The organism is Microbulbifer echini (assembly GCF_041447225.1).
GTDB classification, from domain to species: Bacteria; Pseudomonadota; Gammaproteobacteria; order Pseudomonadales; family Cellvibrionaceae; genus Microbulbifer; species Microbulbifer echini.
On sequence record NZ_JBGMEL010000013.1, the window covers coordinates 57672 to 139397 of the forward strand.

Genomic DNA, 81726 nt, shown 5'->3' on the forward strand with positions numbered 1-81726 from the left:
TATCAACGGTGTTGATGATGCCGATGTGAGTGGCGATGAAGATCCCACTCAGATTGTGATCGAATCTGAGCCTGTACTGTTGGTACAGAAAACCTCTGCCGATAGAACCGGTGATGCCGACCTGCTGATGGCTGGGGACATCCTGCGCTACACCCTGCGGGTGGAAAATACCGGTAACGAAAACATGGTTAACGCAACCCTGCGTGACCAGCTGCCGGCCAACACCACTTATGTAGCCGGCTCTACCACCTTGAATGGTACAGCTATTGCCGATGTGGCTGGTGCTTCGCCCCTGGCCGCCGGTATGGAGATTAATACCGCCGGTGAAGCCGCTGGTTTTGTCGGTGCCGGCGCCGCAGCCCTCGAAGTCACGTTTGACGTGACCATCAATAACGTCAAAGACGGCACGGTGATTTCCAACCAGGGCTTCGTCAATGCCGATGGTGCCGGTAGCGGTCCCGCCGCAGAGGCACCTTCGGATGATCCGGCAACCCCGGCCGCCAACGATCCCACGATCGATATCGTCGGCGATGTGCCGCTATTGAACGCGCACAAAACCGTGGCGATCGCCGTGGACAACACCTCGGCCGGGCTGGTCGATCCCGGTGATGTGTTGCGTTACACCATTGCTATCAGCAACGCGGGCGGTGTCGATGCTCTGCAGGTAGCACTGACCGATCAGGTGCCGGCGAACACCACTTATGTGGCTGGCAGTACCAAGTTGAACGGTATTGTGTTGACAGACCTCGCCGATGGCAGCTCACCGCTATCCGCTGGTCTGGCAGTTTCCTCCAGTGACCTGACGCCACCGCTGCCTGCAGCGAATAAAGGGGTGATTACCACTGGGCGCATCGCTACCGTGACTTTCGATGTACAGGTGGATGCCGGTACAGCGCGCGGTACCGTAATCAGCAACCAGGGCAGCGTTGCCGCAAAAGATTTACCGCTGACCCTAACCGATGCCGATGGCAACCCGACCAATGGTGCCCAGCCCACCCAGGTGGTTGTTGGGGATGCACAGTTGCTGTCGATCGTGAAGGAAGTCGCGGTCGTCGGTGGCGGTGCCGCCGAGGCCGGCACACAGCTGGAGTATCTGGTCACCGTGGAAAACATCGGTGCGGTACCCGCATCCGATGTCCTTATCATCGATGACCTGGCCACTGCCGGCACGGCCCTCCGCTATGTGGACAGCTCCGCTCTGCTCAATGGCCGCCCCCAGGGCGTTGCCGTTAACGGCACTGAACTCAAAGCGGCGTATTCTGACCAATATGGCGATTTAGCACCGGGAGCCGCCGTCACTCTGCGCTTCCACGCCACGCTCAACAAAGATCTGGCCATCGGCCACACAGTGGTGAACACCGCCGAAGTACAGTGGGGTACACCTTTCTCCAGTGAGAAAGCCAGTGTTGCCATCGATGTGGGGGGCACGCCGGGTATCGCCAATTTGGCGGGTTACCTGTGGCACGATGTGAATTTCAATAATCGGGCGGATACGGACGAACGCCTGTTGTTGAACTGGGCCGTGGATCTGTATTTCAACGATGCGCTGCTGGAAACCATTCAAACCGATGAAAAAGGTTACTTCCAGTTCCAGGGGCTGATGCCCAATGGTACCGGCGGTTCCAGTTATGAGATGCGCTACACCGCACCGGACGCCACGGAAACCAGCGCTTCTTTGGGTAACCCGGTTTCCGACTTCAGCAATGGTCCGCAGCGTATCCGCGAGATCTTTGTGGGCTCTGGAGCCAATCCGCAGAACCTCAATCTGCCGCTTACCCCCAACGGCGTAGTGTATAACTCGGTACTGCGTGAAGCCATGAGCGGCGCCGCTCTGACGATGCTGCGAGCCAGCTCTGGTCAGGAATTGCCAGCTCGCTGTTTTGATGACGAAAAACAGCAAGGCCAGGTGACCCGTGCCGGCGGCTACTACAAGTTCGATATCAATTTCGATGATGCGGCTTGTCCGACCAACGCCGATTACCTGATTCAGGTGGAAATCGCCGATGACAATTTTGTCGGCGGGGAATCTCTGATTATTCCGGCACAGACCAATAAAGAAACGGCAGGTTTCGATGTGGGCGCCTGTTTGGGTAGTAATGCCGACATGGTGCCGGGCACCGCGCAGCACTGTGAAGTGCAGCAGTCCCCCTGGCACCCACCGCTGGATATTGAAGCACGCGATGCGGCTACGGACTACTACCTGCGCTTGACCCTGGATGATCAGCAGATTCCGGGAGACAGCCAGCTGTTCAATAACCATATCGCTATGGACCCGCACATCGAAGGTGCGCTCTCTATTACCAAAACTGCGGCCATGCTGAATGTGACACGCAGCCAGCTGGTGCCCTATACCATCACCTTTGGCAACACCCTGCCGATACCACTCACGGATTTGCAGCTGGTGGATTTCTTCCCCGCGGGCTTTAAGTACGTGGCTGGCTCGGCACGCCTCGATGGTGAACCGGTGGAGCCGGTGATGAATGGGCTGCAGTTGATCTGGTCTGACCTGCGCGTGGAAGCCGATCAGACCCGCGAGCTGAAACTGCTGTTGGTGGTGGGCTCCGGTGTGGGCGAGGGCAAATATGTTAACCGCGCGCGCATGTATAACCAGCTCTCCGGCCAGGTGGCTTCCGGTGAAGCCTCGGCTACTGTGCGTGTGGTGCCGGATCCCACTTTCGACTGTACCGATGTGATCGGCAAAGTCTTCGACGATAAAAATATGAACGGCTACCAGGATGCCGGTGAAGGCGGCCTACCCGGTGCGCGAGTGGTTAGCGCAACCGGCCTGAATGCCACCGCCGACGCCCACGGTCGCTTCCACATTACCTGTGCGGTGGTGCCGAATGCGGATCGCGGTTCCAATTTTGTGCTCAAGCTCGACGACCGCAGCCTGCCCAGCGGCTATCGTCTCACCACGGAAAACCCGCGTGTTGTGCGTGCGACCCGAGGCAAGATGGTGAAGTTTAACTTTGGGGCCAGCCTGCATCGGGTGGTGCGCCTGGATATGGCCGAGGCGGTATTCGAGCCGGGCACTACCGAGATGCGTCCCCAGTGGCAGTCCCGTGTAGAGCTGTTGTTGGAGAAACTCAGTGAGGCTCCCTCGGTATTGCGCCTGTCTTACCTCGCGGAAAATGAAGACCCGGATTTGGTGGAAGAGCGTTTGCAAACAATTAAGGCCGATATTGCCGAGCAGTGGGCGCGCAGTTATGGCGACTACGAATTGACTATTGAAACTGAAGTGTTCTGGCGGCGCGGAGCGCCGCCCAGCAAAGGAGGCTGGGAGTAATGTCCTTTGCAGAGTGCAAGAAAGAGCGCAATACATTGGGTCGGCCTGATGCACGCAGATCCGACACCAATGGCTCCATGACTTCAATGGAAAAAATGGTCCGTATTTTTCGCCGTCGCGAGCGCTGTCTCGCCACAGCGATCGCTCTGGCCCTGACGCTGCCCGCTCAGGCGCAGCAGCAAGCCGATGCGGATATTGGCGAGCCCCCGGAAACCAGCTGGTGGCAGGTGTGGCAAAAAATTCCCGGTTTGTCTCCAGAAGTGGAGGAGCCCCAGGCGGGATTTGAAGAAATGCCCATCGGTAGTAACACAGAAACCATGTTACTGGGTACGCCTGCAAAACAGTGGTTACAGGATGCGGGGTCTTTTATTGCCCCGCTAGACCCGATTGTGGTGGAAGATTTTATCGAACCACTGCAGTTTTCCGCTGTGGATGATGACGTGTCCCCGGAAGCCATTGAAGTATTGCGGGAAAAACTGAACGAGCTGGGTGAAACGCCCAATTTCAAGTTGCACTTTATCGGCCATACCGATTCCGACCCGATAAAAAAAGAACTTATGGAGGGCTTTGAGAGTAAAGAAGACTTTACTCGGGCGCGCGCTCAATGGGTGGCGGACTTTTTTCAGCAGGCCCTGGATCTTCCAGAGGACATGATTGCGGTGGAAGGCCGTGGCGATGTAGAGCCGATGGTCGACAATATCACCACAACCGGGCGAGCGTTGAACCGTCGAGTGCAGGTGCAGGTGATCTACGATGCGCTGGATGAAGCGGCCATGGCCGCTCGCGCCCGCGTCGAGGCATTGGCACTCAACCGCGTGAAAGTGTGCCGTCAGGAAACGGTGTGCCGGCTCAACTATACCGCCGGCAGCGAGCAGCGTGCGCGCCTAAAAAACCTGGTGACACCGCTGCGCTGGCAGGCGGGGCAGGCGCAACTGCCGGAAGCGTTTATACGGCGCATCCGCGAAGTGCGTGCCAATTTGGCGAACAAAAATAATCTGGTTGTGCACTTTGTCGGTCATACCGATGCGTTGCCGCTGCAGGTAGGCGAAAGCTCTGAAGCGCAGCACAATACTTATCTGGAAAAATCCCACCGCGAAGCCCGCCGTGTGGCTCTGGCGGTGCGCGATGCTTTGGCCCTGCCGGATGTCATGCTTACGAGCAGCGGCAAGGGGGCCAGCCAGCCTATTGCCGCCAATGATACCCCCAAGGGCCGCGCTCTTAACCGCCGTGTGGAAGTGGAATTCTGGTACGACGATCCACTTGAGGTGGCGGTAGATGGCGTGCAGGCCTGCCCGGAGGCGGCGGCTGCGGAAACCATTACCATCGCGCATGAATCTTTGCGTGGAGATATTGCTCCGATCCGTTTTGATAACGGCGATCCGATTATTACCCAGGCACAGTTAACCCAAATCCGTGCCGCTATGGGGGAAATTGCCAGCAAGACCAATGTGCGTTTGAGCTTTATCGGCTACAGCGAAAACAAGCGTATGGAACGCCGCGAGGCCATGGTCTACGGCGATGATGTCGGCCTGTCCGGCGCTCGCGCCCGTCGCGCAATGGAGCAAGTAAAAGACCTTCTCGATCTCGAAGATGCCCAGGTGGAATTCGAGGGGCGCGGCTATGTGCAATCCGACGATGTAGTGGCCAACGGCTTTACCCTGGATGAAGGCGCGCGAGTGGAAGTGCAGGTGCTCTACGATGAGCTGGCGATCCTGGCAGAGAGCGACCGCCTGGAAATTGAGCGCATTAACCGCGAGGCCATCGCCAATAATCCCTACGCACTCAATTTAATGCGTATCACCGTGGATGGCAGCCCGGAATACGATCCCTATAAAAATTCCGCCGACCTACAGCGCTGTACCGATGTGGCCCTGGATAATGCCAATATCCAGTTCCGCTTCGATAACAAAAAAATGCAGCCGCGCCTGAATATTACCGCCTGGCCCAACACCATACGCTATGCGGATAACCCGAACACCGAGGTGGCCGATAACCGCGTAGTATTTCGCAGCTATACCAATTACCCCTCCTTTATTGGTTGGGCCGAGGTGCGCCTGTTCGAGGATGGGCAATCCCTGCGCGATACCCCTGTTGCCGTGGTGCCTCTGGATCAGCACGGAGAAGGAGAGTGGTTTGCGGAATTTACCGAATTTCAAGCTCCGCTGAAAAAACTGCACTACGTGTTGCGCGTATACGATAAAAAAGGCCGCTTTGATGAAACCGCCGAGCAGACTTTGTGGCTGGTGGACAATGTAGAGAAATCCCCTGAGGACGTGGATGTTGCCGAAGAGCTTTTGGTGGGCTACGGCGAGAATCGCTTAGCGCGTCGAAATATTCCCCTGGATGGCAACAGTGTGCTGGTCAACGGCGCTCAGGTGCCGTCGAACCATACGGTATGGCTGGCGGGTAATCCGGTGCCGGTCAATGACCAGGGGCAATTTGTGGCCGAGCAGATTTTTGACCCCGGTGTGCACACTGTTGAAGTGGCCATTCTGGATGACGAGGGCAACGGTGAATTGTTCCTGCGCGATTTGGAATTTGCCAAAAACGACTGGTTCACCGTGGGTATTGCCGACCTCACAATCGGCTACGATAAAACCAATGGCCCCGCAGCCTTGGTGTCCGGCGATGAAACCCACTACGACAATTCCGTAAGCTACGATGGCCGCCTGGCGTTTTACACCAGTGGTGGTTTCGGTGAGGGTTGGCGTCTTGCCGCCAGTGCCGATACCGAAGAGGGGCCGGTCGATGATCTTTTTTCCAACTTTATGGAAAAGTCCCCTGAGGCACTTTTCCGTCGATTAGACAGCGACCTCTACTACCCCACTTTCGGCGATGACTCCACCGTCGTTGAAGACGCCCCCACCTCTGGCAAGTTTTATGTAAAGTTGTCCAAGTACGATGACTACGGTCTATGGGGTAACTTCAAAGCCACCTATGCCGATAATGAACTGGCGCAGATAGACCGTGCGCTCTATGGAGCCAACGGCCACTTCGAAAGTGATGCCATGACCAGCTTCGGAGAAAAGCGTTTGCAGGTGGATGCCTTCGGCGCTGAGCCCGGTACCATTGCCGGTCGCGATGAATACCGTGGAACTGGCGGCTCGCTGTATTTCCTGCGCCACCAGGATATTCTCAACGGCTCCGAGCGTCTGCGTGTTGAAGTGCGGGATAAAGACTCCGGCCTGGTACTGGCCGTAAAAAATCTCTCCCCGGTAATTGATTACGATGTTGATTATATTCAAGGCCGGGTACTGCTGAACAAGCCTCTGTCCGCCCTGGCTAACGATAATTTGTTGATTCAGGATGGCTCCTATAACGGCAACCCCCAATACCTGGTGGCCCGCTACGAATACACGCCCGGTTTTGAGGATATGGACACCTTGGCCTTTGGTGGGCGCGCCCACTACTGGTTTGGTGACCATGTAAAACTGGGTATCAGCGGTACGCAACAGGATGAGGATGACAGCGAAACCGCTCTGCAGGGCTTTGATCTGACCCTGCGCAAAACCGCCGGCAGCTGGCTAAAAGTTGAAGTGGCCAACAGCGAAGGCGGCAACCTCGATAGCACAAGCTCTCTGGATGGCGGCTTCACTTTTGACAATGGTCAAATCTTCGACCCTGAGGCCTCAGCGGGGGCAAGCAAGGTAGAAGGCAGTTTTCAGCTCAGTGACTTTTTCGAAAGCCTGCGTGGTTCCGGTAATTTCTATCACCAGCTGCGCGAAGCGGGATTTTCCGGCCCCGGTCAATTCGCCCAGGGCGAAACTACTCAGTTCGGAGCGGGTTTTAACCTGCCTCTCGGTGAAAGCTTTGATGTAGGACTCAAGGCGGATAACAAAGAAGAGGAATTTGGGCTGCACACCAGTGCCACAGACCTGATGCTCGGCTATCGCCTCAATGACCACTGGCGACTCAGCTCCGGGGTGCGCACCGACAGTCGCGAGGACTATTCCACGGTGGTTGCCGCTACGCAAACTCAGGGTGACCGCACGGATATGGCCGTGGAGGCCAGTTACGATTCTGGTGAAAACTGGAGCGCCTTCGGTTTTGTGCAGGGCACCATGGAGGTGACGGGCACCCGTGAGGAAAATAATCGTGTGGGATTGGGTGGCGCCTACCGGGTGAGCGATCGTCTCACCATGGATAGCGAAGTCTCCAGTGGCGATACCGGCATGGCCGCGCGCCTGGGAACGGATTTCCTGGTGAGTGACCGAACCAGTCTTTACATGAATTACACTCTCGATAACGAGCGCAGTGATACCGGCGTACGCGCGCGCAAGGGTAATATGAGTACCGGTTTCCGCAGCCGCTACTCCGATACACTGAGCATGTACGGCGAAGAGCGCTACAGCCACGGTGACGTATCCACTGGTCTGACCCACGCCCTGGGTATGGACCTGGCGCCCAACGACCGCTGGACCTACGGCACCACGGTAGAAGCGGGCACCTTGGAAGACCCGCGTACCGGTGCTGAAACCGAGCGCAACGCCCTTGGCTTTAATATGGGCTACAGTCTGGACGAAATCCGTCTCGCCTCTGCTGTGGAATACCGCACCGATGCCATGGAAACCGCACTGGACGAAAACACCGTGTTGGAATCTGAGCGTGATACCTGGCTGCTGAAAAATACCCTGAGTTATCAACTCAATCCCGACTGGCGTTTGGTCGGAAAATTCAATTACTCCGATAGTAAAAGTTCCCAGGGCGAGTTTTACGATGGCAAGTTTACCGAAGCCGTTATGGGCTATGCCTACCGCCCGGTCAATCACGACCGCCTCAATACGCTATTGAAATACACCTATTTCTATAACGTACCCACACAAGATCAGGTTACGGTAGAGAACACCTCGGCGGAGTTTATCCAAAAGAGCCATATTTTCTCCGCAGACGCCAGCTATGATCTTACCCACCGCTGGACTCTGGGTGCCAAGTACGCCTATCGCCTCGGCCAGCTCAGCCTCGACCGAGAAGATCCAGAGTTCTTCGACAGCCGTGCCAGCCTCTACGTGCTGCGTGCCGACTGGCATTTTGTAAAACGCTGGGACCTCTTAATTGAAGGCCGCTTGCTCGACTTACCCGATGCCCAGGATAGTAAGAGCGGTGCATTAATTGGCCTATATCGCCATATCGGCGATCACCTCAAGCTGGGGGTGGGCTATAACTTTACCGACTTCTCTGATGATCTCACCCAGCTGGATTACGACAGCCAGGGGGTGTTTGTGAATATTGTAGGGAAGTTGTGATGATGGGGCCCGGCGGAAGCCGGGCTTTCCCATTTTAGTTTTCGAAAAATCGAAATGACTTTCACGAATTATTTTCCATCGCATAACGTTAAGGCTCTCTATTTAAAATGGGGAGCCTGCTACACTCTTCCCCTGGCTACGCCTTCAATTATCATTCCGCAATAACACCGTTATTACTATTCAGCTTTTGCATAGAGTGAAAAATACGCACTTTTCAGTTTGTTAATCATAATTCATGTGGATCGAGCTGCATGGTCTATAAATAAGCCTGTTTGGAATCTGACTGTATATTCCTTCTGCTTCACTATTTCCCTTCCGGTTTAACCTATAATTCCCGTTTAGAAAATAGGCTTTGGGTAGCTTAAGAGCGTTTCTCAACCATACACCTTCACTAATGCAGAATTTTTGGTGGTTGTTGTGTCTTTAAGTTTACGTTTTATTCTGTGTTTTTTCTTTTTTCTTCATTCTTCTCTAGTCTTTGCCAGCAGCCACTCTGAATTTATAATCTCAAAATCAGGTGAATATGAGATTAAAGTGTCTGCCCATGCACTAGATGTAGGGGGTGGTATTGATGCTCTTAGGAGGGAGGCACAAGGCAGCAAAGATAGTACTTGTTTAAGGGCCGGTTATCTTACTAACAGTGCGATTTATATATACACAATCGATATAAGCCGGTGTTGCTATAGACATCTCAATACGATCTTCGACAAGATCGATACTAAGTCAGTGACAATATGCTTCTCTATTTTAGGGGATCCAAGTGCCGCAAGTGCTACAACAATAAGCCAAGCAGGAGGACTTGCTAACTCTTGGTTGAGATCCATTAAAATTTCGCAGCGCTTGCCTTATTATAAAAGGCAATCTATAGAATTTTTGGGTTCTAAAGCTGCGTTCATTAGTAGCTCTGGTTGTGGTGGCTGCTCAAAGGGTAGGCAAAATAATGAAATAAACTCTCCTCCCGCACCAATTAATGTTATCGCCTATGGAGGAGGGGAGGAGCGAGAGCAAATAGTATTGCCGCTTCTGCAACCAATCCCTTTAACCTTAATCACGCCCACTGACAATTCGCAATCAGAGGGGACTATCAGTCTTCGGTGGGATACTCCCAATTCTGCTGAAAAAGTTACAGGGTATGAAATTGAGCAATGTAAAGATGACTGCTCAACTTGGACCAGCATTTATTCGGGAACAAGTGTTGGCCCAATAACCCTGACAGGTGAGGGGGGTACACCATTGGCAAGTGGTTCTTACCAATATCGTATCCGAGCCTACTTCAAAAGCAATAATTCTAGGGTCTATAGCGACTGGGTAACAACTACAAGAGTTGGAGTAATTCGAGAGGGATTGATGAACCCTAAGGCGATCAGATTTACTCAGGATAGCATTAAGTCAACCTTTAAAAATGGCCAGAAAGTTAGAGACTTATCATATGATCTTAAAAGTGGAAAATTAACAGCAGATGATGTACCTCCGATACGGGTGTTGATCCGTGCTGGGAAAATTTACTCTTTAGATAACCGAAGGCTCAAAGCTTTCCAGGAAGCTGGAAGTCCGATACGCGTAAGGCCTGCCACACCATTAGAGATTGCAACACGATCATTTAAATTTACGAGTCGCAATGATGGTACATCCATTCATATACGAGAGGATGATTTATGAAAGAATTCAATTTAGATGAAAGCCTTCAAAAGATTGGATCAAAAAGCGATTTTTCTGAATTTGTCATGGATATCCTTGATGATTATAAAGAAAATGCTTCAAATTGGGAGAATACGGATTTAGAAAGCTTTCTTGAGGCGATGGCAGCCTGGTCCAAAGATATGGATGGTTATTATATAAATCTAGGTAGAGATGTTCCTCAGGATGTCCCTTGGAAAATTTTTGCTGAAATTATCTATGCTGCCAGAATCTATGAGTAGTGGTTATCTGCAGTTCAATGACTTCGCTGTTTAATTTCGGAGGAAATATCTTTCTCTTAACTCCGAATACTCAAAAAAAGACTGACAGCTTACCTCATGCTAAATACAAGTTACAGTCTGTGCTCTGGAGGTGATTAATATGATCGAGAAGCTCTTACACTGCCATCTTGACTATGCATAGTTTTTGTGTGTCTTATGTTTGACACCTCTGGTACTTCTAGAGCTATCGGCACAACCGGATTGTCCGTTTAAACATTGCGTCAATTGACTGGTTATTATGAGACGCCATTGTTGATATATCCCTTGTCTAACATTTCTGGGTGAGTAGCTATCACAATCAACCTTTCCGGCCGGATTTGGCCATCTGACTGACTAGCTACTACTAGTCGACGTAATATGTCGATTCTTTAATTTGTTAAACGCTTTATGTGATTGTAATTCTGGATATTTCAAGCAGTGCAATTCTCTGCCCAGCTAAACTATAAACAAACTTAGTTTTAGCTGGCGGAGTTGGTAAATGCGAACCTGTTCAGTATTCTATTGCCGAGTATTTCTACTTGTCATTTATTCAATCCAAGCCCTATTGGTACCGTCACATGCTGTTGCTGAGTCTGGAGGCTCACAAAACCGACTGGTTATAGGTACGTGGCATTTACCGTCTCAGGCATTACCAAGAGCCCTTGATATTGATGGGGCAAAAAGGTGGTTGCGCGTTGGTGTACAGCCCAGCGTCCTCTTAACTTTTAATATCACCAGAAAAAATTTCATCGGGCACTGCAAAGTGATTAATAGCGCCAATTACGGTATCTATGATCAGTTGACTCAGGTAGAGGGTCGTAATGCCAAACCATTTGTATCCCCTCCCTTCGTCAATGCTCGTACTTCATTCGTTTCCACCGCTGATTTCAAGCAAGGGGAACATGCCACCTATGTAAAAGTCGGTTTCCTTACCTGCTGTGGTAATAGATGTAAAAACCTCACCAGCCAGGAAGCACAATCGTCATGGCGCCATGATTATAAGCCTTATGACAATATTATCGCGTTCGATAGTATTCGAGTGGATCAGCCTGCTCCCTTTCAGGGTCTGTGGTTCGATGAAGAAGTCAGGCTGTATTATAAACAACCCGAGTACTATAGCCGACAATACGGAGGGAGTAGCCAGCCGCATCTGAATAGGTTATGGGATAGGGAAAATCAAAGTCGCTCTATGTCTAATCTGGTTACTTGTGCTCATCCACCGGGGTTAGATTGTAATGGGATTGAGGGTTTTGATGAGATATATGCAAAGGCACCAGCGGCAAAAATGGAAATTGATATTTTAGCGGATGAAATCGCCGCTAGGACGAATGGTCTAGTTGCTAAAGTGCCAATTAAGTCGCTAGAGAGAGCCCAAAATAAAATAATTAATGACTATGGTGGTGATCCAACGCGTATAAGTGATCTGGCGAGGAACACAATTATCGTTTCTCAGGATAAAATTCCAGCAGTGGCTGCACTGCTTCGAACTAAAGGTGCCAGTGTAAAGGTTATAGATGGAGCCCGAGATCCATTGGGTTACAGTGGCATCAATTCAAAAATCGAAACAAGGATTGGTTTAACCGGAGAAATACAAGTGAATTCACCCGAGATGATCTACGCAAAAGAAGCACCAGAGATAGCAAGGATCTTGTTGGGGGAAGTTACATATGATTCGATAGAAGAGTGGGCCCCTGTAAAAGGAGGAAAAGGACATATATATTATGAAAGGTGGCGGTCTTTAGAGGTGGATGATCCACGCAGAAAAGAAATAGAATCTGAAAGTAAAAATTACTATAACAAAATCAGGCCTATAGTAATGCCATTTGAAAAGAGTAGTAACTTAGACGCTAAGGATATTTATATTGACTATCCATACGAGTCTGTTATGTTTCGAAGGGGGGGTAAAAAAAGAAAAATATTTAGAAAGTTTTATGGTGAAAGTGAGTCTTCAGATTTTGTTCCGCATGATAACCGTTTATTCAATGATGCACTGTTATATGGGGAGGCGATCTCTAGGGAGCTTTACTTAAAGGGTAAAGAGGAGGGGAATTGATGTCTGATTTAGATACAGCAATTATGATTGCTAATAAAGCCCATTTTGGTCAGAAAGATAAATCCGGTAAGCCATATATACTGCACCCATTACGCTTGGCACTAAAAATGTCTTCTCAAGAGGAACAGATTGTTGCTGTGCTACACGATGTATTAGAAGATAGCAGTACGAGTGTTGAGGATCTTAAAAGCTATGGTTTTTCCCGCAGGGTTGTCGATGCTTTAGCTTGTCTAACCAAGCAAGATGGGGAGAGTTATATGGATTACATTGAAAAAATTAAAGGAAATAATCTTGCTGCTAAAATTAAGATGTGTGATCTTCAGGATAATCTAGATGTAACCAGGTTGAAGCTGCTTGGGGAGTCGGATCTGCGTAGGGTTAAAAAATATTACGATGCCTTCAGTTACTTGAGAGCCTCTCGATAAGGCTGGTCAGCCGGGAAAAATTTGTTTGTTGGTGGGGGCGTGGCTTAATTTCGATTGATCGCTGTTATTCCTTCTTTCTATTGTTTTTAGGGTGTGATACTGATCACGCTAGAGGTATTCTGAGACCGTCTCCAGCAATTGCGCGCCAACACGAAAAATCAATATTAATCCTGAGAAAAACATAATTGAAAGGGTGTAATTTTTGAATCTCTGGGTGCTTATTATTTGTAGGTAATGTTTCGCAATAAACATTCCAGACGTTATTCCTAAGCCAATTGCAACGCCAAAAATAATCAACTCTGGATTTAGGGCGCCAAAATGAAAGTAGGCAACGAGTTTCGTGGAATGCATCATTAGAGAGCTAACGCCTCTCGTGGCGACTAAGCTTTCTTTATTAAGCCCATAATTTAAAAAGAAAGGATTTTGCACGGGTCCGACAGCGCCAATAATTGACGAGAAGAGTGTGGTGACAAATCCTAATATAGGAAAATACGGAATACGCATAACAAACGATTTTTCTTTATGGCCAAAACCATACTGAAAAATGGTCGACAGTAAGAATAGCCCGACAAGGAACTCTATTAATAAAGGGTGCATCTGTGTGTAAACATAGGCACCAAGGATGGCACCGGGGATAATGCCGGGCAGTAGCCATAGGGCTACTTTCCAGTTTATATAGGGCCAAAAGAAATAAAGCCCAAAGGGTGATGCAATAGCGTTTCCAGTGGTCAAGATTGGGGCAACAAGATGCGGTCCAACTAGGAAGCTCACCACTGGCACCAATAGCAGCGAGCCCCCGCCTGCAGCCATAATTGAGATATACCCAGTCACTATACCGAAAATAAGGAGAAGGCTGATAATCATAAGTTTGTAGTTTCTCGTGCCTTGGATCAGCATCTTTATTCATAAAAGGAAAGCACAAAAAAACGGAAAGACTAGCGGCCAATGATGAGGGAAAGCATTATTGTGTCAATAGGTTGAATTCTGTGTAAAAACGTGGATAAACCTACAATGGCTTAATAGATGATGAGATGTAATTCTCCGGAATACTTCTTGGCATCATGCTGCCAATAGCCAATAGCCAATAGCCAATAGCCAATAGCCAATAGCCAATAGCCAATAGCCAACAGGCTGATAAAAACACACGCATATTTAAGCCATCAAGCATTATCTTTGATAGATAGGCTTGATGCTGCTCTGTTTTTATCGCGGCCTAAATTAAATGACGTATCTAGGGGTCAGTAAGTTAAAGAAAAGTTACATATGTGGTATTGATAACATGAGCCTGCCACTGAGTATTGTTGGGCATGCACATAAACAGGATAAAGAAGGCGCATTTATAGCACTTATCAACGGGATTCCTAGTGGTGTGTTGAGGTGCACAGCCATAGCATGACCCGGCTCATAGGCTTCTATGGTTTTCCGTCAAATATTCCTTCCAGAGGATCTCCTGAACTAACTTATATAGACATACAGAGTTTAATTTTATGTTTCCTTATAAGGTTTCGATTTCTTGAATTGGAGCCATATGGTTGAAAACCATCATCCCTTTCTGTGGTACAAATGATTCACCATCCTCATTTAAAAACTTAAATGGTACGGATACTGCAGAGAAACCAATATTTTTTCGGATAACGAAGTGGAGGTGTGGGCCGGTTGAGAAGCCTGATGAACCTGACCTCGCTAGAATGTCTCCAGCCTTTACTTTATCACCGGGTTTTACCATGGCGGTTTCTTGTAGTATGTGCGCATAAGTTGCATAGCTTCCATCACTGTGTAAAACCGATACATAGTTGGCTTTATCTAAGAAATATTTCTTTGCTCCGCCCATATGGTAATCATCTTTTACCCAGATAACAGTTCCCCCCCTGGCTGCACTGATATAGGTCCCTATTGGCATGGCAATATCTACAGCATATTTATTTGAGGGTTTGTGATGCGAGAAATTTCCATTAAAAGATTGACTGATTCTATGTTCCTGTAAAGAAGATATTGGTAAGTGGTAGATATAACTACTTTCGGTGGTTTGCGGGGATCCCAAGACCCAGGAGTATAAAAAACGGTCAACTACGTCCTTGCTATCGTAGAGACTGATTTTGGAGGAGGGGGGCATAACTTTTCTGAAGGTTATTTCTTCGCTTTTTTCTGAAATAATTTTTATTTCAACTTCAATGGGTGCATGATAGGGATTGATAGCGGAGATTGTGTGTTTATTAGATCCTTCGGATAAATAAATTTTAGGTTTTCTATTTTTAACCATGGCCGGCCTTCTTTCTATGATTTCCAACTCAAGTTCGCTAGTTGGTTTTTTGTCAGAAAAAGTCCAGTTGCCATTTTCATCTTTAAATTTATAAATCTGCCCGGAAAGTGCATTTTGTGTGAACATGAAAGAGGCTACTAGGAGGAGGTGTCTCAGCGTTAACATTTTTATCTTCATTTGGCGATCATTACTAAACCCGTTACTTTACTAATCTGTTATAAATAAGTAAAGAAATCTTGAGTGGCCGTTAGCCGGCACTCGATAGAATGTGGGATGTAAGATTTAAATTGCCCCAATAGGGCCTGGCGACCGAATGGTAATGGGGGAATCTGAGGGGGAGATAGAGGTTGGTCTAAATGCGCGGGTTTTATAATAGCTTTACACACTAACAAATGGGTTGCCCAGGTTTTCTTTATGTTTTAAAAAATATTCTCTGGTATTTTGCTGATTTCTGACCAACGCTAAAACCATAGGGTGAATCTTCTGTATAGACATCATCTCTCCTTGCCGGGAAAGTACTGCTTGTTCTCGTATTCTTGGAATGCTATTTGCTGTGGTTAGCCATTATTACTTGAATCTAGACTGTGTTGCTTTAAATAATATATTTTATATCTTTTCGAGTGAACAGTTCAGTTTTTTACTTTTGGGGTGGTTCTATCAGAGGGCGATTATAAGCGGAAGGTATGTTTAATTGTGGGTGTGCCTAAGTGTCTCAGGAGTTTGCTAGTATAAAGGATGGTCCGCCAGAGTATGTAGAAGAAATAATAGGATTCCATATTTCGTGTAGTCTTATGGATGGTTGGGGAGGATTGTTCTGAATTGGTGAGCGAATCAATATTTTGTTGCACTTTGTCCCCCGCTATAGGTTTTCCAGTATCTTTTGGGGTTCGCATATGGTATGGCTTGGTAGCGATGGAGCCTATAGGGCAGCTGTGAGAACCTCGAATATCAGTCTAGCGGTTCACTCAGTAATTCCTGAATATAAATTCTATGGGGTTTTGCGTTAGTCCCCCTGTGATGAGTGATAGCAATGCACTTGGGAGCGTTGAATATAGTTGAAGCGAGAAGCCTGGGCCTGGCGGCGTTAATCTCCGCAATTTTTCTTATTGGTTATGACTATACGGCCTTCTCCGTTGCCCTGCCGGCCATCCAAAAAGAATTCGGCGTAGATATCACTACAACGATGTGGTTGGTTAATGCATATGCGCTCGCTTTTGGGGTTTCTGTCATTTCTTGTGGGCGCTTAGCGGATATGCTGGGCCGACGGCGAACCTTCTTTATAGGAGCGTCGCTTTTTTCTCTATTTTCATTGCTGGGTGGTTTTTCATCCACTATCTGGATGTTGATGGGGTGTCGCGTCCTATTAAGCATTGGCGGCGCTATGATGTGGCCTTCTGTAATAGGAATGACCTATCACCTATTGGAAAACAGGCATGCCGGTGTAGCGGGGGGCTTACTGATGCTTGGGTGCGGAGCCGCGAACGCCCTGGGGCCAATCATTGGTGGGATCTTAACAGATACCTTGGGTTGGCGCTGGATACTCTTTCTGAACCTTCCTGTGACGATGGTAGCGATGTTGGTTTGTTGGAGGTTGGTCCGTAGCGACCGCCCGACGAGCGCTGGCGAGCATGTCGATATAGCAGGTTTATTCTTCCTTTCCTTATCTTTATTAGCCTTGCTCATTGGTTTGGATCTATCGATCGATAAGGGGTTCGGGAGCTATCAGGTACTCCTGTTATTCCTGGGGTTTGCTTTTTCTCTCTTAGTGTTTATTTGGTTGGATTATCACACATCAAGAGAGGCTCTCATTCCTAAGGATGTGGTGAAAAATAAAAGGTTCCTTGCGGAGGGGGTGGCGACTTTATTGGTTTCCGTAGCCTTTATTGGCGCGCTCATGTTTGTTCCCCAGTTTCTCAATAAGGTTTGGGATTTCTCGGCTTTACAGTCTGGATTCGCATTGCTCCCAATGATGTTATTTTTTGGGGTAATTTCTTTTGTATCGGGGTATTTGTACGAAAGATTGGGTGCTAAGTTATTGGCCTGTATGGGGGCGCTGTGCATGTGGGCTGGTATGTTGGTGCTTTCTAAGCTCACTGTACAGCTCCAGCCGGTAATTTTCATACCAGGATTGGTGCTGATGGGGGTTGGCATGGGGTTGTTTTATCCCACAATTACTACGGCGGCAATTCTCATCCTTCGCTATGATCGTGCGAGTCTCGCCGCGGCTACGATTTATATGTTCCAGATTATCGGGGGTGCTATAGGTTTGGGTCTGAACACCACGATTGTGGCCTTGGCTCCGGACTTAGCAACGGGTATCGGTCGTGCCTTTCTAATGAATGCCCATCTTGCCTTGCTGGGGATGGTGGTTAGTGCATTCTTTATCAATGGAAAAAAACGGAGCTGAATATGGTCGGGGTTACCTAGGGGGCTTAATCTCTAAGTTGGTATTCGGGGTGTCAATGTTGATCGGATCAGCCAGAGTGAAGTTGGCTTTCTTAGGGGGTTAGGCGGTATTTTGAGCTTTTCTTGAAAAAATAGGCCCAAACTCTCCGGTAAATCTTTTGTAAATCTCTATATCATGTGTGCAAATTTGCTCAATTTGTTTGATTGTTTTAGATTCTTCCTGGATCTGTTGGGCAAGTGTGTGATTGGGGCTTACGTTGTTTTTAGGAATCTCTAATTCTATTTTATAGTCTTTATTGATTTGTTGGGCCAGCAGGTCAATATGATGAGTTATTCCAACAATGGAAAATTGTTGTAGGTTTTGAATGGCTTGATCAATATAGTCTGAGGGGTTTGAGTTGGGGGAAATGCTAAAGTCTGAGAAATAGTGAATGAAGCTTTGGCCGGCAGAAATTCCTTTTTGAGACTTCATATAGTCATTCAGGGGGAGTGTGTTTTTTGCCCATTCACTCTCTTTGAAGGTGTTGTAGGTATAAAGTGATATCCATCTTTCAATGGGGTCTCTTAATATCGTCAAAAAATCCCACTCATCAGAGAACTTGCTTACGAGATCCGGACGGCAGTAGCTATGCCCGCGACCGTAAAAATTAGATTTTATAGATAGGTTGTAGGCGAGAATGGTTTCCCTGACAGACATCATCGACGTGTCTAAAATTTTAGCGGCACGGTTACTTTCACGTAATTTAATATCGAAATGAGCAGTTTCATTTGGGTTTGAGAGTTGTTGTTTGAGGGCTGAATTTAGTGACGAACCCGCACACTTAGGAACATGACAGAAGTAAATCTTTGGTGGGTGAGGTGGCTCTGCAGGAGATGTTGACTCTGGTGGGAGTGGCTGTACTCGCTTCTTTAAGAATTTTTTCACTAAAAATTACTTTTCTTGGTGGTTAAAAATATAATGTCATAGTGCAGCCTGGGATTTTACTTTCGTTGCTAAGTTTTGACAACCTTAAGTATCGTCAAGCTTAACGTATATGGCTTGGATCTATTTTTAAGATTTTAAGATTTGATATAAAACTAAATTTTTAAGTAAGGCAATCTACATAATCCGATTATGATGAATCTAACATCAAGCACAGGGTCGGGCATGTTAATTCGACAGTACAACTTCTAATTTTGTTGGGATGTAAGCAATTTTACTAGGACACAGGTGAGGATTCTGTTCGAGGCATTCAAGTTGGGTCGTGGGCGATCAGCTCGAACAGTATGGGGGTATCAGCCTCGGTCTTCTTCCCGTTGCTGATATCGTCGATCACCAATACCCGGTAGTTTTCCAGGTGCGCCATGGCCACCAGTAGATCCAACTCCCGTTTGGCCAGCTGCAGCAGTTGCACCAGGGCCGTGGCAGAGAAGAGGCCGCTGTCGATCAGGTTGGCGACCAAGGCGGCGGCGAAGGCCTGGGTGTGCCCTTGTTTACGATGCTGCATGTATAACGCCTCTTGTCGTCGAGTGATGGATAACTCCGGCTGCGAATATCAGGTGCGGGATTGTGTCAATCAACCGGCTAAGATAGTTGTCGTGGACCGGTCACCGTAATTGTCACCAGACAAAGAACTGGGGCCACCCTATAATTACTCTTAAAGAAACTCTGAAATGGGCTATCAATGTTATTGGAAAACCGACACAATTTTCCTTTTAAGATACAAGAAATTCCCAATGAAGATCAAGAAGCCTTCATTAGTATCTTTACCCATCCAATGGTAAGGCGTTTTTGTACCAACATTGGTAACAGTGAAAGTCTAGCTGCCAAGAAATTTAAAAGCCGTGCTTTAAATTTAACACAGGCTGAAAAAGAAGATCCCATTGGTCTTTCCAACAAAGAAAAAATCTATGGAATCTATACTGATAGTCAGCAATTGATCGGTTTTTTTTCCATTCGAAAATCGAGGCCAGAATTTTTAGGAAAGCTCCATGGAGATCACCCTCCTCAAATCATAAGCTCGTTGGAAAACTGGCTGGAGTTGAGTATTTTTATGGGACCCAACTCCCTAGGGCGGGGGTTGGGAATAAAGGCAGCTGGCTTAGCATTGTTGCAGATGGTTTCTCAAGTCCCTGGAGCAGAAGGAGTCCTTTTTACGATCAAGGCCAACAACAAACCTAGTCTTAAAATGGCTTATCGACTCTTCGATATTGTGGACTCCCTGGAGCAATACCAAATGCCTTCGAGTAGGGCCTACAAAAGTAACTTAAATAAATCCGAACTAGAAGCGCTTGGCAACGAAGACCTCGGGCTGGTGACCATTATTATGCCTAAATCGGAATTTTCCCGAGTGGAGAATCACCTTAGGAAATACCTCAAGCTGCCCAAGACTCCTTTCGAGAAGTCCTCAGGCGATCCACAACTGAAAGCTAATCTTTTTTAGCCAGCCCGACCAAGGCGACCCTGGGTATTTCTGCGATGAATTGATCACCCGTTTTTTTAATGCTCAATTCCCTCGTCGCACTCTCGCCAGCGCCGAGTACCGAATCAAAATTTGAGTAGCGAAAATATTTTTCAATCAATTTGAGTAATTGAAATTTTTTTTCTGACTGAAAAGGTTTTTCTCCCACCAGCTTGTGCAAGCCATACATATTTCCGACATAATCTAATAAGGCATCAATAGCCAATTCTTCGCTGGTTGCGCTGACACAAAAAGGATCGTACAGCTCAATAATTTCATGATTACGAAAGCCCGCTTCGATAAAGTACGAGTTCATCTCCGCCTTACTAAAATGCGGGTAGTCATGACCTGTGGGTGAGTAGCGGTGAACCACTTCTTTGAACCAGTGATCCATAGCTGAACCAATTTCAAAGTCGTGAATCAGCAAATTGCCAAGATTTTTCAAAACTCGGTGAGCCTCTTGCACAGCTTGTAGGCGTTCTTTTTTTGGGATGTGATGAGTTCCGTAAGCTAAAATTACTCCATCCATTGATTGGTCTTTCAAAAGGAGATTCTGCGCCTTTTGACGAATACAGGGAATTCCAAATCCATAGGCACTTTGTATCATCTCCCCGGCCATATCACTGGTAAACATAGGGTTTTGAATTTCAGTCCCATAGATCAATTCAAAAGCTCTAAAGAGAGTTCCATTTCCACCCAAAACATCAAGAACAATAAAATTTTCTGGAAGAGACTTTGGATCTTGAGAAGAAAAAATAATTTCAAATAAACTCTTTATGCCCTTCACCCGAGCCGCAATATTTTTTTGGGACTCACGGTAAGACTCACCTCGTCCTGTGTCATCATTGCCTTCAAACTCATTGCTCATGGACAGCAGGTCCTCCAGTAAAAGCTTCAAATCTCGATGATCAAACCAAACAGCCGTGGAGAATTTTTGATGGTTACGTACCATCCACTTGCTGTAGTCATCAAAGCTTAAGCGTGGCAAATATTGAATTTTTTTTTGCTTCCTCATTCTTCTAGCTCCTCACTCCAGAATTCATGTATAGAGCCTATAAACGGCCTGTTCCGAGTGGCGCCCCTTACTGGTTTCTATCGACGGGGCTTGCCGAACCTGGACTATGTGGTGTAATTCTCACCTGTGCATGGGTGCCGTGACGGGCAAAACCACAGCCGCCTTTGGGATGCAGTGGGCAGCATGTCAAGCTTGTATCTCGCCAGGCTTGTTGGGTAACGTATTCCTCGCCGGTTAATCCACAGTCGGAGCGGAGTTGTATCGGCCACCGGTCCGCTACGGTTGCGTTCGTGCGGGCCACCTCCCTCCTTATCTGAACACTCGCTCGTTGTGGTCCAGGCATCGGCTGATTGCCTGGCGGCCGGTGGCGGCTGTGAGAAATCCCACCCGGCATGCTGACCGGTTTAGATCACTGGCAGATGGAATTCGCCCCTGGTAGAGAGAGATAGAGAAAGAGCCGGGGGATTGCAATTTACTGTTGGAAACAACACCGGGTTTGAGGTATTGAGTGACACCCCCATCCCGCTCAAGGATCAGTTCGCGCGACAGTTCGGCGATCTGCATGAATGAGAACAGACGATGATGATCTACGCACTGCAGCGTGTCGCTCATATGATGAATGCCGAGCATATTGGCGACTCACCAGTGTTGGATTGTGATTACCGGATAGCTGTTCGGAAGTGTAAGGCGAATAAAAGGCCTATGGGAGGAATATTTCTTCCAGCAACCCGATGCTTTATCTGAATTGGATCAATCAATGGCACACCCGGTGTGCTTAAATCGCACTTGCAATGGCCCACTGGTCGATCTTTTTTGGCCGTTCCCAGATCATGGTCCGCAGGAGTCCATGCTGGGCGCTGATTACGTGGGGTCTCCTCCCCCCAGAAAGAGACAACGTACCAGGTGGTGCCTGGGTGGGAGGTACCAGAAGTGATCGAATCGGTGTGTCCTGTTCTTTGCAAGCGATCTCACCAGATCGTAGGTAAGGGTTGTATTTAAAGTACTGGGATGGCATCGCAGAATGCCAATTCATGGAAGGCTTAAAGGGCCGTTTCTTCAACAGACAAATACGGCTATTCAACAGACGCTCGCCTTCTTGCGGGCAGCATCGCTATATCATGCGGCTGCGGCCATCCCAACTTTCTCAAGCTGGATATGCCAGGGTAGCAGTGCCCCATAATCCCCAACGGATTGGCAGTGAGGTATCTGCTCAAGTATCTCCACATAATACCTGTAGGGGTCAAGGCCGTGAATCTTGGCAGTGCGAATCAAACTGAAGCGCAGGCATAATGCTTTAGCGCCATTGACCGAAGATGCAAATAGGAAGTTCTTTCGAGCCATGACAAAGGGTTTGATTTCCTGTTCAGTCAAATTGTTGCCGATTTCTAAGCGGCCATCGTTGAGGAAGCACATAGCCCATTCCAATACTTCAGGCGGTAATTCATTGCCTTGCCCAGCGGGGATTTGGGTAGCACTTGCGGATAGTGCTCATCCAGCCAGCACTTAAAGGCCGTCATAATCGGCCTGGACTTCTCTTCTCGCAGATCGTGTCGCTGCTTTGCGGTCAGCTGAATCTCTTTGGCCTTCCTCTCAACCCGGTAGAGCTTCTTATAAAAGTGCATTGCCCGTTTTGCCAGCCCATCCCCTTGCGCCGCTCTCGCTATGGGTTCGAATTTTCACCGGGCATGTGCATTGTAATGATTTGGGCTTACAGCTGTCTGCTCAAACAACAATTCAAAAAATGGATCAGCATCGCAATGTAGTGTGCCTTTAAAGCCGGCAAACCAGTCATTCATAAAATTTCTGTGATCAACGGCATTATATTCATAGAGGATCGCTTCCTTTCCTGGAGGGCCACCTCGGAAACAGTAGGCATAAGATTTTCGGCTTGCTGGCCGGCTAGGTTCGTTAAGAACTTGGAGTGATGTGGCATCCAGAGCCCCAATGTCGTAGCCAATGACCTCGTCTTTTAGCAAATTGCTCAGTGGTTGTAGGGGGAGTTACACAATCGATAACAGTACGAGCCATGGTTTGACGGGGAAAGCTAAAGCCGGCGCGGGTCTCAAACTGTTTTTCCAGGTGATAGAAGGGTTGTCGGTCATCAAGCTTACTGACAATGAGATGGGCTAGAATGGATTCGGTGAACTTACCCTTGGGTAGGATATGCTTTGGTTTGGAAGCAATAACTATTTGGCCTGCACAGCCTTTGAGGCGTTCAACCTTCTCCCGCCACTCGACAATCACTTCATATACCGGGGGCCTGTAGTTCAAGCGCTCATGACGTTCATAATCAACGAGATTCTTTTGGCAGCCACATGCACAGGTTTTATCCTGTTCTGAGACAGGGATTACCACCTCTTTTCTTGGTAAGTGCTCGGCAAAGATCTTCTTTGTTTTTTTAAGATGTTTGTGTGCTGCAATACTAAGCACATCATCCTGGTCTTTGTTGTTATCAGCCTCGTTTTCCTCTAAGGAACTTTCATAGAGAAAACGTTGCCGTTGTTTGAATTGAAACAATAGCGGACTGTTAGCTTTTTCAAACTGCTCACTCCGTTGGCGTGAGCGTTTAAGTTCACATGAAAGCGGTTCAACCTGGCACTGTAGCGCATCATCGGTAGTTATTGGGTTTTCCGATGACAATTTATGTGTGGATAATACCATGGGTAACTATTTTTCAGGCTCTATACGTATCAATAAAAGCGTGAAAAATGGAGTTTTTCTGGTTCTTCTTTCTGAGTAAAATCCAACCCGAAAAGCAGCCGCTGAAACTGTGAAACCGACAGCTCTATGGCATCATTTGAAATGCCAGGAAAGATAAATCTCGACTTCTCATTTCGCTTACAAAGGGGCCAGAATCCACTCTCTTCCCAGTAGAGAATACGAATTTTATCGGCCTTTTTATTGCGAAAGACAAAGAGCTGACCGGATGTCGAATCTTTGTGTAACGTATCAGCCACCAAAAGCACAGATACTATCAATCTGTTTTCGAAAATCGATCGGCTGATGGTAAAACCAGATTTTGGTATTAAATGGTAGCCACATCGCATTTACAGGTCCATAAGGCCAGGAATTTGCGCCAACAACTCCGGGCTATTGATCACCAGCCTTATGCCATTAGGGAACGCTAATACACTCAGGTTTCCCGTTGTGACCACAGGGGACCTGATATCCACGAAACAAAGTCAGGGGTATCAGACACCGAAGTTTGTTCAGTTAGTTTGCGGTACCAGTAGAGGCGCTGGCTGTAGTTTAGGTTGTGCTTACGAGTATAGGCGCGCTTGGATTGAGAGCTTTTCTCGTAGGCCCTGACATGACTTTGCCACTGCTGCTGATTCATGGGGCTTCCCTCCGAAATTGATAGAGTGGGTATCATGGCAGCTCGTCAGAGCAAGTTGAATAATGTAGTTTATGTACCGCTTACGTTGGAGATTGCAATGACTTAGTGTGCGGGAAGTGTTTTTTGTGGGTGTGCGTAAGCCATTTCAAATGATGGCAAAGGGATATTGAGCGACTGGCAGGTATCAAAAGATTGATACTGATGTTTAGGGAGGGAGTGTGAAATAGTCAACTCGGCGGAAACCCTTTGAAAGAAAAATATTAGCTAATAAATGTGTTCTCAATGTTAAATATAACGATCTGTTGGGGAGTTGTTGATTTACACAGAAAAATAATTTAAGTATAAATCCTTTAATGGTAACCGAAAGGCGCTCACGAGAGCGAACGCCTTTCAGTTGTTGCGGTTTTATCTAACTCTATTCTTGATCATTATAATAAGTCCAAATTTTTGATGTGTCATTAGAGCAATCAGTTTTTCCAAGTAAAGAGACTGATCCATTGAGTTCAGGTGCTAAGCAATGTCCAGTAGCTCTATTTTTTATTTGAAAAAAACTACTGCCATCAGAGTGCTGGAATGGGCCAATAAAATCCCAAGTGGTAGAATTGATTGTACTCTCACTCATCGCTAAGCTTGTATAACTAAAGCCATTATCTGTATCTTCGATATAGCTATCATTTTTTAAGTCAATGATTAAATAACCACCATTATATGGAGAGGCTGAGATTCTACTTATTCCACAATGACCTAATCTAAATGCAGTAGGTTGTCCTGCTGTGCCACTTAAGTTACTTAAGCATTGAGTGCCGGCCCCAAATCCACTTGCTAGAATCTTAATGGTTCTTGCATTCTCAGCGTTAGGTAAATCTACTGTTTCAATAGCAAATAACTCTCCTAATGATGGGAGAAACTCACAGGTACCTGCAACAAAACCTATATTTTCTTCATAAGCTAGACAATCTTGGGTCTGTCGATTTCTCAAGCTGAAGTTGCCATCGGTATCTAGGTCAAAAAGATCCCAGGTGGCTACGTCTCCCAATCCATCTAAAAAGCGTATTCCATCGCCCTTATCTTTCATGTTTTTTGATCCAAGCGCTACACGATAACCATTGTTATATGGGTGCAGCTGATAAATAAGAGCATTGTCATCACAATTTATTGTTCCGTGACTAGCTATGCAGACATTTTCTCCAGTGTGGCGCAGGCGAACATACGGCCCATGGGTGGGAATATCTACTCCATTAATCTCCCAGGCATCAGGATCAGCGGTAGCACAATCACCCATTGTGAGTTCTGTATTTTCACCAACAATCAAGCATCTTCCCGTATTCTCATTGACTATGGGAGAATAGGGATCGAATAATGTAGTCTTAGGTAGTTTCCAAACCGCATCTGTTGACCCTAGATCAGAGCGTATAACAAAACCGTCTGAATCTGCACCTTTATCTTTGAAATTGCGATTATCAGTGACTCTAGCAATCCTAAATCCATCTAGGTAAGGTTGAATCATAAAGTGGTTTTGGCTTGAATTACAAATGTATTGTACTTTGCCATCTAATCCCACGCACTTATTTGTGGGTCTATGCTTCAGTCTTACCCCGCTATATGTTTCAACCGCAAATGCTTCGTAAAGTTCTGCTGTATCTTCCTCAATCTGTGCGACAAACTCAGGTAAAACGTGGTTATACCAATCCCATGAATCCACAATAGATGCTAGATTTTCAATAATGAGATTTCTTTCAGCTTCAAGATCAAACACATTTCCATCACGAATTCTTTCTAGATATGTGTCGCGCCATTGATTGCAGAGAGAGTTGGAGCCGGCATCATACGTTTTATTGTAATAATTGTCTGTATATTTATTGCCGTTACATTCGGTTATAAAGGTTTCCCTATATGCATTTAAGTCCGAATTTCCTATATTGACTGATGTCGAGATTAGCCCGGGAAAACTATCATTTTCTACAATTGTTATACCCAGTTTTTCTATTATATTTTTATAGGAGTCGAATTCTTCACCCACGATCCGATTGAATGTCAAATAGGTGTTATAGTCTGCATTGCATCCCGTCGGGGATCCATCAGGTGTTATTAAGAAATCATCAATTGATAATGAATCCTCAGATAATATAGCTTTTAAAACTATAGGATTAATGAGTTGATCGCTATCTATGCTAGCCCAGGTCGGATAGTTGGCCTGACTGTAGCAGAAACGATTAAACTCTTTTCTGTGCAGCAATTCCATCTGGATAATAGAGAGGTAAGCCGGCGCGACATTAAATATTATGGAGTCATAAGAAGCTTTAGTTTTCGCCGCAGTTTCACTATTGATCTTATCCAGTTCTGTCGATATTCTCTCGCCGATTGTTACTGCTAGGGCTTGAAATTTATCCGCAATCGTTTTGTGATATGCTAAATCCCCTAAGTCTATAATGTTTGATTTTGCAAGAGACAAAATAGATTTAAGTTCGATTAGATCTTGCTCAAGAAAAGCAGCTTCCAAATTTGAAATTCTATTATCAAGCTGTGCTAGGCAGCCTACGATTTGTGGGTCTGCACCATCTGTCGTCTCTTCAAATATCCCACCTTTTGTTGCGCTATAAACAAAAGGATACAAGCCTGCGAGTAGTGAAAAAGAACCTGAAGCCCCCAGTGCCGTTGATACAACATTATTTGCGAGAAGAATCCCTACTGCCTGGCTATCGTATGCCACAGCCGATTTGGCCTCTCTTGTAGCGTAATCATAACAGGCCCCGGTTAGCTCGGTCGCATTACTAGATTGGTGGGATATTGCGAGGGCAATCCCTGTGAACAGTCCAATCTTCCTAAGAAAGCTCATAGTGCTTAGATCCTATCTGAATAATTGTGAAATTTGATCGGCTAACTGTTTGTAGCTACATGATTTTAGCAAGATAGAGCCGGCTCTGTTTAGAGCCAGATTTGTAAAATCTATGGTGCCAGTGACAAGAAACCAATAGCGCTGCTACTTTCTATGAGGCCCAAAATGAAAATGGCCAGATTTTATTAATTTTGTGCCTATATGTTTTATTGGTAAAAGTGGATCTGGGCGACGGGGTCGCAAATTTGTTCGATTAAATTATTCCGTATGGATTTTCACCAGTTAACTGGTGGAAAGTGAGCGGCTTGTTTTCGTATTTGAGGAGAGTTACAGTCCAGCTAGATAACTCCGCCTTCTGACAGCTCATTAACTGATTTGGTGTTTTGTATCCAATATTTTTCTTGGGTACGGTGGCTACCTTCTTGCTGTCCTCTTGTCCCGCTCGGTGATGCTTTCTTAATGTCTGCATTTTCAGGGAGTCTTAAAGTGGCAAACGGTTAGTGCTTTCAATTTTCCCACGTCCCTATAAATTTTAAGGCGGAGCAAAATAGATTTCGGGTTGAAATTGCACTAATTTTCTATGCTCCATGAATTCTTTTCTATTGTCGGTTGTGATGGTGCGAACAACCTCTTCAGGCGGACAGTTTGGTGCGATAGTTATCGGGGTGAGGTCTGTTGCACTATAGATTTTATGCTGCAATCTGTAAAAACTGTGATGCATCATGTTCCATTTCACCTTTTCTAAAACAGAGTATTTTCTGAAGCGCCGTAAAACCCGTCGAGAACAGCTCCTTTTCCAGACAGATATACTCACTTTATGGCCTCATCTGGAAGTTTGGATAGCCTTTAGTCGTATTTATACGGCGTCATTCTTCGCATTGATTGCATGCAGTTTTTTATAGTCTCTGCGATATTGCTGTGGAAGGTGTGCTATTTGAGATTAAAACTACCCGTAAATTTTCTGATTGAATACGAGCGATTAGATCCCAAGCTAGTTAACTATTTTTAACTTTTGTTACCTTTTGGAAGTGAGTTATCTGGGCGCGGGTCTATCTGGGCAAGTCAATTGATATTCAGATGAAAAAGCAATGTGCTGTGTGAGGGCGCCATGGTGGATGCGATTATTGTCTCAGCTTAAAATTCCATCAGGAATATGAAAAGGCATGAAAACCTTAAAGGTATCAGACTAAAAGGGTAATCACTGGCACTTTGGAATGAGAGTGCATACCGGAATAGATGGCACTCTCGGACTGACTGATGGTATCGATACAGAAGCCAATAACTATCATGATATTACTGCGACGGATCATTACTGCATAGTGAAGAGGGGAGAATGTAAGGTGATTCTTGTCGCACAGGTGCGAAGCAACGCGAAGAATTATAGTTTAATGGTGGGTGCGGCACATTGGAAAGGCGTCAGGCTATTTAAAGCCTCTCCCAGGAGCGAGTAAGTTGCTAGGGTTAAAAAAATCAAGGCGTAGTTTAGGGTAAAGGTAGAGCATCAGTTTCGATAAGAAAGAAAATATTTTTTGGATCTGGATTGCATTAGATTACTCCATTGAACATTTGGGAGGGGGTTTCATTCGGAGTACTTTACCGCTGGGTAGGGAATTTTCTCTTGAGAATAATGTGGGAATAGAAATAAAAAAGCCCCGCTAGATAGCGGGGCTTTTTAGTGAGATAAGGTTATTGCTTAAACAACAACGTCCTGGATCTCGGTTGCGGCAATGCGCTTGCCTTCTTCGGCAGACTTCTGGAAGTCTTCAATCTGATCGAAGTTCAGGTAGCGGTAGATCTCGCTGGACATGGAATCCAGGTTCTTGGCGTATTCCTGATATTCAGCCGGAGTCGGCAGTTTACCCAGGATGGCGCCTACAGAAGCCAGCTCAGCGGAGGTCAGGTACACATTGGCGCCGTCGCCCAGGCGGTTGGGGAAGTTGCGAGTGGAGGTGGACAGCACGGTGCTGTTCGGGGCCACGCGCGCCTGGTTACCCATACACAGGGAGCATCCGGGCATTTCGGTGCGGGCACCGGCTGCGCCGTAGATGTTGTAGTAACCCTCTTCCATCAGTTGGTGCTCATCCATCTTGGTGGGAGGAGCAATCCACATACGGGTAGAGATGCCGCCTTTGTGTTCTTGCAGCAGCTTACCGGCGGCACGGAAGTGGCCGATGTTGGTCATGCAGGAGCCGATGAATACCTCGTCTACCTTGTCGCCAGCGACGTCGGAGAGCAGGCGTGCGTCGTCCGGGTCGTTCGGTGCACAGACGATAGGCTCTTTGATTTCGGCCAGGTCGATTTCGATGACTTCGAGGTACTCGGCGTCGGCGTCGGCTTCCATCAGTTTCGGGTTGGCCAGCCACTCCTCCATGGCGCGCGCACGGCGCTCCAGGGTGCGCTTGGAGCCATAGCCCTCGGCAATCATCCAGCGCAACAGGGTGATGTTGGAGCGCAGGTACTCGGACATGGTCTCTTCAGACAGCTTGATGGTACAGCCGGCTGCAGAGCGTTCAGCAGAGGCATCGGACAGCTCGAATGCCTGCTCAACGGTTAGATCCTGCAGACCTTCGATCTCGAGGATGCGGCCAGAGAAGATGTTCTTTTTGCCCTTCTTCTCTACAGTCAACAGTCCCTGCTTGATCGCGTAAAGTGGAATGGCGTGTACCAGGTCACGCAGGGTGATACCGGGCTGCATCTCGCCCTTGAAGCGTACCAATACCGACTCAGGCATATCCAGTGGCATAACGCCGGTGGCAGCGGCGAAGGCTACCAGGCCGGAACCCGCCGGGAAGGAGATACCCATGGGGAAGCGGGTGTGGGAGTCACCACCGGTACCCACAGTGTCCGGCAGCAGCATACGGTTTAGCCAGCTGTGGATGATGCCGTCCGCCGGGCGCAGGGAAACGCCGCCGCGGTTCATAATGAAGTCTGGCAGTTTGTGCTGGGTGTCGATGTCCACCGGCTTTGGATAAGCGGCGGTGTGACAGAAAGACTGCATCACTAGATCCGCAGAGAAGCCCAGGCAAGCCAGATCTTTCAGCTCATCGCGGGTCATGGGGCCAGTGGTGTCTTGGGAGCCCACGGTGGTCATTTTCGGTTCGCAGTAGGTGCCTGGACGGATACCTTCAACGCCACAGGCTTTACCGACCATCTTCTGCGCTAGGGTGTAGCCCTTGCCGGTATCTACTGGCTGATCGGGCTTGCGGAACAGATCCGAAACGGGCAGGCCGAGGGACTCACGCGCTTTGGTGGTCAGGCCGCGACCGATGATCAGATTGATACGTCCGCCAGCTTGAACTTCGTCCAGCAGTACGTCGGACTTCAGTTCGAATTCAGACAGGACCTTGCCGTCTTCGGCCAGGATCTTACCGTCGTAAGGGCGGATTTCGATAATGTCGCCCATGCCCAGGTCATCAACGGGCGCTTCGAATACCAGTGCGCCGGCATCTTCCATGGTGTTGTAGAAGATAGGGGCAACTTTACCGCCGATACAAATACCGCCACCCTTCTTGTTGGGTACGCCCGGCATCTCTTCACCGAAGTACCACAGCACAGAGTTGGTGGCGGATTTGCGCGAAGAGCCGGTGCCGACTACATCGCCAACGAAAGCAACGGGGAGACCTTTGGCTTTAACTTCTTCGACCTGCTTCAGTGGGCCGGTAACGCCGGCTTCTTCTGGCTCCAGACCGTCGCGCTTCATCTTATACATGGCCAGCGCGTGCAGGGGGATGTCCGGGCGGGACCAGGCATCGGGAGCCGGGGACAGGTCGTCGGTGTTGGTTTCGCCAGTGACTTTGAACACGGCAACTTTGATGCTCTCGGGCACTTTGTTGCGCTTGGTAAACCATTCGGCGTCTGCCCAGGATTGAATGACGGCTTTGGCGAATTCGTTGCCGGCTTTGGCTTTTTCTTCCACATCGTGGAAGGCGTCAAACATTAGCAGGGTGCCTTTCAGCTGCTCTGCGGCCAGCTCAGCCAGCTCTTTGTCGTCCAGCATTTCAACCAGGGTGTGAATGTTATAGCCGCCCAGCATTTGACCCAGCAGCTCTACCGAGTGCTTGCGGTCGATCAGCGGGGATTCCGCTTCACCTTTGATAATGGCGGACAGAAAGCCGGCTTTCACGTAAGCGGCTTCGTCAACACCCGGGGGTACACGGTGGGTGAGCAGGTCAACCAATTCCTGCTCTTCGCCTTTTGGCGGATTTTTCAGCAGCTCAACCAGGCCGGCTACTTGCTCTGCGTCGAGCGGCTTCGGTGGGATGCCTTGTTCGGCGCGTTCTGCGACGTGTTTGCGATAGGCTTCAAGCACGGATAAGTCCCTCTTGGTGTGTGGGGTGGCACCAACAGCGGGTGTAATTCCCGATCTTTGTACTTACTGCCGGGATTTTTTTTTCGAGGCCGCTGAAGGCGGGGTGGCGAATACTACAGGAAAGCCCTAGAGCTGTTAAGTTTATCGAAAAATCAATAATTTAAGTGAATTTCGACTATTTGCAGGGCGAATTTTAGTGTGCTGACAACAGCTATCCTGCCTCTTTTCTTAGTGGCTGAAACAAAATAGTCTACGCGCAATTTTAATCCAGGCCTTTGCTGCCTGAACGGCTAAATCTGGTTGATTGATGTACAAAAAGGTTCGTACCCCCTGTATTGGTGTCTGCTCGACAGGTATTGGTGATGATGTCTGTCGTGGCTGTAAGCGTTTCGCCCACGAGGTGATCGACTGGAATGCCTATACCGAGGAGCAGCGTCGCATCATTGCCGCAAGGCGTGAGGGTTATTTAATCAATGCGGTGCGCAGTCAGCTGGAAATTGTGGATCAGCCGCTGCTGCTCACGCAGCTGCGCCACCAGCAGATACGCTTTGATGACAGTCAGAATGCCTACTGTTGGGTGTTTGAACTCCTGCGTGCGGGGGCCAGCCAGATTGAGGATTTGAGTGCTTACGGGCTTTGTCCAACCCCTCTGGCGAAGGGCGTCAGTTTGGTGGAAATCCGCCGGCGTATTGATGAAGATTTCTACGCTCTGTCAGTGGCCTATTACCAGCGCTATATCGCCCCAGGCCTATTTAGGGACTGATGCGCCACCCGCATTTTCACGGCATAACACAGCTGCTGTTTTCCTGAGGCAGCTTATCCCTTTAGAATTACGCTCCTTCCCCGGTAATGGAGAGCCGGCTATCAGCTCAAATCATGAAATTTCCCGGCGGGCGCTGCTGGTGCTCAATCCGAACAGTCGAAATGGTGCCGAGGCAGACCTTGACAGTGGTCTGGCGCGTTTAGAGGCAGCTGGGATTGCGGTGAAAACCCTATGCTCCCAAGGGTCCCAGGAAACCGAGGCGGCAATCCGGCAGCAGCACAAATCCTTGGACTTAGTGATTGTCGGCGGTGGAGACGGCACCGTCAGCTCTACTGCCCGGGCACTCATAGAGAGTCAGTTGCCGTTGGCTGTTTTACCGCTGGGTACCGCGAATGATCTGGCCCGGTCCCTCGGTATTGTCGATCTGGGACAGGCTTTTGATGTCATCATCGATAACCACCGGCAGGCCATTGACCTCGGTGTGGTCAATGGCCACTACTTTTTCAATGTGGCCAATATGGGGCTGGGGGTCAAAGTTACCGAGGCCCAGGATTCCGACATTAAAAAACGCTGGGGAGTGTTCAGCTACCTGAGGGCTTTTTTTATTGCTCTGGGGCGCGCGCAGAAATTTCGCGTGGATTTGACGCTGGACGACAAGCGTTACCGCATGGGCTCAATACAGCTGGCCGTGGGCAATGGCCGCTACTACGGTGGCGGTAACCTCGTGGCGGAGGAGGCGCGTATAAACGATGCCAAGCTCGATCTTTACTGCCTGCGCCCGCGTGGTCTGATGGAATTACTGGGTATGGCATTGTTGGTACGCAACGGCAAACACCATCTGGCGAAAAGAATTTTTAGTGCCAGCGCCGAGCGGATCGAAATCGAGACCAAGCCGGGCCTGGAGATCCATGCCGATGGCGAACCGGTTACGGAGACTCCGGCAACTTTTAAGGTGATCCCTGCGGCACTGCAAATCCTGGTCCCGCGCAACTCAGATGAACTCCTCAGTGACAGGGAGAAAGACAATGACACTGATTCGCACTGAATCCCAGGCCGCGCTCAACGATCTGTTCGTTGCTTTTGCGCGCAGTGAGGATGACTACCGGGCTGCCGCCGAGCAACTCGAAGAGAAGGCCGCGGCCGATTTTCTGTGCGCAATAGCCTCTCAACGACACGCGCTTGCGCGACGGGTGGAACAGGCGATTCGCGCTGAAGGCGGTTTACCCTCGGAGCCGGACCCGGATCTCAAAGCTGGCGAGCAATTTTTGCAGAAGCTTGGGCCATTGCTGGCCGAGGATAAGACCAGGGAAGTCTATCAGCAGCGCCTCGATGCCGATCGTGCGCTGCTGGACTATATGGGGTATGAGGTGTTGGGCGCCCTGGAAAAAGCCCACTCGGGTCTCAAGGAAGAGTGCCGCAGTCATCTTGAGAAATCACTGTCATGGCTTGAAAAGCGGCTACAGTGATCCTCCCTGGCGAATCCGCCTTAACGCGGCTGGCGCAAAAAAACTCTTAGGGCAGGCAGGAAAGGCTCGTTGGCGATAGCCAGGTCCCGCCTCTGCCGGCGCCGGCTCGCGCTGGGCTGATGATCGACTCGGGTAAATTCCGGCAGCTGCCCGGCTTCATTGGCGGACACTAGTACCGGCATGGAGGAGTAACCCACCTGATGGTATCGCTCCTCTTCATCCACCTCCTGGCTAAAGAAAATTTCCGCAACCTGAAGGTTGGGGCGGCTTTGCACTTGTACCTGGCGCAGATCCTCCTGTTGGCTCTTAGGTACTCCGGCGAGCAGTTGTCGCTGATATTGGATGCCGGGGTCTGCGCCCGTTGGGTCCAATTGGACCAGCTTTTTCTCACACCATTCAACGGTCACTTTGCGTATCGATTTACGCGCTTTTATCCAAGATAGAGTGAGGGCGTCGGGCCGCTCACGGCAGAGTAAAACCAAGCGGTAGCACTGGCGTAGGTGGGCGCGGGGGTAGCCGGCCCCGGCCAGTATCTCACGCACATTGCGGTCGCGTTCCGCCATCGGGCGGGCCTCTAGAGCCGACCTGTACTCGGCGATGGCATTGGCAAAGGCCTCTTTGTGGTTGTTGAGTTGCCTGGCAAGGTTCAGCGTCTTTTCCGGTACAGCGAGCAGTCCGGGAATTTGCAGGGTTGCGCGGGCGTCCGCACCCGAACCGAGAGGTTCGGCATAATCCAGTTGCGCATAGAGGGCAGCGGCCAATGAAAAGGGGCGTTCGAAGCTCGCTTGCAGTGTCTGGGCAGCTTCCTGAGCGAATGGTGGTTGCAGCAGATAGTGCTGCCAGGGCTTTCCGGCATCCTGCAGCTGCTCAAGGGCGTCGCGCAGATCTGAGGCGCCCCTGTGAAGCTGTTCCAGCAGCGGAGGTATGGTCCTCGCCCGTTCCCGGTAGTCCGTCATCGCTTTCTTCCACAGTTTAGTACGTTTATTTTAATCCACTTAATAAATCGTTATCAATATTAGGTTGAAAACCTATCACCCCGAGGGGGAACTCGGGCAGAGTGGGTTACCAGTGTGTATCTTGGGAGCCGGGCACAGTGGTGGGAGGGTATGCCGGGGCTGTGGGAAGTTGGCCTATTTCCGTTCGGAACCTGCCTTTCTCCCGCTGTGCCGCTATAATCCCGCGCCTATTGATTTATCCCAGATGAAATACCTATCCCATGAGTGCCCAAGTTCCCGATTTATCCGAGATTCACGCGTTTCTGCTGTGTGCCACCCCTGACGCCTGGATTGAGGCCGCGCTGGCCGAGCCGGAAATGATGCTGGTAGATCACGCCAACTGCGAGAAAAAAGCGGCGGGCACCGCGCTCAATCTGATGTTCCGCTATCTGGGGGATTTTGAGCTGTTGCACAAGATGTCGCGCCTGGCACGCGAGGAGTTGCGCCACTTCGAGCAGGTACTGGCCATTATGGAAAAGCGCGGCATTGTCTATCCCCATGTGAGCGCTTCCCGCTATGCAGCCGGGCTGCGCGCAGAAGTACGCACGGCAGAGCCGGGGCGTTTGGTGGATACTCTGATTTGTGGCGCAATTATCGAGGCGCGCTCCTGTGAACGTTTCGCGCGTATCGCGCCCCACCTGGATGACGAGTTGCAGAAATTTTATCTATCGCTGCTGAAGTCGGAGGCCCGCCACTTCCGCGACTACCTGCATCTCGCTCAAAAGGCGGCTGATGAAAATATAGAACCGCGTGTCACCGCCCTGTTACAGCTCGAACGGGAGCTTGTGCAGAGCGCCGATGGCGAGTTCCGTTTTCATAGCGGTGTACCGGGAAAAGGATAAGGGCGAGTTAGCTCTGGTCCAGGCTGGCGAGTAGGCGGATAAAATCCTGGAGATCTTTGTGGCTCGAATAGTCCACGGCAAATTTATTGTGGAAAAATACGGTCAGTCGTACTTTGGCTGAGTTGATAAAGACGGTATAGCCGTCAAAGTCGGTGCTGACCGTCAGCCCCTGATAGTGCCAGCCATCGGCCTCCTTGCGCCCCTCGCGGGTGGCACGGTCAAATACCCGCAGTGCCTGTTTGACGTCTACTTTGTGCTCCTCTTCCATATCTTTCTCCCCACGCCTCTAGACTTGTTGTTCTGTTATCGGAATTTTTCACCCGCATAGCAATGGAAGCTTAGACAAGATGGATAGTAGTGGCTATCAGCCGTCGGTGGTGGATACCCGCCTGTTCGATGCTCTGGCATATCTGGGGCTATGCCCATTTGTGATCGGCTTGCTCATAGAGCTTGTGGGAGTATCTTTCCTGGGAATTGATGGCCGTCTTTTCTTTAGCGCCTACAGCGCGGTGATTCTCAGTTTTTTGTGCGGTATTTGGTGGGGGGGTGCACTTAACCGCCCAGGGCATCCACACCGGATGGCTTTGGTATTCCTGAGCAATCTGGTGGCCTTGGCCGGGTGGGTTGCACTGCTGCTTTACCAGACCGTCTGGGGACTGCCTATTCTCGCGGTGGGCTTTGCCTTTGTGGCCTGGATGGAGGCGCGCCTGAACCCGAACCTACCCGGCCGCGAGCAGTATTTCCGCACACGGGGTATCGTCACCTATCTCGTTATTGGCTGTCATCTCGGCATGATTGTGCTGCTTTAACACGGTTTGTCTTCGCGGTCTGTTTATTCTCCCAGTAATGGGGCGGGAACTAGACTTTTACCAGAAAATAAACATAGGAATACCAGGAATGGAGCCAATAACCACCCCAGCACTCAACCAGTTATTTTTTGAGGCCAGAACTTATAGTTATTGGCAGGATAGGCCTGTGCCGCAAGGGCTCCTGAAGAAATTGTATGCCTTGGTCAGAATGGCACCCACCAGTGCGAATTGTTGCCCGATGCGGATTGTTTTTATTGTGAGCAAGGAGGGGAAGGCGCGGCTCAAGCCGGCGTTGAACGAGGGAAATATTGAGAAAACCCTGTCGGCTCCGGTGACAGCGATCATTGCTTACGATATGCGCTTTTACGAACATCTTCCCAAGTTGTTTCCCCATGCAGCGGTGCGGGACTGGTTTGTCGGTAATCCCGAACTTACAGAAGAGACGGCATTTCGCAATGGCTCGCTTCAAGGGGGGTATTTTATTTTGGCGGCCAGAGCCCTGGGGCTCGATTGTGGCCCCATGTCGGGGTTTGATAACGCCCTTGTTGATCAGGAGTTTTTCAGTGATCCGTCCTCTGCGCCGGGGTTTATGCAAGAGCATTGCCCTGGGGGCCATATAAAATCTAATTTTTTGTGTAACCTGGGCTATGGCGTAGATGCCAAGCTCCACCCACGCAACCCGCGCTTTGAATTTGACGAAGTATGTAGTGTCCTCTGAGTTGATGGAGATACAGTTTGTTTGGGTTTCTAGATAACTTCCTTCCGTTTCAAGGTTTTTCCTCGCAGTCTGAAAATCGTCTGCGCTGATGGCTGATAAGAAATTACAAAAGTTACCTCCCGCTGGCGACTGTTTTTTACCTAGGGAGGAGGACGTTTTATACGAGCTTTTTGGGCGTGATATCAGCCGAAGTGTTGTTGAGCGCTTTCTCGGTTTGCAGGATATTGAATATTCACGTTGTGTCGCCTCTGAGAATGTGGGTATTTATCGAGCGGACCAATTGTTATTGGATTGTTACGCAAGAAAAATCAATAAAAAATCAGTTCTGGGTAAACAATTGTTGTTTAGTAAAGAAGAGTTAGAGCCGATTATTAAAGCCTATCGCAATGAGTCTCTCTATATGAACCTGGGGCGTGTCAGAACAAGTTTTCCTCGTGACGTAATCACGACAGAGGAATTTGTTTTGCATTTACAGGCGGCGATCGAAAAAACGTTAGAGAAAAAGAAAGTGGTGGAAGATTTTGTCGTGGTAATTCCAACCACAAGCTATAAGGGGGAACTCATTCCCAAGGCGATCTGCAGCAAAGCAAAACTGGATGATGAGACCTTCAAAAGACAGTGTCAGTTGGGGTTGGTGCGCAACCAGCATTTACAGTATGTTCTAAGCAAATCCTATCTTTGGACTTTGGCTCATGCTTGGCCCTTTATTACCGGAAATGAGGTTGGGGTAGGGCGTTTTCGCGGGGTAGTATTCCGGCAGTTTGATACGAATTGGGACACCATTGCTTCGAATCTCGACAGTGATATCAACATTTTTGTGCTGACCGATGCTAGCTGTACGGGTGGTGAGGCCGAGCAGATTCGCAGTCGTTTACTCAAGTGTGATAAGCGTGAAAAATCCGCCCTCATTATCCCTCTCTGTAAAAAAGAAGCACTAAAGCGCTTGAGTAAAAACTCTGAGGAGTACGCCGAGATTATCGTTGGTGTTGTGCTGGATGATTTTAAACGGCAGTGGAAGGATCTCGGCCAAAGAGCGAGTTATAAAACTCTAAGGGGAGGGCGTTGAGTCACTCCGCTCCTGGCCTCCTCCCTATTTGACCGGTCTTGGTAGAGCGATATCTGCAGCTAGAAAACGGGCTTGGAGACAGTCTGGTAAACGATAGTAATTGTCAGAGGGAAAGCCAGCGCCCCTAAAAGACACCAAGCACGCATAATTTTGTATTTTATTGTTGTTATTCTCTGTGCTGGTCTGACGTAACAATGGATGCTGTAAGTAGAGAACCCGTAGTCATAAAAAGAAAACGGTAGAAGTCGGTCCGGAAGCCCGTTGAATACAGGCTGGATTGATTATCAGCCATACCTATTGGACTACCCAGCAAGCCAGTAACCCCTACAGTGACGGTGCTGATTTCACGATCCAGTGATGCCGGGTGATGCGCAAGTCTTTTCTTGTCGTTGAATTCAAAGAAGCGCTCTGCGAGAAAAGTTGGAATTTTAGCGATGTCATTAAACCCGAAGTATTAAATGTGGTCGCTCATCGAGAATCAAATTCGTAGGGATACCCCAGAGGATGGCGGAGATTATTCAGCGGATTTTTAGCGGTTATTAGAGTGTTCAAGTGGCTGTGGGGCACGGGGGCGAAGCGATAAATCAGTATATTGCCCAACGGAAAACCAGAAGAATACACAGAGTGCGATAATTGTTGTGCCGAGGGTAAAGTAGTGTACCCACTTGGGTTCTGGACCACCGGGCAGCAGGTGCCCCTCTTCGACGCTGCGCCGACGGTTTAATACCAGCGCATAGAAAATGACGGTGGTAATAACAAAAATCAGTGACCAGCGTGTTTGCTGGCCATCTGATCCCACCAGAGCCACCAGACAATAAATCGCGGCGATCAGCAGAATAACGGTAAATAGCGTGTATTGATGCCGAGGCATTTTTCCGTAGGCGAGTATCCTAAGCGCCACGGCCGAGTAAATATAGGGAAGCAAGGTCATGATGACCGCCACCGAGGCAATTTTGCCAAATTGTTGGCTGGCACTGGGGGATATCGTGGCGAGCACCAGCAGGGACATCAGGATTGCCACCAGCGTTAAACCCGTGGAGGGCACTCCTTTGCGGTTGGTCCTTGCAAAGAGACTGGAGAACAGACCGTCATCCGCTGCGGCCTTGGCAGACTGACCCACCAATAGAATCCAGCCGCCCAGTGAGCCGATACAACCAATGGCCGCGCAAATGGCGACAATATTTGCCGCGGTATTGCCCAGTGCCAACCGCGCGGCATCGGCAAAGGGCGCGGAAGAAGCGATCAGCGCTTTGTTGGGCAGCATGCCCATAATGACTGAGGAACTGAGCACATAGGCCACCGATGCCAGCAGCACACCGCCCACGGTGGCAATAGGTACATTGCGGCTAGGGTTTTTCACTACAGCGGCGGATACCGAGGCCGTCTCCACGCCGATAAATGCCCACAAGGTAAAGGTGAGCGTGGCCATGACCGCGCTGGTATCGTTCTTTCCGGAGACATTCCAGCCCGCGCTGAATGTCTGGCTGTCGAACCAAAACCAGCCGAAGAGTGCGGTGCCGAGAATTGGGATCAGCACCAGGCTGGTGGTGAGCGACTGAATACGTCCAACAGTGCGGGGCCCGAGGATATTTGCATAGGTGAGCAGCCAGATGAGCGCTATTTGAGCCAGGGCAAAGGTAAGGGGGTCTTTCAAGGGTGGGAAGAAATGGGTGATGTAGCCTAATCCGGCAGTAATCAGCGCGACGTTACCAATCACATTGGCGAGCCAGTACACCAGGTTGGTCTGGTAGCCAATATAGTCGCCAAAGGCTTTGCGCGCATAGGCATAGGGGCCTCCCGCGGCGGGGTCCAAGGCGGCGAGTCGGGCAAAAACCAATGCCAGTGCGACGGCGCCGACAATAGTGATCAGCCAGCCGATCAGGGAGATGCTGCCCACATTCGCCAGATTGGCCGGCAGCATAAAGACTCCGGAGCCCATCATATTACCGGCCACCATCAGGGTAGCCGGTAGCAGACCAATCTTAGCGCTCTCGGGGTTACAGGGGGCTATGGCGCGGCCTCCCGGCGCAGGGCATAAATGTGGTAACGCCCATCGCGCACCTCGACACCATGGTTGTCATGGCCAAAGCCGGGAAATTCCCGATCAAAAGATTCCAGAACTTGTAGGTACTCCAGCGCGGGGCTGCCCGCTTGGCCGAATTTTTCCCCTGGCATCAGCAGGGGAATGCCGGGCGGGTAGGGAATAACACCCGTTGCCGCAGTGCGCCCAGCGAGTAGGTTGAGGGGAAGCACTTCCACATGGTCGCGCACCAGGGCCTCATAGGCTTGCACTGGGCTGCAATCTACGTCGGGCAGGGCGGAAAAGCCGGCGGACATCTTCGCGGTACTGCGCAACTCTTTCATACGGGCAAACATTTTTTGGGCGAGGTCGCGCAGACCCAGTTCGGCATACATGGGGTACTTGGCCAGGAGGTTTGGAAGACATTGGCTGAGGGACTGGTTGGCATCGTAATCGCGTTTGAAGGCAAGCAGGGCGTTGATCAGGGTGCCCCATTTGCCCTTGGTAATACCAATGGAAAATAAGAACAGGATGGTGAAATCCGTCGTTTTTTCCACAATGATCCCGAGGTTGTCCAGGTATTTACTAATGATGCTGGCGGGAATGCCCCGGTCTGCCAGCTGGCCATTGCGCTGCATACCGGGTGTAGTAATAGAGACCTTGATGGGGTCGAGCATACAGTAGTTCTTTTCCAGCTGGCCAAAGCCGTGCCAGGAATCGCCGGGATTTAACAGCCAGCAACTGGCTTCATTGCAGAGGAGTTCTGCAGGTGCGCTGTGAAAGGCGTGTTTGTGCCCATTTGATGGATCTATCACCCGGTCCGGTTGCCAGCCGTCAAAAAACCACTCCCCTTTGTCGTTGTACTCTCGCTTGAGCCGCGCCAATACCTGGCGAAAGGCCACCGCTTCGACGATGGACTCGCCGGTGAGTGCAGTGCCTCCGGGCCCGTCCATCATTGCCGCACTCACATCGTTGGAGGCCATGATGGAATACAGCGGGGAGGTGGAGGCGTGCAGCATGAACGCTTCGTTAAAGCGGCCGTGCTCAATGGGGCTGCGCCCGTCACGAATATGGATCATGGAGGCCTGTGATAAAGCTGCCAGCAATTTATGGGTGGACTGCGTGGCGAATTTTGTCGGGCCATTGTGGGACTTCGGAGCGTCGCTGTCGTACATGGCGAAGCGGTCCCGATAAATGGGGTTAAAGCGCGCATAGGCGTACCAGGCTTCATCAAAATGCAGCCGGTCAACGGACTCGCCCAGTAACTCCTCGACCCGGCGTACGTTGTAGCAGAGGCCGTCATAGGTGGAATTGGTGATCACCGCATGCACGGCACGCTGGCTGTCGGCAGTGCTCGTCAGGGGGTTGCGCTGAATGGCTTGCGCTACCGCGGCCTCCGTTAGCTGATCTGGGGGAATCGGGCCGATCAGGCCGTAGTGATTGCGTAGCGGGACCAAATAAGTGGGGATGGCACCGGACATGGTAATGGCGTGCTCTACCGATTTGTGGCAGTTGCGATCGCATAGGGCCAGTTGTCCGCGGGTCACTGAGGCCATCACAATCACGCGGTTGGAGGTGGACGAGCCGTTGGTGACATAGTAGGTGCGGTCGGCGCCGAAAACCTTTGCCGCATAGCGCTCCCCGGCGGCGATGGGCCCGGTATGATCGAGCAGTGAACCCAGTTCTGTCACAGATATAGACAGGTCAGAGCGCAACATGTTTTCGCCGTAGAAATCATAGAAGGCGCGGCCCGCTGGCGATTTTAAAAACGCGGTGCCGCCGGTGTGGCCGGGAGTATGCCAGGAGTATTCATGCACACGGGCGAAGTGGGTGAGGGCGGCAAACATCGGTGGTAAGACGGCATGGCTGTAGCGCTCGATCGCGCCCTGAATACGTCCACCGATAAAAGTGGGGGTGTCCTCCAGTATCCAGATAAAGTCGTTGGCCAGCTCCAGAGCGCGGCGCGGCATATTGCTGACGGTTTCACGGTCGGTGAGCAGGAAGACCGGTAACTGCAGATTGCGGGCCCTGAGCTGTTCCAGCACATTGAGTGCAGGAGGATTACCGCAGCCGGGCAGGTCCCAATTGAGTAGCAGGCACTGGATCGCCGAGTTGGCGCGCAGCATGGCACCGGCGTCGTCGCTGGAGACCGTGGTGATGAGGTCGATGCGACGCTGGGCCAGCTCCTCTTGCAGGCGTGCGGCGGCGCGACCCGGTGCGCTGTTGCTGACGATTTCGCCGCTGGCGAGCAGGGCCAGCATGGTACTGGACACTGGTTTTCCGAGCTGCTGCATGGGCTTCCCGCTTGGTTTAAGTCTCGGGCGCGTCAGGGCGGCCGTTTTATCGCAGGAAGTTGTCTTTCAGTAAATCGATTACTTCATCTGCGCGCCCGTTGAGTATGGCTTTGAGCCCAAATAATGCCGTAGAGGAGACCTGTTGCGCGGTTACTTCGGGGGGCATGACCAGTTCCAGCCGATTGACGGTAACGTCCAACAGAGCCGGTCCCTCAGCCTCGAGCCAGCGTTTCATGGCGCTTTCGAGGTCCCCGGCTTTCTCAACCTGCTCTCCTTGAATACCAATCAGTTCCGCCAAACGGCCGAAGTCGGGGTTCTTCAGCCCAGTGTAGCTATCCAGCAATCCCTCGATACGCTGCTCCATTTCCACGAAGCCAAGGGAATGGTTGTTGAATACCAGCAGCTTTAGGGGGATTTTTTCTTGAACCAGGGTCAGCAAGTCGCCCATTAACATGGTCATGCCGCCGTCGCCACACATGGCGATTGTTTGACGCCCCGGATTGGCCTTGGCCATACCCAGGCCCTGTGGGTAGGCATTGGCCATGGTGCCGTGGGACAAACTGGTGAGAAAGGAGCGTTTGCCATTGGCGCGTAAGTGACGCAGCAGCCATACCATGGGCGACCCCCCATCGGCAGTGAAAACGGCTTCTTCGCTCGCCAGCTTGTCCAGGGTTTGGGCGACAAATTGGGGGTGAATCAATTTGGGGTCGGGTTCGTGGCCGCGCTCCTGCAATTGCTCCAGGTCTTTTTGATAGCGTTCGAGCAGATCCTCCAGGAATTTTTTATCGCTCCGCTCTTTTAGTTTCGGCATCAGTGCTTCTACGGTCGCACCCACATCCCCCACTAGGCCCATGTGGATCGGGGTGCGGCGCCCCAGGTGAGAGGCTTGGATATCTACTTGGATAATGGTCGCTTTTTCCGGGTAAAACTGGGTATATGCGAAATCGTTACCCAGACACAGCAGCAGGTCACAGGTCTGGATGGCACGATAACCGGCGGGGTTGCCGAGAATGCCGTTCATACCCACATTGCAGGGGTTGTCGTACTCCAGAAACTCTTTGGAGCGCGTGGTATGAACGATTGGGGCGGCCAAGTGCTGGCCCAGTTTTACTACCGCATCGTGGGCAAATCGGCAGCCGATACCGCCGTAAATAACAATATTTTTTGCCTGGTTCAGTTTGTCCGCCAGTGTGTCGAGCTCCTCGTCCGCTGGGCGCGTCAACCATTTAGGGCGGTGCACCGACCAAGGAAGGGAATCTTTGATCTTGGTTTTGAAAATGTCACCGCTGATCTCTACAACCGCAACGCCGCGTTGGTTGAGCGCTGCCTGGGCCGCCAGGCTAATAATACGGCGAGCCTGTTCCGGGTCGGAAAGGGTTTCGCAGTACACTGAGCACTGTTCATAGAGCTTGATTTGATCGACATCCTGCGGAAAACCCAACCCCTGTTCCGCGCGGTCGATACGGGAGGCAATCAACAACACCGGTGCGCCATTGCGATGACTCTCGAAGATACCATTGAGAAAATGCAGGCTACCGGGACCGGCGGTACCAGCACAGACACTCAGCTCACCGCTCAGATAGGACTCACCACCGGCGGCGAGGGCGCCCACCTCCTCGTGGCGAACGTGTACCCACTCCAGCTTGGACTGGCGTACGGCAGAGGTGAAATGGTTGATGGTATCGCCGACGATGCCGTAGCAGCGCTTTGCGCCGGCCTTGACCAGGGTATCGACAATAATCTCCGAAACGGTCTCCATGGAACTCTCCAAAATTAGGCGGGTGTCTACAAACGACGCAAGGCGGTGTGGTCGTCATGGGCCAGTTTTACGGCGGGCAGGAATGAGTTGGCCTGCGCGGCGCGCCACCAGTGCCCATAGGACGTCTCCTTGGGCGCATCTATCAGGGCTTTCTCTTCAAGAAAATGCCAGATGCGATCGATCGGGTAAGACTCGGTGCCGTTGATACGGTGGTAAAGATGGTAGGGCTGTAAATCCCGCGGCTCGGTTAAACCGGCGGCAGCGATAATATCCCCCAGGGCCTCCAGGGTTTTTGCCTGGAATGCTGCGGCGCGCTGACTCTGAACATCCACGACCAGCCCGCGCTGGCGCCGGGGGTCCTGAGTGGTCACGCCTGTGGGGCAGGTGTCGGTATGACAGCGTCGTGACTGGATACAGCCGATAGAAAACATAAAGGGACGGGCGGCGTTGCACCAGTCGGCCCCAATCGCCAGGCAGGCGGCCAATTCTGAGGCCGAGTAGATTTTGCCGCTGGCGGCCAGGCGCACTTTATCTCGCAACCCGGTGCCCACCAGGGCATTGCGCACCACGATTAACCCCGGTAAAAGCGGCATACCCACATGGTTGGACAGCTCCAAAGGGGCTGCGCCGGTGCCCCCTTCCGCGCCATCTACAACGATAAAGTCGAGATACTTCTCGGTTTCGAGCATCGCTTTCATAATGGCCAGGACCTCAAAAACCTGGCCCACGCACAGCTTGATACCTACCGGTTTCCCGCCGGAGAGGGTGCGCATTTGATCGGCGAACTCGAGCATTTCAATGGGCGTTGAAAACATTGAATGGGCGCGCGGAGAGACGCAGTCCACCCCCGGTTGCACCTTACGGGTTGAGGCGATTTCCTGGGTGACTTTTGCTCCGGGTAATACACCGCCATGGCCGGGTTTGGCGCCCTGGCTCAGCTTAATCTCCGTCATTTTTACCTGGTCATCGCAGGCTTCGCGAAAAAGGTCGGGATCAAAACTGCCGTCCTCCCGGCGGGTCCCGAAGTAGCCACTCCCCAATTCCCACACCAGATCACCGCCGTGCTTGCGGTGGTAAGGGCTGATGCCGCCCTCTCCGGTATCGTGATAGAAGCCCCCAATCGCGGCGCCTTTGTTCAGAGCTTCGATCGCTGCGGCGGAAAGGGCGCCAAAACTCATGGCGGAAATATTTAATAGTGTGGCCGAATAAGGTTGGGCACAGCGGCCGGAACCCACTTCGATACGGGATTTTACATCGGCATTCTTGGCGGGATTAATGGAGTGTGTGAGCCACATATACTCCTGGCTCTGCACATCCAGCTCGGTGCCAAACGGGTGCATATCCGGATAGCCCTCGGCACGGGCATACACAAGCCGCCGAGCCTCATAGCTAAACGGCTTGCCCTCTTCGTCTCCCTCCACCATATAGGCGCGAAAATAGGGGCGAAGATTCATAAATATCCAGCGAATGCGCCCGGCCACGGGAAAATTGCGTGTCAGGCTCCAGCGGGGTTGGAGCATGTCATAAATTCCCAGTAGTACGAGAAACAAGCTGAGGAGAAGTGCGATCACCCACCAGGCATCGACTGCGATGGTGAGTATTAGAAATATCGGAGTGAGAACTAGGGCGGTCACCGGAATGATCGCGCGTTTGATGCCGTTTCTACTGGCGTAGGCGCGCCAGGCCGTGGAGATGATCATAGTGAGCTCATTACATGGAGTTCCGATAATGAACCTAGATCATCGAGCGCGCCTTTGCTGCTATCGCTCCTCGATCTGCCGCAAAACAGGCCTCTCCAGGTTTGAATCTTGTTAAATCTTTCCTTATGGGCATGTAAATTATGCTCTCGGGTTGTTTACCCTTGATAAGTGCAGTTCGCTGTTTATTTCTGAACACGGTAGGACTGCAATACTCGGTGAGCGTTACCTGGCAAAATACTGGCAGAAAAAAGATGGATTGGGCGTTCATTGGAGAGAATCATGCTTTCGCTGTCGCAACACAAGGGGGTCTACTCGGTGGATTTATGCAGAGATCAAGTTGGATATATTTGATGTCTATGGCATGACCGATGCTCGGATAAAACAATTTTTTGACTCAATAGAGTAATGCGCCAATTGTGCTGGCGTTGGACCAACTACTGGAGTTCAGTCTGGGCGTGGATAAATACAGTTTCTTGGCCAAATGCCGACACATTATTACCGATGGAATCGGCTTGTCACTGGGGGAAAGCAAGCACGGGCAGGTGTTGGGTCCCATGTTCTTCAGGAAAATCTGCCCCTGATTGGTGAGGAAACTTGAGCGGAAAAATTACAGTGCCTATATAGGGAAATACTGTTTGTCGTACGAAGGGCATACGCTGCAGATTCAACTGGCTCCATGGGAGCATCGGCATAATTTTCCACCCCCTTGCACCTGCGGGTTGATTTCCTGAATACGGAGGTACAGCACGAGGGGTTGCAGGCGATCTATAACGATGCGTCCTCGGGGTCGATCGTCATAAACGAAAGAAGACAAATACGCTCGATCAATCTGCCCACCGGAATTACCCCTTATGGCCTTTATTTATCCATGGCGGCTTATGGTGGAATGCTTCACCGCAATTTTCTCTACAACGCTCTCGGCTTTAGTCGAGGTACCACGCAAAAACGTAGTGACCGCTGGCGCTGTATTTTAGTGAGGGGGGTATTAGGGCGGGTTTCAAGCCGTTGGGCTGAATGACTTACTGTGCGCCCGTAATTGGCCGAACAGTTTGCCTGGGTAGGGCTGAACGTTCATCGTCTCTCACCTAGCTGGCGATGGCCGGCATACGTTCGCGCGAGTGGGTCTCTATTGCGGTGACAACGGCATAGTCATTCAGTTCAAGGAGGATTTCATCCAGACTGAGAAGTTGCCAGCAGGCTCTTGCTCCGGCCTTAGTGGCTTTGTCGTGGAGAAACTTTCGTGCGAGGGCGGCAGCAGGCGCCGCCGCAATCCAGGGGCCATCACCATTCAACCCGAGCACTTGCCAGCAGCGTGTAGCGGTTTCCCCATGATCGTTTTCGCCCTCGGCACGGACGATCATACCGCCATGGGGGGTGCCCCCAGGCCAGCGGTCAGTGATCTTGTGGCCCAGTTGGGCGAGACGCGCACTGGTTGCTGGTAAGTGAAGGCGCGCCAGTTTGGCGCAGGCAGACAGGCCGAATTGCAGGGGGAGTGGCTCCAGACCTGTGGCAAAGCGGGCGCTGTGTAATTCCGGAAAGTGCTTTGGGCAGAGTTCAAGGTCGGGCACGTCAAAGTCGCATAGCCAGCGTTTGCCCACCGGGTGAGCCAGGGTGATGGGACGGAGATTATTTCCCGCGTGAGATTCCCGCCAGTAGCCGCGTTGCAACTGGGGGAAACCGTGGCCGAGGGATTCAAAACCTGCGCGCACGGTAGCCAGGCCACGGTCGATGCGGTGTGCTGGCGCTATAGCAATGTCCACCGAATGGATCACGGGCAACTCCCGCTGGATTTCCGCGAGTGCGGCGGAGCTCAAGCCGGGCAGGCTGCTGGCACCGGAGACCATGGCGATTCCCGCCGCCTCTGCGGCCGGAGACAGGCGGTGGAAATCGCAGACAAAACGGCGTCCATCGGAAATGTCAATATAGGGAGTGCGGGATTCAATACAGGCTTTGGCAACCCGATAATCACTTTCGCTTTGAAAAGGCCCGGCGCAGTGGATTAAAAGATCCAGATGCAGCGCTTTGAGTTGCGCAGAGAGGTTGATGGCATCACGCTCCAGGCGCAATCCCTCGGCGGGCTCACCAAGGTGTTCGGCACATTGGTCCGCCAGGGTCTTATTGCGGCCGGCAATAATCAGCTGGATATTGGGTTCGGAACGCAACATATGCGCGATGCATGCCCCAAAGTTTCCGTAGCCGCCAAGTATCAATACGCGTTTGTTCAGGTTGTTAATCACCTGGGTCGCTCTCCTCTCCCCTGAGGTCAGAGGGGATCATGCAATGAGGGGATGGCGTAAATCAAGCGAATCTTGATTTCAGCGGTCAGCCGATCAGGTCGTCGCTGTGATTCATTGGGTACAGTCAAGACGCCCAGCCTAAAAGAGCATATTCCTTGATGTGTGATGCATAAGCGCGGGGCGATCACGCTTTTTTTGAGAATTTGTGAGCAGCAGTTATTCATCAAAAGGTTGTGAAAAAGGCTATTTTTTCTTCTTTCGCCGCCATTGGCCGCGCCACGGAATGGATGGCTGCCTCTAATAAGTGGCACTGTCAGCGGCTAAGCTGGGGGGGCTTGTATATTATTTATACATGTCTTTCAGTGTTTGGCGCAGACTTTTCTCAGGGGAGGCAAATATGCGGCAAAATGGTAACTCCCGCATTTTAGTGTTGGGTGGTGATGGCTTCTGCGGCTGGCCTACAGCTTTGTATTTATCGCGCAAGGGTTATGCTGTCACTATCGTGGATAACTTTTCCCGGCGCCGTATCGATGAAGAGTTGGGGGTGGAGTCGCTGACACCGATCGAGAGTATGGGGCAGCGTTTGCAGTGCTGGTGGGAGATGACCGGATTAACGATTGATCTCCTCAAGCTGGATTTAGCCTGTGACTTTGAGCCTTTGGTTGAATTGATTGCTGAGACCAGGCCCGCCGCTATTGTCCATTTCGCTGAGCAGCGCGCCGCTCCATACTCAATGAAATCCTCGCGCCACAAGCGCTATACCGTTTCCAACAATATCAATGCCACCAATAATATACTCGCTGCCGTGGTGGATGCTGGCGTCGATAGTCATATTGTTCATCTCGGCACTATGGGGGTCTATGGGTATGGCTCTGCGGGTATGAAAATCCCCGAGGGTTACCTGGATGTAGAAATTCCACTGGATAATGGCCAGCGGATTTCCCAGCAGATTCTTTACCCGAGTAATCCGGGCAGTATTTACCACCTGACCAAATCCCAGGATCAGCTGCTCTTTGCCTACTACAACAAAAACGATGGTATGCGAATTACAGACTTACACCAGGGCATCGTGTGGGGTACCCAAACGGTGGAAACCTCCCTGGATGAACGTTTGATCAACCGCTTTGACTACGATGGCGATTACGGCACGGTGTTAAACCGCTTCCTGATGCAAGCGGCTACCGGGCATGAATTAACGGTACATGGCACTGGTGGGCAAACCCGTGCTTTTATTCATATTTCCGATACCGTGCGTTGTATCCACCTGGCGATAAGCTCCCCGCCCGATCCCGGTGAGCGGGTGCGTATCATGAATCAAATGACCGAAACTTATCGGGTGCGCGATCTCGCCAGAATGATTGCGGATGCCAGTGGAGCCCCGGTGGCGTTTGTCGATAATCCTCGCAATGAGGCTGCAGAAAATGAATTGTTTGTGGAGAATGCCCGCCTGTGCAAACTGGGATTGAAGCCGACCTATCTCGCTCAGGGGTTGATGGAGGAAATCTCCGAAGTTGCGGAAAAGTATGCCCATCGCTGCAATCCAGAGTTGATACCCTGCCGCTCCTATTGGCGTACCGGTAATGCCCCCCAAGAAGGTGCTGACACAGCGCGGACCCCTCATCTATGTCGGGTATTAGAGGGGCCCCCAAGTTTAATTCGGCCTGCGGATGGCTAGAATTTCGCGGCTAACTGGAGAAAGACATGGCGGGCTGGGAGGATTCTTCGAAGGTACCCCTGTCGATAACTGAGCAGGGTATCTATAACTTGAATCACCGCAAGTCCTTGGCGGATTTGATTGCACGCGCGATGCAGATTAAAGGCGACTTGGATGTCGAACTGTTTGAAAAAGCCGTGCCAGGGATTGTAAATACGTATCCTATTTTTCGCTGTCGTTACAAAGGTGAACCGGTTGTTCGCAGTCTTGGCGATGTAGAGCTGGACTATATGGATATTCGCCACATGAGTGTGGCCCACATTACCAGCTTTCTACGACAGTTCAGTAGTTCCCCCATGGATTTGGGATCGGACCAATTAATTGGGCTAAGCCTTTTTCGTACCGGTGAAGATGAATATATTTTCCTCACCAAGTGCCATCACATTATTACTGATGGTATTAGTCTGTCATTGCTTTGGGCTGAATGCCTGACGGCCTATCTGAGTATGTCGGCGGGCAAAGTTAATGAATCCCAAGTGCAAATCACGGATTTTTCCGACTATGTCAATTTTGAGGAGATGTACCTGGAGTCAACACGCGGGCAAAAGGCATATTATTACTGGCGAAATAAGTTGGAGTTGCAAAGGGAGGCGGTGGAGAAGGCCTCCCACGAAGAAATAGCCTCGATCATTTGCGCTGAGGTGAATCACAAAATTGAGGGGGGGGAGTTTGCACAAATACAGGCCAATGCTAGCGCCGCTCAGGTGAGCCTTTTTGCCTACTTATGCGCCGCCTACCAGCTCACCTTGTGCGAATTTTTACATCACGACTTTTGGATGAACACCAATCTGTCGCTGCGGTTGAAGCGCGAACACCGGTTTATTTTGGGTCCCATGTTCCGCTACGCCAATTTAGCGGTTTGCCGGAATGAAACCTGGGAGGAAAAACTGAATCGCCTTTCAGTAGAGATTAGGCGGGCAATTCGCAGTGCTTACGCTGCCGACTCCATTGGCCCCCACGGCAGCATTGGACACGGACTAAATGCTTCCAATTGCTTCCTGATTACTTTTCTTCAGGCAGAAGAGCATCAGGAAGGGTTCACTGCAGTGTATACGGGTGAAATATCGGATTGGGTGACGGTAAATGATCAGTTAAAAATACGCACGACGCCTTTGCCTACTCGCCTGACCCCTTACGGTATTTACCTCTCATTGGCGGTGTTTGGCGGTCAGCTGCGCGCGAGCTTTATCTATAATGTGAACTGCTTCAGCGGCGAACTGGTGGAGAGCATAGTGAATCGTTGGCGCATGCGTTTGATCAACGGCTCGGGGGAGAAAATGCCCTCCTTGTAAGAGGCACTCTTGTGGGCCTCGCCAGGTCTCAGCCACTAAAATCCTATAAATTTGTAGTAGTGTCCATGCCTCGATGTGCTTTTGTTACCCTCGTTAATAGTCAGGACTATGTGATCGGTGCTGTTGCCTTGAAGCGTTCCCTGGAGCGGGTGGCAAGTATTTTCCCTTTGGTTTCCATGGTGGTTGCGGACAATGTCGACACGGCGCCACTTGAGCAGTCCGGGTGTCTGGTGCGGGAAGTCCAAGCTCCGAATTTTTCTGCGGGCTTTATCCAGCGTCACGGGCGCGAAGGGCTCCATCAGCGGGCTCCATTCGATTGTGGAACAAAACCCCAATTCCATATTCCGCTCAATAATTTTTGTAAGTTAGCGCTTTGGCGCCTGGCGGAATATGACAAAGTTGTGTTTCTGGATGCGGATATTTTAGTACTGCGCAATATTGACCATCTGATGGAGTATCCGCAATTTTGTGCGGCGCCCAACGTGTATGAGGGGTTGGATGGGTTCGCGCGCATGAATTCCGGTCTGTTTACCGCCGTGCCCAGTGAGACGACTTACCGTAAAATGCTCGCATTGCTGGACCGGCCGGGCGTTTTCTGGCGGCGTACGGATCAGACGTTTCTACAGGAATTCTTCCCCCGTTGGCACGGCCTGCCATATATCTACAACGCTTTGCAGTATCTCTATCTGAATCTGCCGCAAATGTGGTTGTGGAGCAGTATTCATGTCATCCACTACCAGTATGAAAAACCCTGGCAAGCACCGCATGCCAAAACCCAGCGGCTTAAGCCGCTGATCGAGTTGTGGTGGGCGGTGAATCAGGGCCGTGATATCAGCGCAAGAATCGATCAGCTCGCCCGTGAGCAGCGCCAGTCAGCGGGTGGTGTTCTGTGATGATTGGTATCACCGGTGCCAGTGGCTATGTGGGGCAATTCATTGTCCGTTATTTTCTCGATCACGGTTACCGAGTGCGGGCGCTTTCGCGCACGGGGCGCAAGTCCGGTTTATTTCCCTGCGCAACGAGTAGTGGCTTTGAGTGGGTTGCGGGGGATATGGCCGATCGCCATATTTCATCGAAGTTTGTGCGCGGGCTGAATGCCGTGGTGCACTGCGCCTATGACCACATACCGGGTCGCTATCGCGGTGGAGAGGGGAAAGATCTCTCAAGATATCTCGAGTCCAACCTGAACAGCACATTGGGACTGATGCAGGAAGCGCATTCAGCGGCCGTGGATAAGTTTGTTTTTATTTCCAGCAGGGCGGTGTATGCCACCGGGCATTTGCGCGGCAGCCTCTACGAGCATCAGGCGGCGCGCCCGGAGACTTTTTATGGGGCCTATAAGTCTGCGGTGGAGGCGATGGTATCCGCCTGGGCTCAGCAGCGCCAATGGCATGCGGTATCTCTGCGCCTCACCGGCGTGTACGGCGTGGTGAATCCCCTGGAGCGCAGCAAGTGGTATGACATTGCCCGCGCGGTTGTCAGCGGCAAACCCTATACGAAGGCCAGGGCAGCGACTGAAGTGCACGGTGAGGATGTTGCCAGGGCAGTGGAGCTGGTGCTTTCTGAGGAGGATGCCAAGGGGCAGGCGGTAAATTGTAGCGATCGCCTGGTGACGTATCGTGAGGTGGCGGAGATTCTTCAGTCTATGATGGGGAAACGCAGTCCCCTCCCGCCTGAAGCCGAGGGAGAGCCACCAGCGGCAATGGACTGCGCCTATTTACAGGGCAAGGGGTTTCACTTTGGTGGAACGGAGCGCCTGCACCATAGCCTGCGTCTACTGGCAGAAGCCGTGCAGCTGGAGCGGCGGCTCTACCAATAGTGCAGGGGTTGGCACTGCGGGGATCAGCCGATCGGCCAGTGCATTAATTCCAGTGAATCTTCACTCGCCTTCAGGCACCAGGCATTACTCTCCCAATCCCCCAGTACGATGCGCTCCGCCGGAGAGCCGTTGAGGGTGAATGGGTGGCGACCGGGCCTGTGGGTGTGGCCATGGATTATTATGTCCACGTCCTGTTCAGCCATCACTCGCTCCACTTCCTCAGGGGTGACATCCATGATGTCTTCTGCCTTGCGGCTGTTCATGGCCTTTGAGGCGGCGCGGATTTGTACGGCGATAGCGCGGCGTTCCTGTAGCGGTTTGACTAATAATCCCTGCTGCCAGGCGGGGTCTCGTGCCTGGCGCCGGAAAGTCATGTATTCCTCGTCGCGGGTGCACAGGCTATCGCCGTGCATCAGCAATACCCGGTGGCCCGCAAGCGTGAGGCGGGTTGGATCTTGCAATAACTCCGCCCCCGCGCGCTGGGCGAAGTCGTTACCGAGCAGGAAGTCTCGATTGCCGTGCATCAGGTACAGTTTTGTCCCGGTGCCACTGTAACGGTCCAGCTCCCGCACAACCTCATCGATCAAGGGGGTATCGTCGTCATCGCCGATCCAGGCCTCGAAGAAATCACCGAGTATATATAGTGCTTCGGCGCCGGCGGCCGGGCCGCGCAGAAAATCAAACAGGGCCCGAGTGATCTCCGGACGGCTCTCGTCGAGGTGCAGATCGGAAATAAAATAAATAGACAATGTTCCCGCCTTAGAGTCTGTGTGGACTCGTAAAATTACTTGTCTGCGTAATCGTCAGAGATGCTGATGCTGGTGATTTCGATGCTTTCCAGTGGGACGTCCTGATGAAAACCCTTGCTGCCAGTTTTTACGCTTTTGATCTTGTTGACCACGTCCATGCCTTCGGCTACTTTGCCGAATACACAGTAGCCCCAGCCCTGGGTGTCTTTGCTGCGGAAGTTCAGGAAGTCGTTGTCCTTCACATTGATGAAAAACTGAGAGCTGGCAGAGTGCGGATCCATGGTGCGCGCCATAGCCAGGGTACCGGTGTCATTCTTCAGACCGTTGTCGGCTTCGTTTTCAATGGAATCGCGGGAGGCTTTTTGTTCCATGTCGGGGGTCATGCCGCCGCCCTGAACCATAAAGTTATCGATCACCCGGTGGAAAATGGTCCCAGTGTAAAAATCATCACGACAGTACTGCAGGAAATTGGCTGCAGTCTTGGGGGCCTTGTCGAAATCCAGTTCGATAGTGATATCTCCGTGGGTAGTGTGCAAGGTGATCATAAAATGTCCTATGGGGGTTGATTTTGGCCGGCATGATACCTTTTCGTCAGGAGGTGTAAAACGCCGAGTCGCGATATCATAATGGATTGTCTAAAAAGTGTGCGCCATCGGCGAATTTCCCGGTTTGGCGCTTTGTTAAAGAGGATATTCTGTGGCTCAACTAGGGTATAATTCGCCGTTTATGTTCGCACAGCTGTAAATAAGAGAATCCTATGACATCCGAGAGCAAGCCCGCTCACTTTTTACAGAACCTTATTCGCGAAGACCTGGCAGAGGGCCGGGTATCCCAGGTGGCAACGCGTTTTCCACCGGAGCCGAATGGATATCTGCATATTGGCCACGCCAAATCCATCTGCCTCAATTTTGGTCTGGCACAGGAATTTGGCGGCACCTGTAATTTACGCTTTGATGACACCAACCCGGCCAAGGAAGAAGAAGAGTTTGTCGATGCGATTAAGCGCGACGTCTCCTGGCTGGGTTTTGAGTGGAACGGCGAAGCCAAATACTCCTCGGATAACTTTGACCAATTGTACCAGTGGGCCCTGCACCTGATTAAAGCCGGCAAGGCCTACGTCTGCGATCTATCCGCCGAAGAGGCTCGCCACTATCGCGGCACGTTGAAAGAACCGGGCAAAAACAGCCCGTACCGCGATCGCTCCGTAGAAGAGAACCTGGCGCTGTTTGAGAAAATGCGCAATGGCGAGATGGAAGAGGGTCAGTGCAGCTTGCGCGCCAAGATCGATATGGCCGCGCCCAATATCAACCTGCGCGACCCGATTATTTACCGCATTAAGAAAATGGCGCACCACCAGACTGGTGACAAGTGGTGTATCTACCCCAGCTACGATTTCACCCACGGCCAGTGCGATGCGATTGAAGGTATCAGCCACTCCATTTGTACCCTGGAGTTCGAGGATCACAAGCCGCTGTACGACTGGTTGATCGAGAACCTGCCGGTGCCTTCGCGTCCACGCCAGTACGAATTTGCCCGCCTGCACCTCAACTACACCGTGGTGTCCAAGCGCAAGCTGAAGCAGCTGGTGGATGAGGGGCATGTGGATGGTTGGGACGATCCCCGTATGCCGACGTTGTCGGGTATGCGCCGCCGCGGCTTTACGCCGACTTCTATTCGCAACTTCTGCGAGATGATTGGTGTAACACGATCCGACTCCGTAGTGGACGTCGGTATGCTGGAATACAGCATTCGCGATGACCTGGACAAGAATGCACCGCGCGCTATGTGTGTGATGGAGCCTTTGAAGGTCACCCTGAAGAATTACCCGGAAGGTCGGGAAGAAATGCTGTCCGCACCGGGCCACCCGGTACGCGACGATCTGCCGGCCCGTGAACTTCCCTTTGGCCGCACTCTCTATATTGAGAAAGAGGATTTCCGCGAAGAGGCCAACAAGAAGTACAAGCGCCTGGTGCTGGGCAAGAAAGTTCGACTGCGCAACGCCTATGTGATTTTTGCCGAAGAAGTGGTCAAAAATGATGCCGGTGAGATTGTCGAGGTGATCTGCTCGGTAGATCTCGACAGTCTGGGTAAAGACCCGGCCGACGGCGTCAAACCGAAAGGCGTGATCCACTGGGTATCTGCGGTGAACAACGTGGAGTGTGAAGTGCGCCTTTACGATCGCCTGTTCAATGATTCCGCTCCAGATGCCGGCGGTAAAAATTTCCTCGATTGTGTTAACCCGGACAACCTGCAGATCCTCAAAGGTTGTAAGGCGGAAATCGGTCTGGCCAAGGCCGCGCCGGAGCAGGGTTACCAGTTTGAGCGCAATGGTTACTTCTGTCGCGACAGCAAATATGGCAGTGCAGAGGTGCCGGTGTTTAACCGCACCATTGGCCTGCGCGACAGCTGGGCCAAAGAACAAAATAAGTAACCAAACACTTCATTGCCCGAGTGGCAGTTTTGGCGGGCGGGCCAATGATTGGCCCGTCCCAGACAGTAAAAGAATTCGAGAGAAGAAATGCCTCTACAGGTCTACAACACGTTTACCGGGAAGAAAGAACCCTTTGTACCACTGGTGGAAGATCAGGTGCGCATGTATGTGTGTGGTCCCACCGTGTACAACCGCGTGCATATCGGCAATGCCCGCCCTGTAGTGGTGTTCGATACCCTTTACCGGATGTTGAAGCGAAATTTCAGCGATGTGATTTACGCGCGCAATATTACCGATATTGACGACAAGATCATGAAGACCGCAAGGGATAACGGTGAGGAAATCGGCGTACTATCGGCGCGTTATGCGCAGGCTTACTATGAGGATATGGCCGCGCTCAACAACCTGGAGCCGGATATTGTCCCCTACGCCACCCAGCACTTGCCGGAAATGATCGCCATGATCGAAAGCCTGCTGGAAAAGGGTCATGCCTACGCCGCTGAGGGCCATGTGCTGTTCGCGGTGGAATCCATGGAAGAATATGGCCAGCTGTCCAGGCGCTCCCTTGACGATATGCTCGCCGGTGCGCGGGTCGAAGTGGCACCTTACAAGAAATACGCCGGTGATTTCGTACTGTGGAAGCCCTCCTCAGAGGCGGAGCCGGGCTGGGACAGCCCCTGGGGCCGCGGTCGTCCGGGTTGGCACCTGGAGTGCTCGGCGATGATCAAGAAGCACCTGGGCGACACCATTGACATTCACGGCGGTGGTCGCGATCTGACCTTCCCACACCACGAAAACGAGCGCGCTCAGAGTTGCTGCGCCAATGGTGTGGATTTTGTGCGCTATTGGATGCATAACGGCTACGTGAATATTGATGGCGAAAAGATGTCCAAGTCCCTGGGCAACTTCCGCATGGTCAAAGATCTGCTGAGCCAATTCCCCGGTGAGGTATTGCGTTTCGCACTGCTGTCGGCCCACTACCGCTCCGAGCTGAATTTTAGTGCGGACCTGCTGGATCAGGCTTGGCGCACCCTGGATACCCTCTACGGCGCCCTACGTGAAACCGAAGCGGTTGAGGCCGAAACCGCGGACTTGAGCGGCAGTGCTTTTATCAAGGCGTTGGAAGATGACCTGAATACGCCTATCGCCATCAGTGAGCTGCACCAGATTGCCCGCGACCTGAATAAGGCAGAAGATGCCGATAAGCCGCGTCTGAAAGGTTTGCTACTGGCTGCCGGCGATATGCTGGGCATCCTTCAAGAGGACCCGGAAGCCTGGTTCAAGCAGGCCCGCGGAGGCGAGGAATTGATTTCCGCGGAAGAAATCGAAGCCCTGATCGAAGAGCGAGTGCAGAGCAAGAAAAATCGTGACTTTGCCCGCGCCGATGGAATTCGTGAGGAGTTAAAATCCAAGGGTGTGGCTCTCGAGGACAGTCGCGAGGGTACCAAGTGGCGCCGGGAATCATAGAGCGTCCAACATTTGCCTAAAGGTTTCTCCCGGGTTTGTCGCTTTGTGGCTACCGGTGAGAAAGTGCCATTCGAATTCCATTGGTAGAAGCAGACTATGAAAAAAGTACTCGTCCTGATCAGTTCCGCGGTAGCCCTTGTCGCTCTCACTGCCTGTGAGCCCAAACGCGGCTCCGATGCCTGGTGTGAGAAAATGGATAAAGTGCCCAAGGGGCAGTGGACGCTTGATGATACGGGTGATTACACCAAATATTGCGTCTTCAACCAAAAGCCAGAAGAAGAATAAGCAGGCATCCAGTCGTTGTTCTTCGTTGACCCCCATCAGCACTTCTTCCGCCCGCTGACCGGTAAGTACCGCGAGCAGGTGGTGGAGTGTCTGCGTCTTTTGTATGAGCGTCTGTACACCGCCAAGGCTGACTACGGTGAGTCTTTGCTGCGCGAACAGATTCTTGAAATTTTTGCCGAGGCCCTGACCCGTGCACCGCAGCTCGATAGCGAGGAGGGTGTACAAGATCCGGAAGGGCGCTTTCGCAACCTGCGCGATCAAGCCGTTTGGGTATTAAACAGCCTGGTGGAGTTCGGCTGGCTGGAAAAACAGGTGGACAGCGCCACGCTCACGGCCACTTTCCCTTTCAGCCGTCGCGGCCGTTTGTTCACCCAGCCTCTGGTAGAAGTGAACGGCACCCGTGTGCGCACCCGCCACCGCAATACGCGCAACACCTTGAATGCCCTCGAAGCTTTTGCCAGCCGTGGAGAAGTCCACGATTTGATCGATGCCTGGGAGTACTCCGAGCGTATCGTGGCGGATTTCACCGATATGATCGCCGAGCTGGAAGAGCGCAAGCGGGAAATGGTGCGCGAGGTGGAAGCCCAGCTGTTAGTACAACAGGCTACCGACCAGTTCTTCTCCTTTATGGAGAGCCGCTTTCAGCCAGACTTGGCCATCCGCCTCTCGGCAGACAGCGTGGAAAAACACCGGGACTCCATCAACCGGGTGATTGAGCGTATTCGCCACAAAGAGGATGTGCAGAAAGCCGCGTGGGAGAAGCGCCTGCGCCAACTGCTGCCGGAACTCGTGCAGCAGGGTTCTTCCTTATTGTGGCTGATGCTCGATACCATCGAGGACCGTATGCGCCGCGCCTGCGAGGTAAAGTTGCCCGCGTTGCGCCGCGCCTTGCAGGGCTTTACCAAGCGTGCCGATATTATTATCCGCCAGCTCAGTTACCTGCACAGCCAGGCCGAGGGCGAGTTTGCCGACCTGTGCCAGCGTCTCGGCGATAGCCAGCAGAAAACACAACTTCTCGAACGGCTGGGCGAGGAGTTGGGTGGTTTCCAGCTGCGTTTGTTTGATCCCAAGCAAACACAGCTGTGGCAGCGCAACCGCCGCCAGCCGGTGAATACCCGGGTCGAGGAAGAGTCCCCTATCGGTGAGGAGAATCGCCGTGAGATCGAGTTGCAACAGTTGCTCGATCAGGCGTTTAACTTCAATAACAGTCACCTGCGGGAGTATTTACAGGGTGCCCTCGGTAGCGGCCGCCAGATCAATAGCCGTAACCTGCCGCTGCGGGATGCGCGAGATCTGCTCGCTATGAGCCATGTGATCGAAGCGGCGGCGGTTAACCAGAGTGGTGCCGCAGACCTGCAGGTGACCTTTACCGGTGAAATCGCCAGCAACGATTATTTCACCGAGTTTGACGAATATATTCTGGAGCTGAAAAGCAGTGATTGAAGAGGCTTTGGATGAGGCGCTGGCGCAGTGCCGCCTGAACCGCAGTGAGTTTTCCGAGCTGCTGGTACGCCTATTGGATTACGGCGTGATCTGCCGGGATGAAAGCATGATTGAGACTGCGCTTTACGATCGCTTTCAGCGCTGTGAGCCGTTGGTACGCGAGTGGCTGGCGCCCTTGGGGTTGCGCTTACAGCACGATAGCCGTTTCCAGTTTATCCGCGTGTATCCGCCCGGTGCCGAAGTACCCGGCCTGCCGGATCAGGAGGAACCCCATCATGGCGGATTCCGCGCGCGTCTCGGTCAGCAGGAAGTAGCCGCGATTCTCGCCCTGCGGGTTGAGTACGACAAAGCACTGCGGGAAGGGCAGGTGGATGAAAACGGGTGCGCGGCACTCTCCCTGGAAGCCCTGGAGCTGGGGATGCGTAACCTGCTGAAAATGTCTCTGCCAGATAAGCATGCGGAGCGCAAAAACCTGCTGAAAAAATTGCGTCAGTTGCGTCTAGTGCAGTTTAGCAGTGAAGAAGTGGAAACCAGCGCGGAAGTTTGGTTGCGAGTGCGTCCGACGATCGCCCACTTTGTCAGCGAATCGGTATTACGCCAGTTGGTGGACGGTGAAACGGTATCCTTGGCCGAGAGTGATGTTGCCGACGCTGGGGTGTCTGATATACCTGAAGAGGTTGAAGTGAAAGACCCGCAGGCCTCCGAGCGGATAACACCGAACAGCGAAGACCACAGCCTGTTTGAGAGCGAAGCTTCCTCTTAAAAAAGAAAAAATTCCTGGCCACTAGCCACAAGTTAGTAGTCAGGAATCATCAAAAAATATTCGACCACCTGAGTTGCGCGAACGGCATCCAGGAGCCTTGGAGAGGGTTGTCGGGTTCCTGCCTGCGAAAAGACGGTGCTTTTAAAAGATTATGTTCCTGAAAAAACTGATCCTGATTAACTGGGGCAATATTCCGCAGTTGGAGTATGACTTTGGCCCTATCAACCTGTTTTCCGGTGGCAACGGTTCCGGCAAAACCACAGCGGCCGATGCCATCCAGACCTTGATGACTGCCGCCCACGATACCCTGTTTACCTTTAACCCCGGGCAGGATGAAACCACCCAGCGCGGGCGTGGCGGCAAGCAGGTGCGCACCCTGGCTTCCTATGTACTCGGCTGTGATGACGGCAGCTACGCCCGTCTGGAGCCCACCGATTGTTATATTGCCGGTATTTTCCATCCCACCAGCGGTGAAGACGGCGCAGAGCCCTTTACCGCCGTGATGGGTATTCGCGCGCACCTGGACAGTAGCAGCAAACCCGCCCAGGCGCGGCAGAGTGACTTGCGCTTTTTTGTCTTCCCTGGCGAACAATTGGTGCTGGGGGATTTTGTCCGGGATTACACCGATGGCAAACACCTGTTGCCACTGGATAAATTCAATCAGGTGCTGGGCAAGCAGTTCGAAAAAATCGAACAATACGACAAGAAAAAGGCCTACCTTCGCCGACTCTACGGTGCCTTGCGTGGGCGCCGCGACGCGGTCTCTGATCGCGAGGCCATGCACGCCGCGCGCACCTTTGCCAATTTTATGGCCTACAAACCGGTCAAAAGCATCAACGATTTTGTCGCCCAGGAGGTGCTGGAAAAGCGCGATTTAGGCGATGCTATCCGCTCGGTTTCCGAGCTGATGAAAACCATTCACAGCATGGAGCAGGAAGCCCGTCAGATTGTAGAGCGGGTCAGTTCTCTGGAGGCCATTGCCCAGTCGGTGGAACTCTACCGGGAGCAGTGGCTACAGCTGCGTGTACAGGAATATTTGTGTGCACGCCAACGCCAGCGGCGGGTCCAGAAAAGCTATCTGAGCGGCAAAAACGACCAGCAGAGATTGCGCAGCGACCTGGAAAATAATGAACGGGAAGTGCGTATCGCTTCCGAGCGGGTGGAGCAGCTTAATGGCCAACTGGTAGAGCTGCAGGCCCAGCGTCTGGGGATTGATGCGCTGCGCAACAAAGACGAGTTGGAGCAGCGCATCAACAGCGCCCTGAGCCTTCTCTCCCAGCAGCACCCCCCCCTCTCAGCCGAAGAGGCGCGCTGGCACGAGAACCGTGAGGCCGCCGAAGAGTTGTTAAATCTGCTCAATTCGACTTCTGCCGAATTGGAAATCTCCGCTTTCTCCGACAAGGCCCTGGTTCAGGCGATCAAGCAGGTGGCCCGGGAAGAAGACCTGCCGGATCTGCACAAACTACTGGGTAAAGACTGGATCGACCTGGCTGCACTGGAGCCCCTGCGCGAGCGGGCTTCCAGCAGTGAAGTCCTGCAAAACCGACTCTGCGATCTACTGGAGAGCGGTGGCAAGGGTGCCGCCAGCGATGCGCCTTCCCCCAAAGAGCAGATCGCCCACCAAGCTTCCCGCTGGGAGCAAAAAGTACAACAACTGCAGAAACAACTGCGGACCCAGGAAAGTCGCATTCAGCATTTGCAGGCTAACCGTGTTCGCTACCCCCAGGCGGTGGAAATGGCATTGACGGCCATTCGCGAGCAGTGTTCGGAGGCGGAGCCGCGAGTCCTTTGTGATTACGTGGAAGTTCTGGATGAACGCTGGCAGATGGCGATAGAGGGCTACCTGGGCGGCGCGCGTTTCTCCATTATTGTCGAGCCGGAATATGAGGCGCGGGCGATTCGTATCGTGCGCAGCCTGCCGGGGCGCAATAATCGCGCCCGCGTTATCCAGGGGGATAAAGCCCGCAAGGATACCGAGCGTCTCGATACCCCGGCCAATTCCATTATCGAATTGATGGAATTTACCCATAAAACCGCCGAACACTATCTGCGCGCTTCCTACGGCGCGGTGATTCAAGTAGAGGATGAGCACGAGCTGCGAGGTACCCGACGCGGTCTTACCGCCGACGGAATGGCCAGTGGCAACTACAGCATGTGGCGTTGTGATATGGACGATGCCGAGCTGGTATTCGGTCAGGGCGCCCGCGCCCGCGCCCTGGCAGCGCTTCAGCGGGCCATGGAGCAACTGCTTGAGGAGGCCGCGCTGGTTAACGAGCGCCATCAACTCTACCGCCGCGTGACCAATGCGGTGCGGGGCTTGGTGAATCTCAAGCTGCTCTCAATTGTAGACTCCGCGCTATCGGCCCAGCGGGAGTGGCGCAGCGCCGAGCGTGCGCTGGAAAACCTGGATCTGAAGGATTTCGAGCAGTTCGAACAGCAAGTGGATGAGCTCAAGGCCCAGCTAAAAACCCAGCAGAAGCAGCTATCGGATCTACAGCGGAAAACCGGTTCACTGGAAACGAAATTAAAGGGTAATGAAAAACTCTTATACGCCCTGTCCGGCGAGCTGGAATCCCTGGATGATGCCGCCAGTGAAAGTGAGGAGATGGTCAGGCGCATTACCGCCATCGACCCGGCTTTTGATGCTGAGCAAGTCTTAATCACGGCTGATGAACAGGTGGAGCGCGCGGCAGACAATTTTGATTTCTCTGCCGATATCGAAAGTTGGCAAGGGCTGTTGGAAAAATACAGTCGCCAGCTGGATCGCGCGGTGATGGAGTACAACGCCACCTGTGCCAGCGTCGATACCCTGGTGTTTGAGCCCGATCTCACGGGTGGTCACAAAGACGCCCTGTTCAAGTTGGTTCGCGGGCTCGGTGATCAGGTGGAGACCCTGCGTAACCGCCTGAAGAATAACCTGTTGGTAGAGCGTCACGATCAACTGCTGGGATTGAAAAAATCCTTTAACACCACTTTTGTAACGCACTTGTGCCACGCTATTTACCAGTCCATTAACGATGGTAAACGCGTGTTGGATGACCTCAACAAAGAGTTGGAACACCATCGTTTTGGCGCCGACCGCGAGCGTTTCCGCTTTGATTACCAGTGGGTAGCGGAATTTAAGGAATACTGGAATTTCTTTAAGGCGGTGATCGAACTGCCGAATCTGGGTGAAGAGCAGAGTCTGTTCGATACGGACCTGGCCCCTAAACACCGCAAGGTGCGCGATCGCCTGCTCAGTATGTTGTTGAGTGAGGATGAACAGGTGGCGCGGCGCGAGCTGGATCGCATCAGTGATTACCGCAACTACCGCAGTTACGAGATCTATAAAGAACCGGAAGGCAAGGAGCCTATCGCCCTCAGTCAGTACGGCACCGGCTCCGGTGGCCAGTTGGAAACCCCGGCCTATATTATTCGCTCTGCCGCAGTCACTTCGGCCTTTCGCTTTGGCGAAAGCGGCAGCCATTTGCAGATGGTGCTGGTGGATGAGGCCTTCTCCAAAATGGATGAGTCCCGCTCCAAGGAGGTGATTCGCTACCTTACGGAAACCCTGGGATTACAGCTGCTGTTCATTATGCCCAGTAGCAAGTCTGGACCCTTTATGGACCTGATCTCAAACCAGTTTGTGTTCAGCAAGTGCCCGAGCGCCAAGCCTATCGGCCAACTGAATACCAGGGTGTATGTGGATCGCAAGGTGTGTAACCAAGAGCGCATCGCCGAACTCTGGGCCAATCACCGCCGTACCATTCGCCAACAGGCGTCGTTGGACTTTATGGATTTGATCGAGAGCTAGGGCGCTCGGCGGCTCGGCGTCTTTATTGGATTCTAGGGTAGAGGGGTGGTTGACCCCTCGCCTTTAAACTTGTTTTTTATGCGCAATCTCTCGGAAGACACACAAAAATTGCTGTAAAAATGCCCTTTAAAATAACAAGGGAAGTTTCTGGAGATTCCTATGCGTCAGTTTTCCATTTTGGTCATTTTTGTTTTGGCCTTTGGCGGCGCCGCTGTTTTATACGAGAAGGAAAGTCGTAAAGTAAAAGGCGTGCTGACCCAAATTACCGAGTTGCAGGCACAGATGGGTGACCTGCAGGCGGAGGTCAATCGGTTGAACAGTGAGCTTGAGGCAGTGAAGCTTGCCGAACGTCGCCGGCCCAACCTGGGTGCGATTGCCAAGCGTATTCGCCGTGAGGCCGCTGCACCTATGCCACCCAAGCCCGTGGTGGAAGCGCGTTTTGAGAAAAAGCGCGGGGCCTTAATTGCTTCCGATGTCACTACAGCCCTACCCGCAATTCAATCCGGTGGGAATAAGGGTTCGGAAGAGAGTGATTGGGCGCGCCCAACGATCGATGCGGACGCCTACCAGAGGGAGTCCTCGGAGGAGGAAGTGCTGGACCCCTATCAGTAATTTGCACCCTCCTATTGATTCCAGATCGAAACCCCGCAAAATACCGGTCTCTTGGCGCATCCCGCGCCGGGTATTTCGCGGGTTTGCTGTGCGCAGCGAACACCGTCCACAGCCACTGATTTTGAGGGGCGATCCGGCCAATGTCTTTAAATCCATTTTATTCATCGCTCAATAGCCAGCTCGAGGGCCTTTTGTCGGCTGAGAGTGACTGGCTGGCCAATACTGCCAACGCCAGCGCCCTGCTGTTTATGGAGTTGGAAGATATTAACTGGGCGGGATTCTATTTCCTGCACGGCGATGAATTGCGCCTTGGGCCCTTCCAGGGCAAACCGGCGTGTACCCGTATTCCTGTCGGTGCCGGTGTTTGCGGCACCGCAGTTTCCACTGGCGAATCGCAGCTGGTCGAGGATGTGCATGAATTCCCCGGCCATATTGCCTGTGATGCGGTTTCCGCTTCCGAGGTAGTGGTTCCCCTCTACAATGCCAGCGGAGAGTGTCTGGGTGTGTTGGATATCGATAGCCCAAGCGTCGCCCGCTTTACCGAAGAGGACAAAGTGGGCTTGCAGGCCTTTGCCCAGGTATTGCTGAAGTCCTCTGAGCTGCCGCAAAGTTAATGGCGCTGCTTTGGCAGAGGCAGGTCGGTGACACCTGTTATCAGGTCCGCAATCATGGCGCCAGTGTGCGCCTGTACAGCAATGGGGTTTTCCACTCCCAATGGAATCCCCGCGACCCTCTAAAAGGCTCACTGTGGGAGCTGCTTCTGCTGCCGGCCTTTTTCCTTCCCGAAAACCGCCTGAACTCCGTGTTGGTGCTCGGTGTGGGAGGGGGGGCTTTGATCCGCCTGCTACAGACATTCACTTCTGTCAAACGTATCGTCGGCGTGGACCTGGACCCGGTACATCTCGATGTTGCCCGTCGTTTCTTTGCTGTGCGCAATACTGAGCTGTTGTGTGCCGATGCCAGAGAGTATGTGGCCGAGCAGCTCAACGACCCGTCCAGAGGCACTTTCGACCTGATCATCGATGATTTGTTTGGGCACGGTCAGGGAGTGGCGCAGCGAGCGATACCTGCGGATAAAGCGTGGTGTTCTTCATTGATGCGCCTATTGCATCGGGATGGGATATTGGTGAGCAACTTTGGCGACCGCCAGGAATTGCAGAGTAGCGCCTGGCGCCACAAGGCGATGCGCGGTCGACTGCGTGGCGCCTGGATGGCGCATATGCCCCAATATGAGAATCATATTCTGGCGGTGAGCAGAAAGCCGTTATCCATGGCGGATTTAAGTACTCGGGCCCCGGCAAAAATTAATCCGCGCAGCCCTACCTGTCGCCTTTATTCACATATAAAACTTTTGCGTTGAAATTTGCGCGCTAAAGAGGGTTCCACGCAAGGAAAGGTAGTGGTATTTGTGCCACTGTCGTCGCATTGATGATATTGAGTGGCGCCCTTTGTCACAAGCTGCCTATACTGGAACAAGTGACTTACTTTTTCTGGGGCCGGTTGATGCGGTACAAAACTGTTGAGGAAGTGATTCAGGAAGGAAGGGACTTTCACGCCAAATTGTCACTGCAGTATGAGGAATACGAGCAGCTTGCCACCAACAAGCGGGTCGAGCTGCTACTGGACCAGCTTCGACGACGGGAAGACTCCATGAAGCACTCGCTGGAGAATTTCCACGCCGATCTGCCTCCAGGCGCCTTACATACTTGGGTGCAATTTGCCCCGGAGGGGCGGGAGAAGGAGTTCCTGCAACGCCTGCGCAGCATTGATATCGATAATCTGGACGATATTGCCAAACTGGCTATGGATATTGAGATCTACCTGGCCGATCAATATCGGGACCTGGCCCAGGGCGCGGAGACTCCCTCAGCCCGCGAAGCTTTTGAGCGCTTGCGGCAACTGGAGGAACTTGAGGAGCACACCCTCTCTATGAACCTGTTTAATTTACGCGATTATTAGCCCAATCTTCAGGCGGCTGCTCAGCCTCTGCCCATTTACCTGCGCCCTAAGGGCGCAGGCGGTATACGCAAAAGCCCCTTTCTTTATTGACGAGCTGCACCTCGGAGTAGTATCGGGGTCCCTTCTTTGCCAAAGGAATGAACTCATTCACGACAAAAAGTGCCATACCGGTACTCTTTAGTATTCGCGCGCTGTGTTGTAGGAATCGGTCGGTCAGGTCGCCTTCCACCTGGAAGCCCTGGTGGAAGGGAGGGTTGCACAGCACCAAGTCAGCCGCGCCGCTCTCCAGCTCATCACCGGCATCAGAGGGAAGTACCACGCCGGGTATACCGAGAGTGTGGAAATTCTTCCTGCAGGCCAGTAGTGCGGCGGCATTGTTGTCCGTGGCGGCAAAGTGGAAATTACCCAAAGGTGCTAATTGGGCGCTGAGATAACCGTAACCACAGCCGAGGTCCACTACATGAGCGCCGTCTTCGGGTAACTCGGTGGTGAACTGTTGAGCGAGCAGGGCGCTGCCCTTATCGATCTTGTTCCAACCGAACAGGCCGGGCTTGCTGAAGAGGTTACCCAGCTCAGGCAGGCTGCGCAGATGCGGGTAATCTGCTTCACCGGTGGGCTCTATGGCACCGGGGTGGGCCACACGGTTAGTGCTGACATATTCATTGCCATGCTTTTGGAGCTGCTTGGTACCATTGAGGTGTTCCGCAGCCTTTACCGCATAACTTTTGATGCCACTCTGCTTTTCCCCCAGTAGCACCAGTTCCCCGCCCTCGCCAAGAAAGCGAGGAGCCTGATCGATGACGTGACGAACCACCGCTTTCTCCTTGGAGACCGAGTAGATAATGCGACGGTATTTACGGTCTAGCTCTTCCAGGTGGAAGTCACTAAAGAAGTTGCGGGAAACTTTTCCCTGGGCGAGCTCGGCGATATCCCAGCGGTTGGTGAGCAGGTCACCATCGAACTGAAAGCCTGGCTGCAGCAGGACTCGGCTATTTTCATCGGCGATCCACAGGGTTTCCCTGGGGATCTGGAGGAGTGCCTGGTGGAGAAGCGAAGACATGCTATTTACTGTACCGAAGCGATTTCTTCAGGGGTTAAGAGGCGATATTCACCCTCTGGGAGTGCGTCGTCCAGGAAGATATCGCCGATTTTTTCCCGGTGCAGTTCGAGCACCTGATTGCCCAGGGCGGCAAACATGCGTTTGACCTGGTGGTAGCGGCCCTCACCGATGGTAATGCGCACCTCGTTGGCAAAGAGAATTTCCAGTTTGGCGGGCTTGGTTCTCTTCTTCTCATTGTTAAGCCAGATGCCTTTGGCAAACTTTGCCACCGCATCTTCCTCAATCTTCTCGGCCAGCAGAGCGTAGTAGGTCTTCTCACAGTGATGGTTTGGTGAGGTCACTTTATGTGACCACTGGCCATCATCGGTGAGGAGTACCAGTCCGGTGGTGTCGATATCCAGGCGCCCGGCAATATGCAGCTTGGACTTATTGGGTTCATCGATCAGATCCAGTACCGTGGGATGCTCGCCGTCTTTGGTGGCGCTTACATAGCCTAAAGGTTTGTTGAGCATAATATAGCGTGGCCCGGGCTCATGCAGGGGTTCATCATCCAGGCATAGGACATCGCTGGCCTGTATTTTTGTAGAAGCGCTAGAGACTACTTCGCCATTAACCGTAATGCGCCCCGCCCAGGCGGCGCGCTTTACATCGGATCGGGAGAGGTCGGTGACCTGGCTTACCGCTTTGTCCAGACGAATCAAGTTAGCCAATTTTACGCTCACCGGAATCGACAGACTGATAGATAAGGGTGTTGATGGTCATGGGGCCTACACCGCCGGGCACTGGAGTGTAAGCGGCAGCGCGCTCGGATAGCGGACCCAGTTCGATATCGCCCACGCCGCCGGGGTGGTAACCAGCATCTACGACGACAGCGCCATCTTTGATCCACTCAGCTTTAATAAACTCAGGTTTACCTACAGCGCCTACCACGATATCCGCACGGCGGATATGTTCGGCCAAGTCCTGGGTGCGGGAATGGCAGATGGTTACGGTGGCATTAGCGTTCAGTAGCATGGCCGCCATTGGCTTACCCAGAATAGGGCTGCGGCCCACAACTACGGCGTGTTTGCCTTCCAGCGCAATATCGTAGGCTTCCAGCAGGCGCATAATGCCTTTAGGGGTCGCGCAGCCGTAGGCTTCTTCACCCATTGCCATACGGCCAAAGCCGAGGCAGGTTACACCATCCACATCCTTTTCCAGACTGATGGCGTCAAAACAGGCGCGCTCATCGATCTGTGCCGGCACCGGGTGCTGCAGCAGAATACCGTGAACATTGGGATTGCTGTTCAGTTCATCGATTTTGGCGAGCAGCTGCTCTGTGGTGGTGGAGGAGGGGAGTTCTACTTGTAGGGAGTCCATGCCGACACGGCGGCAGGCGTTGCCTTTCATCTTTACGTAAGTGGCGGAGGCAGGGTCATCACCAACCAGAATGGTCGCCAGTATGGGCGTTTGGCCACCACTCTTCTCCTTTAGTATGGCTACCCGAGCCGAGAGTTCCTCTTCTGTTTTCTTTGCCAGGGCCTTGCCGTCCAGAACCAGTGCAGACATAGATACTATCTCTAACAATAAAAAATCGAGTACTAATAGACCGGAATCTGCTTCAGCGCCTATCTTATATAAAAGGGCGGAAGCGGGCGGCTTTTGTGTAGCTGCTTACTATTTATCCGGTCGGATTCGCGAAGTGCGCCATTTTCGCACAGGTTGGGAATAATTTCGCCACTTCGGGGCCTTGAGAGGCAAAAGGATAAACTTCTTAAAAAATAATAGCTTAGAAGCGTTGACACAGGCCTGGGGGATCAGTACTATGCGCGCACTTCGTCACTGACGCGATCTAAACAACCACCCCAGCGGCGGTAAGCAAGATTGAAAAAGTGCGAATAATTGGAAAAACGGGGCATAGCGCAGTCTGGTAGCGCGCCTGCTTTGGGAGCAGGATGTCGGGGGTTCGAATCCCTCTGCCCCGACCAATTCACCGGGTTTACCTTGCGCCCGTAGCTCAGCTGGATAGAGCATCCGCCTTCTAAGCGGATGGTCGCAGGTTCGAGTCCTGCCGGGCGTGCCATCTTCGCAAGATGGTGCTGGTTTGGCAAAAAGGACTTAGTCTGAAGCCAGATTGGCTGCAAGAGATAACCGGTACTCAGTACTGCCACAAGGTGCTGAAGTATATTGCTACTATGGTGGCCGTAGCTCAGTCGGTAGAGCACAGGATTGTGGCTCCTGAGGTCGCGGGTTCGATCCCCGTCGGCCACCCCAAATTCCTCCTTGTTTATCAAGGACTTAAAGCCTCGCCTAGTGCGGGGTTTTTTCGTTTTGGGCCTCAGTGTACGAATTCGATGTACGAATTTCTGCCTCAATCTATGTTGAGGTTTCAATTTGATGGGTATTTGGGCGCCCTGGTTTTCTCAGCAATCTCCCATCTTCAAGAGCTTGTGATTTTAGCCTGATGACGGGGTTGTCTGAAGTATGCATTCCTGCCTGAATCGATTTTTAGCCCTCAGCTTTGATGTTTTTCCAGTGGCTGTACATTTTGATGCGGAAAAGTAGCGCTGCTCATCGGCCCAATTTGATTTATTTGAATATGAACGTGCGGAAAAAGTCTAAACTCCCTTTCTTTATATGTTTCGTAGTTTTTGGTTGCTTTATGTGGGTGTCAAACTCAGAGCGCGAGGAGAAGGAGGAGCTCGGGCGTGAAATTAGTAGCATTGCCCCCGAGATGGTATCTGAACTATATGTCTATGATCCGGCAAGTGATAGCTGGATAGATCTTGGTCGGCGCAAAGAGCTATTGATGACAGTGTTTTCTGTTGCAAGCACGGATTTTCGACCTGACAAGCGTAAATATCCTTCTGAAAATCCAGTAGATACCATTAAGGTCGTAGTGGGTGGTTGGTGTTATGACATGTGGTTTTGGGATGAGCGGCATCCAGATTTAAAAATGTTCTTTACCGTTAGGAAAAATAAATGCGCGCCACTAAAGGGTGAGCCATTTCCCAATTACATGGGGTTCAAATTTAACTCGGCGCAGCTAAAGGCGTTTCGAGAGTTCTTACGATGGGCTAGGGATATTGACAGCCCCAACTAAATTCTAGCCTTAAAGTTATCCAATTTTTCTTTTTTCAAGTAGTAGCTAGGAGCTGTAATGAAGTATCTGCTGCGCGTATTTTTCTTAACCTGTTCTGCTTTCGCCTCTGCGGCTGGGGACTCAAACTTTTCATTTGATTTGGGTGGGGATCATGGCGGGCTCGGGGCTAAGTACGCAATTAACCGCGGTAAAGATAAGTATTTTTGGTTCTTTGGGTTGGTTAGGATATACGGAGCAGGCCGGTTGGATTGAGGGGTATGGTATAGGTTCGGAGCGTCTAGTGTCTTCTGATAGTCATTCTGTGGGGGCTTTTTTAGGTGCCGCCAGCCATGATACTGTGGGTGATAAAGTTGCCAGCTATCATGGAATTTCCTTACTCTACAACTATTATTTTTCAGGTTTTTCTGAGCCTTCATTTGTGATTGGTGCTGATGTCTATGCAGGCGCTAGCTCCAAGGATGGGCGATATTTTGATGACAACAGAGCTGGTGCGAGCTTGAAGGTTGCTTATCAGTGGTAGTGTAAAGTATAGATTATTGGTGTGATTTCAATTCTCGTTAGCTGACATATAATAATTCTTGTTTTTTAGAGAGTCCAGCTAGTGTGGGCTTTTCATGTTATTTCATTTGCTCGAAGCCAAGTTTATATTCGCTATCGTGTAGAGTTACTTCAAATAGTGATATTTCTGAGTTCTTCTGCTCAATTGCTGAAGTGATATTAGATTTTGCCCAAGAAGGCATATTTCCTGCGATATAAATTGCATTGATGCAGAATGGATTGTAGTAGTGTTTTCCGCGTTTTGTTGAGGTTAGTCTAAGCTCATTTTCATGTTGCCATCCGCATTCTTTGGCGTTGAAAGCATCTAAAATTTCGTAAGAGGAATTTGTGTTGCCATTTAGGTAATCTTCCATAAGAGTTTTTAGGTTAACTTCAGGAAAGCTACCTTGTAAATATTTTACGCGCCCTTGCCCGAGTCGGGGCTCTCTTTCTTCGTTTGATAGATTTTCCTTTATAGATTCGTTTAGCTTTTCCAAGTCGAAATCTATGCAATACCCTTTAAATCCATTTGCATAATGTGCCCACATTTGGAGGTCATTTAGAGGTGAGGGGTGGAGTGGGTGGTCGCCCTTATCTAATGATAAGGAAAGGGTAAAATAATTTTTTCTGTAGTTTTTATGCCGCCTTTGAAACTCCTTTTTAGCTAAGGCATCGATATCTTTGGAGGGGTTAATACTTTCAATATTATGAGTTTTGGTGTGGGGTTGGTTGTCCTGAATTGCCTGGGAAAAGAACTCATATCTTAGTTTATCTTCAACGCCGTTCTCGATGAATCTAACATAGCCTTCAAAAGGATCATTTAAACTCGAAAAGTCGGCAAACCAAATATAGTTTTCGAAGAGGGCATCAAAGTCATTTTCAGTCCCATATCTAAACTTAAAAACTCTATTTTTTTTCATGATGGGGGCTTGGCAATTTCAGTAATAAATTTATAGAAAATAAAATGCACAGTAGCTCTTTGTTATAGGGGGCGGATGGGTTTTGATGGGTGGAGTGCTTACCTACTGAGTACTGGAGGGTTAGGCTGGTGAAACAAGAGGGGGTCACATAAGGGTAATTAGCTAATCTTAATTGTATCGATGATAAAATCAAGAGATATTTAAGAGCTACTTTGTGGGGTTTTTACTGTTGCGATCAAGGCTAACCACCCGATCAGCTGTACGGTTGTACCGCTCAGCCATAGACCGCGTCTTATGTCCTGTGAATTTTTGAACATCCCCTTCAAAATCACTGGCCGCTTTGATTTTCAAATCATGAAAGCGAAAGCGCTGTTTAATTGCCCCAGCAGCTAGTGCCGCTCGTTGTTCCCTTTGCCAAATGGCATTGAACCCGGTGCGGGTGTAGGCGCGGCCTGCGCGGCTGCGGATGATGTGGGTGCTTTGGATTTGGGCTTCTGTGTTAGTGGCTACTGCGCGGTCAACGGCTTCTTTGAGGGCTGAGCTCCATAGCTTTAGTTGGGCTTTGCCTGTCTTGGCTTGCACGATTAATAGGCCATCTTCTTGGATGTCTGCACGGGTGAGGGCGAGTACATCCTGTTGTCTGGCTGCACACAAATAGCTGATTTCCATGGCGCATTGGTGCATCACATGGCCGCGATCACCCAGCCATTGCCAAAAGGCTTGGTATTCCCAGTCTTCTACGTAGCGCCCGCCGGGCTTTACCTTGATTGTCTTGACGACCGCGGTGGGGTCTTCGATCTTAACGAACCCTCTGGCTTTGCCCCACTTCATCACAATACCGAGAAAGGTGCGCTCTCTGTTGGCGGAAGTGGGGTACTCAGCGCCGCGCGCATCCATAAACATCTGCACTAGTGGGGAGGTGATATTGTCTGGTTCCATCTCCCCAAATACCGCGAGAACACGTTGGCTGTAGCGGTAGTAGTCTTTTTGCGTCTGCGGTTTTATATGTTTGGTGTACTGGGGGGGGCGAAGTAGAGCTCTACCAAATCCGCAAAAGTGAAGGTCTTTTGCACTAAGCCGGCTAGGAATTTCTCGTAGGCAACCCAGACTTCAGCCTGGGAGGCGCCGGGGCCTGCAATATGCTTGGTTGGTTCGCCATGCTTGCGAAATCGGTAGCCGTTTTTATACCTGGCTACATGTGGCGGCATCCATGCATTTTCGGGGTTGCGCCTTCTGCCCATTAGCTTGCTGCTCCAAGGTTAAAGCCTGGGGGTAGGTTAACACCTGGTGAGCCTGATTTTGTGGCTCCGCGGGCCAGGGTGGCTTGGTTGACCATTTCCCAGGTTAGCGCGGGGGATCTGTCTTTTTTCAGCACGTAGGGAATCCGGTTGGCATCAAGAATGCGTTTTTGCTCTTCGGCATTTTCGGCGGCAGCACCGGTTAGGCGGGCTATTTCATGCTTGGTTAGCAGGTTACTCATCGCACATCCCTCGCGTTGTTGTCTTCTACCTAAAAAGCCCGCATTGGGCGGGCTGAGGAGGCTATTTTTAATTTGGGCTTAGGCGTACTGCGGCTCCACTTTGCGCTTTGGTTCTGAGTGGCAGCAGTCTTCGGATTTGTCCTCAATGATCTTTTTATCGGCTATGCGATAAATTTTTGCCGTATCGGTTTTCTTGTCGACGATTTGCGCCCACTGTGTGAACGGGTCATTTTTGGCGATGCGCTGCACTTCTTTGAAGGCTTCCTTTTCAGTAGGGTAGGAGCGCTTAAAATCTTTGATACCACCCATAAGCAAGTTGTAGGTGCCGGTGAGTAGTGCGTATCTTTCCATGGAGTTCTCCAATTTTTTAAAATTGGGCCCCGTACCGGCAGCCCTAACGGTTACCGCTGACTGATGTACCGGGGCGCGGTTTGTTTTTCGATTAAATCGCGAATCCAGACCATACCTTTTGCTGTTACCTTGGCGGTGATGTACTGCACTTTCACGGGGCCGCGTAGATACTCGGCGGCTTCGGCTACTAGCAGTTGTTGTGAAACGGCATGCTTAGTTGGTGTATTGCGCATTGGTTCGCGGCTGTGCAAAAGGTCGTTATCTCTCAGTAGTTTCAGTAGGTTATTCCTGCCTATTTCGAGCGTTCGACTTGCCTGGGTGACGGTGAAGGTTTTTTCCTTTTTCACGCGACCTCCTGGTTTTTTTGTTGTGGGGCTTGGCCTTGGGTGGCTGCGGAGAGTGTGGCGATTTCTTTGCGCATACTCGCAATTTCAATGCTTTGCAGCTTCACCTTGACCAGCAGCGCTTCGTACAGCTCTAAGATTCGGCTAAATTCATTCATCAGGCGGCCCTGGCTTTTGCGGCGGCCTCGCCGGCCAGGCCAAAATAGGCGGCGCCGTCTTCGTAGTCGTCCGCCACAAATACGCCACAGCTTGCGCGGGATTGTTTGAGCAGCACCATAAACATCCAGCCCTGTTCCTCGGTAAGATAGGTTCCGTAAAGCGCGTTAAATGCGTTTACGGTTTTGGCCATAGAGCGCTCACCCTCTTCGTTGTCGCGTTGCTCGGCACGGTCGCGCATATGCTGGGCGCCTTTTTCCAGGAAGGCGGGGGCGCTGTAGTCCGTTGGTGAGAGTGTTTCTGTATTCACGCCGCCTCCTTCCTTTGGGTTTCCAGGTGGCTCCAGTCACGCCAAAGGGCGTGGAATTTTTTATCGCCATTTGCAATCACGCTTTGTGGTGCTCTACCGTGGTAACGCAGATTCATCACATTGATTGCGTGCTGGTAGTTGTCGCCATCGAGCAGGGAGAGGTTTTCAACGGGAACTGTAAAATCCCTGCTATTCCAAGCAGAAAGCAAAACCTGAGCGGCAATTTCACTGGCGCCGGTGTGGCGGTTGGCCTCGGTGAGTAGGGTTCCCACACTTTGGGTTGGGCTGAAGGGATTCATGCGGCATCACCTTCAAAAGGTGGCCAATCGTTGTGATGTGTTGGCCGTACATCAGTGGGTTTTGGTTGCACGAAACGAACATGGCGGCTGTGGTGGCCAGCATTGGTGATATCGATGCGGCGTTTGAGCTGGTCGATATTGTTTTTTCCCATAGCCGTTGAGTGTACAAACACGGTGGTGTTCATACGATGCCCTCCCGGTTGTTGCGGATGCGGATAGTTCGAACAGTGGGGCGACGTTGGATGCGGGTGCGCAGTTGATCCTGTGCATCGGCACCAATGCCGCTAATGATCGAGGCGATTAAGGCGAGCTGAATTAACCCATGTTTAACCGCTTTGGCCACCGCGTCTGTGCTGTTACGGGCGTGCAGCTTGTAAAAACACTCCGCCAACAGGTTGGTGACATTGGCCACAGAGCACTGCATGGCTTCGGCGGTCTCGCGGTTGGAGAGGCCGCGGGCACGGTGTGTGAGTGCTTCGGCCTGGCGTGGTGCGAGTGTTCTTAGGTGGCTGTACGTGTCCATTTGGGGGTCTTGTCCTTGCTGATCCCTCAAATATAGGTTTACCTTTTTTGTCAGTCAATAGGTATGCCTATATATTTTTAATATGAGGTTGAAATTGAATTAACTATTGATATTCTCTGGGGACACTTATCACGGAGGATAAGAATGAAAAAACTAAGACATGCCGTAGTGGGCCTTCTGCTGGTGGTGGTTGGCTTGGGAGGTTGTACTGCAACGAATGAAGCGCCGGTGATCATTAGTGAGTACTTTGCGCTAGAGCACTTATCGAGTAAGCAAGAGGTATTGAGTAAGGCGAAGCAAGCATTGTTGCGGGATGGATTTCAGATTTTGTCGACCGATCTAGAGGCGGGTTATATCTCTACATCCTTAAAACACTGGAAGCTAACGCCGGAGCAGGCCAATTGCGGTGCAACCCGGGGCCAAGATTATTTAGAGGGTAATCACACCAAGACAGAAGTCGCGTTTAACGTGGTTGTGGATGATAAGATTGTGATTGTTCGCTCAAATATTCAGGGTGAATATTTGCCGGGTGAGCCAGCGCAAGATCTCACTTTACACTGCGTTTCTCGCGGTGTGATTGAAGTTGAGATGGTTAAAAAAATCTTGCTGTGATTCTTGTTGTTCTAAAAGGCCCGCGCCTGCGGGCTTTTTTGTGCCCTACTCAGGGCTATAGGAGCCAATGATAACACCGCAAAATGATATGTCTTTGCCGGTGACATCCATCGGGGAGTAGGTCGGATTGATTGGGCGTAAATAGATATGGCCCATATCCTCAGCATAGGTTTTGAAGGTGGCTTCGCCATTGAGTTTGGCGATAACGCGGCAGCCATTGGTTAGGGTCCTATCCGGATCAACAAATATAATGGTGCCTTCGGGATAGGATTTTTGTCCAGGATAAGGACTGGTCATGCTGTCGCCATTAACGCGCAAAGCGTAAGTACGGTCTGAATGATTGGCGGGGCAGGGTATCCAGTCTTCTGCATCACCTGGCTCGAACAAGTCGACGGACTCACAAAACTCTCCTGCTTGAACCCAGCTAATCAGTGGCACCCGGCCCTGTATACGAGGGCCTGGGCTTACGTTGCTGCTGAAAGCGCCCGCTTGTTCGGCCGATTTATCGTGATCTAGTGCTCCTATAGGAAGTTCTAATCCATCTTCGATCGCTCTGGCTACTCTACTATTGATGGCACGATTTTCAGCAAAAATTAAGCGTAGCTGGCTTTCAAGTTTCGGGAGTTTATGGATTAGCTCCTCCATTCCAAATTCATTAAATAGTGGAGTTAAATTTTTGCGCCGAATCTCCTCTATTGAGGCATTGCGCATCAAGCCATTGCCAGTGGCCAGCCAGTTAGGGTTAACGCCAAGAAATAAGGCTATTTGAGTAACGTAGCGAGTGCCATAGGACCTTCCATTCTCAAGTTCAGAATAAGAGGGTTGGGTAATGCCCACAGCCTCTGCGACCTGCTTCTGTGTTTTGCCGGCAGCTTTTCGGGCCTCTTTGAGCCTGTCCTTCAATTCGGTCACTTGCGAATTCCATAGCGTACTTTGGTAGGCAGTATGTTATAGGTCTACCTATACCATGAAAAACTGGAATACCAGTTGACTGAGTATAGGCATACCGATATTCTCGAGGCGTGGATAGATTGGATCGAGTTGAAAAGGCCGCCCGAAAGCTTATAGAGCACTTCGGGGGGCAAAAGGCTACAGCTAGGGCGCTATGTGTGAGTCAGCCCACGGTCAGTAACTTACAGCATGGAAAGCATGGTGCATCTGCTGAACTGGCTTTGTGTGCAGAGTTTGTAGCAGATGGAGTAGTGAGAGCTGTTGATCTTTGCCCGAAGCTGGCACAGCTTTTTTGCGATGTGGATCAGCAAAAGATGTTGGAAGTCCAGCAGGCAAGCTAACCAAGCACGAATTTTTTGGCGAAACCTGAAGAACATTCATTTTTAAATCCCTCTGTTGTGACTTGGTGATTCTGCATCTTTTGGGGCAGGGCAGTCATCAAGTGCGCTATATGGAAATTTATACAGGAGGTACGTGGTGAGCTTTGAGGCCGCGGCATGGGCTATTAAACGTAGGACCAGAACACCAACAGCAAAGCTGGTTTTAATCGCGTTGGCCGATTGCCATAACAGTGATACGGGGCAGTGTGATCCGGGTAATGCCTATTTGGCCGACGTTGCGCAATGCACGAAGCGTTCGGTGATTAATGCCATCGAAGAGTTGGAAGAATTGGGGTACCTCAGTGCCGAAAAATCCAACGGGCGCAGAACCAATTATGACCTCTTTTTACACGTAAACCGGTGCAATGAGTTCACCGGTGAAAAATCTTCACCGGTGAAAATGAAACACGAACCGGTGAAATCTGTGCACCCAACCGGTGAAAATGACAACACGTCCTTCTCTATAGAACCAGTAAGAACCAATAAGAAACCAGTAGAGAGAGGCACAGTTCCAAATCGCGCCAACCCCAAACGCGGTACTCGCTTGCCTGGAAACTGGGTTCTCACGGACAAATTCCGCACCGAAGCCCAACGCCTCCGCCCAGACCTGATCCCCAGAATCCACGACATTGCCGAAAGCTTCCGCGATTACTGGATATCCCAACCCGGCCAGCGGGGCGTGAAGCTTGATTGGCTGGCCACTTGGCGCAACTGGCTCAAACGCGAGAGGTATCTCGCCCACCAGTCCCAAGCCGCAGGGCAGCAGCGAACACGGGACCGGCCTATCGGTGAGATCCTGACAGACACCAGCTGGTAAACACGAAACATCAAGGAGAGTTGACCATGTGCATAGTTACCATCCCGGAAGCAATCAACCGGATTTCAACAACCAATCCCAGTAGCCCCCTAGCCGTATTCCGCACCAAGTACGCTCACCTCGTGGAGGTGGTGTTCGCGAATACGGTGATTACTCAGTTTTGGATAAACCAAGGCCATATAAATTACCTGGGTACGTTCCACCGAGATAACCGGCATGCGGCGGAAAGGCGGTTTGAGGATTATTTCGAGAGTATGCCAAAGGCAGCTTGATGGGGTGTTCTGCTGGTTTCTGGTTGCCAGATGATGTATTGGGGGCGTGAAATGAGATTCGTATCTGCTAGACAAGCTTGGCACGATGCCTTTGATGGCTCTGCAGCGGCATTTGATTATGAGGCTATGGGCAATAGGAGCACGATTACCTCAAAGGCTCGGCGAGGGCGGAAGTTAATTATTCGGGGTGAGGTGCAGGGAGAGGCTAATCAGGTGATTTGCCGCATTGATGCGCCTCGGGTGAGTGGTGTTGAAACGGTTGTAGGCAAGGGTAGCGGTGGACGAGTTATGGATTCCTGTGAGAAGGGAATCATTCAGAGCGTGGTTGCCAAGCTGAGACAAAGTGATCCACTGGCTTACTGCTGGGGCATGGCTGCCTATGCACCACCGGCAAAAAGATTTAAAGAGCGGGCGGCGCTATTGCAGTACTTGATGTCTGAATTCGATAAGTGGGAGGAACCGCACCCGAGGGAGAAGGTTGGCCAGTTAGCGCTATTTTGTATTACGGCGAGTGCGTTGCGAGATGTGAATGGGCGACCAATAGATCTAGGCCATGCGCGGACAATTTTAGGATGTGACAAAAAGCGTTGGGATGGGGAGTGGGTGAAGATTTGGAAACGCTTGCAGCGGCGTTTGGACCCTTTACCCGCAAGAGCTTTAGGACCGGTGTCTCATGTTGTGCAGGAGTACAAAGGGCGGCTGAACGCCGCTTGTTGACAGCTTTGTCCTGAGTGGGTATAAATTCCCTAGCATGCTGTTTTTCTGCCCTGCAAAATTAAACCGGTCACTGGGCCGGTTTTTTTATCTTTACAAGTTAATAAGTTTTACTGCTATAGATAAACTTCTGCAGATCTTAATCCTACTTTATATTTTTCTTGAATAGCTATTTCGCAAAGTGTGATCAGGTGCTGGATTTTTATGCGTGCTATTTGTGTTAGATCCGGTGGGTGCGGAAGACTCTGCTCGTGAAATTTTGAGCTTCTTTACTTGGTAAGATCGTGCTGGAAAAAGATGTTAAATTAAATGCGGTACAATTTACTTGGTTTAAAGTGTGTTATAAGCTTCACTTTCTCTTCGAGTAGTTAATTTAATATAATTTTTAGTGAATTTATATGTTTTTTAGAAATACCGTCAAAACAGTAGCTGTTTCTGTGGCCTTGTTAGCCTTCGGTGCGCAGGCGAAAACATTCAAATATGAATTGCAAGATCTGAATTCATCAAACATGGATATACAGTACCCAGGCCTAGATTTTAGCGGAGTGAGCTCCGCAACTTTGACTATTGATCACGCAGACCAATCGGCCCCTCCTGTAGTCACTTCGCTAGAAATTAACTTTCCCTCTACATCTAATCTATTTGTGAAAAATTTCAAGTCATCTGATGAGACTTTCCGAGCTTCCGTTGATGATGCCTGGGTGTATCGTAAGCTTAATGTTGAAATGAATGGATTAAATTATTTTGATCCAAATGGGAAATTTGTCGACATAATGGCCTTTGTTTCTGAAGCTGATAGCTTTATTGGAAAGACGCAGCTCGGAAAGGGTCCGATGCTATTTCATGTTTCCGGGCGATTGGTTGATGTAACTCCAAGCAAAGTTGTTGATGTCGAATGGCTCACGGTGAATGATAATCGACTCAAGTTATCTCTTAGGGACAACGTAACTTCTGCTCCAGATTCTGACTTTGGTGGGAAGGCATTTGTTATTGATTCTCTGTGGTTTGGGGAAGGGGAAGAAACTTTGTATCTTGAGGCTCCCTTTGGCGATGAAGCAAAGTTTATTCAGCCATATAAGCTAGCTGTTTCAAAAATCTCTGGGCCTATTGGGGATGAGTACTTCATCAAGATTCTGGCAAAAGACGAGAACGGTAATGAATTTGAAACAGTAGAGCTTCCTCTGCAAGATCTGCTTAGTAACGCTTACGATAATTGATCAAACCTGTCATATCCTTAGATAGGATTTGAGGATTGAAATGGCGTGATTGATTTCACTTAGTTAGTTACGCACCGTTGCACTAAAACTACGATTATTTCTCAATACCCTTAACCCGCCTCGTGCGGGTTTTTTTATTTCTGGTGCACCCATGTTCAATAACGACTACTTCACGGAAGCGGAGTTGTCTTGCCCTTGTTGTGACAAAAATCATTTCAATGATGAAACGCTCAGGCGCTTAATTCAGGTTCGCCGGCGTTATGGCAATCCAATGTTTATTAATTCCGGTTACCGCTGCCCATCTCATAACGCCCGATTAAATGCCACCATGACCCATACCACCGGGCAGGCGGTTGATGTTTCCGTGGCTGTGAGCGGGGCACACAAGCTTATGAAAATTGCCTTAGCGGAGGGCTTCACCGGTATAGGGGTGAAACAGAAAGGGCCGATCAGAAGACGGTTCCTTCACTTGGATGATCTTGACTCAATTCCTGGCGAACGTGTGCGCCCTACTGTGTGGAGCTACTAATGATTTCCGCTATCTCGAATCTGCTCGGCAAGGTCATAGATAAGGCATTCCCGGATAAGACAGAGGCTAACCGGCTCAAGGCGCAGGTTAGCGCACAGTTGATTGCGATGGACTTGGAGGAACTGAAGGCAGCTACTCAGATAATCACTTCAGAGGCTTCGGGGGAATCGTGGCTACAGAGAAACTGGCGGCCGGTAACAATGCTCACGTTCGTGGGGCTGATCGTCTTTCATTGGTTGGGGTGGACAGCGCCAAACCTCAGTGAGAATCAGACCCTCGCTCTACTGGAGATCGTAAAGATCGGTCTCGGTGGCTATGTCGTGGGGCGCAGCGCTGAAAAAGCGATGAAGGCTTGGAAGCAGTCATGACGTTTCAGGATGCCCTAAGAGAATTAACGGATAAGGCGAGCTATATGACTGCCGTTGGTGCTGGAACTTTTGCTGGTTGGCTTGCTGATAACTGGCTGGGTTTTGCTGGTGTGCTGATAGCAGCGGCGGGCTTGATGGTTAATTGGTATTACAACCACAAGCGCTTGAAGCTGCAAGAACAACAGCAAGGCGGGGACGATGGACGTTAGTGTAAAGCTGGATACCTCAAAGTTTGATCGAGCATCGGCTGAATTAAAAAA

The 81726-nt window shown here is 51.1% G+C and carries 76 protein-coding genes, 3 tRNA genes and 1 pseudogene (1 of these 80 cut by a window edge); 43 read left to right on the forward strand and 37 right to left on the reverse strand.

Annotation, left to right across the window (positions count from 1 at the left end; genetic code table 11):
* From ACCI51_RS13685 to ACCI51_RS13710, 6 genes are all read left to right on the forward strand, one after another.
* Nucleotides 1–3286, forward strand: the end of a protein-coding gene (locus ACCI51_RS13685; protein WP_371844086.1) for an isopeptide-forming domain-containing fimbrial protein. Its footprint begins 9752 nt before the window's first position; 3286 of the gene's 13038 nt are visible here — the last part of the coding sequence; its start codon lies off the left edge, out of view; it ends in the stop codon at nt 3284–3286.
* Nucleotides 3286–8529 carry an OmpA family protein gene (locus ACCI51_RS13690; RefSeq protein ID WP_371844088.1) on the forward strand — a complete coding sequence of 1748 codons (5244 nt, stop codon included), beginning with the start codon at nt 3286–3288 and terminating at the stop codon, nt 8527–8529. Before ACCI51_RS13685 ends, ACCI51_RS13690 begins: the two co-directional genes overlap by 1 nt.
* 417 nt (nt 8530–8946) lie before the next feature.
* Nucleotides 8947–10188 carry a hypothetical protein gene (locus ACCI51_RS13695; RefSeq protein WP_371844090.1) on the forward strand — a complete coding sequence of 414 codons (1242 nt, stop codon included), beginning with the start codon at nt 8947–8949 and terminating at the stop codon, nt 10186–10188.
* Nucleotides 10185–10448: a DUF7660 family protein gene (locus ACCI51_RS13700; protein WP_299582874.1), complete on the forward strand. Its 264-nt coding sequence runs from the start codon at nt 10185–10187 to the stop codon at nt 10446–10448. Before ACCI51_RS13695 ends, ACCI51_RS13700 begins: the two co-directional genes overlap by 4 nt.
* Nucleotides 10449–10965: 517 nt before the next feature.
* Nucleotides 10966–12519, forward strand: a complete 1554-nt coding sequence (locus tag ACCI51_RS13705) for a hypothetical protein (RefSeq protein WP_371844092.1) — start codon at nt 10966–10968, stop codon at nt 12517–12519.
* A complete protein-coding gene (locus ACCI51_RS13710; RefSeq protein ID WP_371844094.1) occupies nt 12519–12944 on the forward strand; it encodes a GTP pyrophosphokinase in 426 nt (141 codons plus the stop codon). The genes ACCI51_RS13705 and ACCI51_RS13710 overlap by 1 nt, the downstream gene beginning before the upstream one ends.
* A 108-nt stretch (nt 12945–13052) precedes the next feature.
* Here the strand turns inward: ACCI51_RS13710 and ACCI51_RS13715 are convergent, their stop codons facing one another.
* Entirely contained in the window at nt 13053–13808 is a 756-nt protein-coding gene (locus ACCI51_RS13715) for a sulfite exporter TauE/SafE family protein (RefSeq protein ID WP_299582881.1), read from the reverse strand.
* A 631-nt stretch (nt 13809–14439) separates the two neighbouring features.
* Nucleotides 14440–15381, reverse strand: coding sequence for a peptidoglycan DD-metalloendopeptidase family protein (locus ACCI51_RS13720; protein ID WP_299582884.1), 942 nt, complete (start codon nt 15379–15381; stop codon nt 14440–14442).
* Between the two features lie 868 nt (nt 15382–16249).
* Between ACCI51_RS13720 and ACCI51_RS13725 the strand changes: the two genes are divergently transcribed.
* Nucleotides 16250–17611 (forward strand): MFS transporter, encoded by a 1362-nt coding sequence (locus ACCI51_RS13725; RefSeq protein ID WP_371844096.1) that lies wholly within the window; start codon nt 16250–16252, stop codon nt 17609–17611.
* A 99-nt stretch (nt 17612–17710) separates the two neighbouring features.
* Here ACCI51_RS13725 and ACCI51_RS13730 read toward each other — a convergent pair whose 3' ends face one another.
* Together ACCI51_RS13730 and ACCI51_RS13735 are read right to left on the reverse strand one after the other, a co-directional pair.
* Nucleotides 17711–18535, reverse strand: coding sequence for a sulfotransferase family 2 domain-containing protein (locus tag ACCI51_RS13730; protein ID WP_371844098.1), 825 nt, complete (start codon nt 18533–18535; stop codon nt 17711–17713).
* Nucleotides 18536–18842: 307 nt separating this feature from the next.
* Entirely contained in the window at nt 18843–19097 is a 255-nt protein-coding gene (locus ACCI51_RS13735; RefSeq protein ID WP_371844100.1) for a P-loop NTPase family protein, read from the reverse strand.
* Between the two features lie 177 nt (nt 19098–19274).
* Here ACCI51_RS13735 and ACCI51_RS13740 point away from each other — a divergent pair, with 177 nt between their 5' ends.
* A complete protein-coding gene (locus ACCI51_RS13740) occupies nt 19275–20033 on the forward strand; it encodes a GNAT family N-acetyltransferase (protein WP_371844101.1) in 759 nt (252 codons plus the stop codon).
* Here ACCI51_RS13740 and ACCI51_RS13745 read toward each other — a convergent pair.
* From ACCI51_RS13745 to acnB, 9 genes and pseudogenes are all read right to left on the reverse strand, one after another.
* Nucleotides 20020–21066, reverse strand: coding sequence for a class I SAM-dependent methyltransferase (locus tag ACCI51_RS13745; RefSeq protein ID WP_299582899.1), 1047 nt, complete (start codon nt 21064–21066; stop codon nt 20020–20022). The two genes, ACCI51_RS13740 and ACCI51_RS13745, sit on opposite strands and share 14 nt — an antisense overlap.
* A 309-nt stretch (nt 21067–21375) precedes the next feature.
* Nucleotides 21376–21678: a hypothetical protein gene (locus ACCI51_RS13750; protein WP_371844103.1), complete on the reverse strand. Its 303-nt coding sequence runs from the start codon at nt 21676–21678 to the stop codon at nt 21376–21378.
* Between the two features lie 504 nt (nt 21679–22182).
* Nucleotides 22183–22407 carry a transposase domain-containing protein gene (locus ACCI51_RS13755; RefSeq protein ID WP_371844183.1) on the reverse strand — a complete coding sequence of 75 codons (225 nt, stop codon included), beginning with the start codon at nt 22405–22407 and terminating at the stop codon, nt 22183–22185.
* A 12-nt stretch (nt 22408–22419) separates the two neighbouring features.
* Nucleotides 22420–23042, reverse strand: a pseudogene (locus ACCI51_RS13760) (IS66 family transposase); the annotation flags it as partial.
* Complete coding sequence (locus tag ACCI51_RS13765) at nt 22975–23727, reverse strand: IS66 family transposase (protein WP_371844105.1); 753 nt, start codon at nt 23725–23727, stop codon at nt 22975–22977. The gene ACCI51_RS13765 and the pseudogene ACCI51_RS13760, both read right to left, overlap by 68 nt.
* A gap of 29 nt (nt 23728–23756) precedes the next feature.
* The gene (gene tnpB / locus ACCI51_RS13770) at nt 23757–24023 is read right to left on the reverse strand and encodes an IS66 family insertion sequence element accessory protein TnpB (RefSeq protein ID WP_371844107.1); all 267 of its coding nucleotides are present in this window, start codon (nt 24021–24023) and stop codon (nt 23757–23759) included.
* A 176-nt stretch (nt 24024–24199) separates the two neighbouring features.
* On the reverse strand, nt 24200–24403 hold the full coding sequence (tnpA, locus tag ACCI51_RS13775) for an IS66 family insertion sequence element accessory protein TnpA (RefSeq protein WP_371844108.1): 204 nt from the start codon (nt 24401–24403) through the stop codon (nt 24200–24202).
* Between the two features lie 415 nt (nt 24404–24818).
* Nucleotides 24819–27113 (reverse strand): hypothetical protein, encoded by a 2295-nt coding sequence (locus ACCI51_RS13780; RefSeq protein ID WP_371844109.1) that lies wholly within the window; start codon nt 27111–27113, stop codon nt 24819–24821.
* Between the two features lie 1819 nt (nt 27114–28932).
* Nucleotides 28933–31548: a bifunctional aconitate hydratase 2/2-methylisocitrate dehydratase gene (gene acnB / locus ACCI51_RS13785; RefSeq protein ID WP_371844111.1), complete on the reverse strand. Its 2616-nt coding sequence runs from the start codon at nt 31546–31548 to the stop codon at nt 28933–28935.
* A 307-nt stretch (nt 31549–31855) separates the two neighbouring features.
* Between acnB and ACCI51_RS13790 the strand changes: the two genes are divergently transcribed.
* The 3 genes from ACCI51_RS13790 to ACCI51_RS13800 all read left to right on the forward strand — a co-directional run bounded on the left by ACCI51_RS13790 (nt 31856) and on the right by ACCI51_RS13800 (nt 33777).
* Nucleotides 31856–32311, forward strand: coding sequence for a DUF1289 domain-containing protein (locus tag ACCI51_RS13790; RefSeq protein WP_299582924.1), 456 nt, complete (start codon nt 31856–31858; stop codon nt 32309–32311).
* A gap of 118 nt (nt 32312–32429) precedes the next feature.
* A complete protein-coding gene (locus ACCI51_RS13795) occupies nt 32430–33356 on the forward strand; it encodes a lipid kinase (RefSeq protein WP_371844185.1) in 927 nt (308 codons plus the stop codon).
* Entirely contained in the window at nt 33337–33777 is a 441-nt protein-coding gene (locus tag ACCI51_RS13800) for a ferritin family protein (protein ID WP_299582927.1), read from the forward strand. Before ACCI51_RS13795 ends, ACCI51_RS13800 begins: the two co-directional genes overlap by 20 nt.
* Nucleotides 33778–33797: 20 nt before the next feature.
* On the opposite strand, the gene ACCI51_RS13805 is transcribed toward ACCI51_RS13800, so the two are convergent.
* Complete coding sequence (locus tag ACCI51_RS13805; RefSeq protein WP_371844113.1) at nt 33798–34733, reverse strand: hypothetical protein; 936 nt, start codon at nt 34731–34733, stop codon at nt 33798–33800.
* Nucleotides 34734–34993: 260 nt separating this feature from the next.
* On the opposite strand from ACCI51_RS13805, the gene miaE reads away from it, so the two are divergent.
* A complete protein-coding gene (gene miaE, locus ACCI51_RS13810) occupies nt 34994–35614 on the forward strand; it encodes a tRNA-(ms[2]io[6]A)-hydroxylase (protein ID WP_299582933.1) in 621 nt (206 codons plus the stop codon).
* A 7-nt stretch (nt 35615–35621) separates the two neighbouring features.
* Here miaE and ACCI51_RS13815 read toward each other — a convergent pair whose 3' ends face one another.
* Complete coding sequence (locus tag ACCI51_RS13815) at nt 35622–35882, reverse strand: DUF3081 family protein (RefSeq protein ID WP_371844115.1); 261 nt, start codon at nt 35880–35882, stop codon at nt 35622–35624.
* Between the two features lie 79 nt (nt 35883–35961).
* Between ACCI51_RS13815 and ACCI51_RS13820 the strand changes: the two genes are divergently transcribed.
* The 3 genes from ACCI51_RS13820 to ACCI51_RS13830 all read left to right on the forward strand — a co-directional run bounded on the left by ACCI51_RS13820 (nt 35962) and on the right by ACCI51_RS13830 (nt 38207).
* Nucleotides 35962–36423 carry a DUF3429 domain-containing protein gene (locus tag ACCI51_RS13820; protein ID WP_371844117.1) on the forward strand — a complete coding sequence of 154 codons (462 nt, stop codon included), beginning with the start codon at nt 35962–35964 and terminating at the stop codon, nt 36421–36423.
* A gap of 88 nt (nt 36424–36511) precedes the next feature.
* Nucleotides 36512–37141, forward strand: a complete 630-nt coding sequence (locus ACCI51_RS13825) for a malonic semialdehyde reductase (protein WP_299582942.1) — start codon at nt 36512–36514, stop codon at nt 37139–37141.
* An 88-nt stretch (nt 37142–37229) separates the two neighbouring features.
* The gene (locus tag ACCI51_RS13830; RefSeq protein WP_371844119.1) at nt 37230–38207 is read left to right on the forward strand and encodes a hypothetical protein; all 978 of its coding nucleotides are present in this window, start codon (nt 37230–37232) and stop codon (nt 38205–38207) included.
* A gap of 529 nt (nt 38208–38736) precedes the next feature.
* On the opposite strand, the gene adiC is transcribed toward ACCI51_RS13830, so the two are convergent.
* The 5 genes from adiC to ACCI51_RS13855 form a co-directional block, all read right to left on the reverse strand.
* Nucleotides 38737–40218, reverse strand: a complete 1482-nt coding sequence (adiC, locus tag ACCI51_RS13835) for an arginine/agmatine antiporter (protein ID WP_299583096.1) — start codon at nt 40216–40218, stop codon at nt 38737–38739.
* Nucleotides 40215–42500 carry an Orn/Lys/Arg family decarboxylase gene (locus ACCI51_RS13840; RefSeq protein ID WP_371844121.1) on the reverse strand — a complete coding sequence of 762 codons (2286 nt, stop codon included), beginning with the start codon at nt 42498–42500 and terminating at the stop codon, nt 40215–40217. Before ACCI51_RS13840 ends, adiC begins: the two co-directional genes overlap by 4 nt.
* A 67-nt stretch (nt 42501–42567) precedes the next feature.
* Nucleotides 42568–44280 (reverse strand): thiamine pyrophosphate-dependent enzyme, encoded by a 1713-nt coding sequence (locus ACCI51_RS13845; protein ID WP_371844123.1) that lies wholly within the window; start codon nt 44278–44280, stop codon nt 42568–42570.
* Nucleotides 44281–44306: 26 nt separating this feature from the next.
* Nucleotides 44307–45980, reverse strand: a complete 1674-nt coding sequence (locus ACCI51_RS13850; protein WP_371844125.1) for an FMN-binding glutamate synthase family protein — start codon at nt 45978–45980, stop codon at nt 44307–44309.
* Nucleotides 45981–47065: 1085 nt separating this feature from the next.
* Entirely contained in the window at nt 47066–48217 is a 1152-nt protein-coding gene (locus tag ACCI51_RS13855) for a saccharopine dehydrogenase family protein (protein ID WP_371844127.1), read from the reverse strand.
* 397 nt (nt 48218–48614) lie between these two features.
* On the opposite strand from ACCI51_RS13855, the gene ACCI51_RS13860 reads away from it, so the two are divergent.
* From ACCI51_RS13860 to ACCI51_RS13875, 4 genes are all read left to right on the forward strand, one after another.
* Nucleotides 48615–49892 (forward strand): NAD-dependent epimerase/dehydratase family protein, encoded by a 1278-nt coding sequence (locus tag ACCI51_RS13860; RefSeq protein WP_371844128.1) that lies wholly within the window; start codon nt 48615–48617, stop codon nt 49890–49892.
* A gap of 26 nt (nt 49893–49918) precedes the next feature.
* Nucleotides 49919–51223, forward strand: a complete 1305-nt coding sequence (locus ACCI51_RS13865; RefSeq protein WP_371844129.1) for a condensation domain-containing protein — start codon at nt 49919–49921, stop codon at nt 51221–51223.
* A gap of 65 nt (nt 51224–51288) precedes the next feature.
* Nucleotides 51289–52116, forward strand: coding sequence for a glycosyltransferase (locus tag ACCI51_RS13870; RefSeq protein ID WP_371844130.1), 828 nt, complete (start codon nt 51289–51291; stop codon nt 52114–52116).
* On the forward strand, nt 52116–53042 hold the full coding sequence (locus ACCI51_RS13875; RefSeq protein WP_371844187.1) for an NAD-dependent epimerase/dehydratase family protein: 927 nt from the start codon (nt 52116–52118) through the stop codon (nt 53040–53042). Before ACCI51_RS13870 ends, ACCI51_RS13875 begins: the two co-directional genes overlap by 1 nt.
* A 23-nt stretch (nt 53043–53065) precedes the next feature.
* Here ACCI51_RS13875 and ACCI51_RS13880 read toward each other — a convergent pair whose 3' ends face one another.
* Both ACCI51_RS13880 and ACCI51_RS13885 read right to left on the reverse strand, forming a co-directional pair.
* The gene (locus ACCI51_RS13880; protein ID WP_371844132.1) at nt 53066–53791 is read right to left on the reverse strand and encodes a UDP-2,3-diacylglucosamine diphosphatase; all 726 of its coding nucleotides are present in this window, start codon (nt 53789–53791) and stop codon (nt 53066–53068) included.
* Nucleotides 53792–53826: 35 nt separating this feature from the next.
* The gene (locus ACCI51_RS13885; protein WP_299582984.1) at nt 53827–54336 is read right to left on the reverse strand and encodes a peptidylprolyl isomerase; all 510 of its coding nucleotides are present in this window, start codon (nt 54334–54336) and stop codon (nt 53827–53829) included.
* A gap of 212 nt (nt 54337–54548) precedes the next feature.
* Here ACCI51_RS13885 and ACCI51_RS13890 point away from each other — a divergent pair, with 212 nt between their 5' ends.
* The 10 genes from ACCI51_RS13890 (at nt 54549) to ACCI51_RS13935 (ending at nt 66544) form a co-directional block, all read left to right on the forward strand.
* Complete coding sequence (locus ACCI51_RS13890; RefSeq protein WP_371844134.1) at nt 54549–56222, forward strand: glutamine--tRNA ligase/YqeY domain fusion protein; 1674 nt, start codon at nt 54549–54551, stop codon at nt 56220–56222.
* A gap of 87 nt (nt 56223–56309) precedes the next feature.
* Entirely contained in the window at nt 56310–57689 is a 1380-nt protein-coding gene (cysS, locus tag ACCI51_RS13895; RefSeq protein ID WP_371844136.1) for a cysteine--tRNA ligase, read from the forward strand.
* A 96-nt stretch (nt 57690–57785) separates the two neighbouring features.
* Nucleotides 57786–57974 (forward strand): DUF3012 domain-containing protein, encoded by a 189-nt coding sequence (locus tag ACCI51_RS13900; RefSeq protein ID WP_299582993.1) that lies wholly within the window; start codon nt 57786–57788, stop codon nt 57972–57974.
* A 15-nt stretch (nt 57975–57989) separates the two neighbouring features.
* A complete protein-coding gene (locus ACCI51_RS13905) occupies nt 57990–59417 on the forward strand; it encodes a Wadjet anti-phage system protein JetA family protein (protein ID WP_299582996.1) in 1428 nt (475 codons plus the stop codon).
* Complete coding sequence (locus ACCI51_RS13910) at nt 59410–60180, forward strand: DUF4194 domain-containing protein (RefSeq protein WP_371844139.1); 771 nt, start codon at nt 59410–59412, stop codon at nt 60178–60180. The genes ACCI51_RS13905 and ACCI51_RS13910 overlap by 8 nt, the downstream gene beginning before the upstream one ends.
* A gap of 151 nt (nt 60181–60331) precedes the next feature.
* Nucleotides 60332–63973 carry an ATP-binding protein gene (locus ACCI51_RS13915; RefSeq protein ID WP_371844141.1) on the forward strand — a complete coding sequence of 1214 codons (3642 nt, stop codon included), beginning with the start codon at nt 60332–60334 and terminating at the stop codon, nt 63971–63973.
* 159 nt (nt 63974–64132) lie between these two features.
* A complete protein-coding gene (locus tag ACCI51_RS13920) occupies nt 64133–64585 on the forward strand; it encodes a hypothetical protein (protein ID WP_371844143.1) in 453 nt (150 codons plus the stop codon).
* A gap of 140 nt (nt 64586–64725) precedes the next feature.
* Complete coding sequence (locus tag ACCI51_RS13925) at nt 64726–65199, forward strand: GAF domain-containing protein (RefSeq protein ID WP_371844145.1); 474 nt, start codon at nt 64726–64728, stop codon at nt 65197–65199.
* Nucleotides 65199–65945, forward strand: coding sequence for a spermidine synthase (locus ACCI51_RS13930; RefSeq protein ID WP_371844147.1), 747 nt, complete (start codon nt 65199–65201; stop codon nt 65943–65945). Before ACCI51_RS13925 ends, ACCI51_RS13930 begins: the two co-directional genes overlap by 1 nt.
* Nucleotides 65946–66088: 143 nt before the next feature.
* Nucleotides 66089–66544 (forward strand): hypothetical protein, encoded by a 456-nt coding sequence (locus tag ACCI51_RS13935; protein ID WP_299583011.1) that lies wholly within the window; start codon nt 66089–66091, stop codon nt 66542–66544.
* Nucleotides 66545–66590: 46 nt separating this feature from the next.
* Here ACCI51_RS13935 and ACCI51_RS13940 read toward each other — a convergent pair whose 3' ends face one another.
* Genes ACCI51_RS13940 through folD form a run of 3 tightly spaced genes read right to left on the reverse strand, consistent with a single transcriptional unit; the run spans nt 66591 to nt 69152 of the window.
* Nucleotides 66591–67604, reverse strand: coding sequence for a class I SAM-dependent methyltransferase (locus tag ACCI51_RS13940; RefSeq protein WP_371844149.1), 1014 nt, complete (start codon nt 67602–67604; stop codon nt 66591–66593).
* Between the two features lie 5 nt (nt 67605–67609).
* Complete coding sequence (rsuA, locus tag ACCI51_RS13945; protein WP_371844150.1) at nt 67610–68314, reverse strand: 16S rRNA pseudouridine(516) synthase RsuA; 705 nt, start codon at nt 68312–68314, stop codon at nt 67610–67612.
* Nucleotides 68307–69152, reverse strand: a complete 846-nt coding sequence (gene folD, locus ACCI51_RS13950; protein ID WP_299583018.1) for a bifunctional methylenetetrahydrofolate dehydrogenase/methenyltetrahydrofolate cyclohydrolase FolD — start codon at nt 69150–69152, stop codon at nt 68307–68309. Before folD ends, rsuA begins: the two co-directional genes overlap by 8 nt.
* Nucleotides 69153–69494: 342 nt before the next feature.
* On the opposite strand from folD, the gene ACCI51_RS13955 reads away from it, so the two are divergent.
* The 6 genes from ACCI51_RS13955 to ACCI51_RS13980 all read left to right on the forward strand — a co-directional run bounded on the left by ACCI51_RS13955 (nt 69495) and on the right by ACCI51_RS13980 (nt 71206).
* Nucleotides 69495–69571: transfer RNA gene (locus ACCI51_RS13955), tRNA-Pro, on the forward strand.
* Between the two features lie 18 nt (nt 69572–69589).
* Nucleotides 69590–69666, forward strand: a tRNA-Arg gene (locus ACCI51_RS13960).
* A gap of 115 nt (nt 69667–69781) precedes the next feature.
* Nucleotides 69782–69857 (forward strand) — tRNA-His (locus ACCI51_RS13965).
* Nucleotides 69858–70245: 388 nt separating this feature from the next.
* Nucleotides 70246–70686, forward strand: a complete 441-nt coding sequence (locus ACCI51_RS13970; protein WP_371844152.1) for a hypothetical protein — start codon at nt 70246–70248, stop codon at nt 70684–70686.
* A 57-nt stretch (nt 70687–70743) separates the two neighbouring features.
* On the forward strand, nt 70744–70938 hold the full coding sequence (locus ACCI51_RS13975) for a hypothetical protein (RefSeq protein ID WP_371844154.1): 195 nt from the start codon (nt 70744–70746) through the stop codon (nt 70936–70938).
* Nucleotides 70939–70966: 28 nt separating this feature from the next.
* Nucleotides 70967–71206: a hypothetical protein gene (locus tag ACCI51_RS13980; protein WP_371844155.1), complete on the forward strand. Its 240-nt coding sequence runs from the start codon at nt 70967–70969 to the stop codon at nt 71204–71206.
* A 97-nt stretch (nt 71207–71303) separates the two neighbouring features.
* Here ACCI51_RS13980 and ACCI51_RS13985 read toward each other — a convergent pair whose 3' ends face one another.
* The 11 genes from ACCI51_RS13985 to ACCI51_RS14035 all read right to left on the reverse strand — a co-directional run bounded on the left by ACCI51_RS13985 (nt 71304) and on the right by ACCI51_RS14035 (nt 75606).
* Nucleotides 71304–72143 (reverse strand): DUF2971 domain-containing protein, encoded by an 840-nt coding sequence (locus ACCI51_RS13985; RefSeq protein WP_371844157.1) that lies wholly within the window; start codon nt 72141–72143, stop codon nt 71304–71306.
* A 207-nt stretch (nt 72144–72350) separates the two neighbouring features.
* The gene (locus tag ACCI51_RS13990; RefSeq protein WP_371844158.1) at nt 72351–73082 is read right to left on the reverse strand and encodes a tyrosine-type recombinase/integrase; all 732 of its coding nucleotides are present in this window, start codon (nt 73080–73082) and stop codon (nt 72351–72353) included.
* Nucleotides 73083–73144: 62 nt separating this feature from the next.
* Nucleotides 73145–73384, reverse strand: a complete 240-nt coding sequence (locus ACCI51_RS13995) for a hypothetical protein (RefSeq protein WP_371844160.1) — start codon at nt 73382–73384, stop codon at nt 73145–73147.
* Complete coding sequence (locus ACCI51_RS14000; RefSeq protein WP_371844162.1) at nt 73384–73623, reverse strand: hypothetical protein; 240 nt, start codon at nt 73621–73623, stop codon at nt 73384–73386. Before ACCI51_RS14000 ends, ACCI51_RS13995 begins: the two co-directional genes overlap by 1 nt.
* A gap of 78 nt (nt 73624–73701) precedes the next feature.
* Nucleotides 73702–73974, reverse strand: a complete 273-nt coding sequence (locus ACCI51_RS14005) for a hypothetical protein (RefSeq protein ID WP_299583027.1) — start codon at nt 73972–73974, stop codon at nt 73702–73704.
* 50 nt (nt 73975–74024) lie between these two features.
* Nucleotides 74025–74321, reverse strand: coding sequence for a phage antirepressor KilAC domain-containing protein (locus ACCI51_RS14010; RefSeq protein WP_371844164.1), 297 nt, complete (start codon nt 74319–74321; stop codon nt 74025–74027).
* Nucleotides 74318–74476, reverse strand: coding sequence for a hypothetical protein (locus tag ACCI51_RS14015; protein ID WP_371844166.1), 159 nt, complete (start codon nt 74474–74476; stop codon nt 74318–74320). Before ACCI51_RS14015 ends, ACCI51_RS14010 begins: the two co-directional genes overlap by 4 nt.
* Nucleotides 74476–74784, reverse strand: a complete 309-nt coding sequence (locus ACCI51_RS14020) for a DUF6378 domain-containing protein (RefSeq protein ID WP_371844168.1) — start codon at nt 74782–74784, stop codon at nt 74476–74478. The genes ACCI51_RS14015 and ACCI51_RS14020 overlap by 1 nt, the downstream gene beginning before the upstream one ends.
* Entirely contained in the window at nt 74781–75083 is a 303-nt protein-coding gene (locus tag ACCI51_RS14025; protein ID WP_371844169.1) for a DUF7673 family protein, read from the reverse strand. Before ACCI51_RS14025 ends, ACCI51_RS14020 begins: the two co-directional genes overlap by 4 nt.
* Nucleotides 75080–75268: a hypothetical protein gene (locus tag ACCI51_RS14030; protein WP_299583042.1), complete on the reverse strand. Its 189-nt coding sequence runs from the start codon at nt 75266–75268 to the stop codon at nt 75080–75082. Before ACCI51_RS14030 ends, ACCI51_RS14025 begins: the two co-directional genes overlap by 4 nt.
* Nucleotides 75265–75606, reverse strand: coding sequence for a LuxR C-terminal-related transcriptional regulator (locus ACCI51_RS14035; RefSeq protein ID WP_299583045.1), 342 nt, complete (start codon nt 75604–75606; stop codon nt 75265–75267). Before ACCI51_RS14035 ends, ACCI51_RS14030 begins: the two co-directional genes overlap by 4 nt.
* A gap of 144 nt (nt 75607–75750) precedes the next feature.
* On the opposite strand from ACCI51_RS14035, the gene ACCI51_RS14040 reads away from it, so the two are divergent.
* Nucleotides 75751–76218 carry a hypothetical protein gene (locus ACCI51_RS14040; protein WP_371844170.1) on the forward strand — a complete coding sequence of 156 codons (468 nt, stop codon included), beginning with the start codon at nt 75751–75753 and terminating at the stop codon, nt 76216–76218.
* Nucleotides 76219–76263: 45 nt separating this feature from the next.
* On the opposite strand, the gene ACCI51_RS14045 is transcribed toward ACCI51_RS14040, so the two are convergent.
* Nucleotides 76264–77130, reverse strand: coding sequence for a helix-turn-helix domain-containing protein (locus tag ACCI51_RS14045; protein WP_299583051.1), 867 nt, complete (start codon nt 77128–77130; stop codon nt 76264–76266).
* Between the two features lie 110 nt (nt 77131–77240).
* Between ACCI51_RS14045 and ACCI51_RS14050 the strand changes: the two genes are divergently transcribed.
* The 7 genes from ACCI51_RS14050 to ACCI51_RS14080 all read left to right on the forward strand — a co-directional run bounded on the left by ACCI51_RS14050 (nt 77241) and on the right by ACCI51_RS14080 (nt 81675).
* Complete coding sequence (locus tag ACCI51_RS14050) at nt 77241–77510, forward strand: YdaS family helix-turn-helix protein (protein ID WP_371844172.1); 270 nt, start codon at nt 77241–77243, stop codon at nt 77508–77510.
* Between the two features lie 136 nt (nt 77511–77646).
* Entirely contained in the window at nt 77647–78366 is a 720-nt protein-coding gene (locus tag ACCI51_RS14055; protein WP_371844174.1) for a helix-turn-helix domain-containing protein, read from the forward strand.
* 323 nt (nt 78367–78689) lie between these two features.
* Complete coding sequence (locus ACCI51_RS14060) at nt 78690–79355, forward strand: hypothetical protein (RefSeq protein WP_371844176.1); 666 nt, start codon at nt 78690–78692, stop codon at nt 79353–79355.
* Nucleotides 79356–79750: 395 nt separating this feature from the next.
* Nucleotides 79751–80569 (forward strand): hypothetical protein, encoded by an 819-nt coding sequence (locus ACCI51_RS14065; RefSeq protein ID WP_299583061.1) that lies wholly within the window; start codon nt 79751–79753, stop codon nt 80567–80569.
* Between the two features lie 151 nt (nt 80570–80720).
* Complete coding sequence (locus ACCI51_RS14070; protein WP_299583064.1) at nt 80721–81098, forward strand: D-Ala-D-Ala carboxypeptidase family metallohydrolase; 378 nt, start codon at nt 80721–80723, stop codon at nt 81096–81098.
* Entirely contained in the window at nt 81098–81466 is a 369-nt protein-coding gene (locus ACCI51_RS14075) for a 3TM-type holin (protein WP_299583067.1), read from the forward strand. The genes ACCI51_RS14070 and ACCI51_RS14075 overlap by 1 nt, the downstream gene beginning before the upstream one ends.
* Nucleotides 81463–81675, forward strand: coding sequence for a holin (locus ACCI51_RS14080; protein ID WP_371844178.1), 213 nt, complete (start codon nt 81463–81465; stop codon nt 81673–81675). The genes ACCI51_RS14075 and ACCI51_RS14080 overlap by 4 nt, the downstream gene beginning before the upstream one ends.
* The last annotated feature ends 51 nt before the right edge of the window (nt 81676–81726 follow it).

Coding starts and splice junctions, on each gene's coding strand:
- ACCI51_RS13975 (WP_371844154.1), top strand. CDS start 70,744: ATGAAGTATCTGCTGCGCGTATTTTTCTTAACCTGTTCTGCTTTCGCC.
- ACCI51_RS14035 (WP_299583045.1), bottom strand. CDS start 75,606: ATGGACACGTACAGCCACCTAAGAACACTCGCACCACGCCAGGCCGAA.
- cysS (WP_371844136.1), top strand. CDS start 56,310: ATGCCTCTACAGGTCTACAACACGTTTACCGGGAAGAAAGAACCCTTT.
- ACCI51_RS13890 (WP_371844134.1), top strand. CDS start 54,549: ATGACATCCGAGAGCAAGCCCGCTCACTTTTTACAGAACCTTATTCGC.
- ACCI51_RS13825 (WP_299582942.1), top strand. CDS start 36,512: ATGGAGCCAATAACCACCCCAGCACTCAACCAGTTATTTTTTGAGGCC.
- ACCI51_RS14015 (WP_371844166.1), bottom strand. CDS start 74,476: ATGAATGAATTTAGCCGAATCTTAGAGCTGTACGAAGCGCTGCTGGTC.
- ACCI51_RS13870 (WP_371844130.1), top strand. CDS start 51,289: ATGCCTCGATGTGCTTTTGTTACCCTCGTTAATAGTCAGGACTATGTG.
- ACCI51_RS13745 (WP_299582899.1), bottom strand. CDS start 21,066: ATGAGGAAGCAAAAAAAAATTCAATATTTGCCACGCTTAAGCTTTGAT.
- ACCI51_RS14000 (WP_371844162.1), bottom strand. CDS start 73,623: ATGAGTAACCTGCTAACCAAGCATGAAATAGCCCGCCTAACCGGTGCT.
- ACCI51_RS13985 (WP_371844157.1), bottom strand. CDS start 72,143: ATGAAAAAAAATAGAGTTTTTAAGTTTAGATATGGGACTGAAAATGAC.
- ACCI51_RS13935 (WP_299583011.1), top strand. CDS start 66,089: ATGCGGTACAAAACTGTTGAGGAAGTGATTCAGGAAGGAAGGGACTTT.
- ACCI51_RS13820 (WP_371844117.1), top strand. CDS start 35,962: ATGGATAGTAGTGGCTATCAGCCGTCGGTGGTGGATACCCGCCTGTTC.
- ACCI51_RS13970 (WP_371844152.1), top strand. CDS start 70,246: ATGTGGGTGTCAAACTCAGAGCGCGAGGAGAAGGAGGAGCTCGGGCGT.
- ACCI51_RS13800 (WP_299582927.1), top strand. CDS start 33,337: ATGACACTGATTCGCACTGAATCCCAGGCCGCGCTCAACGATCTGTTC.
- ACCI51_RS13860 (WP_371844128.1), top strand. CDS start 48,615: ATGCGGCAAAATGGTAACTCCCGCATTTTAGTGTTGGGTGGTGATGGC.
- ACCI51_RS13765 (WP_371844105.1), bottom strand. CDS start 23,727: ATGGTATTATCCACACATAAATTGTCATCGGAAAACCCAATAACTACC.
- ACCI51_RS14080 (WP_371844178.1), top strand. CDS start 81,463: ATGACGTTTCAGGATGCCCTAAGAGAATTAACGGATAAGGCGAGCTAT.
- folD (WP_299583018.1), bottom strand. CDS start 69,152: ATGTCTGCACTGGTTCTGGACGGCAAGGCCCTGGCAAAGAAAACAGAA.
- ACCI51_RS13930 (WP_371844147.1), top strand. CDS start 65,199: ATGGCGCTGCTTTGGCAGAGGCAGGTCGGTGACACCTGTTATCAGGTC.
- ACCI51_RS13850 (WP_371844125.1), bottom strand. CDS start 45,980: ATGATCATCTCCACGGCCTGGCGCGCCTACGCCAGTAGAAACGGCATC.
- ACCI51_RS13710 (WP_371844094.1), top strand. CDS start 12,519: ATGTCTGATTTAGATACAGCAATTATGATTGCTAATAAAGCCCATTTT.
- ACCI51_RS13705 (WP_371844092.1), top strand. CDS start 10,966: ATGCGAACCTGTTCAGTATTCTATTGCCGAGTATTTCTACTTGTCATT.
- ACCI51_RS13755 (WP_371844183.1), bottom strand. CDS start 22,407: ATGGCTCGAAAGAACTTCCTATTTGCATCTTCGGTCAATGGCGCTAAA.
- ACCI51_RS13700 (WP_299582874.1), top strand. CDS start 10,185: ATGAAAGAATTCAATTTAGATGAAAGCCTTCAAAAGATTGGATCAAAA.
- ACCI51_RS13750 (WP_371844103.1), bottom strand. CDS start 21,678: ATGAGCGACACGCTGCAGTGCGTAGATCATCATCGTCTGTTCTCATTC.
- ACCI51_RS13915 (WP_371844141.1), top strand. CDS start 60,332: ATGTTCCTGAAAAAACTGATCCTGATTAACTGGGGCAATATTCCGCAG.
- ACCI51_RS13925 (WP_371844145.1), top strand. CDS start 64,726: ATGTCTTTAAATCCATTTTATTCATCGCTCAATAGCCAGCTCGAGGGC.
- ACCI51_RS14030 (WP_299583042.1), bottom strand. CDS start 75,268: ATGAACACCACCGTGTTTGTACACTCAACGGCTATGGGAAAAAACAAT.
- ACCI51_RS13815 (WP_371844115.1), bottom strand. CDS start 35,882: ATGGAAGAGGAGCACAAAGTAGACGTCAAACAGGCACTGCGGGTATTT.
- ACCI51_RS14070 (WP_299583064.1), top strand. CDS start 80,721: ATGTTCAATAACGACTACTTCACGGAAGCGGAGTTGTCTTGCCCTTGT.
- ACCI51_RS14040 (WP_371844170.1), top strand. CDS start 75,751: ATGAAAAAACTAAGACATGCCGTAGTGGGCCTTCTGCTGGTGGTGGTT.
- ACCI51_RS13805 (WP_371844113.1), bottom strand. CDS start 34,733: ATGACGGACTACCGGGAACGGGCGAGGACCATACCTCCGCTGCTGGAA.
- ACCI51_RS13995 (WP_371844160.1), bottom strand. CDS start 73,384: ATGGGCAGAAGGCGCAACCCCGAAAATGCATGGATGCCGCCACATGTA.
- miaE (WP_299582933.1), top strand. CDS start 34,994: ATGAGTGCCCAAGTTCCCGATTTATCCGAGATTCACGCGTTTCTGCTG.
- ACCI51_RS14065 (WP_299583061.1), top strand. CDS start 79,751: ATGTTTTTTAGAAATACCGTCAAAACAGTAGCTGTTTCTGTGGCCTTG.
- tnpA (WP_371844108.1), bottom strand. CDS start 24,403: ATGAATCAGCAGCAGTGGCAAAGTCATGTCAGGGCCTACGAGAAAAGC.
- ACCI51_RS13690 (WP_371844088.1), top strand. CDS start 3,286: ATGTCCTTTGCAGAGTGCAAGAAAGAGCGCAATACATTGGGTCGGCCT.
- ACCI51_RS13990 (WP_371844158.1), bottom strand. CDS start 73,082: ATGGAACCAGACAATATCACCTCCCCACTAGTGCAGATGTTTATGGAT.
- ACCI51_RS14005 (WP_299583027.1), bottom strand. CDS start 73,974: ATGGAAAGATACGCACTACTCACCGGCACCTACAACTTGCTTATGGGT.
- ACCI51_RS13735 (WP_371844100.1), bottom strand. CDS start 19,097: ATGCAGCATCGTAAACAAGGGCACACCCAGGCCTTCGCCGCCGCCTTG.
- ACCI51_RS13720 (WP_299582884.1), bottom strand. CDS start 15,381: ATGAAGATAAAAATGTTAACGCTGAGACACCTCCTCCTAGTAGCCTCT.
- ACCI51_RS13740 (WP_371844101.1), top strand. CDS start 19,275: ATGTTATTGGAAAACCGACACAATTTTCCTTTTAAGATACAAGAAATT.
- ACCI51_RS14060 (WP_371844176.1), top strand. CDS start 78,690: ATGAGATTCGTATCTGCTAGACAAGCTTGGCACGATGCCTTTGATGGC.
- ACCI51_RS13845 (WP_371844123.1), bottom strand. CDS start 44,280: ATGGAGACCGTTTCGGAGATTATTGTCGATACCCTGGTCAAGGCCGGC.
- ACCI51_RS14025 (WP_371844169.1), bottom strand. CDS start 75,083: ATGAATCCCTTCAGCCCAACCCAAAGTGTGGGAACCCTACTCACCGAG.
- ACCI51_RS13715 (WP_299582881.1), bottom strand. CDS start 13,808: ATGATTATCAGCCTTCTCCTTATTTTCGGTATAGTGACTGGGTATATC.
- ACCI51_RS14075 (WP_299583067.1), top strand. CDS start 81,098: ATGATTTCCGCTATCTCGAATCTGCTCGGCAAGGTCATAGATAAGGCA.
- ACCI51_RS13790 (WP_299582924.1), top strand. CDS start 31,856: ATGTACAAAAAGGTTCGTACCCCCTGTATTGGTGTCTGCTCGACAGGT.
- ACCI51_RS13875 (WP_371844187.1), top strand. CDS start 52,116: ATGATTGGTATCACCGGTGCCAGTGGCTATGTGGGGCAATTCATTGTC.
- ACCI51_RS13885 (WP_299582984.1), bottom strand. CDS start 54,336: ATGATCACCTTGCACACTACCCACGGAGATATCACTATCGAACTGGAT.
- ACCI51_RS13940 (WP_371844149.1), bottom strand. CDS start 67,604: ATGTCTTCGCTTCTCCACCAGGCACTCCTCCAGATCCCCAGGGAAACC.
- ACCI51_RS13865 (WP_371844129.1), top strand. CDS start 49,919: ATGGCGGGCTGGGAGGATTCTTCGAAGGTACCCCTGTCGATAACTGAG.
- ACCI51_RS13900 (WP_299582993.1), top strand. CDS start 57,786: ATGAAAAAAGTACTCGTCCTGATCAGTTCCGCGGTAGCCCTTGTCGCT.
- ACCI51_RS13830 (WP_371844119.1), top strand. CDS start 37,230: ATGGCTGATAAGAAATTACAAAAGTTACCTCCCGCTGGCGACTGTTTT.
- ACCI51_RS13920 (WP_371844143.1), top strand. CDS start 64,133: ATGCGTCAGTTTTCCATTTTGGTCATTTTTGTTTTGGCCTTTGGCGGC.